The sequence below is a fragment of the Micromonospora chalcea genome, from assembly GCF_028768405.1.
GTDB classification, from domain to species: Bacteria; Actinomycetota; Actinomycetes; order Mycobacteriales; family Micromonosporaceae; genus Micromonospora; species Micromonospora chalcea.
In genome coordinates this window covers 4,337,081-4,450,094 of the sequence record NZ_CP118233.1, presented here as the reverse complement: position 1 = coordinate 4,450,094, position 113,014 = coordinate 4,337,081, and the positions used below count along the sequence as shown (strand labels likewise).

Sequence of the window (113,014 nt, the reverse complement as noted above, 5' to 3'; positions counted from 1 at the left end):
CCTTGGCCTGGGGATCGAACCGGGTGGACGCGGCCACGCCCTGCCCGAGCAGCCCGCGGATCACGAAGTTGACGGCGCGCAGGTTCGGCAGCTCGTACCGCTCGACGGTGAGCGACGCCGTCTCCGGCAGCAGCTCGGCCAGCCGTTCCACGGTCAGCCAGTCGCGCAGCCACGGCCAGGTCGCGTCGGTACGCGCCCAGACGCCCAGGTTGGCGTCGCCGCCCTTGTCGCCCGAGCGCGCGCCGACCAGCTCACCGAGCGGCCCCCGCCGGGTGGCGTGCAAGGAAGGGCCCCCTGTTAACGCCTCGTGTTGTACAAGGGTCCCTTCCAAACCGCTCGTCACCGTCGGCGGCGGGATCGGCACCCGCTCGCCGGAGGGCAGCACCGCCACGTGCTCGACCGCGTCCTGCGCGATCGCGTCGGCGGTGAACACCCCGTACGGCGTCGCGTCACCGGGCAGCGTGGTGAGCGTGCAACCCGGATAGGAGGCCAGCGCCAGCTCCACCGCCGCCGCCGAGAACGCCCGCCCGGCCCGCGACTTGTCGCCGTCGCGCAGGTGTACGTGCAGCAGCGCGCTCGCCGCCTCGGTGTCGCCGGTGTCCGGGTGGTCGGTACGGGCCAGCGTGAACTCCAGCCCCTCCGTGCCGACCGACTCCTCGATCTGGGCGCGGACCAGTGCCGCCTTGGCCGGGATGTCCAGCCCGCACAGCACGAACGTCATCGAGTTGCGGAAGCCGCCCAGGTTGTTGACGCCCACCTTCAGCGTGTCCGGCGGCGGCGTGCCGCGGACCCCGGACACGCGTACCCGGTCCGGGCCCTCCTGCTCCAGCCGTACCGTGTCGAGCCGGGTCACCACGTCCGGCCCGAGGTAGTCCGGGCCGCCCACCTCGTACAGCAGCTGGGCGGTGACCGTCTCGACCGTCACCGCGCCGCCGGTGCCCGCGTGCTTGGTGAGCACCGACGAGCCGTCCGCGTGCAGCTCGGCGATCGGGAAACCGGGCCGGTGCCCGCCGTCCGGCAGTTCGGTGAAGAAGCTGAAGTTGCCGCCGGTGACCTGCGCGCCGCACTCGATCAGGTGCCCGGCCACCGTGGCCCCGGCCAGCGCGTCGAGGTCGTCGCGGGTCCACCCGAAGCGGGCGATGGCCGGGCCGACCGCCAGCGAGGCGTCGGTGACCCGACCGGTGACCACCACGTCCGCGCCCGCGTCCAGGCAGGCCGCGATCCCGAACGCGCCCAGGTACGCGTTGGCGGTCAGCGCGTCCGGCCGCTGGATCGCGTCGCCCTCGACGTACCCGACCCGCACCTGGAGGCCGAGCCGGTCGCCGAGCGACCGGATGGCGTCGGCCAGCCCCGCCGGGTTGAGGCCACCCGCGTTTGTGACCAGCGTGACGCCGCGCTCCAGCGCGGTGCCGAGCACGCCCTCCGCCTGGCGCAGGAACGTCTTCGCGTAGCCCAGCGACGGGTCGCGCATCCGGTCCCGGCCGAGGATGAGCATGGTCAGCTCGGCCAGGTAGTCACCGGTCAGCACGTCCAGCTCGCCGCCGTCGAGCATCTCCCGCCAGGCGGCGAAACGGTCGCCGTAGAAGCCCGACGCGTTCCCGATCCGCAGCACGCTCATGAGGGAACTCCGCTCGCCGGTTCCCGCTTGTCACCGGGCGGGCCGGCGAACGCCTGGGCCACGTCCAGCCACTCGTCGGCCACCGGCCCGGTGGCGGTCAGGGCCAGGTCGGCGCGGTGCCGGCGCTGCGTGACGAGCAGGCAGAAGTCGAGCGCCGGGCCGGTCACCCGGTCGGCCGCGTCGGCCGGCCCGAACTCCCACACGTCACCGCCCGCGGGCGCGGTCAGCTCCACCCGCACCGGCGCCGTGGGCACCGCACGGCCGTGGGCGGCGAAGCCGTGCCCGAGGGTACGGAAGCCGAGGTGCGCGATGTGGCGCAGGCGCTGCGTCGGGGTACGGCTGACGCCCAGCGCGTCTGCCACGTCCTCGCCGTGCGCCCACGTCTCCATCAGCCGGGCCGTCACCATCGAGGTGGGCGACATGCTGGTGCCGTACCAGGGGATCTTCTGCCCGGCCGGGACGGCGGTGAGCGCGCCGGCGAGCGCCGACCGGCCGGAACGCCAGCGGGCCAGCAGCGCAGGCGGGGGCGCGAGGAAGGACTCGGCGCCGTCCTCGACCAGGCGCGACGGGTCCGGCGCGGCCATCACCGAGGCGAAGAACGCGGACTCGTCGGTGGCCGCCAGGTAGGCGACGTGGTCGGTCCAGGACAGGTGTGCGATCTGGTGTGCGACGGTCCAGCCCGGGGCCGGTGTCGGCCGCTCCCATCCGTCCGGTGGCAGGTCCGCGACGAGCGCGTCGAGTTGTTCGGACTCGGCGGCCAGATCCGCGAGCAGGGCTGTCAGGTCGACCATTGTGCCTCCGGGCGGGGGTGGGTCAGGGGATCAGTGCCGCTCGCTCTCGGGGGTGAGCAGCGCGGCGAGCTGGCGTTTCCAGGTGTGCAGCAGGGCGGCGCGGCGGGGCGAGTCGTCGCTGAGCAGGTTGGCCACGCCGAGGCCGCGGAGCAGGTCGAGCGTGGCCTGCACCGACTCGCGTACGCCCGGCTTGCGCTCGTCCACGCCGAGCAGCTCGACGGTGAGCCGGTGCATCTCGCGGCCGATCCGCGCCTCCAGCGGCACCAGCGCGGCGCGCAGCTCGGCGTCGGTACGCGCGGCCACCCACAGCTCCAGCGCGGCCGCGAACAGCGGGCCGGTGAAGGAGGCGGCGAGCAGGTCGACCACGCCGTCGAGCCGCTGCGGGCCGACCGGCAGGGCCGCCGCCTCGGCGCGCAGCTCGGCCGCCCGGCGCTCGGTCAGGTGCGCGACGGCGGCGGTGACCAGCGCGGCCTTGGTGGGGTAGTGGTGCAGCTGGGCGCCCCGGGAGACCCCGGCGCGGGCCGCCACCACAGTCGTGGTGGTGCCGGACCAGCCGTGCTCCACCAGGCAGTCGACTGTCGCCTCCAGCAGCCGGGCCTGGGTGGCGCGGCTGCGCTCCTGCTGCGGAACTCGGCTCGGTGCGGTGGACACGCCATCAGCCTGCCGCCCCCAAAACAAACAGTCAAGCCTGACTTTTTTGAAAGGAGGGGGCCCTTGTTAACGCCTGCGGTAGCGGAAGGGCCCCTTGTTAACGCCTCAGCGGCCGTCGCCCGGAGCGAAGACGGTGAGCGCGTCGGCGTCGGAGTGGCGGGAGCGGACGTACTCGTCGGCCCAGGCCGCCGCGTCCGGAAAGGCGGACTCGGTGGCGATCCGGGCGCAGGCGGCGTCCACGTCCAAGCGCGTCCGGCGCAGTTGCACGCCCGGACCGAGCAGCGCCCACCAGGCGCCCGCGCCCCCGTACGGCATGCCGACGCTGCCCGGGTTCACCACCAGGCGGCGGTCGGCCAGCCGGGTGAACGGCATGTGCGTGTGCCCGCAGACCACGGTGCCGACCTCGGGCGGCAGGCCGGCGAAGACCTCGGCCCAGCGGTCCAGCCGCGAGTCGACGAGCACGACCTCCTCGTCGTCGCGCGGGGTGGCGTGGCAGAACAGCACGTCGCCCAGACCGGTGACCGGCAGCGTGACGGACGGCGGCAGCGCGGCCAGCCGGGCCACCTGGTCGTCGCGGAGCTGCCCCGCGGCCCAGTTCGAGACCTCGATCGGGGAAGCCGCCCCGGCGCGCGCCTGCGCCAGCTCCCGGTCGGCGTTCCCGCCGACCCAGCAGGCCCGGTCGCCGAGCGCGGCCAGCCGGTCCAGCACCTCGACCGGCTGCGGGCCGGCCGCCAGGTCACCGGTGAGGACGATCAGGTCGGCGGCGGCCACGTCCGGCTCGGCCAGCACCGCTTCCAGCGCGGGCAGCACACCGTGGATGTCGGACAGGACGGCGACGTGATCGGGCATCGCCCCAGCGTGGCGGCACCGGCCCGGCAGAACCAAGCGATTCTGCGGCGGGCAGAGACGGCTTGCTCAGAGGCGACCGGCCCGGCCTGCGCAGAAGGGCATCGGCCCGGCTCCGCGCGGTGGCGGGCCGGGCCGGGAAGCCGGTACGGAGGTCAGACCCGCGCGCGGCGGGCCAGGCGCTCCGGGTCGAGGATGATGATGCTCTTGCCGTCCAGTCGCAGCCAGCCGCGCGAGGCGAAGTCGGCGAGCGCCTTGTTGACGGTCTCCCGGGAGGCGCCGACGAGCTGGGCGATCTCCTCCTGGGTGAGGTCGTGCGTCACGCGCAGCACGCCGCCGTCGCGGGTGCCGAAGCGGCCGGCCATCTGGAGCAGGTTCTTGGCGACCCGGCCCGGCACGTCCGTGAAGATCAGGTCGGCGAGCGAGTCGTTGGTCCGGCGCAGCCGGCGGGCCAGCACCCGCAGCAGCTGCTCGGCGATCTCGGGCCGGTTGTTCAGCCACGGCCGCAGGGCCTGCTTGCGCAGGCGTACGAGCCGGGTGTCGGTGACCGCGGTGGCGGTCGCCGTACGCGGACCGGGGTCGAAGAGCGACAGCTCACCGACCATGTCCGACGGGCCCATCACGGCGATCAGGTTCTGCCGGCCGTCCGCCGCGCGGCGACCCACCTTGATCTTGCCGGACAGGAGGATGTAGAGACTGTCGCCGGGTTCGCCCTCGTTGAAGACGATTTCGCCCTTGCGGACCTCGATCGTCTCCATCTCCTTGGCGAGCGCCTCGGCAGCCTCCGGGTCGACACCCTGGAAGATCCCGCTGCGGGCCAGTACCTCGTCCATCGCGCACCTCCGCCTGCGCGTGCCGTCCGTCGGCCGGGTCCGCCGTCCGCTGATCCCTCGCGCGCCGCCAGTCTAGGCGCACATGAGTAGGAATCAGAGGTGCACCCCTGGAATCTTGATCGTTGGGCGTAACCCGCCCGACCCGGTGAGCAGCTAAGATCCCGCTTCCGGTCCGGGCCGGCGCCACCCGTTCCCTCCTGTGATCGTAGGGTGACCGGCGTGCTGTGTGAGCCGTTCCTGACCACCCGGTCCGAAGCCGGGTGGGACATCCCCCTGCTGGTCTGGCGGGCCGAGACGCCGCTGCTGGCGGTCGGCTCCGCTCCGCTGGGCGGCGGGATCGGCGTCCGCGGGTGGGTGCTGAACGCGACGGTGCCGATGTCGTACGACCGGGACGACCCCGCCGCGCACCTGGCCGAACTGGCGCACGGCCTCGGCCTGGGCGGACCCGGCGTCGGGCTGCTGACCGGCGTGGACGTGACCGAGGTGGTCAGCCACGCCGACGGCGGCGTCCGGGTCTGGGCGACCGTCGGCCTGGGCACGCCGGTCTGGGCCGCCGCGCCCGAGCCGGCGCGGCCCGCCGTGCCCGAGCCCGCGCAGCGCGTCGGCACGGTCAACATCGTCGCGTACGTGCCGCAGCGGCTCGGCGACGCGGCACTCGTCAACGCGGTGGCCACCGCCACCGAGGCGAAGGCGCAGGCGATCTGGGAACTCGGACTGCCCGCCACCGGCACCCCCACCGACGCGGTGACTGTGCTCTGCCCGGCCGACGGCGATCCGGCCCCGTACGGCGGGCCCCGGTCGGCCTGGGGCGCGCCACTGGCCCGGGCCGTGCACGCCGCCGTCCGCTCGGGCGGCGCCGGAACCGTGGTGCCCTGGTCCGACCGGCGGGCGGGCTGACGTGCGTCCCTCACATGCGACACGCCGGGTTTTCCGACCGATCGGCCCTCGTCGCGGCGTTCCGGGGACGGTAGCGTCGCCGACGATGTACGCTCCCGCCCGTTCTGTGCCCCGTGCCCGCCGCGCCGCCGTCGCCGCGCCGCGCCCAGCCCTCCCCGGACCTCGTCGAGGCGCGGTCCGGACCCGTCTGGCCGCGCTCGCCGCGCTCGCCGCCGTCCTGTTCGCCACCGGCTGCGCCGGTGACGCCGGCGGAACGGGCGGCGACGCGAGGTGGCAGGCCGGTCAGGGCGGCGGGTCGACCGGCGCGGCCGGACCCGCCACCGGTGACCAGCCCGCGGCGCCGAACGCCCCCGACGAGCCGTCGATCTCGCTCACCGCGACCGGCGACGTGATCATGGGCAACGCCCCGGACCGGCTGCCGCCCAACGGTGGCAAGGGCTTCTTCGACGACGTGAAGTCGGCGCTCAAGGGTGACCTGGTGATGGGCAACCTGGAGGAGCCGCTCACCGACGACACCGGCGCCGGCAAGTGCGGCCCGCAGCCGAAGAACTGCTACCAGTTCCGGGCGCCGCCCGGCTACGCCGCGCACCTGCGCTCGGCCGGGTTCCAGCTGCTCAACCAGGCCAACAACCACGGCTACGACTACGGCCGCCAGGGCTACGAGAACACCCAGTCGGCGCTGGAGGCGCACGGGCTCAAGCACACCGGCGCGCCCGGTGAGATCACCGTGGTGGACGTCAAGGGCGTCAAGGTCGCCGTGGTGGGCTTCTCGTCGTACCCCTGGTCCAACAGCCTGGTCGACCTGAACGCCGCCAAGCAGGTGATCGAGATGGCCAAGGAGGCGGCCCAGATCGTCGTGGTGCAGGTGCACATGGGCGCCGAGGGGTCGGACAAGACCCGGGTGAAGCCGGGCACCGAGATGTTCTTCGGCGAGAACCGTGGCGACCCGATCCGCTTCTCCCGCACCGTCATCGACGCCGGGGCCGACCTGGTCATCGGCCACGGTCCGCACGTGCTTCGCGGGATGGAGTTCTACAAGGGGCGGCTGATCGCGTACAGCCTGGGCAACTTCGCCGGCGGCGGGAAGTCGCTGAACAGCTCCGGGCGACTCGGCTGGGGCGGCGTGCTCAAGGTGTCGCTCACCGCCGAGGGGAAGTTCGTCGGCGGCACGTTCACCTCCACCGTGATGAACGGAGTGGGACGCCCGTCGGTCGACCGGCAGAACCGTGGCCTCGGGCTGGTCCGCGAGCTGAACGGGGCCGACTTCCCGGACACCGGCGCGAAGCTCGACGCGACCGGGAGGATCACCGCGCCCGCGGGTGGCTGAGCGCACGACCACCGCGCCGAGCCGCCGGAGCGTCGGCCCCGCGACGTAGGCTGGCCGACGTGACCACGCGCTCCCCCGAGACCGACCTCGGCCGTACGCGCCGCGCCCGGCGCATCGGCCGCGTGCTGACCGAGACGCACCCCGACGCGCACTGTGAACTCGACCACTCCAACGCGCTGGAGCTGGCAGTCGCGACGATCCTGTCCGCCCAGTGCACCGACAAGAAGGTCAACGAGGTCACGCCGAAGCTGTTCGCCCGCTACCGCACCGCGGCCGACTACGCCGGGGCGGACCGCGCGGAGCTGGAGGAGCTGATCCGGCCCACCGGGTTCTACCGCAACAAGACCAGCTCCCTGATCAACCTCGGGCGCGCGCTCTGCGAGCGGTACGACGGCGAGGTGCCCGGGCGGCTGGACGACCTGGTCACGCTGCCGGGGATCGGCCGCAAGACCGCCAACGTCATCCTCGGCAACGCCTTCGGCGTCCCCGGCATCACCGTCGACACGCACTTCCAGCGGCTGGTGCAGCGGTGGGCGCTCACCACCGAGACCGACCCGGTGAAGATCGAGCACGCGATCGGCGCGCTCTACCCGAAGCGCGACTGGACGATGCTGTCGCACCGGGTCATCTTCCACGGCCGCCGGGTCTGCCACGCCCGCAAGCCCGCCTGCGGCGCGTGCACGCTGGCGAAGCTGTGTCCCGCGTACGGCACCGGGCCGACCGAGCCGGCCGCCGCGGCCAAGCTGCTCAAGGGCCCCCGGGCCCGTGACCTGGCGGTGGCCGTCGGCCTCGACCCCGACCTGGTGCCGCAGCAGGCCGCCGCGGCGGACGTGCCGTGATGCGCCGTCTCGCGTACCTGCTCGTCCCGCTGCTGCTCGCGGTGGCGGGCTGCACCGCCACGGCCGACGAGCCGGAACGTCCCGCCCCCGCCGCGCGACCCGAGCGCCCCTCGCCGTTCGCCGACTGTGCTTCGCTGACTGTTGCGCCCGCCGCCGCGTCCCCGGCGCCCGCCGGGAAGGCCGGGGACCAGCTCCCCGACCTGACGCTCAACTGCTTCACCGGCGGCGCGCCGGTGAACCTGCGCGACGTCAAGGGCCCGGCGGTGATCAACGTGTGGGCGTCCTGGTGCCCGCCGTGCCGCAAGGAGCTGCCCGCGTTCCAGCGGCTCAGCGAGCGGGCCGACGGCCGGTTCCAGGTCATCGGCGTGAACAGCCGGGACAGCCGCGGCGGCGCGCAGTCCATCGGCGAGGACTACGGCGTCGGCTTCCCGATGCTGCTCGACCAGGGCGACGCGTTCCAGCGCGCGCTGGAACGCAACGCGTTCCCGCTCACAGTGCTCGTCGACGCCGACGGGCGGATCCGGCACACCGACGCCACCGGCGCGCTCGACGACGCCCGCCTCGCCGCGCTGCTCCAGCGCCACCTCGGGGTGAAGGTATGACCCGACGGCCGCCGGGGTGGTTCGACCCGCTGCTGGGCCGGCTCGGCACCGCGCGCGCGGAAGACTTCACCCGCATCGTCACGCCGGAGCGCGGCGGCCGGGAGAGCGCCGTGCTGGTGCTGCTCGGTGAGGAGCCCGGCGCCGGGCCGGACGTGCTGGTCCTCCAGCGCGCCGCGACGCTGCGCAACCACGCCGGTCAGCCGGCGTTTCCCGGCGGCGCCGCCGACCCGGAGGACGCCGACGCCCGCGCCACCGCGCTGCGCGAGGCGAACGAGGAGGTCGGGCTCGACCCCGGCAGCGTCACCGTGCTGGCCGAGCTGCCCCGGCTCTGGATCCCGGTCAGCGACTTCGTGGTCACGCCGGTGCTCGCCTGGTGGCACGACCCGCACCCGGTGCACCCGCGCGAGCCGGCCGAGGTCGCGCACGTGGCCCGGCTGCCGGTCACCGAGCTGGTCGACCCGGAGAACCGGATGCGGGTCCGTCATCCGAGCGGCTGGACCGGCCCGGCGTTCTCGGTGCGCGGCATGCTGGTCTGGGGCTTCACCGCCGGCGTGATCGACCGGTTGCTGGAGATGGGCGGCTGGTCCCGGCCCTGGCCGCGCTCACGGGTGGTGGAGCTGCCGCCGGTCGACGCCACACCCGCGCCGTCGGCGGGCACCGAACCGGCCGACGAGACACCCGTGCGTTGATCACCGGTACGCATCCTCGGGTCACGTTCCGCGAGCGCTGAGCCGAGCACGGGCCCGGTGCCCGTACCCTTGGGGCGTGTCCGCCGTGGATCTCGTCCTTCTCCTGCTCATGCTCGTGTTCGCGATCAGCGGATACCGTCAGGGTTTCGTCATCGGGGCCCTGTCGTTCTCCGGCTTCTTCCTGGGCGCGCTGCTCGGCCTCCAGGTCGGGCCGCTGATCGCCCAGCAGTTCACGGCGAGCGGCACCCGCGTGCTGGTCTCCCTGGTGGCGATCTTCGGGCTCGCGGTGCTCGGGCAGGCGCTGGCCGGCTGGCTCGGCTCCAACCTGCGGGCGGCCATCACCGGGCCGGCCGGGCGGAAGGTCGACGACGTCGGCGGCGCGTTCATCTCGGTCATCGCGGTCATGCTGGTGGCCTGGCTGGTCGCCGTGCCGCTCGGCTCCTCCTCGGTGCCGTGGCTGGCCTCCTCGGTCCGTAACAGCGCGCTGCTCACCGTCGTCGACCAGGTGCTGCCGGACAAGGCGCAGGACCTGTCCACCGCGCTGCGCGACACCGTCGACACCAACGGCTTCCCGGACGTGTTCGGCGATCTCGCGCCGACCCGGGCCCGGCAGGTCGCCCCGCCCGACCCGGCGCTGGCCAACTCGCAGGTGGTGCAGAACAGCAGGCGGTCGGTGGTGAAGGTGCTGGGCTCCGCGCCGAGCTGCTCGCGCCGCATCGAGGGCTCCGGCTTCGTGTACGCCGACGACCGGGTGATGACGAACGCGCACGTGGTCGCCGGCACCCGCTCGGTTGCGGTGGAGCTGCGCGGCGAGCGGTACGACGGCGAGGTCGTCGTCTACGACCCGGACCGGGACCTCGCCGTGCTCTACGTTCCCGGGCTGCCCGGCCCGTCGCTGCGCTTCGCCGCCGGTCAGGCCGCCACCGGCGCGGACGCGATCGTGCTCGGCTTCCCGCTCGACGGCCCGTACGACGCCCGCCCGGCCCGGATCCGGGACGTCGACCGGATCACCGGTCCGGACATCTACTCGGCCGGGGACGTCACCCGGGAGATCTACACGATCCGGGCGCTGGTCCGCAGCGGCAACTCCGGTGGCCCGCTGGTCTCCTCGAACGGGCTGGTGCTCGGCGTGATCTTCGCGGCGGCGGCGGACGACCCGAACACCGGTTTCGCGGTGACAGCGGCCGAGGCGCGGCCGGTGGCGCTGGCGGGCGCGGAGCGTACCCGGGGAGTGGCCACCGGCGAGTGCACCTGAGTCGGCCGGCGGCGCTCAGCCGCCCGCCGGCGCTCCCGCCGGTGTCGCCTCGTCGCCGGAGCGGGACAGCGGCAGCCGGGCGCGACCCCAGGTGAGCGTGCGGTCGAGCACCGCCCGCGCCATGATCGCCACGCAGGCGCCGCCGTTGAGGAACGAGGCGACCACGTCGCTGGGGTGGTGCATGCCCCGGTACATCCGGGTGAGCGCCACGCCGACCGGCACCAGCACCAGCAGCGTCCACCAGCCGATCTTGGCCGGGGTGCTGCGTGCCCGCAGCGCCAGCAGCACCGCGAGACCCACGTAGAGCGCGGTGGCCGCCGACGTGTGCCCGGACGGGAAGCTCGAAGTCGGCGGGGAGGCGTCCATGTGCTCGACGGCCGGACGGTTCCGGTCGATCACCATCGTGGTGAACAGGAAGATCAGTGCCTGCGCGGTCACCGCCGCGCAGAGGAACAGCGGCTCCCGCCAGCGGTGCAGCACCAGCCGCAGCACCAGCGCCGCCAGCACCGTGACCACGACGATCATCTGGGTGCTGGCGAGCGTGCTGAACACCAGCGAGACGTCGTTCCAGCCCGGCGTGCGATCGCCGGCCAGCTCCCGGTTGACCGTGTCCTCCACGGTGAACGGCCAGGTACGCGCCAGCACCCGGGTCACCAGCAGGCCCAGACCCACCATCAGCGCGAAGAGCAGGGCCAGCGGCAGCAGGACACGCCGGGTGACTCGGATCACGACATCGGACATGGGCTCGCCTGTACCCCGTGGCGGCTCCGGCTACGCCCGGCCGCCCTCCGGCCGCTGATCGGCCAGCTCCGGCTCGACGCCCTCGCGGAGCGGACGGGCGGACGGTCGCCCGGATCCGCTGCGCCAGGTGGCGAACGCGGCCGAGGTCGCGGCCACCACCGCCGCCCCGAGCACCCAGCCACCCACCACGTCGCTGGTCCAGTGCACGCCCAGCGCGATCCGGCTGAGCCCGGTCACCACAGTCACCAGCAGCGCGGCTGCCCACAGCATGATCCGGCCGGCGCGGCTGTCCCGGGCGAACGGCAGGAACACCAGCAACAGCACCCCGGCCGCCAGCGCCGCGTTGAGCGCGTGACCGGACGGGAACGAGTAACCGGCCGCCCGGGCCACCGGTTCGAGCAGGTCCGGCCGGTCCCGCCCGACCAGGAGCTTGAGCAGCGCGCCGAGCAGCCCACCGGCGATCATGGTGACGACCACCCAGGCCGCGAGCCGGGACGCGCCGCGCCGGAACAGCCACACCGCCACCGCTGCCGCGGCCACCCGCAGCGGGCCGGGCCCGAAGACGTGCGTCCAGACCGTCATCACCGCGACCCAGGCGGGATGGTCCTGCGCGTACCCGTGGAACGCGTCGGTGATCGAGGCGTCCAGCCGGAGCAGCGGCGACCAGGCGCCGAGCACCAGCAGCGCGAGCAGGGCGAACGGGATCAGCACCAGGAACGCGGCGGCGGTGGCCAGGGAGAGCCGCAGACCCAGTGAGTGGTCCCGGTCGAGGCGGCGGCTCCGCCACGACCGGCGGCGCGTGACAGTCGCCCCGGTGGTGTCCATGGGGGCTTCCCTACCCAGGAACGGGCGCGGTCAGACCACCGCGTCGGTCAGCGACGGATCTGCCGGAACCGGCGCACCATCAGCGCGCTGCCGGTGATCAACGCCACGAACAGCGCCAGGCCGCTCCAGAGCCGCTCCGGGGCGCCCACGACGGTCTGCCCCGCCGGCAGCGCCGACCAGCCCTCCGGCCTGCGCCCCAGCGGGTCGCCGCCGCGGCCCGCCGCCGCGGCCCGGGTGTCGCGTCCGTCCTCCGGGGCCGGCCCGAAGCCCACCACGCCGGGAGAGTCGTTGTCGTCCAGCGGGTTGTGACCCACCGACGGCACGTCGGCGGTCAGCGCCGCCACCGGGTCCACCAGGCCGTAGCCGAACCGGTCGTCGCGTCCGGTCGGGCCGAGGTCCCGGGCCGTGCTGATCAGCCGGTTGACCACGTCCCCGGCGGACATCTTCGGGTACCGCGAGCGGACCAGCGCGGCGGTCGCGGCCACCAGCGGCGCGGCGAAGCTCGTCCCCTGCACCCGCCAGTAGCCCCCCTCCGGCCGCGCGCCGTAGAGCGCGGTGGCGGGTGCGCTGAGGACCGTCTCGTGGCCGGTGATCGAGCCGGACCAGAGGTTCTCGCCGGAGCGTTCCAGCCCGGCGACGGCCAGCACGCCGGGCTCCCGGGCCGGGTACCAGACCTTGGTGGTCGTCGAGGTGGCCAGGTTGCCGGTGCAGGCGACCACCACCACGTCCCGGGCGAAGGCGTAGTCGAGCGCCGCGGCCAGGGCCGCGCTGTCGCTGCTGCCGCCCAGCGACAGGTTGACCACTCCGGCGCCGTTGTCCACCGCCCAGCGCACCGCCTTGGCGATGATGAGCGCGTCGTCGTAGCGGTTCTCGGCGTCGAGCACCCGGACCGGGAGGATCTTGGCGTCCGGCGCCAGCCCCACCACGCCCCGGTCGTCGTCGGCCCGCCCGGCGATCAGCCCGGCCACGGTGGTGCCGTGCCCCACCGGATCAGGCCCGTCCGAGCCGTCCGGAGTCACCAGGTCGAGGCCGGGCAGGACCTGGCCGGCCAGGTCGGGATGCGATCCGTCCACACCGGAATCGATCACCGCGACCACCACGCCGCGCCCGGTCGAGGTGCGCCAGGCGGTCTTCGCCCGCAGCTTCTCCAACTGCCACTGCTCGTCGCGGACGTGGTCGCCGCGGAGCACCCGGTCGGGAGCCGCCAACTGCCGCTGAGAGGCGGCGACCGGGACGGACGGCGCGGCCTGTGCCGGCGGCGTCAGCGGACCGGCGACGACGACCAGCGCCGACGCGACGGCCAGCAACGCGCGCCGGGCGACGCGCCGGGGCGGCCCACCGGGCAGGCCCTGCCGATCCCTGGTCACATTCCCCAGCCGTTCCGTCGCGTCAGACACATGCCGCTCGGAGATTACCGGTTGTCCCGGCCGTCACGGGCCAACTCGGCACTTCGGATCACCCGGGCGGAAGATGCGCCAACTGCACCAGGCGCACCCCCTCACGACGGGTGACCAGACGGGCCCGGCCCGGCGGCAGCGGCCCGGCCTTCACCTGACCGACGAGCGCGCCCTCCTCCGGGCCGCCCGACATCACCAGCCCGGCCGTGGACAACTCCCGCAGTCGCTGCACGATCGGCTCGTACGCGGTCCGTCCCGCCCCGCCGGTCCGCCGCGCCAGCACCAGATGCAGCCCGACGTCCCGGGCGTGCGGCAGGTGCTCCTCCAGCGCGCGCAGCGGGTTCGTCGGGCCGCCGGCCACCAGGTCGTAGTCGTCCACCAGCACGAACAGCTCCGGCCCCTGCCACCAGGACCGGCTGCGCAGTTGAGCCGGGGTCACCTCCGGTCCGGGCTGCCGCCCCGCGAGGTAGCCGGCGGCCGACTCGATCAGCTCGGCGGTGTGCGGCGCCGCCGTGCCGTACCCGATCAGGTGTGGAGTGTCGATCACGCCCATCAGGCTGCGCCGGTAGTCCACGAGCATCACCCGGGCCTGCTCCGGGGTGAACCGGTTGACGATCGACGTGGCGAGCGCGCGCAGGAACGACGACTTGCCGCACTCGGCGTCGCCGAAGACCATGAAGTTCGGCTCGGTGGCGAAGTCCAGCACCACCGGGGCGAGGTCCGCCTCCGCCACGCCGATCGGGAACGCCAGCCCGGTTGTCGCGCTCTGGTCCAGCTCGGCGTAGGGCAGCACCGGCGGCAGCAGCCGCACCCGGGGCGCGGGCGGACCGGTCCACGCCCCGGCGACCGCCTTCACCAGGTCGGCGGTCTCGCCGCCGAGCGCGTCGACCCGGGGCACGGCGGTGAGGAAGTGCAACCCGCCGGCGGTGATGCCCCGCCCCGGCCGCTCCTCCGGCACCGTCGCCGCCAGCGCCCGCTTGACCACCACCGAGTCGGCCGGGTCGCCCAGGCGCAGCTCCAGCCGGGAGCCGAACAGGTCGCGGATCGCCGGGCGGAAGTCCGACCAGCGCAGCGCGGTCGCCACCACGTGCACCCCGTACGCCAGGCCGCGAGTGGCCAGTTCGGTGACCAGCGGTTCCAGGTCCTCGTACTCGCCGCGCAGGGTGTTCCAGCCGTCCACCACCAGGAACACGTCGCCGAAGGCGTCGGTCGCGCCCGCCGCCCGGCGCTGTCGCCACGCGGCCATCGACTCCACGCCCGCCTCGGCGAAGCGCCGCTCCCGCTCCGCGAGCAGGCCGGCGACCTCGCCGACGGTACGGCGCACCGCGGTGCCGTCGGAGCGCCCGGTGACACCGCCCACGTGTGGCAGGTCGCGCAACGTGCCCAGCGTGCCGCTGCCGAAGTCGAGGCAGTAGACCTGCACCTCGGCCGGGGTGTGGGTGAGCGCCAGCGCGCAGACCAGGGTGCGCAGCAGGCTGGACCGGCCGCTGCGGGTGGTGCCGACCACCGCGACGTGCCCGGCCGCGCCGTCCAGCGCCAGCCAGAGCAGGTCACGCCGCTGCTCGAACGGCTTGTCCACCACCGCCACCGGCACCTGCAGCGCCCCGTGCAGCTCCGGATTCGCCACCGTGAGCCCGCGTACCGGGTCGGCGCCGACCGGGCCGAGCAGCTCGTCCAGGGCGGGCGAGGCGTCCAGCGGCGGCAGCCACACCTGGTGCGCCGGCGGGCCCTGCCCGGACAGCCGGTCCACCAGCAGGTCCAGCAGCGTCTCGCCGCTGTCGTCCTCGGCGGGGAGGGCGGCGGGCGTGGCCGGCTCGGGCACCGGCACCAGATGGGTGGAGAAGGCGAGCACCCGCGACTCACCGGCGTCGGGCGCGCCCGCCGGCCCGCCGCGCCGGTGGACCGCGCCGGAGACGTACGCGGCCTTGAACCGCACCAGCGGGTCGGTGCCGGAACGCAGGTAGCCGTGCCCCGGGCTGCGCGGCAGTTCGTGCGCGTCCGGCACGCCCAGCACCGTCCGCGACTCCAGCGCCGAGAACGTCCGCAACCCGATCCGGTACGACAGGTGCGTGTCCAGCCCGCGCAACCGCCCCTCCTCCAGCCGCTGGCTGGCCAGCAGCAGGTGCACCCCGAGCGACCGGCCCAGGCGGCCGATCTGCACGAACAGGTCGATGAAGTCGGGCTTGGCCGACAGCAGCTCGGAGAACTCGTCGCAGATCAGCAGCAGTGACGGCAGCGGCGCCAGCGGCGAGCCGGCCGCCCGGGCGCGCTCGTAGTCGCGCACGCTCGCGAAGTTGCCCGCCCGGCGCAGCAGTTCCTGCCGGCGCATCAGCTCACCGTTTATCGCGTCCACCATCCGGTCCACCAGTGGCAGCGCGTCAGCCAGGTTGGTGATCACGGCGGCGGTGTGCGGCAGCCGCTCGAACGGCGCGAACGTGGCGCCGCCCTTGAAGTCGACGAGCACGAAGTTGAGCTGCTCCGAGCTGTGCGTGGCGGCCAGCCCGAGCACGAGCGTGCGCAGCAGCTCCGACTTGCCGGAGCCGGTCGCGCCGATCAGCAGGCCGTGCGGGCCCATGCCGTCCTGCGCCGACTCCTTCAGGTCGAGGTCGATCGCGCCGCCGTCCGCGCCAACCCCGATCGGCACCCGCAGCCGGTCCCGCGCGGCCCGGGGCGCCCAGCCCTGCTCTGCGGTGAAGCCGTCCGGGTCACCGAGCCCGAGCAGCTCGGGCAGGCCGGGTTCGGCGCCGGGCGGCGCGTCCGGCCCGCGTACCGTGCCGGCGAGCCGCAGCGGCGCGAGCCGCCGGGCCACCGCCTCGGCGTCGGCGGTCGCCAGCGCGTCGGCGGCGCCCACCTCGGCGTGCCCCTCGGCGGAGTGCGAGTGCAGCCGGCCGTCGACCAGGTCGAGCAGGAGGGCGTACCGGTCGAGCAGCCGGGGCGGCGGAGTGTCCAGGTCGAGCACGGTGACCGCGTCGATGCCGCCGTCGCCGGCCAGGTCGGTGGCCCCGGTCAGGTCGCCGCCGTCGAGCACCACCACGACGTGCGGCCCGTCCGTGGCCACGCCGTGCGGACTGAACCGCGACCGGGCGCCGAGCACGTCGTGCAGCAGCCGTTCCAGGTCGGCGGCGGAACTGGTGACCAGCCGCACCGGGCCGAGCGCGTCGGTACGGCTCGGGTGGTGGGCGTGCGGCAGCCACTTGACCCACTCCCAGGCGGCCCGGCGTTCCGGCCCGGAGCAGACCGCGATCAGCAGCTCGTCCGGCGCGTGGAAGACGGCGAGCTGGGTGAGCACCGCCCGGGCCAGCGCCTGCGCGGCGGGCGAGCCGGCGCCGCGTACCGGGCCGGCCGGCCCGCGCACGAAGACCCGGGCGAAGCTGCGCAGCGACAGCGCCACCGGCAGGTCCGGCACCACCGAGTACGCGTCCAGGAAACGCCGCAGCGCCCCGGCCGTCATCGGCTCCAGCTCCTCCAGCGGGCGGGTGACCGGCGGGACCAGCGGGGTGGCGAGCGTCTGCGGCCCGACACCGACCCGGACCACGGCGAAGTCCGCGTCGCCGGGCCGCCGTTCCCAGACCCGGTGGCTGTCGACGGTGGACCAGAGTCGCCCCGGATCGGGATGGCGGTAGGACAGGCCGGCCCGCTGCGCGCCGGCGGTCTCCCGCACCCGGCGGCGCAGCGTGGCCAGGTGCCGCAGGTACTCCCGGCGGGCGGCCATCAGCTCGGACTTCTTCGGCCCGGCGCTGCCCCAGGTGGTCACGAGCATCGCCAGCGAGGAGAGGCCGAACATGCCGCCCACCACGTACGAGTAGGCGCCGCCGCCCCGGCCGAACATCATCGCCATGGCCACCGTCCCGCCGAGCATCGGCAGCACCATCAGCGCCTGCTGCCAGCGCCCGCCGGCAGCCACCGGGATCTCCGGCGGCGCCTCGACCGGCAGCTCGCCGACCGGAATCTCCGGCGCCGGGCGGCGTGGCGGCCGCTTGATGACGACAGTGGACACTCACCCTCCCCGGAAGTGGCTCTGGGTAACCCGAGCCTGGCTCATCGTAGGTAAAGTCCTCTCGTCCGTCAGCCCACTGTTCCCGCTCGGTATGGAGGTGCCTCGATGACAAGCGGGCTCGCCCGGGTCACCATCAGCGCGCCCCGGCGGCGGGTCGACGTGGCCCTACCGGAGCAGGTCCCCCTGGCCGAGCTGCTGCCCGAGGTGCTCCGGCACGCCGGGGAAGGCCTGGCCGACGACGGGGAACGGCACGGTGGGTGGGTGCTGCGCCGCACCGACGGCGGGGTGCTCGCCACCGCGCAGGCGCTCCTGCCGCAGGGCGTCCGCGACGGCGAGGTGCTGCACCTGGTGCCGGCCCATGCCGAGTGGCCCGAGCTGGAGTACGACGACGTGGTCGAGGCGATAGTCGACGGGGCCCGGCGCCGGGGCGCCGCCTGGTCGGCCCGCGCCACAAGGGCCGCCGCGCTCGGCGGCGCCGCCGTACCCCTGGCCGTCGGGCTGGTCGCCGTGGTCGCGGCCGGTCCCGGTGAGCGCGGCTGGCCGGTGGCCGCCGCGATCGCCCTGATCCTGGTGCTCACCGCCACCGCGGCCTCCCGGGCGTACGCCGACGGCGCCGTCGGCGCCACGCTCGGCGGGTACGCGCTGCCCTGGGCGGCGACGGCCGGTGCGCTCGCCGTCGCCTCCGGCGATCCGGTCGGCCCGATTCCCGGCCTGCGCTGGGTGGGCGCTCCGGAACTGCTCGTCGGCTCGGTGGCGCTGCTGCTGGTGGCGGTGCTCGGGCTGCTCGGCGTGGCCAGCCGGTCCCGGGTCTTCGTGGCCGGGGTGACGGCGGGCGTGACCGGCGTGGCGTCCGCGTTCGGCGGGCTGCTGCTCGACCCGGCCGGCGCCGCGGCCGTCCTGCTCGCCGTGCTGGTGTTCGCGCTCGGCGGGCTGCCGTTGCTGGCCATCCGGGTCGGCAAGCTGCCGCTGCCACCGCTCACCCTGCCCAGCCCGGCCGGCACCCGGGACCTGCCGGACCGGGGCCGGGTGCACGCGGCGGTGGCCCGCGCCGAGGAGGTGCTGACCGGGATGCTCCTCGGCCACGCGCTGCTCGCGGTCGGCGCGGTCGCGGTGCTCGTCGCCACCGGCCGGACCGCCGGGCTGCTGCTCGCCGCCGTCGCCTGCGGGGTGCTGCTGCTGCGCTCCCGGCTGTTCGTGGCGGTCCGCCACCGGGTGCCCGCCGTCGTCGCCGGGCTGGCCGGGTACGCCCTGCTCGGCGCGGTGCTGGCCGAACACGCCGGTCCGGCCGGCCGGTTCGCGCTGGCCGTGGGCGGGCTGGCGCTGGCCCTGGTCACGGTCACCGCGGGCGCCACGTACGCCCGGCGACCCGTCTCCCCGTACCTCGGCCGGCTGGCCGACCTGACCGACACCGCGCTGGTGGTCGCGGTCGTGCCGGTGGCCTGCGCGGTGCTGGGCCTCTACGACCGGGCCCGCGACCTGCTCGCCTGAACACGCGGAGGCCCGGGTCGCGAAGCGCGACCCGGGCCTCCGGCGAAAGCGTGAGCGTCAGTGCAGCGTCTCGCCGCGCTCCTCGGCCTCCTTGGCCCGCCGGTACGAGGCGGCGATCTCCGCCTCGGCCTCGACCCGGCCGACCCAGGTCGCGCCCTCGACCGACTTGCCCGGCTCCAGGTCCTTGTAGACCTCGAAGAAGTGCTGGATCTCCAGCCGGTCGAACTCGCCCAGGTGGTGGATGTCGCGCAGGTGCTCCTGGCGCGGGTCCTCGTAGGGCACGCAGAGGACCTTGTCGTCGCCGCCCTTCTCGTCCGTCATCCGGAACATGCCGATGGTCCGGCAGCGGATCAGGCAGCCGGGGAAGGTCGGCTCGGGCACCAGCACCAGCGCGTCCAGCGGGTCGCCGTCCTCGCCGAGGGTGCCCTCGATGAAGCCGTAGTCGGCCGGGTACTGCGTGGAGGTGAAGAGGGTACGGTCCAGCCGGATGCGGCCGGTCGCGTGGTCTACCTCGTACTTGTTGCGGTGACCCTTGGGGATCTCAACCGTGACGTCGAAATCCATCTCCCACGCTCCCTCGTTTGCCCACGCTGGCTAACGGAACCAGCGGTTCGCCCCCGGCGCGGGGGAACGCCCCCCGTCGGCCTCGGCCGCCGCATAGTGTTCGGACCGAAGTAGTGTCGCCCAAGGCGATTTCGAGCGGGGAGGAGGGGGCCGTGGGGAGGGAAGATTCACACTACCGCCCCGAGAGGGTTGACGGGTCCGCTTCCGGGGGTTCCGGTTCCGGTGGCGCCACCGGCCGGGTGTCCGTCCCGGGTGCGAACGTCCCCCACCGTCCGGCTCCGGGTCCGATCCCGGTGAGCCCGCCGGTCCCGCCGGCCGGCGCCGCGCCGCCCCCGCCCTCCCCGCCTCCGGCCGCGCCGCGTCGCCGCTCCCGGCTGGTCGCGGCGCTCGCGTGCGTACTCGTGCTGGCCCTGGCGGTCGCCGGGCTGGCCGTGTTCCGGCCCGGTCCGGTCGCGGGCTGGCTGGGCGACGACAGTTCTTCGGGTACGGCGGTCGCCGCGCCGCCCGAGCCCACCCCGCCGGCCGTGCTGGCCGGACCGGACGGCAACGCCCCGCTGCCCACCGAGGCCGGAATCCGCGCTGCCCTGGACCCGCTGGTGCGCGCCGCCGCGCTCGGCGACCGGGTACACCTGTCGGTGGCCGACGTGAGCACCGGCCAGGCGCTCTACGGCAGCGGCCAGGACACCCCGACGGTGCCCGCCTCGGTGACCAAGCTGGCGACCGGCGTGGCGGTGCTCGCGGCGCGCGGCCCGGCCTACCGGATCCCGACGAGGGCGGTGGCCGGCCCGAACCCGGGCGAGGTGGTCCTGGTCGGCGGCGGTGACCCCACGCTCGCCGTGGACAAGGACGGCTTCTACCCGGGCGCGGCCCGGCTGGACGACCTCGCCGCCCAGGTGCGCAACGCGCTCGGCGGCACCGCGCCGACCAAGGTGATCGTCGACTCGTCGCTGTTCACCGGCCCGGTCTTCGAACCCGGCTGGGACTCCGACATCCCCACCGGCGGGTTCGGCGCGGCGATCACCGCGCTGATGACCGACGGCGCCCGGAAGAACCCGGCGGAGGCGCGCCGCACCGCCGAGCAGACCAACCACGCCGCCGAACGGGTGCCCCAGCCCGACCTGACCGCCGGCCGGCAGTTCGCCAAGCTGCTCGGGCTCACCGGCGGCGCGGCCCAGGTGACCCGGGGCACCGCGCCGGCCGCGTCCGGCGCCACCGGTACGGCCCCCGGCGCCGAACTGGGCACCGTCGAGTCCCTGCCGATGATCCGGCTGGTCGACATCATGATCAGCGACAGCGACAACGTGATCGCCGAGGCGATGGCCCGCCAGGTGGCGCTCGCCAAGGGCAAACCCGGCTCGTTCGCCGGCGGCGCCGCGGCCACCGGCCAGGTGCTCGGCGAGCTGGGCCTGCCGGCCGGCGAGATCAGCCTGGCCGACGGCAGCGGGCTGTCCCGCACCAACCGGATCAGCCCCTCGCTGCTCACCGACCTGATCACGCTCGCCGGCAACGGCAGCCACCCCGAACTCGCCGCGATCTTCGGCGGCCTGCCGGTCGGTGGCTGGTCCGGCACGCTCGACGAGCGCTACCGCGCGGCGGCGACGAGCGCCGGCGCGGGCGTGGTGCGCGCCAAGACCGGCACGCTCAGCGGGGTCAACGCCATCGCCGGCACGGTCACCACCGCCGACGGCCGGCTGCTCACGTTCGCCGTGCTCACCGACCGGACGCAGGGCTCGCTGGACGAGACCCGGGCGGCCCTGGACCGGATCACCTCCGCGCTGGCCGGGTGCGGCTGCCGCTGACCGACGGGCGTCGATCGGCGGGCGCGAGCCCGGGTGGGGGTGTTCCGGCGCGGGTACGGTGGGTTCATGGCGCAGTTCGTGGACTGGGATCTGGCCGCCGCGACAGCGGGGGCGCTGAGCAAGTCGGGCCCCCGGGTGTCGTACGCCGAGGCCACCGACGTGGTCGGCGACCTGCGCCGGCTGACCGAGGAGGCGGCCGGGCACGTCGCCGACTACACCGGCCTGCGTCCGCAGGTCGCCCACCCGCCGGTACGCGTGGTCGACCGCCGGGACTGGGCCGCGGCGAACATCGCCGGGCTGCGTGAGGTGGTGTCCCCGCTCGTGGAGCGCCTCTCCGGCGACAAGCGGCCGGGCGCGCTCACCGAGGCGATCGGCTCCCGCGTGACGGGTGTGCAGGCCGGCACCGTGCTGGCGTACCTCAGCGGCCGCGTGCTCGGCCAGTACGAGGTGTTCGCCGGTGACCCCGGCCAGCTGCTGCTGGTGGCCCCGAACATCCTCGAGGTGGAGCGGAAGCTCGGCGCGAACTCGCGCGACTTCCGGCTCTGGGTGTGCCTGCACGAGGTCACCCACCGCACCCAGTTCACCGCCGTGCCGTGGATGCGCGCGTACTTCCTCGGCGAGGTGCAGGCGTTCGTGGACGCCTCCCAGGGCGGCGAGCACCTGCTGGAACGGCTCCGCCGCGGCGTGGCCACGCTCTCCGACGCGGTCAAGGACCCGGAGAGCCGGGCCAGCGTGCTGGACATCGTGCAGACCCCGGCCCAGCGCGCCGTGCTGGACCGGCTGACCGCGCTGATGACGCTGCTGGAGGGGCACGCCGAGTTCGTGATGGACGGCGTCGGCCCGCAGGTCATCCCCAGCGTCGAGTCGATCCGGGCGGCGTTCAACCGCCGCCGCGAGTCCGGCAACCCACTGGAGAAGGCGATCCGGCGGCTGCTCGGCATCGAGGTCAAGATGCGCCAGTACGCCGAGGGCCGCAAGTTCGTGCACGGCGTGGTCGACCGGGTGGGGATGCCGGGCTTCAACAAGATCTTCTCGTCGCCGCTGACGCTGCCGCGCCTGGACGAGCTGGGCGACCCGGACGCCTGGGTGAACCGCGTACACGGGCCCGCCGGTGCCACCCCGCCCCTCGGCTGACCCGCCCGGCCCGGGTAGTTCGCCCAGTTCGGTCGGTGCGCTGAGTTCGGCTGGCTCGGTCGTGCCGGGCGGTCCCGCCGGCTCGGCGGATCCGGCTGGCTCGGTGGATCGCCCCGGCCGGGCTGATTCCGGCGCGCGATCGCGCCGCTCTCCGTCGCCCGCTCCCGCCGTCGCCGCCGTGCGGCTCGCCGTACGCCGGACGCTGACCGGCCTGCCCGGCGCCGGACCGGTGCTGGTGGCCTGCTCCGGCGGCGCCGACTCGCTCGCGCTCGCCGCCGCCACCGCGTTCGTGGCTCCCCGCCTCGGCCGCCCGGCGGGCCTGGTGACAGTCGACCACGGCCTGCAGCCCGGCTCCGCCGAGCGGGCCGAGGCGGTCGCCGCCTGGGCCCGCTCGGCCGGGCTCGACCCGGTCGAGATGCTTCCGGTACGGGTGGACGGCCGGCCCGGCGGCCCCGAGGCGGCCGCCCGCGAGGCCCGGTACGAGGCGCTGGTCGCGGCGGCCCACCGGCACCACGCGGCCGGGGTGCTGCTCGGGCACACCCGGGACGACCAGGCCGAGACGGTCCTGCTCGCGCTGGCCCGGGGCGCCGGGCCACGAGGGCTGTCCGGGATGCCGGAAAGTCGTGATCTCGACGGGGTACCGCTGCTGCGCCCACTTCTCGACATCCCACGTGCCGACACCCGGGACGCCTGCGCCGCGCTCGGGCTCGACCCGTGGGCGGACCCGCACAACGCCGACCCCGCGTACGCCCGGGCCCGGGTCCGGTCCGACGCGCTGCCGGCACTCGTCGACGCGCTCGGGCCGGGGGTGGTGGCGAACCTGACCCGTACCGCCCGCCTGCTCGCCGCGGACAACGCCGCGCTCGACGCGCTCGCGGACGCCGCGCTGGCCGACGTCCGGGCCGACGGCCGTGCGCTCTCCGTCGACGGGCTGGCCGGGTTGCCGGCCGCCGTGCGTACCCGGGTGCTGCACACCTGGGCCCGCGAGCTGGGCGCCGCGCCGGCCGCGCTGTCCCACAGTCACGTGGCAGCGCTGGACGCCCTGGTCACTGATTGGCGCGGCCAGGGCCCGGTGCACCTGCCCGGCGGCCACCAGGTACGCCGCCAGGCCGGTCACCTCCTGCCCTGACCGGTGATCCAGCCGGGTTCGCGCCGCCACTCCGGCGACCTGGCGCCCCGCGGCGTCTCGCCCCTCCCGCCTCGCCTCGCCTGGCGGTGATCAAGGACTTTGTGTCCACTTCACGCCTCCGGCAGCCCGCAAACTCCTTGATCACGGGTGCGGCGCGGGAAGCGGGCCCACCCGGGGGCGGTGATCATGAGGTTGGCGGGGAGGAAACGGACGAAATCCACGGTCAACTTCATGATCGCCGGGGTGGGCCGGGCCGGGGTGGGCCGGGGTGGGCCGGGTGGAGGGGGAGCGTCAGGCGGTGGTGCGTTCGCGGAAGGTGGTGCGGTAGGCGAGCGGGGTGGTGCCGACGCGGCGGGTGAAGTGGTGCCGCAGCGCCGCCGCGTCGCCGAAGCCGGCCTGCTCGGCGACGCCTTCCACGCTCAGCGTGGTGTCCTCCAGCAGGTGCCGGGCCAGCAGCACCCGCTGGTTGGTCAGCCAGTCGTGCGGGGTGGTGCCGGTCTCGGCGCGGAACCGGCGGGCGAACGTGCGCGGGGCCATGCCGGCGCGCGCGGCCAGCTCGTCCACTGTCACCGGGTGGCGGAGGTGCCCCATCAGCCACTCCAGCACCGGTTCCAGGGTGGGCGCCTCGGGGGCCTTCGGGATGGGCGCCTCGACGTACTGGGACTGGCCGCCGTCGCGGTGCGGTGGGACGACCATCCGGCGGGCCAGCCGGGTGGCCACGGCGGAGCCGTGCTCCTGGCGTACCAGGTGCAGGCAGGCGTCGATGCCGGCGGCGGTGCCGGCGCTGGTGAGCAGCCGGTCGTCCTGCACGTAGAGCGAGTCGCACTGCACCTGGGCGGCCGGGAAGCGTCGCTGGAGCTCGTCGGTGTAGCGCCAGTGGGTGGTGCAGGCGCGCCCGTCGAGCACGCCGGCTTCGCCGAGGACGAACGCGCCGGCGCAGACGCTGAGCAGCCAGGCTCCGCGGTCGGCGGCGCGGCGCAGCGCGGCGAGCACCGGTTCGGGCACCGGGGCGCCGTCGGCGTGCGCGGGCACCGCCACCAGGTCGGCGTCCTCGACCACTGTGAGGTCGGCGGTGGGGGCGAGCAGGAATCCGGAGCGGCTGCGGACCGGGCCGCCGTCGGCGGTGCAGACATCGAACCGGTAGCTGGGGAAGCCGTCGGCGGTGCGGTCGGTGCCGAAGACCTCGGCGAGCACGCCGAGCTCGAACGCGGCGACCTGGTCCATGACGATGACGGCGACCGAGCGGAGCATGTGACGAGGGTAACCCGACCGATGGCAGTAAATCGATGCCCAATGACATTCCTGCCACTGTCCGTATCGGTCGGTGGCTCGCAGAATCAATGGTGTCCGGTGCGCACCGGCGGCGAAAACCGTCTCAACCATGTGAAAGCGAGCGCCGCCATGACCGTTCTGATGTTCCTGCTCTTCCTGCTTCTCCTCGTCGGGGCCAGCGCCTTCGGGCTCACCGCCGACACCCGCGACTCGGCCGACTGGAAGCCGAGCGACGACGGGCAGCGCTGGCGCTCCCGTACCTGCTGAGGTGATTAATCCAGATCGCGCCGAAAATCCCCGGCGGGACCGCGCCAAAAGGAGCGGCCCCGCCGACGGCCGCCGTGGGGCGTACGGCAGGCTAGGAGCATGGCTGACGGCTCCTGGTACGACGCCGACATCGACCACGTGATCATCTCGGAGGCCCAGATCCGCGACAAGACCGCGGAGCTGGCCAAGCAGGTCTCGGCGGACTACGCGCACGTCGAGGACGGCCTCCTGCTCGTCTGCGTGCTCAAGGGCGCGGTCATGTTCATGGCCGACTTCGCCCGCGCGCTGGGCCGCCAGGGCCCGCCCGCCGAGCTGGAGTTCATGGCCGTCTCCTCCTACGGCCAGGGCACCACCTCGTCCGGCGTGGTCCGCATCCTCAAGGACCTGGACCGGGACATCGCCGGCCGGCACGTGGTGGTGGTCGAGGACATCGTCGACTCCGGTTTGACCCTGTCCTGGCTGCTGCGCTACCTGGAGTCGCGCTCCGCGGCCAGCGTCGAGGTGGTCGCGCTGTTCCGCAAGCCGGACGCGGTCAAGGTGCAGGTTCCGGTCAAGTACGTCGGATTCGACATCCCCACCGAGTTCGTCGTGGGCTACGGCCTCGACTTCGGCGAGCGCTACCGCGAGGTGCCCTACGTCGGGGTGCTCAAGCCCGAGGTGTACGCCCGGGCGTGAGTTCCGCCGAGCCCTTCGTCAGCGGACATTCAGCGGGCTCTCAGCCTTCCGGTCTACGGTAGGGGCCGGTGACGTGGAGGCACCCTCCACGCCCGACCCCTCGAACCGCTGACCGTGCGGTATGGGTGGGCCGGGTGCGGAGCTCCCCGCCACGCCGGCCCAAACCCGGGTTCGCCCTGCGCGTAAGTGACGGGCTCGCAAGCTCGCTCGTCGCGCGTACGGTGTACCGTCGAATGACCGTGGTGCGGCAGTTTGCGTGCCCCGGGGGTCGGGCCGGCCCGCACGGCGGCCGCGGCCGCCGCTCAAGGCGGCGACACCATTCAGACGGTCAGGACGTCGATCAGGAGGATGCGGGCGCCTCGGCACCCGACAACAGCATGGAACGTACGCGTTTCTTCCGCCGACCGGTGGTCTGGATCATCCTGGTCATCCTCGGCGCCGTTGTGCTCAGTCAACTGTTCACCGCTGGTCCCAGCTACCACCGGGTGGACACGTCCGTCGCGCTCGACCAGCTCAACAAGGGCGGCATCGAGAAGGTCGTCTTCCAGGACAAGGAGCAGACGCTCCAGCTCGACCTGAAGGACAAGGCCAAGTTCGGCGACGACACCACCACCGACAAGATCGAGGCGCAGTTCCCGTACGAGGTCGGCGGCCAGGTCTGGAACCAGGTCCGCGAGGCCGAGGCGGCGGACCGGATCACCGGCCCGGTCGACACCAAGGTGTCGTCGGACAGCATCTGGGTCAGCCTGCTGGTCAACCTGCTTCCCATCGCGCTTCTCGTGCTCCTGCTGCTGTTCTTCATGTCGCAGATGCAGGGTGGCGGCTCGCGGGTGCTCAACTTCGGCAAGTCCAAGGCGAAGATGATCACCAAGGACACGCCGAAGACCACCTTCGCGGACGTGGCCGGGGCCGAGGAGGCCGTCGAGGAACTGCACGAGATCAAGGACTTCCTGCAGAACCCGGCGAAGTACCAGGCCCTCGGCGCCAAGATCCCGAAGGGCGTGCTGCTGTTCGGCCCGCCCGGAACCGGCAAGACGCTGCTGGCCCGCGCGGTCGCCGGCGAGGCCGGGGTGCCCTTCTACTCCATCTCCGGCTCCGACTTCGTCGAGATGTTCGTCGGCGTCGGCGCCAGCCGTGTCCGCGACCTGTTCGAGCAGGCCAAGTCGAACGCCCCGGCGATCGTCTTCGTCGACGAGATCGACGCGGTCGGCCGCCACCGTGGCGCCGGCATGGGCGGCGGCCACGACGAGCGGGAGCAGACGCTCAACCAGCTTCTGGTCGAGATGGACGGCTTCGACACCAAGGGCGGCGTGATCCTGATCGCCGCCACCAACCGGCCGGACATCCTCGACCCGGCGCTGCTGCGCCCGGGCCGGTTCGACAGGCAGATCCCGGTCGACGCCCCCGACATGGAGGGCCGCAAGGCCATCCTGCGGGTGCACGCTAAGGGCAAGCCGTTCACGCCCGACGTCGACCTCGACGCGGTCGCCCGGCGTACCCCGGGCTTCAGCGGCGCCGACCTGGCCAACGTGATCAACGAGGCCGCGCTGCTCACCGCCCGTAAGGAGCAGCGGGCGATCACCAACGACTCCCTGGAGGAGTCGATCGACCGGGTGATCGCCGGCCCGCAGCGCCGGACCCGGGTGATGAGCGACCAGGAAAAGAAGATCACCGCGTACCACGAGGGTGGGCACGCGCTGGTCGCCTGGGCGCTGCCGCACGCCGCGCCGGTGCACAAGGTGACCATCCTGTCCCGGGGTCGCTCGCTGGGTCACACGCTCGTCCTCCCGACGGAGGACAAGTACACCCAGACCCGGGCCGAGATGATCGACACCCTGGCGTACGCGCTCGGTGGCCGGGCGGCGGAGGAGCTGGTCTTCCACGAGCCGACCACCGGCGCCGGCAACGACATCGAGAAGGCCACCCAGCTGGCCCGCGCGATGATCACGCAGTACGGCATGAGCTCCAAGCTCGGTGCGATCAAGTACGGCACCAGCGGCGACGAGCCGTTCCTCGGCCGCAACATGGGCCACGAGCGGGACTACTCCGACGCGGTGGCCGCCGAGATCGACGGCGAGATGCGCGCGCTGATCGAGCTGGCCCACGACGAGGCCTGGGAGATCCTGGTGGAATACCGGGACGTCCTGGACAACATGGTCCTGGAGCTGATGGAGAAGGAGACCCTCTCCACCGCCGACATGGCCCGCATCTGCGCCCGGGTGGTCAAGCGCCCGCCGATGGCCCCGTACCACGGCTTCGGCAAGCGTCAGCCCTCCACCGAGCCGCCGGTGCTCACCCCGGCCGAGAAGGAGGCGCTGGCGACGCAGGCCCGCGCCGACGCGGCCGCCTCGATCGGTGGTTCCAGCTCGATCGGTGGTTCCAGCAACAACTCGGACGGTACGCACTGAACAGCGATCCGACGACGGCCGGCTCCCCGCACAGGGAGTCGGCCGTCTCCGCGACCGAGCCCGACGGCGACGACGCGCTCGACTACGTGGCCGCGCGCCTGATCAGCGGCAAGCTGACAGGTGGTCCGGTGGAGGACAGCGTCGACCTCGCCCGGATCGAGAAGGCGGTACGCGAGATCCTCATCGCGGTCGGCGAGGACCCGGACCGCGACGGCCTCCAGCAGACCCCGGCCCGGGTCGCCCGCGCGTACGCCGAGCTCTTCGCCGGCCTGCGGGTCGACCCGGCGCAGGTGCTGCGCACCACGTTCGAGGCCAACCACGAGGAACTGGTGCTCGTCCGGGACATCGACGTGATGAGCCTCTGCGAGCACCACCTGCTGCCGTTCCGGGGCAGCGCGCACATCGGCTACATCCCCGGCCCGGACGGCCGCATCACCGGCCTGTCCAAGCTGGCCCGGCTGGTCGAGGTGTTCGCCCGGCGGCCGCAGGTGCAGGAGCGGCTCACCTCGCAGATCGCCGACCTGCTGATGTCCAGCCTCGCCCCGCGCGGCGTGATCGTGGTGCTGGAGTGCGAGCACATGTGCATGGCGATGCGCGGCATCCAGAAGTCCGGCGCGAAGACGATCACGTCCGCGGTGCGCGGCGGCCTGCAGAACGACGCGAAGTCGCGGGCCGAGGCGATGGCGCTGATCATGGCGCGCTGACCCTCGACCGACACCGACGGCCGCGTACTCCCGCCCGGGAGACGCGGCCGTCGTCAGCTCGGCAGCATGGCCAGCAGCAGGCCGGCGGCGGTGAGCACGGCCGGGATCAGGCAGACCAGGGCCCCGAACCGGGGCGTGCGGTCCACCCGGTCGGTCGGACGCGGGCGGAAGAGCCGCCCCACCGCGAGCCAGCCCAGCATGAACGCGACGGCCGGCAGCGGCAGCCCCACCAGCAGCGCCAGCACCGTCACCGCCCCCGGCCCGGCCACCGCGTACAGCACGAGCTGGAGCAGCGGCACCACGAGCGCCAGCGGCCCGTACACCAGCAGGTTGCGCGGCCGGGACGGCCACCGCGCCAGCCGGGGCAGGCCCCGCGCGGCTAGCGTGTCGTCCGCCGCGTCCGCCCAGTCCCCGGCGGCGCGCAACGCCGCCAGCACCGCCGACGGCCCACCCGCCATCGACCGGGCCGCCTCGGTCACCTCCGGCGGCGTCGGTACCAGCGACAACGCCGGTACGCCCAGCTCACGCAGCCGGGACTGCTGCGGCGCCAGCCGTTCGCGTACCGCTGTCAGCTCCTCTCGGGCCGCCGCCACCGACCGCGCCTGCTCCCCGGCGGCGGTGGCCGCCGCCCGGCGTACGCCGTCGAGCGCCCGTGCGGCCGCGACGTACTCCGTCCAGGCCGACTCGGCGGGTTCCGCCACGGTTGTCGGTCCGCCGTTGCGGGGCCCGGGCACGGTCGTGCCGGTCTCGCTCATGCCGAACCCTCCCCGGCGCCGAACGGCACGAAAACGGTGCCCTGCTCGTCCGGGCCGTCCCAGAGCATCGCGCGGCCCGGCCGGGGCCGCCACCAGACCGGACGGTCGAAGAGCTGCTCCAGCCGCCCGCCCGGCACGTCGGTGACCGCCACGGCGGTGAGCTTGTCCAACTCACCCTCCGGGCCGAGCAGCCCGGCCAGCGGCGCCGGCGTCCGCCACCAGCCGAGCAGGTGCCGCCCGGCCGGCGGGCCCTCCAGCAGCAGCGACCGCAGCAACTCCGGCGGCAACTCGGTGGCGTCCGGCACGTCCACCCCGAACACCACCAGGTAGCCGGGCTCGTCCGACGCCATCGCGGTCCGCAGCCCGGCCGCGTCGACGGTCTCCACCCGATGCCGCCCGGCCAGTTCGGCGGCCAGCACCCCGGCCGGCTCGGCCGACCCGTTCGCCAGCGGCGCCAGCACGAACCGGGCCGCGCCCGGATGCGCCGCCGCCGCGCTGCGGACCGCCGTCACCAACAGCCGCTCGGCCTCCTCGTCCCGGCCCAGGACGGCCAGGTTGCGCCCGGCGCCCGGCCCGAGCGGCACCGTCACTGTGGAGCGCCGCACGTCCACCGCCCGGCCCAGCAGGGCGGCGGGAGCGTGGGCCCGGCCGGCCAGCGCGGCCCGGTGCCGCGGGTCGTTGGCGAGCAGCGGGCGGGCGTACCCGGCGAACACCACCGGCGGCGTCGCCGACTCGCCCCGCGCCTCCCAGAGGCGTCGCCGCAGGCCGGCCAGGACCTCCGGATCCTCGTACGGGTCCGGGAAGCGGATCATCCGCTCATGCCCGCGGGTCGCGCCGCGCGGACCGCCCAGACCGCCCGCCGTGTTCACCACCGCGCTGCCCACCGGCAGCCCGGCCGCCGAGTCGTTCGCCGGCTCCAGCACCGCCGAGCCGCCGGGCAGTGCCACCCGCACCGGGAACTGGCCGAGCAGCGGATCCCGCGGGCCGCCGATGCCCAGGTCACCCTCGCCCGCGAGGACCAGGTGGATGCCGTACGACCGGCCGGCGCGGGCCAGCGCGTCCAGCCGGGCCAGCAGGTCGGCGGCGAGCCGGTCCCGCTCGCGCAGCACCAGCGGGAAGTTGTCGATCACGCAGACGATCCGGGGCAACGGCTGGTGCTGCCGCAGCTCGGCGTAGCGCTGCCCGCCGGCCCGCCGGGACGCCTCTTCGCGGCGGCGCAACTCCGCCTCCAGCTCGCCGAACAGGTCGGCCACGTACTCCCGGTCGGCCGCCATCCCGGCCGAGCGCACCTGCGGCACCCAGGAACGGTCCCGCTCGGTCTGCAGGAACTCCACGAAGGACTCGCCGTCGGCCAGATCGGCCAGGTAGAGCGCCAGCTCGTCCGGACCGTACCGGGCGGCGAGCCCGAACAGAGCGTCCGTCAGGAACGCCGACCGGCCCGCCTGGCCCCGGCCACTGACCAGCCAGTGCGGGGTCAGCTCGGTGAAGCCGAGGCTGACCGGACGCCCGGCGGCGTCACCCACAGTGGTGCTCAGCCCGTCCGCCGAGCCGTCCGTCCAGAAACCGTCCGCCGGGAGCAGGTCACCCAGCGAGAGGCGGGAGCCGTCCTCGATCTGCCGGACCAGCCGCGCGCACACAGCGGCGACCAGCTCGGCGGGCGGGTCGTCGTCCAGGAACACCGGCGAGTTCAGCCCGCCCGGCGGCTCCACGCCGGGACTGCTGAACCCGGCGCCGGGCGGGTCGCCGACGAGCGCGTACGCGGTGCGGACCGTGATCGCCGTGGCGCGCGGCAGCGGACCGCCGTCCGGCCAGCCGGCGACCACCAGATGCAGCCCGGCCCGGGGCCCGCCCTCGGCCAGGCCGGCGAGCCGGTCCAGGTCGGCAGTGGTAGTACCCTCCGGCAGCGCGGCCACCACGAGCAGCAGCGTCCGGTCGTGCGCCCGCTGCCGGGCCGTGCCCGCGGCCACCCACTGCTCCGCCTCGGCCAGCACCGCGCGCATCCCCGCGAGGTCGGTGGCGGGCGGGGGCAGCAGGCCGGCGTCGGCGAGCGGCGCGTACCCGGCGAAGGTCTCACCGGAACCGCCGTCCACCGCGCGAGCCAGCAGCGCTCCCGCCGGCGTCGCCGCGAACACGCGCAGCAGCAGCGCGCGGAGCAGCCCCGCCACCCGAGGGTCCAAGGCGTCGGCGTCGAGGCTCACGTGACCGCTGCCGAACAGGGGCGCGAGCGCGGGGAACCGGGCGTCGTCGAGCGGCGCGGCGGTGCCCATCCGGACCAGCGGCGGCGGGCCGTCACCGGGTGGCGTCGCCGCGGTCAGCGTCTCCAGCGGACCGCCGGCCCAGCCCGGCGCGGCCAGTTCAGCAGCCGCCCGCAGGCGCTCGGCCAGCTCGTACTGCCGGTGATGGTCGGCCGGCGCGGGCCGGATCTCGTCGAGGATGCCCGCCGCCGCCGTTGCGGCGGCCTCGGCCCGGCGGTGCAGCGCGGCGGCCCGGCCGGCGCGCGCCTTCGGAGTCGCCACCGCGTCCACCTCTCTTCCCGAGGCCGACATGTCCTCCCCGAGGTGTGACGGTAACCCAGCCGGGGGCCGTCCACCGGGATGTCGGTCGGCGCGGTGAGCTGGTCGGCGGTGAGCAGCCTCACCCCGCCGCCGGGCGGCCTCCGCCCGGCGGTTCGCCACGATCCGCCGGTTCCAGGCATTGGGTACGCGACGCGCAGCCGATAGCCTCAGGAGGTGGAATCAGTGCAGCCCCCCGCCGGTTCCCAGGTGTCCCGAGTACCGGCGCAGCGGACCCCGCCGGAGCAGTTGGCGCCTCCCGCGCCCGCTCCCGCGCCGGTACGCCCCAAGCGGTCGCTGCGGACGGTCGTCGGCGTCGTCGCGGGGGTGCTGGCGCTGCTGTGCACGGGTGGAGCGGTGGCCGGATTCGTGCTGTACGACCGCGCGACAGCGCCGGACCGAAGCGCCCCCGACGTGGTCGTGGCCAACTATATTCAGGCATTTCTGGATGACCGGAACGACACAAAGGCACAAGAGTTCACCTGCGCAAGGCAGACCGGGCTGGATGGACTACGAGCGCTTCGCGACGACCTCGTATCCCGGGAACAGCGCTTCAACACGACGATCTCGGTGAGCTGGGGCCCGCTGGCCATCCAGGAGTCCGGCGAGGTCGCCATGGTCGAGGTCGAGCTGATCATCTCCGCCTCAGTCGAGGGCATTTCGCAGAGTGAGCGGCAGAAGTGGCGGTTCGAGACGCGGCGCGACGATGGCTGGGGCGTCTGCTCTGCGCAGCGTGCCGACTGACTTCCGGCTACTCCAGCCATAGCAGGTGCACCGGCACCTCCAACGTGGTCGGTGCCTGACCGCGCCAGGCCCACCGGTACCACTCCAGTTCCGGCGTGACCCGCACGCAGATGTCGCCGTCCGCCCCGGAGTAGGTCTCGGTGACGGCGCGCAGGTCACGCCGTTCCACGCCGTTGTCCACGTGCACCACGCGCCGGCCGGTCACCGCGTCGGCCTCGAACACCGGGGTGGGCGGCCGGCGGTTCGGGGCGTCCAGCGAGACCAGCCGGATTCCCGAGGGGGCTGGTGAGGTCGGCGGGGGTCGCTCGCCGATCGTCTCCACCCAGACCCGTTCCACGGGCACCAGCGGGGCGAACACCTCCACCTGCTCGGATTCGGCCCGGTACCACTCGTGTTCCGGGATCACAGGTACGTAGGTGCGGCTGCCCTGCACGACGCGCTCGTCAGCCCGCAGGTCCCCGCGCCAGCCGAGGCCGGGAAGGCCGACGAGTACCCGCCGGCCGCGCAGCTCGGTTCCGCTCGTGGCGGGCACCGTCTCGACCGGCCGGGGCGGCAGTGGTGCCCAGTCCGGCCGGTCGGCGAACGGGTCGGGCAGGGGGTTGCTCATCCGCCCGGCCTCACCCGGTCTCGCCGAGGGGCGCGCCCCGCTTGCGCATGAAGGGCACCGGGTTCTCCGCCCCGTTGCTGGACCGGTCGCCATTGCGGTGCACCTCGAAGTGCAGGTGCGGGCCGGACGAGTTGCCGCTGCTGCCGGAGAGCCCGATGACCTCGCCCGCCGCGACCGACTGACCCGGCACCACGCGGGGTCGCTCGACCATGTGGCAGTAGCGGGTGATGAATCCGCCGGCGTGCAGGATGTCCACGAACCATCCGCATCCGCCCTTGTTCGGCCAGCCGTCCCGGTCGCAGTCCTTCCGCCCGGCGCTGTCGGGATCGCAACGGGCCACCAGCACCCGGCCCGCCGAGGCGGCGTGGATCGGCGTGCCCTTCGAGGCAGCCAGGTCCACGCCGTGGTGGCTGGGACGGGCGGTGGTCCGGAAGCCGGAGACCACGCCGCCGGGCAGCGGCGCGGTCCAGCCGGAGGCGGCGATCCGGTCTCCGGCCGCCGCGTCGCACACGGCCTTGCCGGCGATCTCCACGGTCCGGGCGGCGCCGCCGGCCAGCGCGTCGACGATGCGTCCGGCCAGTTCCTCGTGTTTGGCGTACGCGTCGGGGTAGGCGCTCACCTGGACCTGCTGGGCCACGACGGTGAGCGGGCGCTGCTGCCAGTTCGGCACCTTCTCCATCTTCTGGTAGAACTTGCGGGCCGCGTACGAGGGCGTCATCCGCTGCTCGACGCTGCCCCATCCGGGCCGCTGCTGGAACAGGCCGAGCGAGTCGTGGTCGGCGCCGACCCCTTCGTGCGGCAGCGCCAGCGATGCCGGCACCGTGCTGTTGGCGAGGTTGCGCAGCGCTGATTCCTGCATCGCGGTGGCCAGCGCGATCACCCAGCCGCGCGCGGGGAGCTTCATGTCCTGGCCGACCTTGATGATGACCGCGGCGTTGCGCAGCTGACGCTCGCCGTACTCGGCGAAGCGCGGCATGTCCCCGGTCAGGTTCACCTGGTAGGTCGGGTCGCAGCTCAGGGCGGCGAGCTTCGGGTCGTCCCCGTCGCCGCCCAGTTCGGTGAGGAAGAAGGCTCCGGCGCCGCCAACGCAGCAGAGCAGGGCGAGTGCCGCCGTGACAGCGGTGGCGAGCACGCCGACCCGCAACTTCCGGCGGACCTGTCCGGCGACGGCCGGGCCGGCGGTCACGACCGCTCCCAGTCGACGGCGTCCACCAGCCAGGGGCCGTCCGGCGCGACGAGTTCGAGCCGGAGCGTGCCGTTGTCCAGCGGAACGAGCGCCTCCACGAACGACTCGGTCCGGGGCCGGAGAGTAGGTGCGCCTGTCGTCTTCCGCGCCGGCACTGTCTCCGGGTCGGCGTCTGTCATCTTCTCCGCCAGCGCGGGGGTGGCGAGCGGTCGGAGCCGGGCCTGCCAGGCGTCGCCGGTGCTGCCCGGGCCGCTCAGCCACGCGGTGGTGAACCGCCCGGCGACCTGCTCCGGCGTGGCCTCGCCCGGCCGGGTCTTCGGGGCGACAGCGGTCGGCGGGCTGGCCAGCACGCCGTCGTCACCGGCCTCCGGGTCCGCGGTGCTGATCGGCTGGCTGGGCCGGCTGGTCAGGCCGAGCCCCGAATCGCCGGGCCCGCCGACCAGGCGGGCCGCGCCGATCACACCGAAGACCAGCACGGCGATCACCAGGGCGATGCCGAGCCTCGACCGGAGGACCCGGGTGAAGAGGAACTCCAGCGCGCGCCGCACCGGACTCACCGGGCCTCGGAGCGGATGCGCGGCGCCGGCCGGGCCGGGGCGGTGCCGCGGCCCGCCGAGTCCGGCCGGTAGACGGCGTAGGAGGGGACCTCCTCCGGCACGTCCGGCTCGGTCCAGGTCGACGGCGCGCGCCGGGGTCGGGGCGCACCGGCCGGACTCCCGCCCGGCCGTCCGCTCGCGGGCGCCCCCTCCGGCCGTTCCCGTCCGTCCGGTCGCTCCCGTTCGGCCGGTGTGGCGCTGTGCGCCGGATCCTCGTGGCGGGCCTCCGGCCGGAGGCTGCGCTGATCGGCGGTGACGGTACGGCGTCTGCCGATGGTCGGCTCGTTGGTGCCGCCGGGCTCGGCCACGTCCAGCCGGGCGGCGATCCGCATGTCCCGGAAGAACCGGCGGTGCCAGGAGCCGGCCGAGCTGACCGCCTCGCTGCTGTCCTTGCCGCCGAGCTGGGTGATGCGGCGGTACGGCCGCAGGAGCAGCCAGCCGACCACGCCGCAGAGCCAGACCAGGACCACCTGGAGCCAGCCGGGCAGCGTGGCGGTGTTCATGATCAGGTCGACGGCGAAGAGGTAGATGGCCGCGCCGGTGCCGAAGATAGCGATGTTGAAGACGGCGGCGACCACCGCGTTCGCCAGCCGCCGGAGGCCGGCGCTGGCCGGGCGCATCAGGCCGACCGTGCCGAGGATCGGCGCGGCGATCACCGCCCAGCGGAAGATCAGGAAGCCGAGCAGCACCAGCAGCGACGCGGTGAGGTCGAACATGGCGAACAGCACCGAGGCCAGCACCGCGATGAACCCGGCACCGATCCGGTCCATGTCCTTGGTGCCCTTGAGGTACTCGTACGCCTCCGGGTCCTCGGTCTTGATCTGCTCGGCGACCTTCGCCCACTGCTGCTGCTTGGCCTTGATGACAACGTCGCGGGTGGCCGGGTTGGAGCGGATTGACTCCGCCTCATCCCAGGTCAGCGCCTTCGCGTCGTATAGCGCCTGGCCGTACTTCTTGGCGGTCTCGCTGTCCGCCGAGCCGAGCACACCGCGCAGCCAGTTCCGGTAGAGCATCGTCTCGGTCGCCGTGTCGCTGGCGCGCACGGCGGGTGGACGCTTGTCGACGCAGGCGCTCGGGTTCGGCAGCGCGCACTTGTCCGGCGGAACGGTCTTGGCGGACGGGCCGACCGCGTCGTGCACCACGCCCAGTGTGGTGATCAGCGTGCTGTCGGCGATGTTCGCGGACTTGACCGGCCAGGCGGCCAGCGCGGTCACCGCCACCATCACCAGCAGCGCCCAGCCCGCCGTGGTCATCGCGTTGCTCATGTCCGACTGGCGGGACCGCCAGAGCAGGTAGAGGCCGACCACGCAGACCGTGATGATGCCGAAGACGCTGAACACCTTCTGGTAGACGGCCTTCGTGGCCTGCTCCACCAGCGGGTCTGCCCAGCTCCACATGGTGCGCGGATCCCAGGCGCGCTCCCGCAGCGCGTTGGACGCGCCGATCACCGCGTTGGCGAACATGAACTCGCCGTTGGCGACCATCGTGGTGAAGCGGTAGTCCGGATGCAGCACCGAGGAGGCGCAGCCCCCGTCGACGTCGTACGTGTTGTAGCTGTAGCCGGCGTAGCCGTAGTCGCTGTAGAGGCCCTTCGGGCCGGGCTCCTTCGCCGAGTCGGGCCGGGACGCGAACCAGCCGGCCAGGCCCGAGTCCGGCGCGGCGGGCACCGGCGCGTTGCGGCACTCGACCTGGTCCTCGCTGACCGCCTTGAGGCGGCCGACGCAGGCGCGGAAGTCGGCCTGCCATTCCTTGGTGCTGCACAACTCGGCCCGCGCCTGGGTGACCGGCGCGGCGGCGTACGCGGGTGTGGCCGCACCGATCACCGGCCAGGAGATCGTGGCCCCGGCGAGTACGCCGAGCGCGAGGAGGAGCGCCGCGATCCGTGCCCTCGCCATGTCACGCCTCCAGGTCAGCCAGGACGGTCGGCAGTATCCCGGCGGCCTGGGCGACCGCGGCGGGGGTGGTGTCCAGGTGCTCCAGCAGCCCGTCGACGTACGACACGTCGACCCGGACCTTCTGCACGCGCCCGTCGACGTCGCGCATGACGAACTCGCGGAAGCCGAGCCGGTTGGCCGATCCGCTGTCCGCCTGGGAGAGCGAGGCGAGTGTGGCCTCGTAACCGTCGTCGACGGGCACCCGCAGCAGGCGCAGCGCCTCGGAGGCGATCTCGCTGTCCTCGGCGATCCGGCCGACGAAGACGGTGGAGACGAGGTTCTGCACGTCGAGGCCGAGGATGTCCTTCGGGTTCTGCGAGGCGACGAGCGCGGCGAGGTTCCACTTGCGGGAGTCGCGGGCGAGCCGGACCAGGAACGACCGGCCGGAGCGCCAGCCCTCCATGAAGTGGGCCTCGTCGAGGCCGACCAGTTTCCGGGAGGACATCGAGCCGCCGTAGCAGCGGCGTACGGCCAGCCGGTGCGCGGTGTGCAGCATCGGCAGCGCGAGCGCCTCCTCGGCCGACCAGTACTCGCGCTCGATCTTGAGGTCGGGGAGCCGCAGGCCGGCCATGGTGATGACGGTGAGCGCGGCGTCGGCGCCGAGCAGCCCTTCCGGTGGCCGGCCGAAGAAGAGCATGGCCAGCGGCATCTCGGCGGTGTCGAGCAGCAGGTGGGCCAGCTCGCGCCCGGCGTCGTCGTCGAGCCCTTGCAGGCAGGTCACCACGTCGTCGAGCGTGGAGGTCTCCTCCGCGGGAACCTGGCGTACGGCGTGCCGGAACAGCGTGGCGGTGGACGCCTCCCGGGCCACCTGCGGCGGCACCAGCATCATGCAGATGTCCTGCACGAGCATCCGGCGCTCGGCGCGGGCGTTCGACACGGCGATCTCGAACTCGCGGTCACCGGCCGCCCCGGCGCCGAACTCGGTGCGCAGCGGCGTCGGGATCAGCGCGTACGGCGCCAGCGTGCCCTGCTCCGAGCCGGTCAGGTTGAGCACCCGGGAGTACGGGGCGAGCTCGGGCATGGCGCAGAGCCGGGCCAGCGGGCCGGACGGGTCGAGCAGCGTCACCTGCGCGCCACGGCGCGCTGCCAGGTAGCCGAGCGCGCCGAGCAGCGTCGACTTGCCACCACCGGGTTCGGCGACGAAGACGGCGAGGCCGGAGCGTTCGCGTACCTCCATCGGGAAGTGCAGGTCGAGGAAGACCGGACGGCGGCAGGTGCCGGCGGTACGCCCGATCAGGTCGCCGCGCCGGTCGCCGACTGTGGACGCTGCCTGCGGCAGCGCGGCGGCGAGCAGGTTGACCGGCATCCGCCGGACGTAGCCGGTGTTGGCGATCGGCTCGCCGGGGATGAACTCGCGGGCCAGCCAGTCCTGGTTCTTCGGGTGCTGGAGCGAGATCCGCAGCTCACGGGAGTAGAGCTGGATGAGCCGCCGGGCCCGCTCCAGGCACTCCTCCCGGGTACGGCCGCCGACCGCGATGCGGTGCCAGCCGTGTGCCCGGGCCGAGTCGACGGGCAGGCCGGTGGTCATCTCGTCGCCGATCACCAGCGCGCGCTTGGCCAGGCGTTCCAGCTCGGGCGGCGCGTCGATGCCGTGCTCGGCGTAGTCGAGCTGCTGGGAGCGGATCATCCGCAGCCGGTGTTCGAGGTTCCGGAACGAGTCGTTGGGGCCGAGGATGTCGACCCGGGTGGACAGCTCCATCGGCCAGGGCAGCCGCTCGTGGAAGTGCAGCCAGGGCTCGTGCCGCTCGGGGATCTCCAGCGGCTCCATCCGGCCGACCGCGAGCACCGCGACGTGGCGTTCCTCGCCGGTCATCCGGTTGACCAGCTTCACCGTCGAGCCGTACGGGGTGCGGTAGCGCTCCACCTGCTCGGTGAGGGCCAGCAGGTCGCCGCGTTCCCACCGGCCGTTGGTGATCGGGGACAGGACGCCGGGCGGCGCCATGCACAGCGCCACCGACCGGTAGAGCAGCCATTCCAGTTCGGGCGCGGTGACCCGCCGCCCGCGCATGCCGAACGCGCCGAGGACCTCGTCGAACTGCTCGACGGTACGGCTCAGCCGGCGCCGCTCGCCGTCGGCGGTGCCCCGGCCGAACGTGCGGAGCAGACGTTCGGTGAGCGAGTCGCCGAGCGACCGGCGGGCGAACGTGACGCCGAGGTAGGTCTGGCCCTCGGCGTGGTTGACCGCCATCAGGTGCCGCTGGGCGGCGACCAGGTGGTCGGCCCAGCCGGTGGTGCCCGGTACGTCGGGCAGCGGGGCGGCGGTGTGCGCGTCGATGGTGCGGGCCCACTCGTCGGCCGGGAAGGGCCGGGTGGTGCGGCGCAGGTGCAGCCGGAACCCGGCGAGTCCGGCGTACTGCTCGGAGATCGCCGAGAGCAGTGCCTCGCGTTCGGCATCGGGCCGGAACGCCCACCGCACCTCGGGCAGCCAGTACCAGGCGGTGACGGTGTTGGGGGTGAAGGTGAGGTGGCCGGCGATCTCGGTGATGGCCAGCTCGACCGACGGGTCCCGGTCACCGAACTTGATCTTCGGGGCGCGGACCCGGACCGGCTTGGTCGGCCGGTTGCGGCGTTCCGGCGTGCGCTGCCGGGGCGGCGCGACCTCGCGGTGCGCCGGACGGCCGACCTCCCGCGACGGCGCGGCGCCGGTCGCGAGCGGTTCCGCCGGCGCGAGATCCGGTTCCCGGTACTCGGCGGGCGCGGGTCCGGGCGCGGCGATCTGTGGGGGCGGTGGGAGTGCCGGCTCCGGCTCGGCCGGGGGCCGGAGCGCGGGCAACCGGTCGCCGGCCTGCTGCGGCACCCGGCTCCGGGACGGCGGGGGCGAGGCGAGCGCGGCCGGCGGGTCGGGCAGGGCCGGCTCGACCGGCAGCGGTGCGGCGCGTGCGGGCTCGGGCCGGGGGCGGCCGACCGCGCGTACCCCAGGGGTCTGCTCGCGGGCCGGGGGTTCCGGCTCGGCCCGCGGCGCGGGCTCGACCGGCGCGGCGTGCTGGTGCGGGATCGGCAGGGGCTCACGGCCGACGCCGCGGCGGGGCGGCGCCACCACCGGCTCGACCGGCGGGGGCGGGGTGGGGGCGGGTCGCCGGACCCGGGGCTGCGCGCCGCCGAAGAGGTCGAGGAAGGGCGAGTCGATGTCGCCGTCGGGGCGTACCGGCTCGCGGGGCGTGATCGGTCGCGGCGGTTGGAAGACACCGACCCGGCTGTGTCCCGGGCTGGTGACGAGCGCGCCGTCCAGGACGACCTCGTCCAGATCCTCGTCCGGTGGGTAGTCGAACGATCGCTGACGGTTACCATTCGGCCCGGCCGGACGCCCGGCCGGGGAACCCGGCGTGGAAGAGCGACTCATGCGACCGCCTCACCCGCGTCGTTCGTCTGCACGGTTGTCGTACGCCCGGTCATGCCAGTTCCTCCCGGATCCTGATCCGGCTCGCGACGAGCCGCGGATCCCGCTGCTCGGTGGCCGGTTCCCGGGTGCGTCGCCAGTCGGTCAGCGCGGTCCGGATCACCATGCGCGCGGGCCGGTCCGGGTCGACGTACCGGAAGATGAACGAGGTCGTCACGATCGCCAGCGAGATCTCCCAGGCGGGGAAGAGCTCGACCTGGAGCGTGAACAGCCAGTGGATGAACATGTAGAGGGGTACGAGCAGCATGAACAGGCCGTACTGGGCGTACGGCAGGTGAACGGGAAGGGTGTACCCGGGCGGCCCCAGGTAGACGAGGCGTGCCCGGTAGATGTCGTCGTCGGTGCGCAGCCGCATCGTCGCCCAGCGTCCTACTCGAAGATCAGGTTGATCAGGTAGTCGCCGACGAAGAAGAGTGTGGCGGCGCCGGCGATGAAGGCCAGGCCGATGATGGCGATGGCCGAGCTGGTCAGCACCTTGGAGATCTCACCCCGGCTGGCCCGGCCGATGAAGATCACCCCGAGGACGGCGAGCAGGATCGGTGCGATCTTGCTGGCGAAGAAGGTGATGACGTTGTCGGTGTCGATGCCCTTCGGAGCCGGCTCGGCGAGTGGAGTCGACGCCAGGGTGTGGAGCGCGTGGTCGACGGCGCTCGACGCCGCTGCCATGAGCTCGATGGCGATCACTGGAAACCTCCCCAAGGTCGCGGCCGGCGGTGCCGCGTTGGTGCAAGTAGGCAAGCCTGGCGGGATGGTGCTCGGCGGACACGGAAGTGGTCAACGCTGTGTCCGTGACCCACCACGCTGGGTGGTGAGTTTTGGGCGGATTCTTCCCGCTTCGGCCCTCCCTCCAGGCTTCGCCATCTCGATGCTGGGCAATTCCAAAGCGTACGGCCCGGCCACCTTTGCGACAAGCCGCGAAGAGTCGACCGTGAATCGCCCGGAAGACCGATCGTACACCTGTTCCAATCCGCATGTCAGGGCTGCTGCGTCGGCGGCTCGCCCGGTCGCCGGAAGCCCCGCCCGCGAGCGGTACTGTCGGCTCCGTGACCGATCTGGTACGGGCGGAGACCCCGGTGGTGATGGGCGTCCTCAACGTCACGCCCGACTCCTTCTCCGACGGCGGCAGATACGCCGATCTGGACGCGGCAGTCGCACACGGGGTGCGACTTCGCGCCGACGGCGCCGACCTGATCGACGTGGGCGGCGAGTCCACCCGGCCCGGCGCCGAGCGGGTCGACGCGGAGACGGAGACCGCCCGGGTGCTGCCGGTGGTCCGTGAGCTGAGCGCCGCCGGCATCGTCGTCAGCATCGACACCAGCCGGGCCCGGGTCGCCGAGGCGGTCCTCGCCGCCGGCGCGTACCTGGTGAACGACGTCTCCGGCGGCCTCGCCGACCCGGACATGGCCCGGGTGGTCCGCGACGCCGGCTGTCCGTGGGTGCTCATGCACTGGCGGGGGCACTCGCGGGAGATGCGCGAGCTGGCCACGTACACCGACGTGGTGACCGAGGTCCGGGACGAGCTGAGCCGGCGGGTCGACGCCGCGCTCGCCGCCGGGGTGGCCGCCGACCGGATCGTCGTCGACCCGGGTCTGGGCTTCGCGAAGACCGCCGCGCACAACTGGGCGCTCAGCACCCGCCTGCCCGAGCTGGTCGACCTGGGCTTTCCGGTGCTCTTCGGGGCCAGCCGCAAGTCCTACCTGGGCCGGTTGCTCGCCGACGCGGCGGGCGAGCCGCGGCCCACCGCCGGGCGGGAGGCCGCGACCGTCGCGACGAGCGTGCTCGCCGTCGCGGCCGGCGCCTGGGGGGTACGCGTGCACGATGTCCGCGGCACCGCCGACGCGCTCGCCGTCTGGCAGGCCACCGGCAGCCCCCGTCTCGCCACCGCGACCGGCAGGCGGCCCGCGACCGCGCCGCCGAGGGCGGCGGAAGCGACCACCGGCGCGAGTGGAGGCGACAGGTGACCGACCGGATCGAGCTGACCGGCCTGCGCGCGCACGGCCGGCACGGCGTCTACGACTTCGAGCGCGCCCAGGGGCAGGAGTTCGTGGTCGACGCGGTGCTCGAACTGGACCTGGGCCCGGCCGCCCGCTCCGACGAGGTGACCGACACCGTGCACTACGGGGAACTCGCCGAACGGCTGGTCGCGGTGATCACCGGCGAACCGGTGAACCTCATCGAGACACTCGCCGACCGGCTGCTCGCGGTCTGCCTGGCCGAGCCGCTGGTCGCCGCGGCGACGGTGACCGTGCACAAGCCGGAGGCACCGATCCCGCACGCGTTCCGGGACGTCGCCGTCACGATGAGGCGTACCCGGTGACCCGGGCCGTGCTGTCGATCGGCAGCAACCTGGGCGACCGCCTCGGCCACCTGCGCGGCGCGGTGGCCGCGCTCGGCGACCGGGTCCTGCTGGTCTCCGGTGTCTACGAGACTCCACCGTGGGGGGACGCGGACCAGCCCGCGTACCTGAACGCGGTGGTGATGGTCGCGGACCCGGCGGCGACGCCGGAGGACTGGCTGGCCCGCGCCCGGGCCGCGGAGGCGGCGGCCGGGCGGGCCCGCGACCCGGAGCGGCGGTACGGGCCGCGCACGCTCGACGTGGACGTGATCGCGGTCTGGGACGACGCCGGCCAGCCGGTGCTCCGCGACGACCCCGAGCTGACGGTGCCGCATCCCCGGGCCCACCTGCGCGCGTTCGTGCTGCGCCCGTGGATCGACGTCGAGCCGCACGGCCGGCTGCCCGGTCACGGCTGGCTGACCGATCTGCTCAACGCCGAGCCGCTGGCCGGTGACGCCCTGGAACTGAGCCCACGACCCGATCTGACGCTAGAGTCGGACACATGACCCGCAGGAGCGTGGCCCGGCAGTGGCGAGCTGAGGAGGCGCGGTGAGCACCGACCGCTCCCCGCAGGGGCCCGACCGCTTCCGGATGGGGCCGACCCGGGCCTCCACGCTCGTGGTGGCCGGCCTGGCCGCCGCCGCGGTGGCCTGGCTGCTGATCAGCGGCTTCTACTACGACTTCGCGCCCGACCTGCCCTGGCTGCCGGTGATCACGCTGGCCGGCCTGGCCGTGCTGGAGGGCTACGCGGCGGTGAACACCCGCAGCCGGATCGAGCGGCGGCCCGGCCGCGAGCCGGTGAACCCACTGCTGGTCGCCCGGTTCGTGGTGCTGGCCAAGGCGTCCGCGCTGGCCGGTGCCATCTTCGCCGGCTTCTACGCCGGCCTGACCGGCTGGCTCTTCGTGGAACGGACCAATGCCGCCCAGGGCGACCGGCCCGCCGCGCTCGGCGGTCTGATCGCGTCGCTCGCGCTCGTCGCCGCCGCGCTCTGGCTGGAACGCTCCTGCCGGGTGCCGGAGCAGGAGGACGACGAGGACCGCGAGCCGGGCGACCGCGAGACGCCGCGCGGGCGTCTCTGATCCGGGGTTCCCCACACCCCGGCCCGGCGGTACCGTCCCTGGCGACCGGAGAGCGACGGCCGCCACGGTCCGCCCGCCCGTGGGCCGGACGCGGCCACCTGGGAGGCGCGGGTCTATGGCGTACGACGACGCGGGTCGGACAGCGCCGCCGGAGACATCGTCCGGCGTGCCCGCCGCCGTACTGGAGCACGTCTTCGACGACCCGGCGCACGGCGAGCCCGGCCGGGACCGCATCGCGGTGCACGTGCTCTGGGAGTTCGTGCTGCTCGCCGCGCTGGTCGCGGTGACCTGGCTGCTCTGGCGGGAGAACGCGGACGCGCTGCGCGGCGGCTCCCTGAAGACGCTGCTCGTCGACGTGGCCGCGCTCGGCCTGCTCACCCTGGCCGCCGGCCTGAGCCTGCGGGCCGGCGCGGTGAACCTGGCGGTCGGCCCGGTCGCGCTGGCCGCCGCGCTGCACTTCGCCGAGCAGGGCGACCGCGGCATGCGGGAGGCGCTGCTGCCGGCGCTCGCGGTGGCGGCGGCGGCCGGGCTGGCGCTCGCGCTGGCCGTGGTGGTGCTGCACGTGCCCGGCTGGGCGGCGAGCCTGGCCGGGGCGGCCGGCGTGATCGTCTATCTGGAGCGCCGGAGCGTGCCGGTCGCGGTGCAGAGTGACTACGACCCGCGCCGCAACGCGCTGTACCTCTTCGTGGGCTTCGCCGCGGTGGCCGTCCTCGGTGGCCTGTTCGCCGCGATGATGCCGGTGCGCCGGCTGATCGGCCGGTTCCGGCCGGTCGCCGACCCGGCCCGGCGGCGCGGCGCGGTGGCCGCCACGGTGACCGCGCTGGCGCTGGTCGCGTCCACCGTGCTGGCGGCGCTCGGCGGCGTGCTGATCGCCGCGAACGGGGACGGCGCCGTCGCGCCCGGCACCGGCCTGGACTGGACCGTGCTGGCGGTCGGAACGGTGATGCTCGGCGGCACCAGCGCGTACGGCCGTCGCGGCGGCATCTTCGGCACCCTGCTCGCGGTATGCCTGGTGGTGGTGTTCCTGGCCTGGACCGTGCCGCAGGGCTGGTCGGTCGGCCGGTGGGCGCTGGGCGGCGCCACGCTCGGCGCGGGGCTGCTCGTCACCCGGCTGGTGGAGACGTTCGGCCGGCCCCGCCCGGCGCCGCCGGCGACTGTGGGACCGGTTCCGGTCCGCCCGCTGCGGGACGGCGCGACGAGCGGCGGTTGGGGGATGACCCCGGCGCCCGAGCCGGCCGACACCTGGCCGTCGGTGCTGCCGGTACGCCAGAACGACACCCCGGTGGAGGCGTGGGAGGCCCCGCGCTGGGAGAGCGAGCCCCGGCGCTGGGACGCCGACGAACGCTGACCCGACCGTGGCCGTGCGTCCGGCGCGCCGGAGCTGATCTCGCCGGTTAGGCTCGGCGGCATGAGCGAGACTCCTGCCCCCGGCGGCCGCACCTTCGACGAGCTCGACAAGCTCTCCACCGAGGAGTTGCGCGAGCAGGCGTTCAACCTGGCCCGCGAGCGTCGCGACGTGGGCTTCTTCTGGTCGGTCCTGCGGCACCTGCCCAACGCCGACGAGGCCGCCGCGCTGGACGGCGCGCCGAACTCGATCGGCCCGACCATCGACGAGGCGAACGCGCTCTGGCGCGAGCTGACCGGGCACGGCTACGAGGAGTCCGCGCCGTTGCTGCGCGCCGCCTTCATCGACTACCTGATGAAGCACTGACGTCGATGACGACCCGCCGGCCGGCGACGGCCGGACGGTTGCGCAGGTTTGCCCGGCGCGACCGGCCGGGAACTGACCGTCGCATGGCTCTGAGCAACCGCCCCCGCGCCGTCTCCCGGTACGGCACGGCCGCCGGCACCGGCACCCTCGCCGCGTTCCTGCTGGTCGCCGTCGGCGGCAGTCCGATGTACGTGGACTGGGCGCAGCGCGCCACCGACCCGACCGGGGCGGGGGGCTGGTTCCTGCGGCTGCTGGCCTGGCCGTCCTGGCGGTGGCACGCCGACGAGGGCGTGTTCGCCACCAACCTGCGCGCGATCCTGCTGATCGTGCTGGCCGCTGCGCTGCTCTACCTGCTGCCCGGCCCGCAGGTCGACCGGGTGGCGTCCTCGGGCAGCCAGTTCCTCTCCGGCTGGGGCGCGTACGTGCTCGCCGCCGGGCTCAGCGCCCTGCTCGCCACGCTCCTCGGCCCGCACGGCTCGCTGTTCGCCGCGTTCCAGTCCGCCAGCACCGGCGTCACGTACGGCTTCTTCGCCGGCTGGATCGTCGGGCTGGCCAGCCTGGGCGGCCGGGCCTGAGCTCAGTCCACAGCGCCGAGCGCCAGCACCCGGGTACGGGCGAGCAGGCCCACCGCCCGGCCCTCCTCGGTCACCACGGCGTGCTCCGCGCCGGAGGTGAGCAGCGCGCCGAGCGCGTCGTACGCCGAGTCGCCGAGCGCCACATTGGGCAGGCCGGCGCCCCCGTCGGCCGGGAGCGGGTCGAGGACCGCGCGGGTCACCGGGGTCACCGCGAGGCGCCGGATGCCCCGGTCGGCGCCGACGAACTCGCGGACGAAGTCCGAGGCGGGTGACCCGAGCAGCGCGGCGGGCGTGTCGTACTGCTCCAGCCGGCCGCCCTCGGAGAGCACCGCGATCCGGTCGCCGAGCCGGACCGCCTCGTCGAGGTCGTGCGTGACCAGCACGATCGTCTTGCGTACCTCGGCCTGCAGGCGCAGGAACTCCTCCTGCAGGCGGGTCCGGACGATCGGGTCCACCGCGGAGAACGGCTCGTCCATCAGCAGCACCACCGGGTCGGCGGCGAGCGCCCGGGCCACCCCGACCCGCTGCCGCTGCCCGCCGGACAGCTCGTGCGGGTACCGCCGGCCGAACTGGGCCGGGTCGAGGCCGACCAGCTCCAGCAACTCGCCGACGCGGGCGCGGGTGCGCTGCTTCGGCCAGCCCAGCAGTCCCGGCACTGTCGCCACGTTCGCCGCGACGGTCTGGTGCGGGAAGAGGCCGACGTTCTGGATGACGTACCCGATGCGGCGGCGCAGCGCCACCGGGTCGACCCGGGTGACGTCGTCGTCGCCGAGCAGGATCCGCCCGCCGGTCGGCTCGATCAGCCGGTTGATCATCCGCAGCACCGTCGACTTGCCGCAGCCGGACGGGCCGATCAGGACCACCAGCTCACCGGCGCCGACCTGCAGGCTCAGCTCGCGTACCGCCTCGGTGCCGTCCGGGTAGCGCTTGCGGATGCGTTCCAGCGTGATCGACGCCGCGCCGTGTCCGGCAGCGTCCCCCGGGGTACCGTCCACCTGTGTCCCTCCACCTGAGCTACCGGGCCGACCCGGGTAATCCGTGGTTCTCCTGGCAGTACGTGCGGGACAACTCTGACACGATCCTGGCCGCGCTGCGTGAGCACACCTGGCTGACCGCCCGGGCCGTGGTGATCGCCGCGCTGGTGGCGCTGCCGCTCGCGGTGCTCGCGTACTGGTTCCGGTCGTTGTCGGCCTCCATCCTTGCGCTGACCGGGGTGCTCTACACCGTCCCGTCGCTGGCGCTGTTCGCCTTCCTCGCGCCCTACCTGGGCATCGGCGCGATCACCGTGCTCACCGTGGTGGCGCTGTACGCGCTGCTGGTCATCGTGCGCAACGCGCTGGCCGGGCTGAACCAGGTGCCGCCGGAGGTGCGGGAGGCCGCCGAGGGCATGGGGTACGGCCGGTGGGGGCGGCTGTTCCGGATCGAGCTGCCGCTGGCGCTGCCCGGCATCCTCACCGGCGTACGGCTGGCGACGGTGTCGACTGTCGCGCTGGTCACGGTGGGTGTGGTGGTCGGCCGGGGCGGGCTCGGCCAGCTCATCTTCGCCGGCTTCCAGAACAACTTCTACAAGGCACAGATCATGACCGGCACGGTGCTGTGCGTGCTGCTGGCGCTGGTGCTGGACCTTGTGCTGGCCGGCGTGGGCCGCCTGCTCACCCCGTGGCTGCGCGGGAGGTCCGCCCGGTGAACCCCGTCGAGCAGGCGGTCGTCTGGCTGAACGACCCGCTGAACTGGACCAATCCCGGCGGCGTGCTGGACCGCCTCGGCGAGCACCTGAGCATGTCCGCCCTGGCGGTGCTGCTCGGATGCCTGGTGGCCTGGCCGATCGGCCTCTGGCTCGGGCACAGCGGCCGGGGCGGCGGGCTGGTGCTGCTGGTCTCCAACGTCACGCTGGCGATCCCGACCCTGGCCCTGCTGACCATCCTCCCGCTGACCTTCCTCGGCTTCGGCCGGCCGGCGGTGGTGGTGGCGCTCGCGGTCTTCGCGGTGCCGCCGCTGCTGGCGAACGCGTACACCGGGGTGCGGCAGGCCGACCCGGAGGCGCGGGACGCGGCACATGGGATGGGGCTGTCCGGCGGGCAGGTGCTGCGCCGGGTGGAGCTGCCGCTTGCCGTGCCCTACCTGGCGGCCGGTTTCCGTACCGCGGCCGTGCAGGTGGTGGCCACTGCCGCGCTGGCCTCGTTCGTCAACGGCGGCGGGCTGGGCCAGATCATCCGCGCCGGCTTCGGGCTCGACATCGCCGCCGGCGGCGGCCAGATCATCGCCGGCGGGGTGCTGGTCGCCGGGCTGGCGCTGCTCGTCGAGGGGCTGCTCGCGATCGTGGAGCGGCTCGTCACGCCGCGTCCGCTGCGCCCGGTCCGCCGCCGGGCGAACCGCCGCGCGACGGCTGCGACGGCCGGAAGTTGAGCCGCCGGTGACGATCGGGTGACGAAAACCGCTCCGAGTTTGTCGGTCGGGTCCGGAGGATATTGGCTGGAGTCGCGGGTGGCCGTCCGGTTCGCCCGTCGGACACGCGGCCGGCCCGACGGGTCGCGCCGGGACACGGAAGGCGGGCACTCATGCGTGCGCGTACACGACTGGTCGCGGGGGCGTTCGGCGCACTCACCGCGGCCGCTCTCCTCACCGGCTGCGGCGACGCCGGCTCGTCCGGCACCGACGCGCCCGAGCAGGGCGCCTCGGGGGCCGGCTGTGCCCCGGTGGCGGGCGACCAGCTCGTCGTCCTGACCGACGACAAGAAGCTCCAGAACACCGACAACGTCATTCCCGCGATCAACGCGAAGGCGGCCACGCCGCAGCTCGTCGCCGCGCTGGACAAGGTCTCCGCGAAGCTCGACACCCCGAAGCTGATCCAGCTCAACCGGGCGGTCGACGTCGACCGCAAGACGCCGCAGGCGGCGGCGAAGGAGTTCGCGTCCGCCAACGGCGTGACCGACGGGATCGAGAAGGGCCCGGGCGGCCAGATCACCGTCGGCGCCGGCAACTTCAGCGAGAGCCAGACCATCGCCGAGCTCTACAAGATCGCGCTGGAGGCGGCGGGCTACCAGGTCAAGGTGCAGACGATCGGCAACCGGGAGCTGTACGGCCCGGCTCTGGAGAAGGGGCAGATCCAGGTCGTCCCGGAGTACGCCGCCACCATGGCGGAGTTCCTCAACACCAAGGCCAACGGCAAGGACGCCCAGCCCGTCTCCTCACCGGAGCTGGACAAGACGGTCGCCGCGCTGAAGACCGAGGGCGACAAGGCCGGCCTGGTGTTCGGCCAGCCGTCCCAGGCGCAGGACCAGAACGCGTTCGCGGTGACCAAGGCGTTCGCCGACAAGTACGGCGTGTCCACGCTCTCCGAGCTGGCCGCGAAGTGCTCCGGGCAGGCCACCGTGCTCGCCGGTCCGCCGGAGTGCCCGCAGCGGCCGAAGTGCCAGGCCGGTCTGGTCGAGGTCTACGACTTCAAGGCGGGCTCGTTCAGTTCGCTGGACGCGGGCGGCCCGCAGACCAAGAACGCGCTGAAGACCGGCGCCGCGAGCGTCGGCCTGGTCTTCTCCTCCGACGCCGCGCTGGCCACGAGCTGACGCGCCGCGGCCGGCCGGCGCCACTCGCGCCGACCGGCCGCGCACCCCGGGCGGTTGCCTGCTCAGCAGGCCCGCACATCGAGTCACGCCGACCCGTTCCCCTCAGGTGGAACTCTCGGTACTGTGCTCAGCCATGCCCGCCTCGGTCGCTCCTGCCGACAAGCGCAACCCCACCCCGCTGACAGTCCTGTTCTGGGCCGGTGTGGGGCTGGCGCCGCTGGCCGCGCTCATCCTGCTGATCGCCGACGGCAACGGCTCGCTCCGGTTCGGCGCGGTCCTGGCGATCCTCGCCGTCGTGCTGATCGGCCTGTCCATCGCGCTGCGGCCGGAGGGCGGTTCGGGCGGCGCGGCGTCCGAGGAGTTGCGCGAGGAGCTGGAGCAGCTCCGGCGGGAGCTGCGGGCCGAGATAGTGGCCGCCGCTCAACGCGGCAACCAGGCGCTGGACCAGGCACGCCGGGCGGAGGAGGCGGCCGGGGCGGTGCGGCATCGGCTCGACGCGGCCGCCGCCGGGCTGGCCTCCGCGCCCGCCCAGGATCGCCCGAGCGGCGCGGCCCGGGTGCCGGCCGCCGGGGCGTACGAGGCGGATCGGGGTCACCCGGCCGGTCGCGACGAGGACGAACCGGCTCGTCCGGCGTACTCCGGTGGCCGCTACGGCGGCGAGCCCGACGGCGAACCGCCGCGGGCGGGCCGCCACGACGCCGAGCCGGCGCGGGCGGCGGTACGCCCGCCGGACCGGCCCGGGAGCGGCGTGTACGGGTCGGCGCGCGTGTCCGAACCGGCCGCCCGGCCGGAGTCCCGCCCGGTGGGCGTGGTCCACCACACCGAGACCGTGCACGTCACCACCCGGCACACCATCGTCGGCGGTGGCGCCGAGCCGACCGGCTCCCGGTACGGCGGATTCCCCGGCGGCTGGTCGGACGAGGACCGCTCCCGGGGCGGCGACCCGGCCGATCACCGGGGCGCGGGGCAGCGTGAGCGGGGCCGCGAGGACCGGGCCGACGCGGGATGGACCGGCACGGACGACAGCGGCTGGGGTGCTCCGGCGGGTGGCGAGCGCTCCGGGTACGGCCGCCGGGTCGGGAGTGCGCGGGACGACGGCTTCGGGCCGGGTGACGGGCACTCGCCTGCCGACGCCGGACGCGTGGGCGCCGAGCATCCGTGGGCGGGCGTCGGCGGGGAGCAGGGCTGGTCCGTGGGTGGCCGTTGGTCGGACGACCAGGGCCGGGCTGCGGCCCAGGAGCAGCGACAGTGGTCGGGCGACGACCGGGCCGGCTGGGCGCCGGGCGGCGCGGCCGACGTTCCGGCCTGGCCACCGGCCGCGCGGCACAGCGAACCCGCCGCGCGGCACAGCGAACCGGCCGTCCGGCACAGCGAACCGGCCGCGTCCGGGGCCCTGGACGCGCGGGAAGGCCGGGACCGGGCGGACGGCGACCACTGGTCCGAGCTGCGTGCGAGTAACCGCTGGGCGGCGGTCCGCGACGACGACGCGGGCCGGGAGATCCGCCTCGGGGAGCGACGGGCCGCGATGCACGCCGACAGCGCCGGCACGGAGTACCGGATCGAGGACCGATGGGCGTCGGTGCGCGGCGGCAGGGCGGACGCGGGTGGGCCGGGTGACGGCCACCCGGCGTTGCCGGCCGGCGGGGTGCCGGTGCCGGACGAGTGGCGGCCGCCGACCCAGCGCAGCGGCCAGCCGGAGTGGCGCCAGCCGCCCCCGGAGTGGCGTCAGCCCGAATCGGCGCGCCGCGAGCCCGAGCCCGAGCCGCAGTGGCGTCAGCCGGAACCGCAGTGGCGTCCGCCGGAGCCGGAGTGGCGTCCGGCCGATTCGCAGCGCCGCGAGTTCGAGCCGGAGTGGCGTCAGCCCGAGCCGGAGTGGCGCCAGGGCGAGTCCCAGTGGCGTCCGGCCGAGCCGGAGTGGCGTCAGCCGGAACCGCAGTGGCGTCAGCCGGAACCGGAATGGCGAGGCTCGGAGCGCGGCGCCCACGGCCAGCAGCGGGACACCGCCGACCGCTGGCGCTGAGCGCCCACGATCACTTGTCGATGTCGCCGACCACGAAGAACATCGAGCCGAGGATGGCGATCAGGTCGGGCACCAGGCAGCCGGGCAGCAGCGAGGACAGCGCCTGCACGTTCGCGTACGAGGCGGTGCGCAGCTTCATCCGCCACGGCGTCTTCTCGCCCCGGGACACCAGGTAGTAGCCGTTGATGCCGAGCGGGTTCTCGGTCCAGGCGTACGTGTGCCCCTCGGGCGCCTTCAGCACCTTCGGCAGCCGGGTGTTCACCGGGCCGCTGATCCGGTCCACCCGGTCCAGGCACTGCTCGGCGAGGTCCAGCGAGACGTACACCTGGTCGAGCAGCACCTCGAAGCGGGCGTGACAGTCCCCGGCGGTCTTCGTCACCACGGGCACGTCGAGCTGGTCGTAGGCCAGGTACGGCTCGTCGCGACGCAGGTCGAGGTCGAGCCCGGAGGCGCGGGCGACCGGCCCGGACGCGCCGAACGCGGCGGCGTCGGCGGCGGAGAGCACGCCGACCCCGACGGTACGGGCCAGGAAGATGTCGTTGCGCCGGATCAGGTTGTCCAGGTCGGGCATCCGGCGGCGTACCTCGGCGATGGCGGCGCGGGCGCGCCCGGTCCAGCCGGACGGCACCTCCTCCTTCAGGCCGCCGACCCGGTTGAACATGTAGTGGATCCGGCCGCCGGAGACCTCCTCCATCACCGCCTGGATGGTCTCCCGTTCCCGGAACGCGTAGAACATCGGCGTGATCGCGCCGATCTCCAGCGGGTACGAGCCGAGGAACATCAGGTGGTTGAGCACCCGGTTCAGCTCGGCCAGCGCCATCCGCAGCCAGGTGGCGCGTTCCGGCACCTCCATGCCCATCAGCCGCTCGACCGCGAGCACCACGCCCAGCTCGTTGGAGAACGCCGACAGCCAGTCGTGCCGGTTCGCCAGCACGATGATCTGCCGGTAGTCGCGTACCTCGAAGAGCTTCTCCGCTCCCCGGTGCATGTAGCCGACGATCGGTTCGGCGGCGACCACCCGCTCGCCGTCGAGCACCAGCTTCAGCCGCAGCACGCCGTGCGTCGAGGGGTGCTGCGGCCCGATGTTGAGCACCATGTCGGTGCCGAGCTGCTCACCGCCCGCGCCGGTGCCGACTGTGAGCTCGCGGAGGTCGGCGGCGTCCGTGGTCATGCCCGTCATCGTGCCACGACCGCGTCGAGCGCGACGCCGACCGGCTGCCGCAGCCACAGGTGCCCGCCGAGCCCGGCCGGGTCGGTCAGCTCGGCCGCCGCCGACGCCGCGGCGAGCGCCCGCAGGTAGCCGGCCGGGTCGCGGGAGGCCAGGCTCAGCGGCGGTCGCCCGCCGTCGGCCCCGAGCGCCCGCAACGCCTCCCGCTGAGAGACCACTGAGTACGCGCACCGCGCGACCCGCTCACCGGCGGAGGCGACCGAGTCCAGGGCGACGTGCGCCGTCACGTCGCACGACCCGTCCGGAACCGGCGGCACCTGCCGCCCACCCCGATACCCGGTCAACGTCCCGTCCAGGGGACGCGAGTCCCGCAGGTGCCCGTAGTCCACCGCAAGCGCCAGCCCCCGCGCCACCTTCCCGACGGCCCCCGCCCAGGCCAGATCCCGCCCCGCCCCGATCTCCGCCCGCCCACCGCTGCTGCCGCCCCCACCAACGGCGTTGATCAAGGAGTTTGTGTCCTGATCCGAGCTCTCCACGTCCGCAAACTCCTTGATCAACGGGGCGTTGCGCGGGAGGGCCGGGGGCCACCAGTGGGTCAGCCAGGTGGTTTCGGTGGCGGACGGGGGCGGGCCCAGCGTCTCCTCGCCGGTTCTCGGGTTCACCAGGAGGAGGCGCCAGCCTGCCTGGGTGTGGACCGCCACGTCCACCGGGACGTTGTCCAGCCATTCGGTGGCCAGGAGCAGGCCGGTGATGCCGTCGGGGATGTCGGTTCGCCAGTCGATCTGCGGGGGCAGGTCCGGCGGGCGGGTGGCTCGTTCCACTGCCACCGGGTGGATCCGGGCGGACAGCTCGGGTGCGGCCCGGGCCAGCAGGGCCCGGAGCAGTTCGCCCCGGCCCGCGCCCACGTCCACCACGTCCAGCCGGTCCGGGTGGCCCAGCGCCGCGTCCACCGCTTCGAGTTGCCGCAGCAGGCAGGCGGCGAAGACGGGTGAGGCGTGCACGCTCGTGCGGAAGTGCGCGGCTGGGCCGGCGCCGGAGACGAAGAACCCGTCCGGCCCGTACAACGCCTGCTCCATCGCGTCGCGCCAGCGCAGCGGGGTGGTCACCCGCCGACCCTACGGGACGTACCCGAAAGTGCGGTTTGCCCGCCACCGCAGCGGCCTCTTCGGGCGGCCGGTGAAGGTTTTCACACCTTCTTGTTTCCGGTCTGTCACCCGGGCGCATACTTGCCATCGACCGGTACCCCCTTCGAGGACTGGATCGCCGCCATGAGCGCACCGCTGCGCCACCGGGCCACCGCTGCCCCGCTCGTCTTCCCGCGTACCCTCGCCGTCGGCGTGCTGGGCGCCGGCCGGGTCGGCGCCACGCTGGGCGCGGCTCTCGCCGCCGCCGACCACCGCGTGGTCGCCGCGTCCGGCGCCTCGGGCGCGACAGGGGCCCGGCTGGCGCTGCTGCTGCCCGAGACCCCGCACCGCGCCGCGTCCGAGGTGGCGCGTGCCGCCACCGACCTGCTGATCGTCGCCGTCCCCGACGACGCGCTCGCGGGCGTGATCGCCGACCTGGCCGCGAGCGGCGCGCTGCGCCCCGGCCAGGTGGTGGCGCACACGTCCGGCGCGCACGGGCTGGCCGTGCTGGCCCCGGCCGCCGAGGCCGGCGCCCGGCCGCTCGCGCTGCACCCGGCGATGACCTTCACCGGTACGCCGGATGACCTGTCCCGCCTGCCCGGCATCTCGTACGGCGTGACCGCCCCGGCCGAGCTGCGCGCGTTCGCGGCCCGGCTGGTGGCCTACCTGGGCGGTGTGCCGGAGTGGGTCGGCGAGACCGACCGGCCGCTCTACCACGCGGCGCTCGCGCACGGCGCGAACCACCTGGTGACGCTGGTCAACGAGGCGTCGGACCGGCTGCGTGACGCCGGCGTGGAGCGGCCGGAGAAGGTGCTCGCCCCGCTGCTGCGGGCCGCGCTGGAGAACGCGCTGCGGTTGGGCGACGACGCGCTGACCGGCCCGGTGTCGCGGGGCGACGCGGGCACCGTACGCCGGCATCTGGACCGGCTGGCGCGGACCGCGCCGGAATCCGTACCCGCGTATCTGGCGTTGGCACGACGGACGGCGGACCGCGCCGTCGCGGTCGGCCGCCTGCGCCCGGCGGACGCGGCCGCCCTACGGGACGTGCTGGACGGAATCGAGGTGGCGGCCTGATGGCCGAGGTGCTGCACACGCGCAAGGAGCTGGCGGCCGCCCGCGAGGCGATGACCGGCACGGTCGGCGTGGTGATGACCATGGGCGCGCTGCACGCCGGGCACGAGATGCTGCTGCGGGCCGCCCGCGAGCGGGCCGACCACGTCATCGTGACGATCTTCGTGAACCCGCTGCAGTTCGGCCCGAACGAGGACTTCGACCGCTACCCGCGCACGCTCGACACGGACCTGGAGATCTGCCGCCGGGTGGGGGTGGACGCGGTGTTCGCGCCGCCGGTGGCCGAGATGTACCCGGAGGGGCAGCCGACGGTACGGCTGAACCCGGGGCCGCTCGGCGAGGACCTGGAGGGTCTGAGCCGTCCCGGCTTCTTCCACGGCGTGCTCACGGTGGTCATGAAGCTGCTCCAGCTCACGCAGCCCGACCTGGCCTTCTTCGGCGAGAAGGACTACCAGCAGCTCACCCTGGTGCGCCGGATGGTCCGCGACCTCGACGTGCCGACCGAGATCGTCGGCGTGCCGACCGTACGCGAGCCGGACGGCCTGGCCCTGTCCAGCCGCAACCGTTACCTGTCGGCGGCGGAGCGGGAGGCGGCGCTGAGCCTGTCCGTAGCGCTGCGGGCCGGGGCGGCGGCGGCCGAGCGGGGCGAGGACGCGGGCGCGGTGCTCGCGGCCGCCCACCGGGCCTTCGACAACCCGGCCGCCCGCCTCGACTACCTGGTGCTCACCGACACCGAGCTGGAACCCGGCCCGGTCGACGGGCCGGCCCGGCTGCTGATCGCGGCCTGGGTCGGCGCCACCCGCCTGATCGACAACACGGCGATCCACCTCGCGCCGCGTCCCTGACCCCACCACGAATGCGGAAAGGCACCCCGATGTTCCGGACCATGCTCAAGTCGAAGATCCATCGCGCCACCGTGACCCAGGCCGACCTGCACTACGTCGGCTCGGTGACTGTGGACGAGGATCTGCTCGACGCGGCGGACCTGCTCCCCGGCGAGCAGGTGGCGATCGTGGACATCACGAACGGCGCGCGGCTGGAGACGTACGTGATCCCGGGGCGGCGGGGCAGCGGCGTGATCGGCATCAACGGCGCCGCCGCGCACCTGGTGCACCCCGGTGACCTGGTCATCCTCATCTCGTACGGTCAGATGGACGACGCCGAGGCCCGCACGTACCGCCCGAAGGTGGTCCACGTCGACGCCGACAACAAGGTCGTGGACCTGACCGCCGACCCGGCCACGGCCGCCCCCGGCACCGCAGGCGCCCCCGTCCCCAACCCCCTGGCCGCCTCTCCCCGTTGATCTTGCGATCGCGGTCCCTCCGCCACCCCTTTCAGGCGGTTTGTCGAGGCGGTTAGTGCAAGATCGACGGGGCGGAAGAGCGGGGAACGCGGTCTGTCACCGGAAGGTCATTTTCGGCTACCCTGGGCGGACCGTCGGGGATCGACGGTCGTCGGCTGGGGGAGGCCGCGATGCGCCGTGCGATGAGCTTCCTGGTCGCCGCGATGGTCGCGAGCGCCGCTCTGACCGGCTGCGCCGGCACCGGCGGCCTGGACGGCGACCTCGCCGACGACTGGCCTGCGATGGCCGCACCCGGGCCGTTCACCCCGGCCGCAGAGGTCTGCCAGGTCGCCGACTTCATCCCGAGCGTCGGCCTGTCCGCGTACGCGCCGGTCGGCTGCGAACTGCCGCACCGGGTGGAGACCGTGCACGTCGGGGCGTTCACCGCCGACCGGCCCGCCCCGCCGGCGCTCGCCTCACCGGAGATGCGTACCGCGTTCGCCGACTGCGACAAACGGGCCAGCGGGTACGTGGGTGACGACTGGCGCGCCGGACGCCTCCGGCTGGCGGTGGCGGTGCCGACCGCCCTCGGCTGGACGGCCGGCTCCCGCTGGTACCGGTGCGACCTGACCGAGCTGACCACGGTCGAGGCGGCGGCCACCGTGGTCACCCGTACCGGCAGCCTGCGCGACGCGCTCAAGCCGCCCTCCCCGCTGCGGCTGGGCTGCCAGCGCACCACCCGGGAGGCGGGCCGGGTGCAGCGGCTCACCCCGGTCGACTGCGCTGTCGCGCACGACGCGGAGTTCGTCGGCGTGTGGGCCGCGCCGGACCGCCCGTACCCGAAGAAGCCGGAGGACTGGGTTCCCCTCTACGACGGCTGCTTCGCCGTGATCGCCCGCTACACCGGGGTGCCCGCCGACGCGTTCCTGCGCTACCGCAGCGACGTGGTGGTCCGCCCGCCCGCCGCCGGTCGCTGGGCGGTCGGCGACCGGGGCGTGCGCTGCTACCTGTGGCTCAGCGACCGTACGGTGACCACCTCGCTCAAGGGCGCCGGACCGGCTGCCCTGCCGCGCCGGACGAGGTAGCCGAGGGCACTCGTCACGCCCCCCGCGCCCGAGCCGAGTTCGCTTCGGGTTGACTGTGCTCATGGACCTACCCACCGTCGACCTGCCGACGCTGCCCCGGCTGCTCGCCGCGCCCGCCCCCGGGTGGGTGGAGACGACAGACGTGATCGTGGTCGGCTCCGGCGTGGCCGGGCTGACCGCCGCGCTGCACCTGCGCGAGGCGGGTCTGCACGTCACGGTGGTCACCAAGGTCGACATGGACGAGGGTTCGACGCGCTGGGCGCAGGGCGGCATCGCCGCCGTACTGGACCCGGCGGACACGCCGGACGCGCACGCGTACGACACCGAGGTGGCCGGCGTCGGCCTCTGCGACCCGGCGGCGGTCCGCGCGCTCGTGGCCGAGGGCCCGACCCGGCTGCGCGAGCTGATGCGGATCGGGGCGGAGTTCGACCGCAACGCGGACGGGTCGCTGATGCTGACCCGGGAGGGCGGCCACCGCGCCGACCGGATCGTGCACGCCGGCGGTGACGCCACCGGCGCGGAGGTGCAGCGGGCGCTGCACGACGCGGTACGCCGCGACCCGTGGATCCGGCTGGTCGAGCACGCGCTGGTGCTGGACCTGCTGCGCGCCCCCGGCGACGGGCCGGGCGGGCTCGGCCCGGCCTGCGGCATCACGCTGCACGTGCTCGGCGAGGGCAGCGAGGACGGCGTCGGCGCGATCCTCGGCCGCGCGGTGGTGCTGGCCACCGGCGGGATGGGGCAGATCTTCGCCGCCACCACCAACCCGGCGGTCTCCACCGGCGACGGGGTGGCGCTGGCGCTGCGCGCCGGCGCGGCCGTCACCGACGTGGAGTTCGTGCAGTTCCACCCGACCGCGCTGATCGTGCCGCCCGGCGGGCCGGGCGCGGGGCTGGCCCAGCAGCCGCTGGTCTCCGAGGCGCTGCGCGGCGAGGGTGCGCACCTGGTCGACGGCGACGGCAAGCGGTTCATGGTGGGCCAGCACGAACTGGCCGAGCTGGCGCCCCGGGACGTGGTCGCCAAGGGCATCCACCGGGTGCTGCTCGCGTCCGGAGCGGACCACGTGTTCCTGGACGCCCGGCACCTCGGCGGTGACTTCCTGGCCCGGCGGTTCCCCACCATCGTCGCGTCCTGCCTGGCCATCGGCGTGGACCCGGCGACCGACCTGATCCCGGTCGCGCCGGCCGCCCACTACGCCTCCGGCGGCGTCCGGACCGACCTGCGCGGCCGTACCTCAATCCCCGGCCTGTACGCCTGCGGCGAGGTCGCCTGCACCGGCGTGCACGGCGCGAACCGGCTGGCCAGCAACTCGCTGCTGGAAGGGCTGGTCTTCTCCCGCCGGATCGCCGAGGACATCGCCGCCGGGCTGCCCGAGCAGGCCCGCCCGGCGGAGACCGGCGCCTGGATCGGCGGCCCGGGCGCGCTGGTGCCGGCGTCCGGCACGGCGGAACTGCAACGGGCGATGACGCGGGGCGCGGGCGTGCTCCGGTCGGCGCGGACGCTGGAGGCCACCGCCGCCGCGCTCACCGGGCTGGGCGCGGGGCGGGGCGTGCCGCGTACCGCCGACTGGGAGGCGACGAACCTGCTCACCGTGGCGTCGACGCTGGTCGCGGCCGCGTACGCCCGGCAGGAGACGCGGGGCTGTCACTGGCGGGAGGACTTCCCGACGGCCGACGAGCGGTGGCTGGGCCACCTGGTGGCCGAGGTGGGTACGGACGGCCGGGTGGCCGAGCGCTGGGAGGAGAAGCACTCATGAGGGAGTCGACGGAGCAGGCGCTGCGCGACGGTGGCCTGGACCCGGAGCGGGTCCGGCGGATCATCCTGGACACGCTGCACGAGGACCTCGGGCCCGACTTCCTCGACGTGACGAGCGTCGCCACCATCCCGGACGAGCAGCAGGACACGGCCGATCTGGTGGCGCGCGCCGACGGCGTGGTGGCCGGGCTGCCGGTGGCCGCCGCCGTGTTCGAGCTGGTCGCCGACGTGACCGGCGCCGGGCGTACGGTCGAGGTGTCGGTGGTGGCCCACGACGGGCAGCGGGTGGCGCGCGGCGACGTGCTGGCCACTGTGACCGGCCCGACCCGGCTGCTGCTGACCGCCGAGCGGACGGCGCTGAACCTGCTGTCCCGCATGTCCGGCGTGGCGACGCACACCCGGGCCTGGGCCGACGAGCTGGCCGGTACGAAGGCGACGGTGCTGGACACCCGCAAGACCACGCCGGGCCTGCGGGCGCTGGAGAAGTACGCGGTCCGGGCCGGTGGCGGCACCAACAAGCGGATGGGCCTGTACGACGTCGCCATGATCAAGGACAACCACAAGGTCGCCGCGGGCGGGATCAGCGCCGCGTTCCGCCGGGTCCGGGAGGCGTTCCCCGACGTCCCGGTGCAGGTCGAGGTGGACACGCCGGCCGAGGCGGTGGAGGCGGTCGAGGCGGGCGCGAAGTTCCTGCTGCTGGACAACATGACCCCGGCGCAGCTGCGCGAGGTGGTGGCGTCGGTGGGCGACCGGGCGGAGCTGGAGGCCACCGGCGGGCTGACGCTGCCGATGGCCGCCGAGTACGGCGCGACCGGCGTCGACTTCCTCTCCGTCGGCGCGCTCACCCACTCCTCGCCGATCCTGGACATCGCCCTCGACCTGCGCGACGTCTAGGCTGCCGCTGTGCTGCTCTGCATCGACATCGGAAACACGAACACCGTGCTGGCGACCTTCGACGGCGACAAGCTGGTGCACTCGTGGCGCATCAAGACCGACGCCCGCTCCACCGCGGACGAACTGGGACTGATGTTCCGCGGGCTGCTCGCCGGTGACGCTGTGGAGATCACCGGGGTGGCCGCCTGCTCGACAGTGCCGGCCGCGCTGCGCTCGTTGCGCACCATGCTCGACAGGTACTACGCCGACCTGCCCAGCGTGATCGTCGAGCCCGGCGTCCGCACCGGCGTCCAGCTCGCCATCGACAACCCGAAGGAGGTGGGCGCGGACCGCGTGGTGAACACGCTTGCCGCGTACACGCTCTACGGCGGGCCGTCGATCGTGGTGGACTTCGGCACCACCACGAACTTCGACGTGATCAGCAGCCGGGGGGAGTTCCTCGGCGGGGCGTTCGCGCCGGGCATCGAGATCTCCTTCGACGCGCTGGCCGCCCGAGCCGCGCAGTTGCGCAAGGTGGAGGCGACCCGCCCGCGTTCGGTGATCGGCAAGAACACGGTCGAGTGTCTCCAGGCCGGGCTCTACTTCGGCTTCGCCGGTCAGGTGGACCGCATCGTCGAGCGGATGTCCGAGGAACTGGGCGGGGTCAAGGCGGTCATCGCCACCGGCGGCCTGGCGTCGCTGGTGCTCGGCGAGTGCCACACCATCACCCACCACGAGCCGATGATCACGCTGATCGGCCTGCGGATGGTCTACGACCGCAACACCTGAGGTGCAAGGAAGGGCCCCCTGTCAACGCCTCCGGTAGAGGAGGGGCCCCTTCTTAACGCCGCCAGGCCCGGAGCACCATCGTGCGGTAGGGCAGCTCGACAGTCTCCCGGCCGGCCAGGTCGGGGTGGGTGGCGAACAGCTCCGCCAGCTCCGCGTCCACCCGTCGCCGCTCATCCGCGTCGGCGGTCAGCCAGAACGAGCGAGTGTGCAGCATGCTCACCACCTCGTCCGGCGTCAGCGTGGTCGCGTGGGCGAACTCGCCGATCTCGACAGCGGTGAAGGCGGCGCCGAAGTCCGCGTACCGCTGCGTCACGTCGCCCGCGTTGTCCCCGAGGTGCGCGATCCGGGTCAGCTCCGCCACCCACCCGACCCGCTCGTCCCGGATGTTCCAGACCGGCGCGAACGTGCCGCTCGGGCGCAGGACGCGCGCGGCCTCGGCGTGCGCCCGCTCCCTGTCGAACCAGTGGTAGGCCTGCCCGGCCAGCACCGCGTCCGCCGACCCGTCCGGCAGCGGCACGGCCTCGGCGCTGCCCGCGAGCGCCGTCGTGCCCGGCGTGGCGGCTGCCAGTTGCGCCCGCATCCCCGGATCCGGTTCCACGGGTACGACCTGACCCACCGTCCCGTCCGCGGTGAGCGCCAGCAGTCCCCGGGTGAGGATGCCGGTGCCCGCGCCGAGGTCGACCACCCGGGCGTCGGACAGCCCGTCCAGTGCCCAGCGCAACGCGGCCCGGGGATAACGGGGACGGAACCGGTCGTACTCGGCCGCGGCGGCGCCGAACGAGAGCGCCGCAGTGGGGTCGGTCATGACGGGCAGGTTCTCCCGTAACGGCCGCCAGGCCGCTTGAGTACGCTCATGTGCTGACCCCGCCGATGTTCCCAAGGCCTGAGGAAGCGTGCCGTGACCGAGCAGAACGCCCTGCCAGCAGACCCCGCCGACGACCTTCCCGAGCAGATGAAGGTCCGCCGGGAGAAGCGGGACCGGATGCTCGCCGAGGGCACCGAGCCGTACCCGGTGGGTTTCCCGCGCACCACGACGCTCGCGCAGCTGCGCGAGCGCTACGCCGACCTGCCCACCGACACCGCCACCGGCGACCGCGCCTCGGTCACCGGCCGGGTGATCTTCATTCGCAACACCGGCAAGCTCTGCTTCGCGACGCTTCGCGACGGTGACGGCACCGAACTCCAGGCGATGCTCTCGCTGGACCGGGTCGGGCCGGAGCGGCTGGCGGACTGGAAGCGCCTGGTCGACCTCGGCGACCACGTCGGCGTGACCGGCGAGGTGATCACCAGCCGGCGCGGCGAGCTGTCCGTGCTGGCCGAGGAATGGGCGGTCACCGCCAAGGCGCTGCGCCCGCTGCCGGTGGCGCACAAGCCGCTGAGCGAGGAGTCCCGGGTCCGCCAGCGCTACGTGGACCTGGTGGTCCGACCGCAGGCCCGGCAGATGGTCCGCACCCGGGCCACCGCCGTCCGCAGCCTGCGGGACACGCTGCACGGGCAGGACTTCATCGAGGTCGAGACCCCGATGCTGCAACTGCTGCACGGTGGCGCGGCGGCCCGCCCATTCGTGACCCACAGCAATGCGCTCGACACGGATCTGTATCTGCGAATCGCGCCGGAACTGTTTCTCAAGCGCGCGGTGGTCGGTGGCGTCGACCGCGTCTTCGAGATCAACCGTAACTTCCGTAATGAGGGCATCGACTCTTCGCACTCGCCGGAGTTCGCGATGCTGGAGGCGTACCAGGCGTACGGCGACTACGACACGATGGCCGAGCTGACCCGAAATCTCGTACAGCAGGCCGCGATCGCGGTCGCCGGATCGACCGTGGTGACCCACGCCGACGGGCGTGAGTTCGATCTGGGTGGCGAGTGGCGCTCGGTGACACTGTTCGGTGTCCTTTCCGAAGCGCTCGGTGAGGAGGTCACCGTCCGCACCGAAAGGGCGCGGCTGGTCGAGTACGCGGACAAGGTCGGTCTCTCCGTCGACCCGAAGTGGGGACCGGGCAAGCTGGCCGAGGAGTTGTTCGAGGAACTCGTGGTGCCGTCGCTTCAGGCGCCCACGTTCGTCCGCGACTACCCGGAGGAGACCAGCCCGCTGACCCGGGCCCACCGCAGTGAGCCGGGCCTGGCCGAGAAGTGGGACCTGTACGTGCTGGGATTCGAGCTGGGTACCGCGTACTCGGAGCTGGTCGACCCGGTCGTGCAGCGGGATCGGCTGGTCGCCCAGGCGCAGCTCGCGGCGCGCGGCGACGACGAGGCGATGCGGCTGGACGAGGATTTTCTCCGAGCGATGGAGTATGGAATGCCGCCGTCCGGTGGCATGGGAATGGGAATCGACCGCCTGCTGATGGCGCTGACCGGGCTGGGAATTCGGGAAACGATCCTGTTCCCGTTGGTCCGGCCGGAGTAGGCGCTCCCGCAAAGCTTCTCCGGCTCGTTACCCCGTCCTATTGACGGAACAAGCGCCGGACGGGTTATTGTGCTCTTGCGAGTATTGCAGGAGCAGCACCCTGCTCGAAAGGAATGTGGGACGTGGCCAAGCAGATCATTCACAAGCTGGTCGATGACCTGGACGGCGGGGACGCTGACGAGACCGTCAAGTTCGCGCTCGACGGCGTGCAGTACGAGATCGACCTCTCCGCATCCAACGCGGAGAAATTGCGTGACGTATTCGCGCCGTACATCGCGAACGGAACGAAGGTCGGTCGCGGGGGTGTGGTCGTGGGTGGCCGGGCCGCTCGGGGCCGGGGCGGCGCGACCGCCGACCGCGAGCAGAACCGGGCCATCCGCGAGTGGGCCAAGAAGGCCGGCAAGGACATCTCCGACCGGGGCCGGATCCCGCAGGAGATCGTGGACGAGTACCACGCGAAGGCGGGGCACTGACCCCACCTTCGTCACGGGCGACGCGACGCCGGGCCGGAGTGCGACTCCGGCCCGGCGTCGCCGTTTCCGCCCCCGTTGTCACGCTCGCGGCCGGCGTCCCGCCGAGTGGCGGATGTCCGATCCGCCTGGCCGCGAGGCGGGTGGGGTGGGAAGAAATCTCCCCCCGGGGAAGTTGTCCACAGGCGGTGGAGATTCCGTCCACAGGTTGTGGACAAGCGCGGCGGGTGTGTGACGCCGCCCAGGTCTGCTCGGCCGGCCCTCTGCCGCCGGTCGAATTTCGCTCTGCGCGTACAGGCAGGGGTCCCGGAACACCTCCTGAGCGTGGACGGTTGTCTGAAACGACGTCGGAACGAGCATTCGCGGGGCCACACGACCTCAGCGGAGACGGTCCGCGGCGATAGAGTAAGGAGGCACGGACGCCCGTCCCGGACGTCCGCGCACCGGCCCCGCCGAGATCTGACCATCAAGGCGCACGGCACGTGAGGAGCACGAGGGCATGTTCGAGCGGTTCACCGACCGAGCGCGACGGGTTGTCGTCCTGGCCCAGGAAGAGGCCCGGATGCTCAACCACAACTACATCGGTACGGAGCACATCCTGTTGGGCCTGATCCACGAGGGTGAGGGTGTCGCGGCGAAGGCTCTGGAGAGCCTCGGCATCTCCCTGGAGGGTGTGCGTCAGCAGGTCGAGGAGATCATCGGCCAGGGCCAGCAGGCGCCGAGCGGGCACATCCCGTTCACGCCGCGGGCGAAGAAGGTGCTGGAGCTGTCGCTGCGCGAGGCGCTGCAGCTGGGCCACAACTACATCGGCACCGAGCACATCCTGCTCGGCCTGATCCGCGAGGGCGAGGGCGTCGCCGCCCAGGTCCTGGTGAAGCTGGGCGCGGACCTGAACCGGGTCCGCCAGCAGGTCATCCAGCTGCTCTCCGGCTACCAGGGCAAGGAGCCGGCCGCCGCCGGTGCCGCGCCGGGTGAGGCCGCGCCGTCGACCAGCCTGGTGCTGGATCAGTTCGGCCGCAACCTGACCCAGGCCGCCCGGGAGGGCAAGCTCGACCCGGTCATCGGGCGGGAGAAGGAGATCGAGCGGGTCATGCAGGTGCTGTCCCGCCGCACCAAGAACAACCCGGTGCTGATCGGCGAGCCCGGCGTCGGCAAGACCGCCGTGGTGGAGGGCCTGTCGCAGAAGATCATCAAGGGTGAGGTGCCGGAGACGCTGAAGGACAAGCAGCTCTACACGCTCGACCTCGGTGCGCTGGTCGCCGGTTCCCGCTACCGCGGTGATTTCGAGGAGCGGCTGAAGAAGGTGCTCAAGGAGATCCGCACCCGCGGTGACATCATCCTGTTCATCGACGAGATCCACACGCTCGTCGGTGCGGGCGCGGCCGAGGGCGCGATCGACGCCGCCAGCATCCTCAAGCCGATGCTGGCCCGGGGTGAGCTGCAGACCATCGGCGCCACCACGCTGGATGAGTACCGCAAGCATTTGGAGAAGGACGCCGCTCTGGAGCGTCGTTTCCAGCCGATCCAGGTGGGTGAGCCGTCGCTGGCGCACACCATCGAGATTTTGAAGGGTCTGCGGGACCGCTACGAGGCGCACCACCGGGTGTCCATCACCGACGCCGCGCTGGTCGCCGCTGCGACGCTGGCCGACCGGTACATCTCGGATCGGTTCCTGCCGGACAAGGCGATCGACCTGATCGACGAGGCCGGCGCCCGGATGCGGATCCGCCGGATGACCGCGCCGCCGGACCTGCGCGACTTCGACGAGCGCATCGCCCAGGTGCGCCGCGACAAGGAGTCCGCGATCGACGCGCAGGACTTCGAGCGGGCCGCGCAGCTGCGGGACACCGAGAAGCAGCTGCTCGGGCAGAAGGCGCAGCGGGAGAAGGAGTGGAAGGCCGGTGACCTGGACGTCGTCAGCGAGGTCGACGACGAGCAGATCGCCGAGGTCCTCGGCAACTGGACCGGTATCCCGGTCTACAAGCTGACCGAGGAGGAGACCTCGCGCCTGCTGCGCATGGAAGACGAGCTGCACAAGCGCGTCATCGGCCAGGAAGACGCGGTCAAGGCGGTCTCGAAGGCGATCCGCCGTACCCGGGCCGGGTTGAAGGACCCGAAGCGCCCGTCCGGGTCGTTCATCTTCGCCGGCCCGTCCGGCGTCGGTAAGACCGAGCTGTCCAAGGCCCTCGCGGAGTTCCTGTTCGGGTCCGAGGACGCCCTGATCCAGCTGGACATGTCGGAGTTCCACGACCGGTACACCGTGTCCCGGCTCGTCGGTGCCCCGCCCGGCTACGTCGGCTACGACGAGGGCGGGCAGCTGACCGAGAAGGTACGTCGCCGGCCGTTCTCCGTGGTCCTCTTCGACGAGATCGAGAAGGCCCACCCGGACGTGTTCAACACCCTCCTGCAAATTTTGGAGGACGGGCGTCTCACCGACGGTCAGGGCCGGATCGTGGACTTCAAGAACACGGTCATCATCCTGACCACCAACCTCGGCACCCGCGACGTCGCCAAGGCGGTGTCGCTGGGCTTCCAGGCGTCGGAGGACTCCGAGTCGAACTACGACCGGATGAAGCAGAAGGTCAACGACGAACTCAAGCAGCACTTCCGGCCCGAGTTCCTCAACCGCATCGACGACACCATCGTCTTCCACCAGCTGCGCGAGACCGAGATCCTCTCCATCGTCGACATCATGATCCAGCGCATCGAAACCCAGCTCCGCAACAAGGACATGGGCCTGGAACTGACCGACAACGCCAAGAAGTACCTCGCGAAGAAGGGCTTCGACCCCGTCCTCGGCGCACGGCCACTACGCCGCACGATCCAGCGCGACATCGAGGACAACCTGTCCGAACGGATCCTGTTCAACGAGCTGACCCCGGGTCAGATCGTGGTCGTGGACTGCGAGGGCGACCCGGAGAACATCGACAAGTCCAAGCTTGTCTTCCGGGGCGCGGACCGGCCGGACGCCGTGCCGGACGCGGTCCCGGCGGACCTCGGCGGCACCGCCGCCACCGGCGCGGACGACGCCGCGTAGGCAAGAACAGTTCGAGGGCGACGGCCCCGGTAGGCGAAAGCCACCGGGGCCGTCGCCTTTCCGTGCCCACCCACCACGCCCTCCTCGCCCCAGCCCCGCCGTGGTCGATCATGAGGTTGACCGCACTTGGCGCCCGATTTGTCGCCGCTAACTTCATGATCAACGGGGCGAGTCGAGGACGAGTCGAGGACGGGGGGAGGCGGAGGCGGGGTCGGGGTGGGAGGGGTGGGGTGGGGGCGGTCAGGGGAGGGGGACGGCGGGGCCGTCGCCGGCCAGGCGGAACGACTCCTCGCCCACCGGTTCCACCAGGCCGTCCGTGACCAGGCCGGCCAGCGCCCGCGCCCGCTGCACGTCGTCGTGCCAGACCTGGTCCAGCCGCTGATGCGGCACCGGCCCGGTGGACTCCCGCAGCACGGCGAGCAGCAGCCCGCGTACCTGCCGGTCGGTGCCGGCGTAGCGCTGCGGGCGGCGCGTCGGTCCCGTGGGGGCCGCCTGGCCGGAAGCCCGCCAGGCGCAGCTCGACTCGACGGGGCAGATCGCGCAGCGCGGGGCGCGGGCGGTGCAGACGACCGCCCCGAGTTCCATGAACGCGGCGCTCGCCAGCGCGGCGGCGGCCGGCTCGATCGGCAGCAGTTCCTCGGTGGCGACCAGGTCGGCCGGGCGGGTCGTCGGACCGGCGTCGGGTTCACCGGCGATCGCCCGGCACACCACCCGCCGGACATTCGTGTCCACCACGGGGTGCCGCTGCCCGTACGCGAAAGCGGCGACCGCGCGAGCCGTGTACGTGCCGACGCCGGGCAGCGCCAGCAGATGATCGAGCCGGTCGGGTACCACGCCGCCGTGCCGCTCCACGACGGCCACCGCGCATTCGCGCAGGCGTACCGCCCGGCGGGGGTAGCCGAGCCGTCCCCACATCCGGATCGCCTCGGCCGGGGTGTCCTCGGCGAGCGCGCGCGGATCCGGCCAGCGGGCCAGCCACGCCTCCCAGGCGGGCACCACCCGGACCACCGGCGTCTGCTGGAGCATGACCTCGCTGACCAGGATCGCCCAGGCGCCGATGCCCGGCTTGCGCCAGGGCAGGTCGCGGGCGTTGCGCTCGTACCACCGGCTGACCTGGGTGGCGAATGTGGGCTCGGACATCGCGCCGCCGATCATGTCACGGCTGTCTTTCCCGCAGGTTGGGCGGGGCGGGTGGCCGGGCGCGATCGATCATGGGCGACGGGGCAGAATGTCCGAATGAACGAGCTCGCGATCACCGTCATCGGCCGGGACCGGCCGGGCATCGTGGCCGACGTCGCGGAGGTCCTCGCCCGGCTCGGCGCGAACCTCACCGACTCGACTATGACCCGGCTGCGTGGACACTTCGCGATGACCCTGATCTGCGTGGGCCCGGCCGCCGCCGACGTCGAGGCCGCGCTGGCCCCGCTCGCCGCCGACGGGCATCTGCTGGCCACCGTACGCGCGGTCACGCCGGACGGCGGCAGTGAGCCCACCGGGGAGCCGTACGTGCTGGCGGTGCACGGCGCCGACCGGATGGGCATCGTGGCGGCTATGACCCGGGTGCTCACCGACGCGGGCGGGAACGTGACCGACCTGAGCACGCGGTTGACCGGTTCGCTCTACGTGGTGGTCGCCGAGGTCGAGCTGCCGCCGGGCGTCTCCGACGAGGTGGCCGGCCGGCTCACCCGCGTCGCGGCGGAGCTGGGTGTCGGGGTCAGCCTCCGCCCGGCGGACACGGATCTGCTGTGACCGGGCCGGAGTACGCGGGCCTGGGCGGCTGGACCCCGGAGAAGCTCGGCGTCCCCGGCGAGGTACGTCCGGTGGTCACCGCCCCGGAGCCGGTGCTGAGCCAACCCGGCCCGGAGGTCGACCCGACGTCTGCCGAGGTGGTACGCCTCGCCGCTGACCTGGTGGCCACGATGCGGGTCTCGCCCGGCTGTGTGGGTCTGGCGGCGCCGCAGGTGGGGGTGAGCGCGCAGGTGTTCGCGGTGGACGTCACCGGGCACCCGAAGGCGGTCACCGTGCACGGCACGTTCGTGCTCTGCAACGCGCGGGTGGTGGAGGCGAGCCGGTGGAAGGCCGGCCGGGAGGGCTGCATGTCGGTGCCGGACCTGACCGGCGACGTGAAGCGGGCCAGCCGGCTGGTGGTCGAGGGCGTGCTGCCGGGCACCGGGGAGCCGGTCCGGCTGGTGACCGACGGTTTCGAGGCGCGCGCGCTCCAGCACGAGATCGACCACTGTGCCGGGTTGCTCTTCCTCGACCGGGTGGCCGGCGCGCACGCGATCTACCAGCGCAAGGTCTACCTCTGACGGTGGTGTCAGCTATCCGGTGTGGACGGAGGCGGCCGTACGGCGGCGGGTTCCCGGCGCGTCGGACCGGCGAGCCGTGCGCCGCGCGGCTACGGTAGGCGCATCATGCGTCTGACGGTCGGCCCCCTGCCCCCTGCCGTGTACTGGCGGCGTCGTGCCGTCGTGCTCGGAGCGGGCCTGCTCTTCCTGATTGTCCTGCTCTACTCGTGCACCGGCACGGACCGCAACACCGGCGCGCCGGGCACGGACCCGTCGCCGACCGGTTCCGCCGGGGCTGAGCCGGCCCCGTCCGGCTCGGTGCTGACCCCGCAGTCGGGCAGCCCGTCACCGACGGCCGGTGACGCGGGCGGCGGCAGCACCGGCGGTAACACCGGCGGCGGTACGGGCGACGGCGGCGGCAACACCGGCGGCGGCGCGAACAACGGCGGCGGCACCGGTAACGGCGGCGCGAACGGGCAGCCGGTCTCGGACGACGGCAACTGCACCGACTCGGAGCTGCTGGTGACGCCGGTCGCGGTGCCGGCCACCGCCCAGCGGGGCACTGTGGTCACGCTGCGCCTCAAGGTCAAGAACGTGTCGAACCGGACGTGCAGCCGGGACGTGGGCGCCGATCTGCAGGAGCTGTACATCAAGGCGGGCGCGGAGAAGATCTGGTCCTCGGACACGTGCGGCACCGGCAAGGGCTCGGATCCGCAGTCGTTCACGCCGAACTTCGAGCGCTCCTACGAGCTGGGCTGGAACGGCCGGGTGGACAACCGGTGCGCCAACGGGCTCGCGAACGGTGAGTTCGCGGCGATCGGCGCGTACCAGGTGTTCGCCCGCGTCGGCACCAAGATCAGCGAACCGGTGAAGCTGACCATCACCGGCTGAGCGGCCGGTCAGACGTACCGTTCGAGGATGGATGCCTCGGCGAGCCGGGACAGGCCCTCGCGGACCCCACGGGCGCGTGCGTCGCCCACGCCCTCGACCGCCTGGAGGTCTTCCACTGTCGCGCCGAGCAGCCGCTGGAGGCTGCCGAAGTGCACCACCAGCCGGTCGACCACGGCGACCGGCAGCCGGGGCACCTTGGCGAGCAGGCGGAACCCGCGCGGGCTGACCGCCGCGTCGAGCGCGTCGGAGGCGGACGGGTAGCCGATCGCCTTGGCGACAGCCACGAGATCGATCAGCTCGGTGGCGCTGAGCAGGTCGAGTTCGACGAGCGCCTCGTCCAGGGTGCGCGACTTGCGGCCGACCGGCAGGTAGTCGCGGATGACCAGGGTGCGGTCGGCGTCCACGCCGGCCATCAGCTCGTCGAGCTGAAGGGCCAGCAGACGGCCGTCGGTGCCCAGCTCGACCACGTAACCGGCGATCTCGTCGGCGATGCGGCGGACCATCTCCAGCCGCTGCACCACAGCCACCGCGTCGCGGACGGTGACCAGATCCTCGATCTCCAGCGCGGAGAGCGTGCCGGAGACCTCGTCCAGCCGCAGCTTGTAGCGCTCCAGCGTGGCCAGCGCCTGGTTGGCGCGGGACAGGATGGCCGCGGAGTCGTCCAGCACGTGCCGCTGGCCGTTGACGTAGAGGCTGATGATCCGCATCGACTGGCTGACCGAGATGACCGGGTAGCCGGTCTGCCGGGCCACCCGCTCGGCGGTGCGGTGCCGGGTGCCGGACTCCTCGGTCGGGATCGACGGGTCGGGCATCAGGTGCACGCCGGCCTGCACGATCCGGGTGCCGTCGCTGGAGAGGACGACAGCGCCGTCCATCTTGCACAGCTCCCGGACCCGGGTGGCGGAGAACTCCACGTCCATCGGGAAGCCGCCGGTGCAGATCTGCTCGACCACCTTGTCGTAGCCGAGCACGATCAGCGCGCCGGTGCGGCCGCGCAGGATCCGCTCCAGGCCGTCCCGCAGGGCGGTGCCGGGAGCCATCAGGGCGAGGTTGGCGCGCAGCGGGTCGCCACCGGCCCCGCCGCCGACGCTTCCGTTGACGCTCACGCTGATGGCACGAGCGGGGTTGCCGCTCACGGCGCCGGTACGGGCGTGCGGCGTCGCCGTTGCGGGCTTGGTGGCATCGCGGTCGATCGGCACGGGCACAGTCTACGGACTGCCGTGCGGTGGGTGCTCTCGTGGTTACTGTGATGTGTCACGATGCCCGGCTCGGGCGGCTCTTCACGGGCTGCGCCGCGTGTCCGGGAACGCCCGGCGGATCCCACCGTGTCACTCCGCCGATGCGCGGGCGGCGGCCTGGAGGGCGGCCCGCACGTCAGTGACCTCGATCACGCGCATGTTCTCCGGCCCGGCGCCGCTGCTCTCCGGCCCGCACCCGGGCGGCACGAGGGCCAGCCGGAAGCCCAGCCGGGCCGCCTCGGACAGCCGGCGGGGCACCGCGCCGACCCGACGGACCTCGCCGGTGAGCCCGACCTCGCCGATGGCCACCAGATGCGGGTTGAGCGCCAGGTTGAGCCCGCCGGAGGCGACCGCGAGCGCCACCGCCAGGTCGGCCGCCGGCTCGACCACCCGGATGCCGCCGACAGTGGCGGCGAAGACCTCCCGGTCGTGCAGCGTGAGCCGCTCGGTCCGGCGCTGGAGCACCGCGAGAACCATGGCGAGCCGGGCGCTGTCGAGGCCGGAGACGGTACGCCGGGGCGAACCGGCGACGGTGGCCCCGATCAGCGCCTGCACCTCCGTCACCAGCGCCCGGCGCCCCTCCATCGCCACCGTCACGCAGGTGCCCGGCACCGGCTCGGAGTAGCGGGTCAGGAACAGGCCGGACGGGTCGGCCAGGCTGCTGATGCCGCCCTCGTGCATCTCGAAGCAGCCCACCTCGTCGGCCGCGCCGAAGCGGTTCTTCACGCCGCGCACCATGCGCAGCGAGGAGTGCTTGTCGCCCTCGAAGTGCAGCACCACGTCGACCAGGTGTTCCAGCACCCGGGGGCCGGCCACCTGGCCGTCCTTGGTGACGTGGCCGACCAGCACGGTGGCGATGCCGCGCTCCTTGGCGACCGCGACCAGGGCGGCGGTGACCGCGCGGACCTGGGTGACGCCGCCGGGCACGCCCTCGGTGCCGGTGGTGGAGATGGTCTGCACCGAGTCGAGCACCAGCAGGCCGGGCTTGACCGCGTCGAGGTGGCCGAGCACCGCCGACAGGTCGCTCTCGGCGGCCAGGTAGAGCTGGTCGTGCAGGGTGCCCATCCGCTCGGCGCGCAGCCGCACCTGGCTGACCGACTCCTCGCCGCTGACCACCAGCGACGGGCTGCCGGCCCCGGCGGCCCACTGCTGGGCCACGTCGAGCAGCAGCGTCGACTTGCCCACGCCCGGCTCACCGGCGAGCAGCACCACCGCGCCGGGAACGAGGCCGCCGCCAAGCACCCGGTCGAGCTCGCTGACGCCGGTGGCCCGGGCGCGGGCGGGCGCGGCGCTGATGGTGGCGATCGGCCGGGCCGGCTCGGCCGGCATCCGCGAGCTGACCACCCGGCCGGAGACCAGCGGGCCGGTGATCGTGGACTCGACCACCGAGCCCCACTCGCCGCACTCGGGGCACCGGCCCACCCACTTCGGGGGCTGGTGACCGCAGGCGTCGCACTCGTAGGCCGGACGGGGCTCACGGGCGGCGCGACCGCGGCCGGCGCCGGCACGGGAGGGGGTCGATCGGGGCGTGGTCACCACAGGACGCTAACCGGCCCGTACGACGAAAGCCCACCGGAAACGGCGACACCGCCGGCGTGGCGCTGGCCACGGCGGCGGTGCCGACGGAAGGAGGACGGGGGTCAGTGGCCGCCCTCGACGCCACCGTCCTCGGCCCCGTGCTCACGCGGGTTGACGATCTTGGACGGGGTGGGCTCCGCGGTCAGCGGGATGCCGATCGGCGCCGGGGTCGTGATGACCTTGCCGTCGCCGAAGTCGAAGGTCAGGTTGACCTGCTGGCCGACGAGCAGCTTCTGGTTCAGGCCGACGAGCTGGAGGAACCGCGGGTTGTCGGCGTTGAGCTGGGCGTAGCTGAGCGCCGGGATCTCGATCCGGGCCGGCTGACCGGCGGGCGCGGACCCGGTCTCGCTCGGCGACGGGCTGGCCGACGGCGACTCGGACGTCCCCAGCGACTGGCTCGGCGACGCGCTCGGGTCGTTCGCGGTCGGCGAGGCGGTGCCCGGCTCGGTGGGCGAACCGGTCGGGGTGGCGGCGCCGCTCTCGCCCGCGCCGGAACCGGTGAGCACGATCTCCCGGGCGCTGTCGGTGGTGACCGTCACGGTCACCGGCTTCTCGCTGTCGTTGTAGATCACCACGTTGACCGGCGCGTTCGACCCCGCCTCGTAGCCCTTCGGCCCCGGCGTCCGCACGTAGAGACCGCGCACCTTGTACAGGTTGTCGGAGGTCTGGACGTTGACGCCCTGTACCGACGGGATCTTGTTGGCGGTCTCGGAAATCTGCCCGGTGCCGCACCCGGACAGCAGCAGGCTCGCCGCCGCCGTGCCGGCCAGCAGCAGGGCCGGCCCCCGGGAACCCCTGATCGAGCGCGTCACGTCGGTCCTCCTCGTCACGATCCCCGCCCGGTCGACCACCGGGCACGGGGTGGCCATACCCGCGCAGACCGCGCTCCAGGGTAGTTGGAGCTGATCGAGGCCCGCACGCGGACCCGGCAATGCCACCCGGCGAGGGAGACCGTCAGACCACCCGGCCGCTCGTCACCAGCAGCAGCACATCGATGAGTGCCACCACCAGCACCGCCCGGAAGGCGCTCGCCGAGCGTCCGGCGGCGGCGCGTCCCGCGTACCAGCCGAGGGCCGGCACGGCGACGGCGGCGGCGACGGCCGACAGCCCGGCCCACGACGGCGGTCCCGGCGGGCCGAAGACCAGCGCGACGGTGGCCGCCAGGAGCAGCCCGGCGGCGGCGAGCCGGCTGCCGGCGGGGCCCAGCCGGTGCGGCAGGCCGCGCACCCCGGTCCGGGCGTCGTCGGCCAGGTCGGGCAGCACGTTCGCGAAGTGCGCGCCGGCGCCCAGCAGCGCGGCGGCGGCCACCAGCCAGGCCGGCGGCGCGGGCGAGCCGGGCAGCGCCAGCACCACGAACGCGGGCAGCGCGCCGAACGAGACCGCGTAGGGCAGCACCGACACCGCCGTCGACTTCAGCGGCCGGTTGTAGAGCAGCGCGGAGACCAGGCCCAGCGTGGCGCAGGCCGCCGCGGCCGAGCCGCCGGCCAGCGCCAGCAGCGGGGTGGCGACGACTGCGACCACGACGGCCCGGGCCAGCGCCGGCCGGCTGACCGCGCCGGTGGTCACCGGTTTGTCGGTACGCCCCACCGCGGCGTCCCGCTCGGCGTCGATCAGATCGTTGCTCCAGCCGACAGCGAGCTGGCTGGCCAGCACCGTCAGCGCCACCGCCGCGACGCCGGCCGCGGAGTGCCCGGCGCCGGCGGCGAGCAGCGCGGCGACCACGGTGACCGCCGCAGCGGGTTCCGGATGGCTCGCCCTGACCAGCCCTAACACCCGTGTCGACATAAGGGAAGTCTGGTCGTTACCGGGCAGTCGTGCCACGCTCGACGCATGCCTGACGTGCCCGGGGTGTCCACTCCGCACCGGGTGCTGCCGCCGAACGACCCCCGGCAGTACGACGATCTGGCCGACGAGTGGTGGCGGCCGGACGGCGCGTTCGCGATGCTGCACTGGCTGGCGCGGGCGCGCGCGGCGCTGGTGCCACCGGCGTCCACGCCGGACGATCTGCTCGTCGATCTGGGCTGCGGCGCCGGGCTGCTGGCCCCGCACCTGGCCGGCAAGGGCTACCGCCACGTCGGGGTGGACCTGACCCGCTCCGCGCTGGACCAGGCCGCCGACCATGGGGTGACAGCGGTCCAGGGCGACGCGACGGCGGTGCCGCTGACCGACGGCTGCGCGGCGGTGGTCTCCGCCGGAGAGGTGCTGGAGCACGTGCCGGACTGGCGGCGCGCGGTCGCCGAGGCGTGCCGGCTGCTGCGGCCCGGCGGCCTGCTGGTGCTGGACACGCTGAACGACACGCTGCTGGCCCGGCTGGTCGCGGTGGAGCTGGGCGAACGGCTGCCCACAGTGCCGCGCGGCATCCACGACCCCCGGTTGTTCGTCGACGCCCGCGCGCTCGTCGCCGAGTGCGCCCGGCACGGCGTGTCGCTCGAGGTACGCGGGGTCCGCCCGGAGTTGGGCGGCACGCTTGCCTGGTTGCTGCGCCGCATGCGCGGCGGCGACCGTCCGGCGAGGACCGAGCCGCGCATGGTGCCGACCCGGTCGGCGGCGGTGCTGTACCAGGGCTGGGGGCGCCGGGGCGGGTAGCCGGGGCCGCCCGGGGTAAAGGGACGCCGAGAAGGGGGCGACATGACTGTGCACGCGCTGGAGGCGGCCCGCCGGTTGGCGCCGCGACTGGCCGCCCGCGCGGCCGGGCACGACCGCGACGGCTCGTTCCCCGTGGAAGACTTCGCGGACCTGCGGGCGGCCGGGCTGTTCGGGCTGATGGTGCCGCCCGAGCTGGGTGGCGCGGGCGCGAGCTTCGCCGAGTACGCGGCGGTCGCCACCGAACTGGCCCGGGGCAACGGCGCGACCGCGCTGGTGTTCAACATGCACGCCTCGGTCACCGGCGCGCTGGGCGCGGTCACCGAGGAACTGGCCGAGGCGCTCGGCGTACCGGATGAGGCGCTTGCGGCGCGGGACCGGCTGCTGCGCGCGGCGGCCGACGGCGCCTGGTACGCGGTGGCGATGAGCGAACGCGGCGCCGGTGCCCGGCTGTCGCAGCTCAGCACCGTCTACGAGCCGGTCGAGGGCGGCTGGCACATCAAGGGCAGCAAGACGTTCTGCTCCGGCGCCGGCCACCCGGACGGCTACCTGGTGGCTGCCCGCAGCGCCGCCGACCAGTCGGTGGTGTCGCAGTTCCTGGTCCCGGCCGGGGACGGGATCACCGTGGAGCCCACCTGGGACTCGCTCGGCATGCGGGCCACCTCGTCGCACGACGTGCACCTGGACGTGACGGTTCCGGCCGACCGGCTGCTCGGCGGCGTCGAGGGGCTGGCTCTGGTGGTCGCGCAGCTCATGCCGCACTGGCTGGTGGCGAGCTACGCGGCGGTCTACGTGGGCGTGGCCCGGGCCGCGATCGACGCGGCCGCCGAGCACCTCAACGCCCGCAACCTCGCCGGGCTGCCCGCGGTGCGGGCCCGCCTGGGCCGGGCGGACGCGGCCACCGCCGCCGCCGAACTGGTGGTCGCCGAGGCGGCCCGCCGGGTCGACGAGGCGCCCGGCGACGCCGAGACGAACCGCTGGGTGTGGCGGGCCAAGCTGCTGGCCGGCACCACCGCCGCCGAGGTCGCCGCCTCGATGCTGGAGGCGGCCGGCACCTCGGCGACCCGGCGCGGGCATCCGCTGGAGCGGCTCTACCGGGACGCCCGCTGTGGTTCGCTGCACCCGGCCACGTCCGACGTGTGCGCCGACTGGCTCGGCATCGCCGCGCTCGGCGGCGACCCGGACCGGGACAGCGCGCTCCCTCGTTGGTGAAGCGCGAGGAGCGAGCCGGTTTTGCGAGCCCCGCAGTCGCGAACGAAAGGCTGCCGGGTGACCAGGGTTGGTGCGAGAGATGAGGGAGGGGTGGGGGACGTGGGCATGCCGGTGATCGCGGGCCTGGGTACGGCGCATCCGCCGGGCGCGGACCAGGACGAGCTGTGGACGGGTTTCTTCGCGGGGCACTTCCAGGGGAACACCCGGGCGCTGGCGCAGCGGATCTTCGCTAACTCGGGCGTCACCCGGCGGCAGGCGGCGGTCAACCCGCTGCTGGAGGACGTCTCGGAGTGGCCGACCGAGCGCCGGATGCGCCGCTACCAGGTCGAGGCGCTGCCGCTGGGCAAGGAGGCGGTCAGCCGGGCGCTCACCGCCGCCGGCCTGGACGCCGCCGACATCGGGATGTTCATCGTCTGCTCCTGCACCGGGTACGCCACCCCGGGGCTGGACATCCTGCTCGCCCGGGACCTCGGCATGTCGCCGAGCACCCAGCGCATGTTCGTCGGGCACATGGGCTGCTACGCGGCCCTGCCCGGGCTGGGCGCGGCGAGCGACTTCGTCACCGCCCGGGGGCGTCCCGCGCTGCTGCTCTGCGCGGAGTTGACCAGCCTGCACATCCAGCCGCCGGGCGCCCGGGTGGACACCCAGCAGATCGTCTCCCACGCGCTGTTCTCGGACGCCGCGGTCGCCGCCGTGGTCGTCCCCGGGGGCCGGGGGTACGCGCTGCGCGAGGTCACCTCGGTCACCGACACCTCCACGGCCGACCACATGACGTGGGACGTCACCGACACCGGCTTCCGGATGGGGCTGTCGCCAAAGGTGCCGCAGGTCCTCTCCCGGCACGTGCGGACCTTGGTCGACGAGCTGCTGGCACGGCACGGGTGCGAACGCTCCGACGTGGACGGCTGGGCGGTGCACCCGGGCGGGCCGCGGATCCTCAACGTGGTGGAGCGTGAGCTGGCGCTGCCGCCGGACGGGCTCGCCGCCTCCCGGGGGACGCTCGCCGAGCACGGCAACTGTTCGTCCCCGACGACGCTGCTGATCCTGGACCGGCTGTGGCGTACGGAGCCGTCACCGCCGCGCTGGGTGGTGATGCTCGCGTTCGGGCCGGGGCTGACGCTCTACGCGGCGCTGCTGGAACGCGTGGGCTGACGGGTCGCCCCGGTCGCGCCGCGCCGATACGCTGCCCGCATGGCCTCCGAGGAGCGGGACGGGCGGGCGTTGCTGGCCGGCCTGACCGTCCTGGCGCTGTTGCTCGGCTCGGCCTGGTGGCGGTCGGCGGCCCCGCAGCCCGGCCCGGCCACGTCGGCCGCGCCCGCGAGCGTGGATCTGGCCCCGCGCAACTGGCGGGTCGACCCGTCGACGGGCGAAGCGCGTCCGGTGCCACGCGCCGGGCGCGAAGCGGCGTTGGACAACCGCCGCGTGCCGCGTGCCGAGCCGGACCGCTCGGTGGTGATACGGGTGGAGGACGACGGCACGACGCGTCTGCTCCAGGTGTCGCACGTCGTGTGGCGGGAGAGGTCCCGGCTGACGCCGGGCGGGCCGCCTGTCGTCCGGCAGGTACGGCCCACGCGGGGCGACAACTACCGGCTGTCGGTGAGCTGCGCCGGTGACGGGCTGGTCGTCGTACTCGTCTCCGGCCTCGGGGACGACGAGTTCCGGCGGGCGCTGCGCTGCGGCGGGCAGCTGGACGTGCCGGTGGTGGGCGGCAGTGGCGAGCTGGTGCAGATGCGGTTCGTCGCGATAAGGGGCCGGGCCGACCTGGACGCCCGGCTCGAGGCGCTCTACTGACGGTCGTTCAGCCGGCCAGCCGGGCCAGGTCGGCCCGGTAGTCCGACAGCGGGCCCAGCTCCGGCACCACCCGCACCAGCGCGCCCTGCCGGTCCACCAGCAGCGCCGGGGCGATGCCGGGCTGGGCGGACAGGTGCAGGTAGGAGCGCAGCCCGCCGGCCGGGTCGCCGAGTGGGCGTACCCCCGGGACGCTCGCCGAGCCGGCCCGCCGGCCCGCGGTCACGGTGACCACCGTGACGCCGGGCGGGGCGGCTCCGGCCGCCGCGGTGACCTGCTCGGCGCAGGCGCAGGCGTCGGTCAGGATGATCATGGCGGGCAGCATGCTGCGCAGCGGCACCGGCACGTCGTCTGCGCCGACCAGGTCCAGCGCGGGAAGCGGGCCGACCGGTTGCGGGGCTGCGCCGCCGCCGTGGGGGAGCACTGTCGGTGCGCCGGACCGGGTGGCGCGTGGCCAGGTGACCGCCGCGAGGCCGGCGAGTGTGATCAGCACCGATACGAGCAGGATCAGCGCCGGTAGTCCGAGGCGGAGCGAGCCGGTGCGGCGGCCGGCGGCCGTTCGTGCCCGCCGTAGCTCCCGGCGGACCTGCCGGGCCTCGTCGGCGAGCGCCGAGGCGTCGTCCGGGACGACCACGCGGCCCCACTCCGGGGGCAGGCCGGGGAGCCCGTCCGGCGGCCCCTGGCCGTCAGCGTCAGGCACGCCCATCGGACCCCCAGGAACGTCTCGGTGAGCGGACGTCGCGTCCTCTCCCAGCGTCCCGCACCGGCCGCCGTAACGCCACACCTGGGCGCGGACGGACTTGCGGAGCTACCATGGAAGGAGCGCATTGCCCTAGATCTGGACGCTCCCGTCACCCCTTACCGGGTTGTCACGTGATCCTCACGGAGCGTGTCGAAACCATCGGTTTGGCCGCCTGTCAAGCTGAAGAAATACCTCTCACAGGGCCCCTGAGCTGCGCCAACGGTCAGGACAGCGGTGAGACATCGGTGCCTGAGCGTGTTACCCTAGACACAGCGAAAGGGGTTTCGAACCTATGGTTTTCAGTGTCGGCGAGACCGTTGTTTACCCCCACCACGGGGCCGCACTCATCGAGGCAATCGAGACTCGGGTCATCAAGGGCGAGCCCAAGCAATACCTCGTCCTGAGGGTCGCACAGGGTGACCTGACGGTCCGGGTTCCCGCCGAGAACGCCGAGATCGTGGGTGTGCGCGAGGTGGTTGGCGAAGAGGGCCTGGGCAAGGTCTTCGACGTGCTCCGTGCACCACACACCGAGGAGCCGACCAACTGGTCGCGGCGTTACAAGGCGAATCTGGAGAAGCTGGCCTCCGGTAACCCGCTGAAGGTGGCCGAGGTCGTCCGCGACCTGTGGCGCCGGGAGCGGGAGCGGGGCCTGTCGGCGGGCGAGAAGCGGATGCTCGCCAAGGCCCGTGACATTCTCGTCGGCGAGGTCGCGCTGGCCGAGAAGAGCACCAAGGACGAGGCCGAGACGCTGCTCGACAAGGTGCTGACCGAGGCCTGATCCACACCTCTGCCTCTACCCACCCCGCAGCGAACGAATCCGAGGACCGCGACGTGACCGCGCAGCTCAATCCGCGCGGTGACGTCGCGGTCCTCGTTCCTGCGGCCGGTGCCGGCGAACGCCTCGGACCCGGCGCCCCCAAGGCGCTCCGCCCGCTCGCCGGTGAACCACTGCTCGTGCACGCCGTCCGCCGGGTCGCCGCCGCGCCCTCTGTGCACACGATCGTGGTGGCCGCACCGGCCACCGAGGTCGAGGCGGTACGCGCGATGCTGGCGCCCGTGGCGCCGGTGACAGTGGTGCCCGGTGGCGCCGAGCGCCAGGCGTCGGTGGCGGCGGCTCTCGCAGCGGTGCCCGCCGGTCCGGAGATCGTCCTGGTGCACGACGCCGCCCGTGCGCTCACCCCGCCGGGCCTGGTCGAGTCGGTGGCGGCGGCGGTCCGCGACGGGCACGACGCGGTGATCCCGGTGCTGCCGGTGGTCGACACCGTCAAGGAGGTCGACGCGGCCGAGCGGGTGCTCGGCACCGTCGACCGGTCCGCGTTGCGGGCGGTCCAGACGCCGCAGGGCTTCCGCCGCTCGGTACTGCTCGCGGCCCACCGGTCGGCGGGTGACGCGCTCACCGACGACGCCGGGCTGGTCGAGAAGCAGGGGATCGCGGTCACCTGCGTACCCGGCTCCGAGCTGGCCCTGAAGATCACCCGCCCGTTCGACCTGTCCCTGGCCGAACACCTGCTGTCCACCGGCGCCTGACGTACTCCTCACAGGTCGGCGGTGGATCGAGCCCGGCGCAGGCGGTCTCGGACGACATACCGCTGACCCTGGGTGAAGGCGCTACCTCTGCCTCGGCTGTGATGCGGGATGGGCGTCGGTAGCGTCAGGTGGCCAGCCGAACCTGGCGCGGTGAGGCCGAATACCTGATAGCGCCCTTCGGTCCACCCCTGCTTGCGGCTGACCTCGATGATGTCGGCGAGGAGGGCGTCGCGCCGTTCGCCCGTCGCTCGGAGCCGGTTCACCTCACCGACTGTCCAATCGACGTTGTCGAGCCGAAAGAGAATCTTGGGCACCTCTGGAAGGATCTGGCGCTGAGAGTAGAAGGCCAGATGATCCACAGGTTGAAATGATCTGCCCGCCTGGCAGACGTACGCTCGCGTCGACTGATAGAGCCCCCATGCGTTCCTGGCGGGGACCACCACGGTGTCGTTGCGGGCGGCTGGGCGCAGTCGGTGCACCTCGGTCACCCGCTCGATCCTCCTGAGCCAGCGGGCGGCGTCCGGGTCCGCCCACGCGACGACATCGATCATCTGGCTGAGGCGGAACGGCACGTCGGTGGCGAGAAGCGAATCATGATGAGCCAGCCGATTGCGGAACACCCGGAGGGCATTCATCGCGCTGGCGACATCGTGGCGCTTGCCGGACGAGTAAGGGAAGGCGCGGTGCAGGGCCTCCCGCCAGAGTTGCTCGTGCTCCGAACCCAACATCGAGACCCAGAAGCCGAAACTCAAGCCCGCGATGATTTGGTCGCGGGTTTCCTTCTGGGAGTGCTCTCGACGCAAGCGCGCGCGGACCTCGGAGACGTTTCGATCGATTCCATCCTGCACCTGGCGCTTACCGCTGACCGTCAGAAGGAACCATGGGATACCGCGGCCCGGCTCGTTGAGGTGCACCCTCATCTCCCGATCTATCGCGTTGCGGGTGACGACCTCGACGTAGTGAAACGCCTCGAACGACGCGCCCGTCAGGGCGACGCTCCACTCGTAAAGCTCACAGGCCTTGCTCTCGTCGCCACCGGCGGCAGCCAGATAGGGATGGAACCTGCCGAGGGAGATCCAGTGATGCACGGTTCGCGCATGGGGGTGTGGCGTCACGGACTGGATGCTAAGCGTGACGATCGCGGCGGATTGTCCGGCGCGCCGACGGCAAGAAAGAGCCCCAGGCGCATGCGCGAGGCAGAGGCGACACTGGGGCGTACAGAAACCAAGCTAACCACAGCCCGGGCGGCCGTCAAGGCGCAGCGCGTACCCTCTGGTCATGATCGTTCCTCGGGTGGCCGTCGGCACCGACGTGCACGCGTTCGCGGCCGGGCGGCCCTGCTGGGTCGCGGGCCTGCACTGGCCGGACCAGGACGGCCTGGCCGGTCACTCCGACGCCGACGTGGCGGCGCACGCCGCCTGCAACGCGCTGCTCTCCGCCGCCGGCCTGGGTGACCTGGGCGCGAACTTCGGGGTGGACCAGCCGGAGTGGGCCGGTGCCTCCGGGGTGGCGCTGCTGACCGAGAGCGCGCGCCGGGTACGGGCGGCGGGCTTCCAGATCGGCAACGTGTCGGTGCAGGTCGTCGGCAACCGCCCCAAGATCGGGCCGCGCCGGGAGGAAGCGCAGCGGGTGCTCTCCGAGGCGGTGGGCGCGCCGGTGACCGTGTCCGCTGCGACCACCGACGGCCTCGGCTTCACCGGGCGTGGGGAAGGGCTGGCCGGGATCGCGGTGGCCCTGGTCTACGAGGCCCCGGCCGACTGACGCGGTGGCCGGGGGACGCCGGTCACCGCGTCACCCGATCAGTCGACGTCGGTGCAGACGTTGTGGGTCGTGCCGTGGAGCATCGTGATGGTCTTGTCGTAGGTGGGGGAGAACTCCACCCGGAACTGGCCGTCGACGATCCACAGCCCCTTCGGCAGCGTGCCGGCGTTCTCCCGGAAGCCGAGGAGCACCGGCCCGGTCACGTACCAGGTCATCGAGCCGTCGGTGCGGTAGTCGACGAGCGAGGTGCCGCTCGCGTCAGCGGTGGACGTGGCGCCGGTCTCCAGGTTCGTCACCCGGTTGATCAGGGCGCCGGTGAACAGTTCCCGCTTCGGTGCGCCGTCCGGATACGTGGCGAGCGTCAACTTGCGCACCTCGTCCACGATCGGCTCCACGCGTACCGCGAACTCGCATCGCGCGCCGGCGGGCAACTCGAATGGCGCCTGCGGGGCCGGCTCCCAGGCGCCGACGCCGTGGTGCCGGTCCGGCGCGGCGGTCGCCGAGCCGGGTAGCGCCGCGACAACCACTGCCACAACCGCCGCCACCGCGACGCTCATCCTGAAACGCATGTCCGCTCTCCATCTCGTCGGTGGTCAGGGCGGTCAGGATCGCCGGGCCGGCTCACCACGGGCTGACCGCACTGTGCGGAGCCGTTCCGAGCGGGCGGACCGGACGACCGGACGGCTGACCATGCGATCACCGCCGCACGGCAACCTCCGGCCCGGATCGACCGGTCCTGTTCGGTATGGAGTTCCGCCTGCTCGGGCCGTTCGAGGCCCGCCACGACGGTCGGCCGGTCGAGGTCGGCAGCCGACGCCAGGAGCGATGCCTGCTCGGGATGCTGCTGCTCGACGTGGGGCGCGTGGTGCCGACCGACCGCCTCATCGACCTGCTCTGGAACGGCCGGCCGCCGGCCGCCGCCCGGGGCGTGGTGCAGACGTACGTCGGGCGGCTGCGGGGCTCGCTCCACGCGTACGGAGTGCGGATCAGCACCCGGGGCGAGGGCTACGTGGTCGAGGAGGACGGGCACCGGGTCGACGTCGACGAGTTCGCCGAACTGGTCCGGAGGGCCGGGCGAGCCGCCGATCCCGCCGAGCGGGTGCGGTCGCTCGACCGGGCGCTGGCTCTCTGGCGCGGGCCGTTGCTCGCCGACGCGGCGGACGACGAGCTGCGGCACCGGCTGCACGGCACTGTCGAGGAGCTGCGCCTGGTGGCCGTGGAGCTACGGGCCGAGGCGCAGCTCGCGTTGGGCCAGCACACGCGGGCGATCGCCGAACTGCTGCCGCTGGCCGCCGAGCACCCGACGCGGGAACACCTCGTGGCGGTCCTGATGACCGCCCTGTACCGGGGTGCCCGGCGGGCTGACGCGCTGCGCCTCTACCGCGCCACGCGGGACCTGCTCGTGGCCGACTTCGGTGTCGAGCCGGGGCCCCGGCTCCGCGAGGTGCAGCGGCGGGTGCTCGCGGGCGACGACCGCCTGGACCGGGTCGGCCGGCCGATGCACGAGATCCGGGTGAACGACGAGAGCCTGCCGTGGAGCGTGGGCGGCCACCCGGCCCTGGACTTCTGCAACACCCTCGCCGGTTGGGGGCGCGAGTCCCCGTTGCCCGGCGCCGAGTGGCTGCGCGGCTATCGCACCCTTGCTGTCTGGGCCGGCCATGTCGGGCTGGTGGACGAGGTGTCGATGAACCGTCTGCTTCACCTCGCCCGGCGCGATCCCGGCGCGGCGGAGGTGGTGCTCGACGAGGCCCGTACGCTCCGCGCCGCGCTCTACGCCAGCCTGGTCGACCCGGACGACGGCCCGGCCTTCGAAGCGGTCGCCCGGGCCGCCGAGGCCGCCGCCCGTACGCTCGCGTTCCGGCGCGCGGTCGACGGACGCGGTCGCTGGTGGCCGGACCTCGCCGCCGGCCTTCGGGTGCCGGTGCACGCCGCCGCGTTCAGCGGCGCGCAACTGCTCGCCGATCCGGCCCGGTTCACCGTGCGGGCCTGCCCGGACCGGAGCTGCGGGTGGTTGTTCCTGGACGAGAGCGGGCTGCGCCGGTGGTGCAGCCTCGGGACGTGCGGCGGCCGGGCGGGCGTCGCCTGCCGGAGTTCCTGACGACGGGAGCTGTCGGCAGCTGGTGGGCCGGGGCGGATACGCTCGCCGGGATGCCGAGTGACGCCGCACCCGACCAGTCCGCCTCCGACGGCTACCTGCAACGCGCCCATCTCCTCGCCGAGCTGGGCCGCTACGACGAGGGCATCGGCGAACTCACCGCGCTGCTCGCGGACGAGCCCGGGCACCTGCCCGCGTTGACCATGCTGGCCCGGATGCACCTGGCCGCCGGGCGTCCGGTGGAGGCGCTGGCCGTCGCCGAGACGGCCGTGACCCCAGTTCCGGACGCCGTGACAGCCGACGGCGAAACGTCCGCCGTCGAGCCGCCCACTGCCGCTGAGACGTCCGGGACGCGTGCCGCCGACACGGCCGGGGGTGTCCTGCCGGTGCTCGTGGCCCGTGGCTTCGCGCTGCTCGACCTCGAACGCTGGAAGCCCGCAGCGGCCACCGCCGACGAGATCCTGGCGCGCGGTCCGGGCGACGCGTACGCGCAGCGCAGCGCCGCCGCCATTCTCTCCGCGTCGCGCAACGGGCAGGCGGCGCTGGACGCGGCGTGGCGGGGTGTCGAGCTGGCCCCGGAGGAGCCGGAGGCGCACCTGGTGCTGGGCCTGGTCGCGGTGCGGCTGCAACTGTTCGACCTGGCCGAGCGGGCCTACCGGGAGGCGCTGCGGCTGGACCCGGAGCTGGGCGAGGCGGGGCAGGACGTGGGCGTGGCCCGGCTGGAGCGACGCCGCTACGCCGAGACGCTGGAGCACCTGACCGCGCTGGCTGACCTGCCGGTGGCCCGGCCCGACCCGGTCCGGACCGTGGACGACGGCATCCGGCGGCTCCTGCTGGCGGTGGCCGGCTGGTCGCTGCTCGCGAGCCTGCTGGCCGGCGTCCTGGCCCCGGCCTCGTCCGGCGCGTCCCGGCTGTTCGCGGCGCTGTCGGTGGCCGGCGTGGCGGTGCTGCTGCGGCGTCCGGCGACGTGGCGGCCCGGCCTGCGGGAGGCGATGTCGCGCGGCCTGGCCGTGCCGGTCTGGGCGGCCGCCGCCGCGGTGCTGCTGCTTCTCGTGTACGCGCTGGTCGGCAGCCCGTGGCCGCTGGCCGGGGTGGTGACCGCGTCGGTGGTGGCCGGACTCACCGCGTTCGCTCGCCGGTGAGAGGGTAGGAGGACCGGAAACACCGGCTCAAGGAATGCGGGGACCCGTGCTCACCGTCAATGCCTACGCGGCGACGTCCGCGACCGAACCGCTTGTCCCGACCACCATCGAGCGGCGGGATCTCGGCCCGGACGACGTTCTCATCGACATCAAGTTCTCCGGCATCTGTCACTCCGACATCCACACCGCGCGCAGCGAGTGGGGCCCGACCCGCTACCCGATCGTGGTCGGCCACGAGATCGCGGGCGTGGTGCGTGAGGTCGGCTCGGCGGTCACGAAGTTCGCCGTCGGCGACCGGGTCGGCGTCGGCTGCCTGGTCGACTCCTGCCGGGAGTGCGACAACTGCCGCAAGGGGCTGGAGCAGTACTGCCTGAAGGGCAGCACCGGCACGTACGGCGGGGTGGGGCGGGACGGCAAGCCGACCCAGGGCGGCTACTCGCAGGCCATCGTGGTCACCGAGGACTTCGTGCTGCGCATCCCGGACGGCATCGAGCTGGACGCCGCCGCGCCGCTGCTCTGCGCCGGCATCACCACGTACTCGCCGCTGCGGCACTGGAACGCCGGGCCGGGCACCCGGGTTGCGGTGATCGGCATGGGCGGTCTCGGCCACATGGCCGTGAAGCTGGCCCACGCGATGGGCGCCGAGGTGACTGTGCTGTCGCAGTCGCTGAAGAAGCGGGAGGACGGGCTGCGGCTCGGTGCCGACCACTACTACGCCACCTCGGACGAGGAGACGTTCCGTGAGCTGGCCAACTCGTTCGACCTGATCATCAACACGGTCAGCGCGACCCTCGACATGGACGCGTACCTGCGGCTGCTCGCGGTGGACGGGACGCTGGTCAACGTGGGCGCGCCCGAGGATCCGCTGTCGGTGCACGCGTTCTCGCTGATCCCGGCCCGCCGGTCGTTCGCCGGGTCGAACATCGGCGGCATCGCGGAGACCCAGGAGATGCTCGACTTCTGCGCCGAGCACGGGCTGGGCGCCGAGATCGAGGTCATTGGAGCCGAGAAGATCAACGAGGCGTACGAGCGGGTGCTCGCCTCCGACGTGCGCTACCGCTTCGTCATCGACGCGTCCACGTTCTGACGACCGCGTGCGAAGGGGCCGCGTCCGTGCCGGGCGCGGCCCCTTCTCGCGTACGTCAGGGCTTGCGTGCCCAGGTCCAGGCGTAGCCGTCGTCCTCGCAGTCGGCGGCCGCGTCGCAGAGGTCGAGCGGACGGAACGTGTCCACCATGACCGCCAGCTCGTCGAAGAACTCCGCGCCGATCGAGCGTTCGGCCGCGCCCGGCTGGGGGCCGTGGGTGAAGCCGGACGGGTGCAGCGAGATCGAGCCCTGCTCGATGCCGGAGCCGCGCCGGGCCTCGTAGTTGCCGCCGGTGTAGAACAGCATCTCGTCGGAGTCGACGTTGTGGTGGTTGTACGGCACCGGGATGGCGGCCGGGTGGTAGTCGACCTTACGCGGCACGAACGAGCAGATCACGAAGTTCGGGCCCTGGAACGTCTGGTGCACGGGCGGCGGCTGGTGGATCCGCCCGGTGATCGGCTCGAAGTCGTGGATGGAGAACGCCCACGGGTACATGTGCCCGTCCCAGCCGACCACGTCGAACGGGTGGTTGGCGTAGACGTACCTCGTCCACCCGCGGCGGTGCTTGACGAGCACCTCCACCTCCTCGCCGTCGACGAGCAGCGGCGTGTCCGGTCCGCGGACGTCGCGCTCGCAGTAGGGCGCGTGCTCCAGGAACTGTCCGCGTACGGAGAGGTAGCGCTTGGGCGGGCCGATGTGGCCGGACGCCTCGACGGCGAGCAGCCGGGTCGGTTCGTCGCCGGTGGGCACCAGGCGGTGGATGGTCGAGGTGGGGATGACGACGTAGTCGCCCGCGACCGCGTCGAGCACGCCGAACGGCGACTCCACCCGCATCGACCCGGCCTCCAGGTAGAGGCAGTGGTCGCCGGTGGCGTCGCGGAACAGCGGTGACGGGCGGTCGGCGAGCACGTACGCGATGCGTACGTCGTCGTTGGCGAGCAGGTACTGCCGGCCGAGCACCGGGTCCGCGCCGGTGCCGTCGAGCTTGTGGGTGCGCAGGTGACGCGGCTTGAGCGGCAGGTTCGGCACGCGGGTGACGGTGGGCGGGGCGAACTCCTCGGCGGCGAGGATCGCGGTCGGCGCGTGCCGGTGGTAGAGCAGCGACGAGTCGGAGGAGAAGCCCTCCTGGCCGACCAGTTCCTCCGCGTAGAGCGTGCCGTCGGGCTGGCGGAACTGGGTGTGGCGCTTGCGCGGCACGTCGCCGACGCTGCGGTAGTACGGCATTTCGCCTCCCGATATGTCCCGTTCTCCGGCCGGTGGCGTCCGATAATCGGACGCTGTTGTCCGTTCCTCGTAGCGTCCCGTACATTCTTGTCTCGTGTCAACGCAGGTGCCCCGCCTCCTCTCCGGCCTGGTGGACGACGCCGCGGTCTTTCCGCCCGGAAACGCCGCGCTGCCCGACGCGGTGACCGCGCACCGCACCCACCGCGCCGCCTGGTACACCGACATGGTCGGCCCGCTGCTGCTGCCCGCCTCGGAGATCCAGCGCGGGTCGCTGCGCGGCCTGGTGGACCCGGCCGAAGGGCTGGTCATCGGGCTGATCGGCGACACCGGCCTGGACCAGCTCCCGCAGGCGCTGGACGCGCTCGCGCCCGACGGGGTGACCGCCCGGCAGATCGAGGCGCCGGTGGCCAAACGCGGTGAGGACCCGCAACCCGGGCTGTCCGAACTGGTCGCGCTCGCCGACCGGCTCGACGGCACCGCCGTCTACGCGGAGATCCCGCTGACCTTCGGGCTGATGGGCGCGCTCGACACGCTCGCCGAGGCGCGCGCGGACGGGCTGCCGGTGGCCGCCAAGTTCCGTACCGGCGGGCTCGCCGCCGAGCTGTTCCCCACCCCGGTCGAGCTGGCCGCGGTGATCTGCGCCTGCCGGGACCGTAAGCTGCCGTTCAAGCTCACCGCCGGGCTGCACCACGCGATCCGGCACCGCGACCCGGAGACCGGCTTCAACCACCACGGTTTCGTCAACGTGCTGGGCGCCACGCTCGCCGCCGTCGGGGGCGCCGAGGTGGACGGCGTGGCCGAGCTGCTCGCCGCCACCGACCCGGTCCGTGTGGTCGAGCCGGCGCGGGCGCACCGCGACGCCGAGCGTCCGCTCTGGGTCGGGTACGGCTCGTGCAGCATCTCCGAACCACTTACCGATCTGATCCGGCTGGGGCTGGTGAACGGAGGCTTCGAGGCATGACCGAACGCACCGAGCGGAGCGAGGGCCGTGAGGGCGTGCCCAGTCTGCACGGCATGACCGAACGCACCGAGCGGAGCGAGGGCCGTGAGGGCGTGCCCGGCCGGCACGGTATGACCTGGGTACCAGGGGCGGCGGGGTCGCCGTACGGGGTGACGAACCTGCCGTACGGCGTGTTCCGGCACGGCGAGGGCGAGCCGCGTATCGGCGTCCGCATCGGTGACTTCGCGCTGGACCTGGCCGGCGCGGAGGCCGCCGGTCTGGTGCTCGCCGGTGGCGCGCTGGGCCGGCCGACGCTCAACGCCTTCATGGCGCTCGGCCGCCCGCAGTGGACGGCGGTCCGGCAGCGGATCGTCGAGCTGCTCACCGAGCCGGAGCACCGGGCGGCGGTCGAGCCGCTGCTGGTGCCGCTGCGCGAGGTCGAGATGGCGCTGCCGTTCGAGGTGGCCGACTACGTCGACTTCTACTCCTCGGAGCACCACGCCTCGAACGTCGGGCAGATCTTCCGGCCCGGGCAGCCGCCGCTGCTGCCGAACTGGAAGCACGTGCCGATCGGCTACCACGGCCGGGCCGGCACCGTGGTCGTCTCCGGCACCCCGGTGATCCGCCCGACCGGGCAGCGCGCCAGCGCGCAGGGCCCGACCACCGGCGCGTCGGTACGGCTGGACATCGAGGCCGAGGTGGGCTTCGTGGTGGGCGTGCCGAGCCGGCTGGGCGAGCGGGTGCCGGTGGCCGGCTTCGCCGACCACGTCTTCGGCGTGGTGCTCGTCAACGACTGGTCGGCCCGGGACATCCAGGCGTGGGAGTACCAGCCGCTCGGGCCGTTCCTCGGCAAGTCGTTCGCCACGTCCGTCTCGGCCTGGGTGACGCCGCTGGAGGCGCTCGCCGATGCGTTCGTACCCGCGCCGGACCAGGACCCGCCGGTGCAGGACTATCTGCGCGACACGCCGCACCTCGGGTTGGACCTGACGTTGTCGGTGCAGTGGAACGGCGAGCGGGTCGCCGAGCCGCCGTTCGCCGGCATGTACTGGACCCCGGCGCAGCAGCTCGCCCACCTCACCGTCAACGGCGCGTCGCTGCGTACCGGTGATCTCTACGCCTCCGGCACCGTCTCCGGTCCGGAGCGCGGCCAGGTCGGGTCGTTCCTGGAGCTGACCTGGGGCGGGTCCGAGCCGGTCAAGTTCGCCGACGGCAGCGAGCGGACGTTCCTGGAGGACGGCGACACGGTGACGATCACCGCCACCGCGCCCGGCCCGGACGGCACCACTGTCGCGCTGGGCGAGGTCACCGGGACGATCCTCCCGGCCCGCTGAGTTCTGCCTTCCCGAACGGCCCCGGTCGCACCCGATGTGCGACCGGGGCCGTTTCCTTCCGCGTTTATCGCTCCGGATCACGTACGCCCCGGACGGCGGCTCCCGGCCGGAACGGAGTCGCCGATGGTGCCGGGTCGGGGGGCGTACCCGGGTAGCCGAACAGGAAGGACGAGCATGACCGAGTTGACCGGCGCCGTCTGGCGCACCAGCAGCCGCTCGAACGATCAGGGCCTCTGCGTCGAGGTGGCGACGAACGTGGTCGCCGCGCACGGCGTGGTGGGCGTACGCGACTCCAAGGACCCGGACGGCCCGGCGCTCGCGGTGAGCCCCCCGGGCTGGGCCGCGTTCGTCACCGCGCTGCGGGGAGGTTCGTTCCGCGGCTGACCGTCAGTGCCACACCCCGGTGCCCCGACGATCGGGGCACCGGCGGTGGAAATGTCACAGCGAGGCTCCCCGTTTCCCGTCACGGCCCGTACCGTGTACGACACGGGAGGTGCCATGTCGACGGTCACGGTGTCCGCATTCATCGAAGCGCAGGCCGCCGACCTGTGGCGCCTGCTGACCGACCTCCCGGCCCGCGCCGACTGGCTCTCGGCGGTGAGCGCGGTCGAGGTCCTCGGCGCCGGCGGGTTCGGGCCCGGCTCGACCTGGCGGGAGACCCGCGTCCGGCCGGACGGCGGCGCCGAACCGGAGGAGTTCGAGGTGATCGAGGCGGTCGCCCCGAGCCGCCTGGTGCTCGGCTCGCGCGGCGCCGGCGCAGACTACCGCATCACCTGGACGCTGCGCACCGTCGAGCGGCGACGCCGCGGCTGCACCGAGGTCACGGTCGAGCAGGAGGCGGCGCCGACCCGCCCGTACGGCCGGGTGTTGGCCCTGATCCTCGGCGGCCTGGCCGCCCGCGCGGTGGAGGGCGCGCTCCGACGCGACCTGGCCGACCTGGCGTCGGCCGCCGGACCGGCCCGGTCCTCCGAGGCCGCCTGAGCCGACCTGGCCGCTCGCCGCGCCCGGCCCGGACCTGGCCGGTAGGGTGCCGGGTCGGAGGTGACGGATGGCGAAGGCCGCGAGGCGGCGGGCCGTGGTGGCGCTGGTGGCGGTACTCGCCGTCGCGGCGACGGTCGCCGTGGTGGTCCGGGTGCTGGCGCCGGCCGAGGTCGAGACCGTCGCCCGGGAGCCGTACCCGGCTGCGCCCGCGCCGACCGCCGGGGTGATCGGGCGGCTGCCGGTGGCGCCGCTCGTCGTCGACGGCCGGCTGCGCGTCTACGCGGGCGCCCGTCAGGTGTACGCGGACCAGCCGGTCACCGGGCGGCACCGGGTCACCCCGTTCTGGTCGTACCGTCGCTGGCCGGCCACGTTGACCGGGGTGCTCGCCCAGGACACCACTGTGGTCAGCCGCTGGTCCGACGGGAAGCTGGTGGCGCTGGACGCGCGTACCGGACGGGTCGCCTGGCGGGCCGACGGCCCGGAGCCGGGGCCGGTGCCGGAGCCGAGGCGGACCTACGCCGGCACGGTCTGGGACCCGGCCGGGCTGCACGTCGCTCGTGCCGCCGGCCGATCCGTGCTGGTGTCGGCGGGTCCCGGCGGGGTCGGCGGGTACGACCTCGCCGACGGGCGCCGGCTCTGGCGCGCCGACCTGCCCCGCGACTGCCGGGCCGACGTGGGTACGACAGCCAGCGGCGAAGTGGTCGGGGTGGACAGCTGCGAGGGGCCGCCCGTGGTCGAGCTGCGGGACGCGGCGACCGGCACGGTACGGACCCGCTGGCGTCCCCCGGACGCGCCGGATCAGCTCGTGGTCACGCCGGTCGGCTGCCCGCACGGGCACTCCGGCTGCCGCGGGTTGCGTACCGCCGGGCCGGGCGGTGCGGGCGGCAAGGGCTGGCTGGTGACCGACCCGGGCGAGCCGAGCGCCGCGCCGGGCCTGGACGCGATGGACACGGTGCTGGACGGCGAGCGGGTGGTGGACACGTCCGGCCCGGTGGTGGTCGGGCGTTCGGCGCGTACCGGCGCGGAGCTGTGGCGCCGGGCGGACATCCACCCGGCCCGGGTGCTCGCGACCGAGCCGGGGCGGGTGCACCTGCTGACCGACCGGCGGGAGCTGGTCACTGTCGACCCGCTCACCGGCGCGACCCGGTCCAGTTTCGTGCTCGACGTCGGGCGGGACGGGATCGGCTGGCGGCCGGGCCGGGCGTACGCGGTGGACGGCTACGTCGCCGTGGAACGGCTGCGGGAGAGCGCCACGCCGGAGGACGACGACCAGGGCTACTTCCTGATGGCCGAGCCGGTGCTGCTCGCCGCCACCTGACCGGCGGTTCGGCCTGCAAAACGGACAAAAGCCACTATTGTTGTCGGAGGAGACGCCCAGGGTCGGTCCGTAGGGGGTTGACGGACCGGCCCCGGGCGCGCCCCGGTCAGGCCAGGGCGGACTCGGCCACCGCCAGGAACGCGTCGTTCTCGGCGGGGGTGCCGATGGTGACCCGGACGCCGTCGCCCGGGAACGGGCGGACGATCACGCCGCGCGCCTCGCACGCCCGGCCGAACTCCACCGCCCGCTCGCCGAGCGGCAGCCAGACGAAGTTGGCCTGGCTCTCCGGCACGTCCGGGACGAACTTGCGCAGCGCCTCGGTGACCCGGTCCCGCTCGGCCACTACCAGCGCGCAGCGCCGCTCCACCTCGTCGGCCTGCGCCAGCGCGGCCAGCGCGCCGGCCTGGGCGGCCATGCTGGTGGAGAACGGCGTGACCACCTTGCGCACGGCGGCGGCCACCTCCGGCGCCGCGACCAGCCAGCCGATCCGCAGGCCGGCCAGGCCCCACGCCTTGGACAGCGTGCGCAGCACCGCCACGTTCGGCCGGTCCAGGTAGGTCAGGCCGTCCGGCACCTCCGGGTCGGTGACGAACTCCCGGTACGCCTCGTCGATCACCACGAGCACGTCGTCCGGCACCGCGTCGAGGAAGCGGTCCAGCTCCGCCCGGCGCACCGCCGTACCGGTCGGGTTGTTCGGGTTGCAGACCAGGATCATCCGGGTCCGGTCGGTCACCGCCGCCGCCATCGCGGTGAGGTCGTGACCGTGGCCGGCGTCGTTCGGCACCCGCACGCTCGTCGCGCCGCTGGTCGCCGCGATGATCGGGTACGCCTCGAAGGAGCGCCACGAGTAGAGCAGCTCGTCACCGGGCAGGCAGGTGGCGCGGACCAGGTGCTCGGCCAGCGCCACCGAGCCGCAGCCGGTGGCGATCCGGTCGGGGTCCACGCCGTACCGCTCGGCGAGCGCCTGACGCAGCGCCACCACGCCCATGTCCGGATAGCGGTGCGAACCCGCCACCGCCTCGGCGACCGCCTCCACCACGCCGGGCAGCGGGCCGTAGGGCACCTCGTTGCTGGCCAGCTTGATCGCCTCGGGCAAACCCAGCTCCCGCGCCAGGTCGGCCGGGCTGCGGCCGGGCACGTAGTTGGGCAACGCGTCCAGGTCGGCGCGGGTGAGCCGCAGCGGAGGCTGGTGGCGTCCGGTCTCGGTCATGGGGTGTCTCCCGGGGTGTCGGCGCGGTCGCGCGGGGTGGTACGGGGGTCGGGCCGCTTACGGGGAAGCTGGACCACCACCGTCTGCGCCCGCTTGTCGTGCAGGGCCTGGCGCAGCGGCTGGTCGAACAGGGGCGAGACCGCGTCGATGAGCTGCAGCAGCAGACCGAGCCCGCAGCAGTACCAGAGCAGCGTGGGCAGGCCGAGCGTGCTCCAGCGCCGGGTGGCCCGGCCGAAGCCGAGCGGCTGGTCCGCCTCGACCGGCAGCGCGCGTACGCCCATCAGCCGCTTGCCGAACGTCTGCCCGCGCGCCGCCATCGACGGCACCTCGTAGGCGTACCAGAGCGCGGTGGCGATCACCAGGATGGCGATCTGGAGGCCACCGGCCTGGTCGTCGATCTGGGGCAGCCCCTCGGTCGAGGTGTCACCGTTCATCGCGCGGCGCACCGACTCACGCAGGTACGGCGCGACGGCCTCGAAGTAGCGCCAGACGAACCAGCCGTTCACCACCGCGTTGAGCAGGAACACCACGCCGAAGTCGATCAGGCGGGCGACCAGCCGCGCGCCGTACGAGGCGAGCGGCAGCCCGTGCGGGCGCGGAATCGGCTGCGCGCCCGGCCAGTGCGGGTACGGCCAGCCCGGCGGCGGTCCCTGCGGCGCCGGCCCGGCCTGACCGGGCTGCCGCGGCCACGGGCCGCCCGGCCCCGGCTGTCCGGGCTGTCCCGGCTGCCCCGGCTGTCCCGGCCAGGGACCGGGCTGTCCGGGCTGTCCGGGCCAGGGGCCGGCCTGACCCGGTTGGCCCGGTTGGCCCGGCTGGCCCGGCCACGGTCCGCCCGGCTGGGCGGGCGCGCCGGACGACGGGGCGGCCTCGGACCCGCTACCCGTCCCGGCACCGGGCGTCGCGGCGGCGGCCGGCTCGGGTTCGGCGGGCGGTGGACCGTCGGGCGGGGTGACGTCGACCGGGATCGGCGCGCCGATCCAGCCCTCGCCGTCCCACCAGCGGCGGGTCTCCGGGTCGGCGGGGTCGACGTACCATCCAGGTTCCAAGCTCACAGCGCCGTCCTTGTTCCCGACTGCGGGGCTCGCAGGCCCGGCTCACTCCTCGCGCTCACGGGCCAACCTTAACGACGACCGTTCCGGCGAACTTGTCGTGGAGGCACTGCTGCCAGGGCTTGTCCCACAGTTGCCAGAAACCGTCGAGGTAGTTGAGGAACGGCACGAACATCCCGCCGGCGAACTCGACGGCCCAGCGCTTGCCGAGCATGCCCCGGCTCAGCGCGGCGTCCGGCTGCACCGGCACGATCCGCAGCTTCATCACCTTCTTGCCCAGCGTCTGGCCGGTCCGGCGGGCGTACTCGACGTGGTAGACCCAGTAGAAGACGAGCATGAGCAGCAGGACCCCGAGCTCGGCGGCGAGCAGCGGCAGGAACACGCCGGTCCAGAGTTCGGCCGGCTCGGGACCGTTCGGGCCCGCCTGCTCGATCTCGTCGATCATCCGGACGAAGACGAGGGCGAAGACCGGCAGGAACAGCACCATCGTCACCGCCATCGCGACGGCGGTGTCGATCAGGTAGGCGATCAGCCGGTCACCGAAGCTCGCCAGCGGCTGCCCGTTCGGCGCCACCGGGGGCGGGACGGGCCTCGGGGCGTACCCCGGTGGGGGGTAACCGGGCGGCGGGTAGCCGGGCGGGCCGGCGTACCCCGGAGGAACGTGCTGCGCGGGCACCGCGGGCCCCGCGGGCGGCGCGAAGCCGCCGCCCGCGGGTGCAGGCCCGGCAGGCGGCGGCGTCGGGTTCGGGGGAGGCTGGGTCACGCCGACAGTGTTACAGGTTGCCGCGCTTCTCCTGCTCCCGCTCGATCGCCTCGAACAGGGCCTTGAAGTTGCCCTTGCCGAAGCCGAGGGAGCCGTGCCGCTCGATCAGCTCGAAGAAGACGGTGGGACGGTCCTGCACCGGCTTGGTGAAGATCTGGAGCAGGTAGCCGTCCTCGTCCCGGTCGACCAGGATCTTGCGGGACTGCAGCTCCTCGATCGGCACCCGGACGTTGCCGATGCGGGCGCGCAGCTCCGGGTCCTCGTAGTACGAGTCCGGGGTGTCCAGGAACTCGACGCCCGCCGCGCGCATGGCGTCCACGCTGGCCAGGATGTCGTTGGTGGCCACCGCGATGTGCTGGGCGCCGGGGCCCTGGTAGAACTCCAGGTACTCGTCGATCTGCGACTTCTTGCGGGCCACGGCCGGCTCGTTGAGCGGGAACTTCACCTTGCGGGTGCCGTTGGCGACGACCTTGCTCATCAGCGCCGAGTAGTCGGTGGCGATGTCGTCGCCGATGAACTCGGCCATGTTCGAGAAGCCCATGACGCGCTTGTAGAACTCGACCCACTCGTCCATCCGGCCCAGCTCCACGTTGCCGACCACGTGGTCGACGGCCTGGAAGAAGCGCTTCGGCTGGAGGCCGGCGTCGATCATCGGCTGCCGGTCCACGATCGGGCCGCGGGCCACGAAGCCGGGCAGGAACGGGCCGGTGTAGCGGGACCTGTCGATCAGGCTGTGCCGGGTGTCGCCGTACGCGGCGATGGACGCCATCCGCACGGTGCCGTGCTCGTCGCTGACGTCGTGCGGCTCGACCAGGCCGGTGGCGCCCTGCGCGACGGCGTGCGCGTACGCGGCGTCCACGTCCGGCACCTCCAGCGCGATGTCGGAGACGCCGTCGCTGTGCTTCGCCACGTGCTCGGCGCCGTCGGCGTCCGGGCGGACCGCGCCGGTCAGCACGAAGCGGGCCGAACCGCTGGTCAGAACGTACTGCGCGTGGTCGCGGTAGCCCTGCTCCGGCCCCCGGTACGCCACGCAGGTCATGCCGAACGCGGTCGAGTAGTAGTGCGCGGCCTGCTTGGCGTTGCCGACCAGGAAGTGGACGTGGTCCATGCCCTTGACCGGGAACGGGTCGCGGCTGATGTCGTGGTCGACGGCGCCGACGAGAGCGTCGACGTCGACCTCCTCGGTCGACTGGGGTCGGTCGATCGCCTGGGTCATGGTGGCCTCCCTCGCGTACCGGCCGGCCTCGTGGGCCGCCGTGGATCTGCTCTTCCGGGGAGGATCTACGGCGCACGGTGAGTTGGGCAACAGTTGGCGTTATTCCTGGTCAGGTTGTGCATTCGGTACCGTCGGACACCATGAACACTGGTCAGGATGTACAGCTCGACGAGCTGGACGCGCGCTTGATCGAACTGCTGGCGGAGGAACCGCGGATCGGGGTGCTGGAGTGCTCCCGGCGGCTCGGCGTGGCCCGCGGCACGGTCCAGGCCCGGCTGGACAAGCTGGTCGGCCGCGGCGTGGTGACCGGGTTCGGGCCGGACATCACGCCCGCCGCGATCGGCTTCGGGGTGACCAGCTTCGTCACGCTGGAGATCAGCCAGCGGCACGGCCACGACCAGGTCACCGCGCACCTGGCCGCCATTCCCGAGGTGCTGGAGGCGCACACCATCACCGGCTCCAGCGACCTGCTCTGCCGCATCGTCGCCCGGTCGAACACCGACCTCCAGCGGGTCATCGACCAGATCGTCGCCTCCGAGGGGATCCGGCGAGCGTCCACCATCATCGCGCTGGCCGAGCAGATCCCGTACCGCACGCTGCCGCTGGTCCGCTCCGCCGCCCGGGGGTAAGGAAGGGCCCCCTGTTAACGCCTGCGGAGGTGGAAGGGCCCCTTATTAACACCTGCCCGGGCAAGAAGCGCTGCGACACGCCCCGCGCGCGACCCGGGGGACCGGTGATCGTCGCTACCGTGTGCGGTGTGAAGGGCCTAGGGGTACGCGGCTGGTTGCTGCTCGGGCTCGTCACCGTGGTCGTACTCGCCGCGACAGGCGTCTGGAACCCGTTCCCGGCGCTGTGGGACTGGGTCGACCGCAGCAAGCCGATCTCCGAGCCGGACGTGGTCTGGCAGCAGCGCGTCGGCGGCACCCCGCGCAGCGTCACCATCGCCGGCGACACGGTGATCGTGGAGCAGCGCACCCGCGTCGAGGCGCGCAGCCTCGCCGACGGCCGCCAGCTCTGGGAGCGCAAGGCCGACTGGTCGGCGGTCGCGGGCGGCGACCGGGACCCGGTCGTCGCCGTGGGCAAGCTGCTGGACAAGGGGTACGAGGTGCTCGACCCGGTCAGCGGCGTGACCCGGCGTCGCGACGATCGGGCGATCGCCGTCTGGACGTACCGGAACCTGCTGCTGGACGCCTACTGCGTGCGGGCCACGGACTGCACGTTGCGGGCCTGGGAGCCGCGCGGCACCGCTCCGCTGTGGAGCGCGTTCCTGCCCGGCGTGCACAGCGGCGTGCTCGCCGACAACCCGGAGCTGCTCGGTACGCGGCGGCTGGGCGCCACCCGGATCGACGGCGGGGTGGCCGGGCCGGAGGCGGTACCGCCGCTGCTCGGCTTCCCGGTCGACGGCCGGGTACACGTGGTGGACACCGCGACCGGCCGGGTGCTGCAGAACGTCGAGCCGGGCCGGGAGGAGCGGCTGGCGGTGGTCGGCGGCCGGCTGCTCCGGATCGCGGCCACCTCCCGCGACGGGAGCTGCTACTACACCGTCACGGCAGTCGACCCGGCGACGGGTCAGCAGGTGTGGCGTCGGACCGGGATCAACCTGCGTACGGCCGACTACGCCGGCTGCGTACAGCGGGAGGACCCGCAGGGCGCGCGCAACGTCCTGATCGGTGTCGCCCCGGACGGGCGCGAGGCGGTGCTCGACGGGTACGACGGCCGTCTGCTCCAGGTCGGCGCGGACGGTGAGAAGCTGCTCGCCGTGGACGACCGCTACGCCGTGGTGCGCAGCGCCGACAAGGAGTCGCTGCTGGGGCGGGAGCTGTCGGCGGACCGGACCCGGTGGACCCGGCCGGCGGGCGGTAAGAGCGGCGCCGCGCTCACCCCGTACGCGGCGCTGATCAGCGAGGAGAAGCCGTCTCGGCTGATCGCGGTCGAGCCGCGCGAGGGCCGCGTCCTGGTCGAGCTGCGGACCGCGGCGAACGCGCTGGCGGTCGGCCCCAACGGCATGATCATCGGTGAGGGCCGGGAGATCGGGTACGTCCGCTGGGGCGCCGGCACGACCGGCGCGCCCGGGCCGGGGCAGGGCGACGCGCCGGTGGCGCCGAACCCCGGGGGCAGCTGGCAGCCGCCCGGCGACCAGGGCAGTTGCGGCCCGAAGCGGGAACTCTGCGTCGACGGCAAGTGACAGCGGGTGAGAGGTCGGGCCGCGACCCCACCTGCGGGTGTCACCGATCGACGGCTCTGCCCTAGGCTTTTCGGTCATGAGCAGTGCCGCCGCCTTCTCGTACGCACCCCTGCTGCCGACCGGCCCCGACCTGACGGAATACCGCCTGGTCACCGATGAGGGCGTGGACGTCGTCAACGGCCCGGGTGGCCGCCGGTTCCTGACCGTCGATCCGGGCGCGCTCACCGCGCTGACGGCCGAGGCGATGCACGACATCGCCCACTTCCTGCGCCCGGCCCACCTGGCCCAGCTCCGCTCGATCATCGACGACCCGGCGGCCTCGCCGAACGACCGGTTCGTCGCGCTCGACCTGCTGCGCAACGCCAACATCGCGGCCGGCGGTGTGCTGCCGATGTGTCAGGACACCGGCACCGCCATCGTGATGGGCAAGCGCGGGCGGCACGTGCTCACCGACGGCACCGACGCGGAGGCGATCTCGCGCGGCGTCTACCAGGCGTACACCCGGCTGAACCTGCGCTACTCGCAGCTCGCCCCGCTGACCATGTGGGACGAGCGGAACACCGGCAGCAACCTGCCCGCCCAGGTGGAGCTGTACGCCGAGGACCCGGACGGCCACGCCGACGCGTACAAGTTCCTCTTCATGGCCAAGGGCGGCGGCTCGGCCAACAAGTCCTACCTCTACCAGGAGACCAAGGCCCTGCTGAACCCGACGCGGATGATGCAGTTCCTGGAGGAGAAGCTCCGGCTCATCGGCACCGCGGCCTGCCCGCCGTACCACCTGGCCATCGTCATCGGCGGCACCTCGGCCGAGTACGCGCTGAAGACCGCCAAGTACGCCTCCGCGAAGTACCTCGACGCGCTGCCCACCGAGGGCTCGATGAGCGCGCACGGCTTCCGCGACCTGGAGCTGGAGGCGGAGGTGCTGGAGCTGACCCGCAACTTCGGCATCGGCGCGCAGTTCGGTGGCCGCTACTTCTGCCACGACGTACGGGTGGTCCGGCTGCCCCGGCACGGCGCCTCCTGCCCGGTGGCGATCGCGGTGTCCTGCTCCGCGGACCGGCAGGCGGTGGCGAAGATCACCCCGTCCGGCGTCTGGCTGGAACGCCTGGAGACCGACCCGGCGCGCTACCTGCCCGACGTGACCGACGAGACGCTGGAGACCGAGGAGGTCGTCCGCGTCGACCTGAACCGGCCGATGGACGAGATCCGGGCCGAGCTGTCGAAGTACCCGGTGAAGACCCGGCTGTCGCTGACCGGGCCGCTGGTCGTGGCCCGGGACATCGCGCACGCGAAGATCGCCGAGCGGCTGGACGCGGGCGAGCCGATGCCGCAGTACCTGCGCGACCACGCGGTCTACTACGCCGGCCCGGCGAAGACCCCCGAGGGCTACGCCTCCGGCTCGTTCGGTCCCACCACGGCCGGCCGGATGGACGCGTACGTGGAGAAGTTCCAGGCGGCCGGTGGCTCGATGGTGATGCTCGCCAAGGGCAACCGGTCCGCCCAGGTCACCCGCTCCTGCCAGGCCCACGGCGGGTTCTACCTCGGCTCGATCGGTGGCCCGGCCGCCCGCCTCGCCCAGGACTGCATCAAGCACGTCGAGGTGCTCGAATACGCCGAGCTGGGCATGGAGGCGGTCTGGAAGATCGAGGTGGAGGACTTCCCCGCCTTCATCGTCGTCGACGACAAGGGCAACGACTTCTTCGCCGAGGTCACCAAGCCGGTGCTCACCGTCGGCCGCCGCTGAGTTCAGACGCACAGACATCGGTGCGCCTGCCCGGTCGGACCACCGGACAGGCGCACCGCCCCCGTCGGATGCCGTCATCGGCAACCCGCACCGAGTCTGTGCGCCGCCGCTATCGGATCGCTATCGCCTCGGCGCGGCGCTCGGTGACCGCCGGGCTACGCTGCTGCAGGGTTGATACGGCGGTCGGGGGAGCGCGGTGCGGTTCGGAATCTTGGGGCCCCTGCGGGTCGGCGGCGGTGAAGCCACCGTCACCGCGGGTCGAGATCGAATCGTCCTCGCCATGTTTCTGCTGCGTCCGGGCCTGGTGGTGCCGACCGAGGACCTGATCGACGCCGTGTGGGAGGACCGTCCCCCGGCGACCGCGCGGACCCAGCTCCAGATCTGCGTGTCTCGACTGCGGCAGCGGTTCGCGGCGCTCGGCCTGCCCACCGTGACCATCGTCACCGACCCGGCCGGATACGGCATCCGGATCGAGCCGGGCGATCTCGACGCAGAGGTGTTCGCCAACGGTGTGGAGACGGCCCGCCGGAACGCCGAAGCGGGCCGGCTGATCGAGGCGCGTCAGAACTACCGGGACGCGCTGGCGTTGTGGCGTGGGCCGGTGCTGGCCGGCATCCCCGCCCGTAGCGTCCGGCGGCGGGCGCAGGCGCTCGACGAACAGCGGCTCGCCGCGCTGGAGGACTGCGTCGACATCGAGTTGCGGCTGCGCCGGGCGCCCGAGCTGGTCGACGAGCTCACCGAGGCGGTCGAGCGCGAGCCGCTGCGGGAACGGTTGCGGGGGCAGTTGATGCTGGCCCTGTCGGCGGTCGGCCGCCACGCGGACGCGCTGGCTGTCTACCGGGAAGGGCGGCGGATCTACGCCGAGGAGCTGGGCATCGAGCCGGGCGCCGCGTTGCAGGAGCTGCACCAGCGGATACTCGCCGGCGACCTGGCGCTGAGCGGCCCGGAGAGCCGTGTTGCCGCGCCGGTGCGGGCGCTGCCGCGCGCGATCAGCGACTTCACCGGGCGGCAGCAGACAGTGGCCCGGCTGGTGCGGGAGGTCGAGGAGGGTAGCCGGGTCCAGCTCGTCGACGGCATGGCGGGCAGCGGCAAGACCACGCTGGCCGTGCAGGTGGCGACCGCTGTGGCCGGCCGGTTCCCCGACGCGCAGCTCTTCATCGACCTGCACGGGCACAGCGACCGCAGCCCGCTCAGTACGACAGTGGCCGCCGCCACCCTGCTCCGGCAGCTCGGCGTGCCGGCTGAACGGGTGCCGGCCGACCCGACGGACCGGCTGGCGATGTGGCGTTCCGAGCTGGCCGGGCGTCGGGCCGTGGTGGTGCTCGACAACGCGGCCGACGCCGGCCAGGTCGCACCGCTGCTGCCCAACGGTCCGGACTGCCTGATACTGATCACCAGCCGTCGTCGCCTGATCGGCCTGGACTCGGGCCGCCCGTCCTCGCTGCCGGTACTCGACGCCGACGAGGCGGTCGAGCTGCTGGCCCGCGTGGCCGGCGCGGAGAGGGTGGCCGCCGAGCCCGAGGCGGCGATGGAGGTGGCCCGCCGCTGCGGACACCTTCCGCTGGCCCTGCGGCTGGCCGGGGCCCGGCTCGCGCACCGGCCGCGGTGGCGGGTGGCCGACCTGGCGGAGCGGCTGGCCGGCGCGTCCGACCCGCTGGCCGAGCTGGTCGCGGGAGAGCGGTCGGTGGCCGGCGCCTTCGCGTTGTCGTACGAGCAGGTGTCGCCGCTCGCGCAGCGGGTCTTCCGCCTGCTGGGCCTGCACCCGGGTCAGTGTGTCGACAACCGGGTGCCGGCCGCGCTCGCCGACCTGCTGCTGCCGCAGGCGCAGGACGCGCTCGACGAACTTGTCGACGCGCACCTCGTCGAGGAGGTGGAACCGGGCCGCTACCAGCTGCACGACCTGATCCGCGAGTACGCGCGCACGCTCGGCGCCGGACGCGAGACCGCCGACGAGCGGCGGGCGGCGGTGGGCCGTCTCATCGACTTCCATCTTCAGGTCACCGCGTCCATCGGGCGGTCGCTGGAGACGGGCGCCGAGCCGTCCCTGTTCGACCTGCCGGAGCCGGCGCGGCCCGACCTGGTGGCAGCCACTGTCGGCCTCGGCCGAGCATGGTTGGAGGAGAACCGCTCGACCCTGACGGCGCTCGTCCGGCTGGCGGAGAACGAGGGTTTTCTCCGGCAGAGCTGGCAGTTCGCCCGGGTCGCATGGGTTAGCAACTTCTACGGCGGTCGCCTGGACGACCTGATCGAGACGCATCAGATCGGTCTGCGGGCCGCCGAGCGCCTGGGCGACGAGGAGGCCGTGGCGACGATGCTCAACTATCTCGCCTCGGCGGACTACCGCCGGGCGCGGTTCGCCGAGGCCATCCGGCGGCTCGAGGCGGTGGTCGGCATCTACCGCAGGCTCGACCGGCCGGGCGAGCTGCGCAAGGTGCTGGGCAACCTCGGCACCGCGTACGCGGTCGACGGGCAGCACCAGCGGGGTATCGAACTCCTGACCGAGTCCGCGGCGATCGCCCGCCGGTCGGGCGAGTCGTCGTGGTTGTCCAACCTGCTGAACAACCTCTCGTTCACCCTGATCTCGCACGGCCGGTACGACGAGGCTGTGCGGATGTGCCGCAACCAGATGGCTGTCGCACGGCAGGCCGGCGACCTGCGGCAGCTCGGCAACTCGATCGGGCACCTCAGCATGGCGCGGCACCGGCGCGGCGAGCACGGGCCCGCGCGCCGGCTCCTGCGCGTCGGCCTGAGGCTCAAGCGCCGGGTGGGCAACCGGTACGGCGAGGGCGAACTGCTCAACGAGCTGGGCATGATGGAGCGCGAGGAGGGCCGGCCGGAGCTGGCCGCCTCGCTGCACCGGGACGCCCTCGTGGCCATGATCGACGCCGGGGATCTGGTCGGGCAGTGCGCCTCCCGGAACCTGCTGGCCCGGGCGATCTTCGACCAGGGTGACGTGGCCAGCGCGCTGGACCTGCACCGCCGGGTGCTAGCCGACGCCGAGCGGCTGGGCCTGCGCTACGAGCAGGCCCGCGCCCTGGACGGCCTCGCGCGATGCCTGCGCCACGACGACCCGGACCAGGCCCGCCGGTACGCCGGGCGTGCGCTGGCGCTGTTCCGTCAGGTCGAGACGCCGGACCAGCGGGACACCGAGAAGCTGCTGGTCGAGCTGGGCTGAGGGGGCCGCCACTTTCCCTGCACTCCGACCGGCGGCGCGGCAGGATGGTAGGCGTGACGACTCCAGAGGCGACCGGCTACCGGATCGAACGCGACTCGATGGGCGAGGTGGAGGTGCCCGCCGAGGCACTGTGGCGGGCGCAGACCCAGCGCGCGGTGCAGAACTTCCCGATCTCGGGGCGCGGGCTGGAACCGGCCCAGATCAAGGCCCTGGCGCAGATCAAGGGGGCGGCGGCACTGGTGAACGGTGAGCTGGGGGTGATCGACGCGGACGTGGCGCAGGCGATCGCCACCGCCGCCGCGCACGTCGCCGAGGGCGGCTACGACGACCAGTTCCCGGTGGACGTGTTCCAGACCGGCTCCGGTACGTCGTCCAACATGAACACCAACGAGGTCATCGCCACCCTCGCGAGCCGCGAGCTGGGCCGCGACGTGCACCCGAACGACCACGTCAACGCGTCGCAGTCCAGCAACGACGTGTTCCCCACCTCGATCCACCTGGCCGCCACGCAGTTCGTGGTGGAGGACCTGATCCCGTCGTTGAAGCAGCTCGCGGGCGCGCTGGAGGAGAAGGCGGCCGAGTTCGAGACGGTGGTCAAGGCCGGGCGTACCCACCTCATGGACGCCACGCCGGTCACGCTCGGGCAGGAGTTCGGCGGCTACGCGGCGCAGGTCCGCTACGGCGTCGAGCGGCTGGAGTCGGCGTTGCCCCGGCTGGCCGAGCTGCCGCTGGGCGGCACCGCCGTGGGCACCGGCATCAACACGCCGCTGGGGTTCGCCGAGCGGGTGATCGGCAAGCTGCGGGAGTCCACCGGGCTGCCGTTGACCGAGGCGCGCAACCACTTCGAGGCGCAGGGCGCCCGGGACGCGCTGGTGGAGACCTCGGGCCAGCTCCGTACCGTCGCGGTCGGTCTCTACAAGATCGCCAACGACGTGCGCTGGATGGGTTCCGGCCCGCGCGCCGGTCTGCGCGAGCTGCGTATCCCGGACCTCCAGCCTGGCTCGTCGATCATGCCGGGCAAGGTGAACCCGGTGGTGGCCGAGGCGATGCGGCAGGTCTGCGCCCAGGTGGTCGGCAACGACGCGGCGGTGGCGTTCGCCGGGTCGCAGGGCGACTTCGAGCTGAACGTGATGCTTCCGGTGATGGGCCGCAACCTGCTGGAGTCGATCAAGCTGATCGCCGCGTCCAGCCGGCTGTTCGCCGAGCGGCTGGTGGCCGGCCTGGTCGCGGACGCCGAGGTCTGCCTGGCGTACGCGGAGGGCTCGCCGTCGATCGTCACCCCGCTCAACCGCCACCTCGGGTACGACGAGGCCGCCTCGATCGCGAAGGAGGCGCTGGCCAAGCAGGTGTCCATCCGCGAGGTGGTGATCTCCCGAGGTCACGTCGACTCGGGCAAGCTCACCGAGACCCAGCTGGACGAGGCGCTGGATCTGCTCCGGATGACCCACCCCTGAGGCCGGCGCCGGTAATTGCCTCGACCCGTCACCGTGGGCGCGGCATGATCCGACGGTGCGTGACGACGGCGGGGTGCTGCTGGAGACCGCGCGGCTGACGCTGCGCCGGTTCACGATGGACGACGTGGACCGGTTGGTGGCGCTGGACGCCGACCCGGAGGTCATGCGCTTCCTGACCGGCGGCGTGCCGACTCCGGCGACGACATTCCGGGACGACGTGCTGCCCCGGGTGCTCGCGCAGTACACCCGGCACCCCGGGCTCGGCCGCTGGGCGACGCTCGACCGGTTCACCGGCGAGTTCCTCGGCTGGCACTCGCTCGACCCGTCCGACGACGGCGCCGAGGCGGAGCTGGGCTACCGGCTGCGCCGCGCGGCGTGGGGGCACGGGCTGGCCACCGAGGGCGCGCGGGCGCTGGTGCGGCACGCGTTCGACACGGTCGGCGTCCGCCGCGTGTGGGCGCAGACGATGGCGGTGAACGACCGCTCCCGGGCGGTCATGGCCCGCGCCGGGTTGCGCTACGTCCGCACGTTCCACCTCGCGTTCGACGAACCGATCCCGGGTACGGAGCACGGCGAGGTGGAGTACGAGCTGTCCCGGGAGGACTGGCCCGCGACCCGTCAGGACTGGGACGCCGCCCTGCGGGCCCGGTAGGCGCTCACCGCGGCCCGGTTGCCGCAGCCGGCGTCGCAGAACCGGCGGGAGCGGTTCCGGGACAGGTCGACAAGCACGTTGTCGCAGTCGGGGTGGTCGCAGTGCCGCAGCCGGCTCAGCTCGCCCATCCGTACCAGGTCGGCCATCGCCATCGCGGCCTCGACCGCCATCCGGGTCGCCAGCGGCGCGTCCCGCGGCACCGCGTGCAGGTGGTACGGCTCGTCGTCGTGCCGGACGAGTTGCGGCAGCGCGTGCGACTCGCGCAGCAGCCGGTTGACGATCGCCACCACCTCGTCGGTGTCGGCGTACCAGATGCGGCGCAGCCGGGGCCGCAGCGCGCGGACCTGGCGTAGTTCGGCCTCGGTGTGCTCGTGCCGGCCGCTCCACCCGTGGGTGGTGAAGAAGGCGTCCAGGGCGGCCACGTCGGGCAGCCCTTCCCGGTCGCCGTCGGCGGTGTTCACCAGTGCGGCGGCACCGACCAGCGCGCATTCGGTGTCATGAGCGAAAAGCAACTTGACTCCTGTCAGGGGCTCCGCCTAGCGTCATCAGCATAACCGTCCTTCACTCATGACCTGGAGCTGTCGATGCGTGAACGATCCGGCGTCGGGCTCGGTCTGGCACTGCTCTCCGCGATCACGTTCGCGACCTCGGGCACCTTCGCCCGCCCGCTGATCACCGGCGAGTGGTCGGCGGTCGCGGTGGTGGTCGCCCGGGTCGGCATCGCCGCGCTGGTGCTCGCCGTGCCCGCCCTGCTGGCCCTGCGCGGCAAGTGGTCGGTGCTGCGGCGCAACGGCGTCACGGTGCTGCTGTTCGGGCTGCTCGGCGTCGCCACCGCGCAGGCGTGCTTCTTCAACGCGGTCCGCTACCTCCCGGTCGGTGTGGCGCTGCTGCTGGAATACCTCGGCATCGTGCTGGTGGTCGGATGGATGTGGCTGGTCCACGGGCAGCGCCCGCGAGCGCTGACGGTGGCCGGCTCGGTCACCGCCCTGTGCGGGCTGGCGCTCGTCCTCGACCTCACCGGCGCCGGCCGCCTGGACCCGGTGGGCGTGCTGTGGGGTCTCGGCGCGGGCGTCGGGCTGGCCGGATACTTCGTCATCGCCGGCCGGATCGACGCCGAACTGCCGTCGGTGGTGATGGCCAGCGGCGGCATGGCTGTCGGCGCGCTGGTGCTGCTCCTGCTCGGCGGCATCGGCGCGCTGCCGCTCGCCGCCGGCACCGCCGACGTCACCTTCGCCGGGCACCAGGTGAGCTGGCTGGTGCCGATCGCCGGGCTGTCGCTGATCGCCGCCGTGGTCGCGTACCTGGCCGGGGTCGCCGGCACCCGGCTGCTCGGGGCCCGGCTGTCCTCCTTCGTGGGGCTGACCGAGGTGATGTTCGCGGTGCTGATCGCGTGGCTGGTGCTCGACGAACTGCCCAGCCTGATCCAGCTGGCCGGCGGGGTGCTCATCCTCGGCGGCGTCGCCCTGGTCCGGGCGGACGAACTGCGCGGCACACCTTCGGCGGCCACGTCCGCCGAGCCGGTGCTGGCAGGCGACCGGTGAGCGGGCCGCGCAGCGCTGTCGTCTTCGACGCCGACGAGACACTCGTCGACCTGCGCCCGGCGGTCACCGGCGCGCTCGTCGCCGTACTGGAGGAGATGCGGCGGCGGACCCCGGCGGCGGCCGCGGTGTCGCTCGCGGACCTGGAGGAGGACTGGGGTGCGGTCTTCGGCGCGCTCAGCGCCGCCCCGGTGCAGGAGATCCGGCGGGCCGCGCTGGCCCGCTCGCTGGCCCGGGCCGGGCTGGAGACGGAGCTGGACGAGTTGGCGGAGTTGTTCTTCGCCCGCCGGTACGCGTTGAGCCGGCCCTTCCCCGACGCGCTGCCCGCGTTGGCGGCACTGCGCCCGCACCACGTGCTGGGCTTCGCCACGAACGGGAACAGCCGCGCCGAACGCTGCGGCCTCGCCGGGCAGTTCGCCTTCGAGTTGTACGCCCACGAGGGCGGCCTGCCGAAGAAGCCGGCCGGGGAGTTCTTCGCGGCCGTGGTGGCGGCCTGCGGGCTGCCCGCCGCGCGGATCGTGCACGTGGGCGACTCGCCGGAGCACGACGTGGTCGCCGCCCAGCGGGCCGGACTGCGTGCCGTCTGGCTCAACCGGGGCGGGCTTCCCCGGCCTCGGGGCCTCGAACCGGACGCCGAAGTGTCCACGCTCGCCGGACTGTCCACGGTGCTCAACACCTTGACAAGCGCGAATGCCTAGTTGCGGCCGATAACGGACGTCGATCTGGCGGAACCCGCTCCCGTGATGTGGGATGACACCACGTCCCTCAACGAGAGGATCTGATGTGGTGAGCAAGCGCTTCACCGTCGGCGCGGTCGCGGCTGCGGCCTCGCTGGCACTCACGGTGACCGGCCTGGGGATCCCGGCGAACGCCGCGCCGTCGGACACCCGGACCTTCACCGTGCTGGCCGAGAGCGGTGTGTCCACCGACGCCGCGATCGCCGCGATCACCGCCGCCGGCGGCACTGTCGTCGCCCGTACCGACGATGTCGGCCTCTTCCAGGTCACGAGCGACCGGGCGGACTTCGCCAGCCGGGCCACCGCCGCCGGCGCCCTGGTCGGCGCGGCCGAGGAGAAGGCGATCGGCCGCAAGCCGAAGCTGGACCGGGTCGAGCAGGAGCACCTGCTGGCCGCAGCGGCGACCAAGGGCAAGGCCGCCAAGAACAACGGCAAGAAGATGGACCCGCTCGACGACAAGCTCTGGGGTCTGGACATGATCCGGGCCGACAAGGCCCGCAAGATCGAGCCGGGTGACCGCAGGGTGACCGTCGGCATCCTGGACACCGGCGTCGACGCCAGCCAGCCCGACCTGGCACCGAACTTCAACTGGGCACTGTCGCGCAACTTCGCCCCGGACATCCCCGAGGTCGACGGCCCGTGCGAGGTGGCCAGCTGCCTCGACCCGGTCGGCACCGACGACGGCGGGCACGGCACCCACGTGGCCGGCACCATCGGCGCCGCCGCCAACGGCTTCGGCCTGTCCGGCGTGGCCCCGAACGTCTCCCTGGTCGAGCTGAAGGGTGGCCAGGACAGCGGCTACTTCTTCCTCAACCCGGTGGTCAACGCCCTGGTGCACGCGGGCCGCTCCGGCCTGGACGTGGTCAACATGTCCTTCTACGTCGACCCGTGGCTCTACAACTGCACCGCCAACCCGGCCGACTCGCCGGAGGCGCAGGCCGAGCAGCGCACCGTCATCGAGGCCATGAAGCGGGCGCTCAACTTCGCGCACCGCAAGGGCGTCACGCTCGTCGGCTCGCTCGGCAACAACCACGAGGACCTGGGCGCGCCGCGCACCGACGTGAGCAGCCCGGACTACGGCGCCGACCCGTACCCGCGCCCGATCGACAACGCGACCTGCTGGGACCTGCCGGTCGAGGGCCCGCACGTGATCGGCGTGTCGGCGGTCGGGCCGTCCGGCAAGAAGTCCGACTACTCGAACTACGGCACCGAGCAGATCTCGGTGGCGGCGCCGGGTGGCTGGTTCCGGGACGGCTTCGGCACCGACACGTACCGCACCGACGCCAACATGATTCTCTCCACGTACCCGAAGAAGGTGCTCCAGGAGGAGGGGTCGGTCGACGAGAACGGCAACATCGTCGCCGGCTTCGAGAACTCGGTGTTCAAGCAGTGCACCGCGAAGGGTGAGTGTGGCTACTACACCTACCTGCAGGGCACCTCGATGGCGTCCCCGCACGTCTCGGGCGTGGCGGCGCTGATCGTCAGCAAGCACGGCAAGAAGGAGGGCCGCAACGGCTACGGCATGGCGCCGAACCTGGTCGAGCAGCACCTCTACCGGACGGCGGCCGAGCACGCCTGCCCGGAGCCGCGGCTGCAGAGCTACACCAACGAGGGCCGGAGCGCCGAGTTCGACGCGTACTGCGCGGGCTCGCTGAACTTCAACGGCTTCTACGGCTACGGCATCGTCGACGCCTACGCCGCGGTGAAGACCCCGGTCAAGCCGAACGTACGACCGTAACGACCGTTTCCCCGAGGTGGCGGTGTCCGGATCACCCGGACGCCGCCACCTCGGCGTTCCGGCGGGTGTCACGGGCGCCACCCCCGGGCCACCAGTGCGGCGCGGATCTCCCGCACCAGGTCGGGGAACTCCTTGCGCAGGCGGCGGCCGGTCACGTGCAGCACCAGCCAGCCGGCCGCGACGAGCTGGTTGAGCCGCCGCCGGTCGAGGTGCATCCGGTCCGCGTCGGAGTGCCACTGAACGTCGTACTCGACCGCGACCCGGAACTCCGGCCAGGCCAGGTCGGGGTGCAGGATCAGGCCGGTCGACACCCGCACCGGATACTGGGCCACCGCGCGGGGCAGGCCGGCGAGGGCGAGACGGACCCGCAGGTGGGACTCGGGCGGGGACTGGGCCAGCCCGTCGGTCAGGCCGAACACCCACGCCGCCCGCCGCCCACCGGGTCGGCAGGCGTTCCGGGCCGCCTCGCTCGCCAGCGCCGACCGGTTCACCGAACCGGTACGCAGCAGCCCGTCGATGATGCCGACCGCCTTCACCGGATCGGCCCAGACCGCTGTCTCCCAGGCACAGGCGGCCGGCTCGGTGCGTGGCGGCGGCCCGGCCAGGGTCAACGCCGCACCGGGGGACGACTCTGCGAACGGGCTCGATGCGGCTGAGTTCTGCGGGTCGGCCGGGCCGGGCGGTCCGGGGTGGTTGTGGGGGTGGGCCGGATCCGGCGATCTGGTCCGGCCCGGTGTGCCCGGGAGGCGGTCCGCCGCAGGCGGTGCTGCTACGAGCGACCTGGTGCCGGTGGCAGGGCGTGTGCCTGCGGATGGGCTCGTGCCGGTGGGTGGGCTTGTGCGCGCGGGTGCGGCGGCGCCGACGGGGACCAGGAGGCCGCTGCGGGTGCTCGACATCGGGGCGTGGTGCACCCGGACACCCGGCTGGGAGTCGGCCCGGACCGTGGCCGGCAGCAGGACGTGCACGTCGTCGGTGAAGCCCGCGGCGTGCTCGACCCCGTGCAGGTAGGCCGCCGAAGGGCCGGCGATCGCCGCGCCGGGTGGCAGGCGCAGCAGTGCCGCGCGGCAGGCCAGCGCGTGGTCGCGGTCGAGCCGCGCGTCGGCGTAGACGTCCTGCCGGAGCCGGACCCAGGACGCGCCGCGCAGATGGTGCCGGGACAGCAGCCCGTGCCGGATCGCTTCCGAGCCCCGGAAGACCTGCCAGGCCAGCTCCGGTGGGCGATGAGGATGAGGTGGCATGTGACGAGCGTGGCGGCGCACGGGTCGAGATCGGTACCCCTGTGGACAGCCGCAACCGTGCCGCCCTCCGCGCCCTGTGGACAACCCCCGCGCGGCCTGTCCGCGTGCTATGGCCTTCGACCTGCTCATGATCCACTCCACCTCGGGGAGGTGGTGGTGTCCGGGCCGCTTGATGCAGCCACCTCGCCGAGCTGGCGTAAAGGGCGCGCGCGGGTCAGGAGAGCGCGGTGGCGACCGCCTCGGCGGCGGCCGTCACCTGGGCGCCGATGTCCGCCACGTCGAGCGGGGTCAGCGACACCACCCCGACGCTGCCCTCCAGGCCGGGCACACCCAGCACCGGCGCCGCCACCCCGTACGCGCCTGATTGAAGCTCACCGCTGGTGCTCACCGGCCCCGGATCGCCGGCCCGCCCGGCCAGCACGGCCCGGCCGGCGGCGCCCCGCTCCAGGGGGTGCCGGGTGCCGGTCCGGTACGCCACGTGGAAGGACGTCCAGCTCGGCTCGACCACCGCGAGCGCCACCCCCTCGCCGCCCTCGACCACGGTCAGGTGGGCGGTCGCCCCGGTGCCCTCGGCGAGGCGGCGCAGCGCCGGCAGCGCGCCCTCGGCGAGCAGCGGCTGGGCGCGGCGGGCCAGGTGCAGCACGCCCACGCCGATGCGAAGCCGGCCCTCGCCGTCGCGCCGGAGCATGCCGTGGCCGGTCAGCGCGCCGACCAGCCGGTAGACCGCGGCGCGGCCGATGCCCAGCCGGTGCGCCGCCTCGGTGACGGTGAGCCCGCCCGGCGCGTCCGCGACGAGGTGCAGCAGGCGCAGACCCCGGTCCAGGGTCTGTGCGGTCTCTCCCGTGCGCGCCGCCGTGTCCACAGCACGCAGCGTACGACCCGGCTCCGGCCAACCTCGAAATGTGCGGACGGCTACCCTTGTGAGGTGACGCTACGCCTGTATGACACCGCCACCCGATCGGTGCGGGACTTCGTCCCGCGGGAAGCCGGCAAGGTGGGGGTCTACCTGTGTGGTCTCACGCTCCAGGCCCCGCCACACATCGGCCACCTTCGCTCCGGCGTCAACTATGACGTGCTGCGCCGCTGGCTGCTCGACAAGGGCTTCGAGGTCACGTTCATCCGCAACCTGACCGACATCGACGACAAGGTCCTGGCCAAGGCGATGGAGCAGGACCGGCCGTTCTGGTCGATCGCGTACACCAACGAGCAGATCCTCGCCGCCTCCTACCGGGCGCTCAACGTGCTCCCGCCCACGTACGAGCCGCGGGCCACCGGGCACGTCCCGGAGATGCACGAGCTGATCGCCCGGTTGATCGAGACCGGTCACGCCTACCCGGCCACCGACGGCTCCGGCGACGTCTACTTCGACGTGGCCTCCTGGCCGGCGTACGGCTCGCTGTCCGGCCAGTCCCCGGCGGACATGCAGCCGGCCGGTGACGCCCCCGACCGGGGCAAGCGGGACCCGCGCGACTTCGCGCTCTGGAAGGGCGTCAAGCCGGACGAGCCGGCCGACGCCTCGTGGCCGTCGCCGTGGGGTCGCGGCCGGCCCGGCTGGCACATCGAGTGCTCGGCCATGTGCTGGCGTTACCTCGGCCCCGAGTTCGACATCCACGGCGGCGGGCTCGACCTGACGTTCCCGCACCACGAGAACGAGATCGCCCAGTCGCAGGCCGCCGACCTGCCGTTCGCGCGCTACTGGGTGCACCACGGCCTGCTCGGCATCGGCGGCA

General features: G+C 73.6%; 104 protein-coding genes (2 of these 104 cut by a window edge). 64 read left to right on the top strand and 40 right to left on the bottom strand.

From position 1 onward, the window contains the following. From PVK74_RS19680 to PVK74_RS19660, 5 genes are all read right to left on the bottom strand, one after another. Positions 1-1,618, bottom strand: the 5' portion of a protein-coding gene (locus tag PVK74_RS19680; RefSeq protein ID WP_209963587.1) for an acyclic terpene utilization AtuA family protein. Its footprint begins 59 nt before the window's first position; 1,618 of the gene's 1,677 nt are visible here — the first part of the coding sequence; the start codon lies at positions 1,616-1,618; its stop codon lies beyond the left edge, outside the window. Then, positions 1,615-2,409, bottom strand: a complete 795-nt coding sequence (locus PVK74_RS19675; RefSeq protein ID WP_274476978.1) for a TIGR03084 family metal-binding protein — start codon at positions 2,407-2,409, stop codon at positions 1,615-1,617. Before PVK74_RS19675 ends, PVK74_RS19680 begins: the two co-directional genes overlap by 4 nt. A 30-nt stretch (positions 2,410-2,439) precedes the next feature. Continuing rightward, positions 2,440-3,060 (bottom strand): TetR/AcrR family transcriptional regulator, encoded by a 621-nt coding sequence (locus PVK74_RS19670; protein ID WP_043327870.1) that lies wholly within the window; start codon positions 3,058-3,060, stop codon positions 2,440-2,442. 105 nt (positions 3,061-3,165) lie between these two features. Further along, entirely contained in the window at positions 3,166-3,909 is a 744-nt protein-coding gene (locus tag PVK74_RS19665) for a metallophosphoesterase family protein (protein ID WP_274476977.1), read from the bottom strand. 152 nt (positions 3,910-4,061) lie between these two features. After that, a complete protein-coding gene (locus PVK74_RS19660) occupies positions 4,062-4,739 on the bottom strand; it encodes a Crp/Fnr family transcriptional regulator (protein WP_007466162.1) in 678 nt (225 codons plus the stop codon). A 219-nt stretch (positions 4,740-4,958) separates the two neighbouring features. On the opposite strand from PVK74_RS19660, the gene PVK74_RS19655 reads away from it, so the two are divergent. From PVK74_RS19655 to PVK74_RS19630, 6 genes are all read left to right on the top strand, one after another. Beyond that, on the top strand, positions 4,959-5,636 hold the full coding sequence (locus PVK74_RS19655; RefSeq protein WP_113973638.1) for an adenosylcobinamide amidohydrolase: 678 nt from the start codon (positions 4,959-4,961) through the stop codon (positions 5,634-5,636). Positions 5,637-5,823: 187 nt separating this feature from the next. Beyond that, positions 5,824-6,963, top strand: coding sequence for a CapA family protein (locus PVK74_RS19650; RefSeq protein WP_274479292.1), 1,140 nt, complete (start codon positions 5,824-5,826; stop codon positions 6,961-6,963). Between the two features lie 59 nt (positions 6,964-7,022). Next, positions 7,023-7,802 carry an endonuclease III gene (gene nth, locus PVK74_RS19645; protein ID WP_064446796.1) on the top strand — a complete coding sequence of 260 codons (780 nt, stop codon included), beginning with the start codon at positions 7,023-7,025 and terminating at the stop codon, positions 7,800-7,802. Continuing rightward, on the top strand, positions 7,799-8,404 hold the full coding sequence (locus tag PVK74_RS19640) for a TlpA family protein disulfide reductase (RefSeq protein WP_274476975.1): 606 nt from the start codon (positions 7,799-7,801) through the stop codon (positions 8,402-8,404). Before nth ends, PVK74_RS19640 begins: the two co-directional genes overlap by 4 nt. After that, positions 8,401-9,093: an NUDIX hydrolase gene (locus PVK74_RS19635; RefSeq protein ID WP_043327875.1), complete on the top strand. Its 693-nt coding sequence runs from the start codon at positions 8,401-8,403 to the stop codon at positions 9,091-9,093. The genes PVK74_RS19640 and PVK74_RS19635 overlap by 4 nt, the downstream gene beginning before the upstream one ends. A 76-nt stretch (positions 9,094-9,169) precedes the next feature. Then, on the top strand, positions 9,170-10,348 hold the full coding sequence (locus PVK74_RS19630) for a MarP family serine protease (protein ID WP_043327876.1): 1,179 nt from the start codon (positions 9,170-9,172) through the stop codon (positions 10,346-10,348). 15 nt (positions 10,349-10,363) lie between these two features. Here PVK74_RS19630 and PVK74_RS19625 read toward each other — a convergent pair whose 3' ends face one another. The 4 genes from PVK74_RS19625 to eccCa all read right to left on the bottom strand — a co-directional run bounded on the left by PVK74_RS19625 (position 10,364) and on the right by eccCa (position 17,308). Further along, positions 10,364-11,089 carry a phosphatase PAP2 family protein gene (locus PVK74_RS19625; RefSeq protein ID WP_166457506.1) on the bottom strand — a complete coding sequence of 242 codons (726 nt, stop codon included), beginning with the start codon at positions 11,087-11,089 and terminating at the stop codon, positions 10,364-10,366. Positions 11,090-11,119: 30 nt separating this feature from the next. After that, positions 11,120-11,914 (bottom strand): phosphatase PAP2 family protein, encoded by a 795-nt coding sequence (locus PVK74_RS19620; protein WP_064446795.1) that lies wholly within the window; start codon positions 11,912-11,914, stop codon positions 11,120-11,122. A 47-nt stretch (positions 11,915-11,961) separates the two neighbouring features. Beyond that, the gene (mycP, locus tag PVK74_RS19615) at positions 11,962-13,260 is read right to left on the bottom strand and encodes a type VII secretion-associated serine protease mycosin (RefSeq protein ID WP_064446861.1); all 1,299 of its coding nucleotides are present in this window, start codon (positions 13,258-13,260) and stop codon (positions 11,962-11,964) included. 109 nt (positions 13,261-13,369) lie between these two features. After that, the gene (gene eccCa, locus PVK74_RS19610; RefSeq protein ID WP_274476974.1) at positions 13,370-17,308 is read right to left on the bottom strand and encodes a type VII secretion protein EccCa; all 3,939 of its coding nucleotides are present in this window, start codon (positions 17,306-17,308) and stop codon (positions 13,370-13,372) included. A 105-nt stretch (positions 17,309-17,413) separates the two neighbouring features. Here eccCa and eccD point away from each other — a divergent pair, with 105 nt between their 5' ends. Beyond that, positions 17,414-18,796 carry a type VII secretion integral membrane protein EccD gene (gene eccD / locus PVK74_RS19605; RefSeq protein WP_274476972.1) on the top strand — a complete coding sequence of 461 codons (1,383 nt, stop codon included), beginning with the start codon at positions 17,414-17,416 and terminating at the stop codon, positions 18,794-18,796. 57 nt (positions 18,797-18,853) lie between these two features. Here eccD and PVK74_RS19600 read toward each other — a convergent pair whose 3' ends face one another. Further along, positions 18,854-19,360, bottom strand: a complete 507-nt coding sequence (locus PVK74_RS19600) for an inorganic diphosphatase (RefSeq protein WP_013288994.1) — start codon at positions 19,358-19,360, stop codon at positions 18,854-18,856. A gap of 293 nt (positions 19,361-19,653) precedes the next feature. On the opposite strand from PVK74_RS19600, the gene dacB reads away from it, so the two are divergent. The 3 genes from dacB (at position 19,654) to tilS (ending at position 23,422) form a co-directional block, all read left to right on the top strand. Continuing rightward, complete coding sequence (gene dacB / locus PVK74_RS19595) at positions 19,654-21,159, top strand: D-alanyl-D-alanine carboxypeptidase/D-alanyl-D-alanine endopeptidase (RefSeq protein ID WP_369830110.1); 1,506 nt, start codon at positions 19,654-19,656, stop codon at positions 21,157-21,159. 66 nt (positions 21,160-21,225) lie between these two features. After that, complete coding sequence (locus PVK74_RS19590; RefSeq protein ID WP_043330860.1) at positions 21,226-22,293, top strand: zinc-dependent metalloprotease; 1,068 nt, start codon at positions 21,226-21,228, stop codon at positions 22,291-22,293. 178 nt (positions 22,294-22,471) lie between these two features. Beyond that, a complete protein-coding gene (tilS, locus tag PVK74_RS19585; RefSeq protein WP_274476971.1) occupies positions 22,472-23,422 on the top strand; it encodes a tRNA lysidine(34) synthetase TilS in 951 nt (316 codons plus the stop codon). Between the two features lie 291 nt (positions 23,423-23,713). Here the strand turns inward: tilS and PVK74_RS19580 are convergent, their stop codons facing one another. Then, a complete protein-coding gene (locus PVK74_RS19580) occupies positions 23,714-24,673 on the bottom strand; it encodes a GlxA family transcriptional regulator (protein WP_064446790.1) in 960 nt (319 codons plus the stop codon). A gap of 150 nt (positions 24,674-24,823) precedes the next feature. On the opposite strand from PVK74_RS19580, the gene PVK74_RS19575 reads away from it, so the two are divergent. From PVK74_RS19575 to folE, 4 genes are all read left to right on the top strand, one after another. Beyond that, the gene (locus PVK74_RS19575) at positions 24,824-24,961 is read left to right on the top strand and encodes a hypothetical protein (RefSeq protein ID WP_187693985.1); all 138 of its coding nucleotides are present in this window, start codon (positions 24,824-24,826) and stop codon (positions 24,959-24,961) included. Positions 24,962-25,060: 99 nt separating this feature from the next. Then, positions 25,061-25,636, top strand: coding sequence for a hypoxanthine phosphoribosyltransferase (gene hpt, locus PVK74_RS19570; RefSeq protein WP_013288988.1), 576 nt, complete (start codon positions 25,061-25,063; stop codon positions 25,634-25,636). A 377-nt stretch (positions 25,637-26,013) separates the two neighbouring features. Continuing rightward, complete coding sequence (gene ftsH, locus PVK74_RS19565) at positions 26,014-28,044, top strand: ATP-dependent zinc metalloprotease FtsH (RefSeq protein ID WP_043327886.1); 2,031 nt, start codon at positions 26,014-26,016, stop codon at positions 28,042-28,044. An 86-nt stretch (positions 28,045-28,130) separates the two neighbouring features. Then, positions 28,131-28,748, top strand: a complete 618-nt coding sequence (folE, locus tag PVK74_RS19560; RefSeq protein WP_013288986.1) for a GTP cyclohydrolase I FolE — start codon at positions 28,131-28,133, stop codon at positions 28,746-28,748. A gap of 53 nt (positions 28,749-28,801) precedes the next feature. On the opposite strand, the gene PVK74_RS19555 is transcribed toward folE, so the two are convergent. Both PVK74_RS19555 and PVK74_RS19550 read right to left on the bottom strand, forming a co-directional pair. After that, complete coding sequence (locus PVK74_RS19555; RefSeq protein ID WP_166457513.1) at positions 28,802-29,503, bottom strand: hypothetical protein; 702 nt, start codon at positions 29,501-29,503, stop codon at positions 28,802-28,804. Next, complete coding sequence (locus PVK74_RS19550) at positions 29,500-32,028, bottom strand: FtsK/SpoIIIE domain-containing protein (RefSeq protein ID WP_274476969.1); 2,529 nt, start codon at positions 32,026-32,028, stop codon at positions 29,500-29,502. Before PVK74_RS19550 ends, PVK74_RS19555 begins: the two co-directional genes overlap by 4 nt. 213 nt (positions 32,029-32,241) lie before the next feature. Between PVK74_RS19550 and PVK74_RS19545 the strand changes: the two genes are divergently transcribed. Beyond that, positions 32,242-32,799 (top strand): hypothetical protein, encoded by a 558-nt coding sequence (locus PVK74_RS19545; RefSeq protein WP_113973588.1) that lies wholly within the window; start codon positions 32,242-32,244, stop codon positions 32,797-32,799. 7 nt (positions 32,800-32,806) lie between these two features. Here PVK74_RS19545 and PVK74_RS19540 read toward each other — a convergent pair whose 3' ends face one another. The 7 genes from PVK74_RS19540 to PVK74_RS19510 are packed head-to-tail and all read right to left on the bottom strand — an operon-like array spanning position 32,807 to position 41,203. Then, positions 32,807-33,406 (bottom strand): hypothetical protein, encoded by a 600-nt coding sequence (locus tag PVK74_RS19540; RefSeq protein ID WP_113973587.1) that lies wholly within the window; start codon positions 33,404-33,406, stop codon positions 32,807-32,809. A 10-nt stretch (positions 33,407-33,416) separates the two neighbouring features. Next, the gene (locus tag PVK74_RS19535; protein WP_113973586.1) at positions 33,417-34,592 is read right to left on the bottom strand and encodes a M23 family metallopeptidase; all 1,176 of its coding nucleotides are present in this window, start codon (positions 34,590-34,592) and stop codon (positions 33,417-33,419) included. Then, complete coding sequence (locus PVK74_RS19530) at positions 34,589-35,149, bottom strand: hypothetical protein (RefSeq protein WP_113973585.1); 561 nt, start codon at positions 35,147-35,149, stop codon at positions 34,589-34,591. Before PVK74_RS19530 ends, PVK74_RS19535 begins: the two co-directional genes overlap by 4 nt. Beyond that, positions 35,146-37,083, bottom strand: a complete 1,938-nt coding sequence (locus PVK74_RS19525; RefSeq protein WP_113973584.1) for an MraY family glycosyltransferase — start codon at positions 37,081-37,083, stop codon at positions 35,146-35,148. The genes PVK74_RS19530 and PVK74_RS19525 overlap by 4 nt, the downstream gene beginning before the upstream one ends. 1 nt (position 37,084) lies before the next feature. Continuing rightward, positions 37,085-40,462: an ATP-binding protein gene (locus PVK74_RS19520; RefSeq protein WP_113973583.1), complete on the bottom strand. Its 3,378-nt coding sequence runs from the start codon at positions 40,460-40,462 to the stop codon at positions 37,085-37,087. A 49-nt stretch (positions 40,463-40,511) separates the two neighbouring features. After that, positions 40,512-40,874, bottom strand: coding sequence for a hypothetical protein (locus tag PVK74_RS19515; RefSeq protein WP_013288977.1), 363 nt, complete (start codon positions 40,872-40,874; stop codon positions 40,512-40,514). 14 nt (positions 40,875-40,888) lie between these two features. Further along, complete coding sequence (locus PVK74_RS19510; protein WP_274476968.1) at positions 40,889-41,203, bottom strand: hypothetical protein; 315 nt, start codon at positions 41,201-41,203, stop codon at positions 40,889-40,891. Positions 41,204-41,562: 359 nt separating this feature from the next. Here PVK74_RS19510 and folP point away from each other — a divergent pair, with 359 nt between their 5' ends. The 7 genes from folP (at position 41,563) to PVK74_RS19475 (ending at position 46,220) form a co-directional block, all read left to right on the top strand. After that, complete coding sequence (gene folP / locus PVK74_RS19505; RefSeq protein WP_274476967.1) at positions 41,563-42,480, top strand: dihydropteroate synthase; 918 nt, start codon at positions 41,563-41,565, stop codon at positions 42,478-42,480. Further along, positions 42,477-42,836 (top strand): dihydroneopterin aldolase, encoded by a 360-nt coding sequence (gene folB / locus PVK74_RS19500; RefSeq protein WP_043327897.1) that lies wholly within the window; start codon positions 42,477-42,479, stop codon positions 42,834-42,836. The genes folP and folB overlap by 4 nt, the downstream gene beginning before the upstream one ends. Beyond that, positions 42,833-43,360, top strand: coding sequence for a 2-amino-4-hydroxy-6-hydroxymethyldihydropteridine diphosphokinase (folK, locus tag PVK74_RS19495; RefSeq protein WP_043327898.1), 528 nt, complete (start codon positions 42,833-42,835; stop codon positions 43,358-43,360). The genes folB and folK overlap by 4 nt, the downstream gene beginning before the upstream one ends. An 85-nt stretch (positions 43,361-43,445) precedes the next feature. Then, a complete protein-coding gene (locus PVK74_RS19490) occupies positions 43,446-43,934 on the top strand; it encodes a DUF3180 domain-containing protein (protein ID WP_104114026.1) in 489 nt (162 codons plus the stop codon). 115 nt (positions 43,935-44,049) lie between these two features. Further along, positions 44,050-45,282: an ABC transporter permease gene (locus tag PVK74_RS19485; RefSeq protein ID WP_043327900.1), complete on the top strand. Its 1,233-nt coding sequence runs from the start codon at positions 44,050-44,052 to the stop codon at positions 45,280-45,282. A gap of 60 nt (positions 45,283-45,342) precedes the next feature. Next, positions 45,343-45,645: a hypothetical protein gene (locus PVK74_RS19480; RefSeq protein ID WP_030502043.1), complete on the top strand. Its 303-nt coding sequence runs from the start codon at positions 45,343-45,345 to the stop codon at positions 45,643-45,645. An 83-nt stretch (positions 45,646-45,728) separates the two neighbouring features. Continuing rightward, entirely contained in the window at positions 45,729-46,220 is a 492-nt protein-coding gene (locus PVK74_RS19475) for a hypothetical protein (RefSeq protein WP_064446780.1), read from the top strand. Between the two features lie 2 nt (positions 46,221-46,222). Here PVK74_RS19475 and PVK74_RS19470 read toward each other — a convergent pair whose 3' ends face one another. Continuing rightward, positions 46,223-47,215 carry an ABC transporter ATP-binding protein gene (locus PVK74_RS19470; RefSeq protein ID WP_069088243.1) on the bottom strand — a complete coding sequence of 331 codons (993 nt, stop codon included), beginning with the start codon at positions 47,213-47,215 and terminating at the stop codon, positions 46,223-46,225. 2 nt (positions 47,216-47,217) lie between these two features. On the opposite strand from PVK74_RS19470, the gene PVK74_RS19465 reads away from it, so the two are divergent. From PVK74_RS19465 to PVK74_RS19450, 4 genes are all read left to right on the top strand, one after another. Beyond that, positions 47,218-47,907 carry an ABC transporter permease gene (locus tag PVK74_RS19465; RefSeq protein ID WP_043327903.1) on the top strand — a complete coding sequence of 230 codons (690 nt, stop codon included), beginning with the start codon at positions 47,218-47,220 and terminating at the stop codon, positions 47,905-47,907. Next, complete coding sequence (locus PVK74_RS19460) at positions 47,904-48,626, top strand: ABC transporter permease (RefSeq protein WP_051611574.1); 723 nt, start codon at positions 47,904-47,906, stop codon at positions 48,624-48,626. The genes PVK74_RS19465 and PVK74_RS19460 overlap by 4 nt, the downstream gene beginning before the upstream one ends. A 152-nt stretch (positions 48,627-48,778) precedes the next feature. Further along, on the top strand, positions 48,779-49,783 hold the full coding sequence (locus tag PVK74_RS19455; protein ID WP_043327905.1) for a glycine betaine ABC transporter substrate-binding protein: 1,005 nt from the start codon (positions 48,779-48,781) through the stop codon (positions 49,781-49,783). Between the two features lie 133 nt (positions 49,784-49,916). Beyond that, positions 49,917-51,803 (top strand): hypothetical protein, encoded by a 1,887-nt coding sequence (locus PVK74_RS19450; RefSeq protein WP_274476966.1) that lies wholly within the window; start codon positions 49,917-49,919, stop codon positions 51,801-51,803. Positions 51,804-51,813: 10 nt separating this feature from the next. Here the strand turns inward: PVK74_RS19450 and PVK74_RS19445 are convergent, their stop codons facing one another. Beyond that, complete coding sequence (locus tag PVK74_RS19445; protein WP_176722867.1) at positions 51,814-52,983, bottom strand: NADH-quinone oxidoreductase subunit D; 1,170 nt, start codon at positions 52,981-52,983, stop codon at positions 51,814-51,816. After that, positions 52,980-54,047, bottom strand: a complete 1,068-nt coding sequence (locus PVK74_RS19440) for an SAM-dependent methyltransferase (RefSeq protein ID WP_274479291.1) — start codon at positions 54,045-54,047, stop codon at positions 52,980-52,982. The genes PVK74_RS19445 and PVK74_RS19440 overlap by 4 nt, the downstream gene beginning before the upstream one ends. A gap of 192 nt (positions 54,048-54,239) precedes the next feature. Here PVK74_RS19440 and PVK74_RS19435 point away from each other — a divergent pair, with 192 nt between their 5' ends. The 7 genes from PVK74_RS19435 to PVK74_RS19405 all read left to right on the top strand — a co-directional run bounded on the left by PVK74_RS19435 (position 54,240) and on the right by PVK74_RS19405 (position 60,947). Continuing rightward, a complete protein-coding gene (locus PVK74_RS19435) occupies positions 54,240-55,169 on the top strand; it encodes a Rossmann-like and DUF2520 domain-containing protein (RefSeq protein WP_274476965.1) in 930 nt (309 codons plus the stop codon). Further along, positions 55,169-56,011 carry a pantoate--beta-alanine ligase gene (gene panC / locus PVK74_RS19430; RefSeq protein ID WP_069089316.1) on the top strand — a complete coding sequence of 281 codons (843 nt, stop codon included), beginning with the start codon at positions 55,169-55,171 and terminating at the stop codon, positions 56,009-56,011. Before PVK74_RS19435 ends, panC begins: the two co-directional genes overlap by 1 nt. Before the next feature lie 29 nt (positions 56,012-56,040). Next, positions 56,041-56,469 carry an aspartate 1-decarboxylase gene (gene panD / locus PVK74_RS19425; protein WP_166457520.1) on the top strand — a complete coding sequence of 143 codons (429 nt, stop codon included), beginning with the start codon at positions 56,041-56,043 and terminating at the stop codon, positions 56,467-56,469. A gap of 170 nt (positions 56,470-56,639) precedes the next feature. Continuing rightward, positions 56,640-57,533 (top strand): septum formation family protein, encoded by an 894-nt coding sequence (locus PVK74_RS19420; RefSeq protein ID WP_043327911.1) that lies wholly within the window; start codon positions 56,640-56,642, stop codon positions 57,531-57,533. A 61-nt stretch (positions 57,534-57,594) separates the two neighbouring features. Continuing rightward, on the top strand, positions 57,595-59,286 hold the full coding sequence (locus PVK74_RS19415) for an L-aspartate oxidase (protein WP_043327912.1): 1,692 nt from the start codon (positions 57,595-57,597) through the stop codon (positions 59,284-59,286). Further along, positions 59,283-60,179 (top strand): carboxylating nicotinate-nucleotide diphosphorylase, encoded by an 897-nt coding sequence (nadC, locus tag PVK74_RS19410; protein ID WP_064446772.1) that lies wholly within the window; start codon positions 59,283-59,285, stop codon positions 60,177-60,179. The genes PVK74_RS19415 and nadC overlap by 4 nt, the downstream gene beginning before the upstream one ends. 9 nt (positions 60,180-60,188) lie before the next feature. Further along, positions 60,189-60,947 carry a type III pantothenate kinase gene (locus tag PVK74_RS19405; RefSeq protein ID WP_030504826.1) on the top strand — a complete coding sequence of 253 codons (759 nt, stop codon included), beginning with the start codon at positions 60,189-60,191 and terminating at the stop codon, positions 60,945-60,947. 52 nt (positions 60,948-60,999) lie between these two features. Here the strand turns inward: PVK74_RS19405 and PVK74_RS19400 are convergent, their stop codons facing one another. After that, on the bottom strand, positions 61,000-61,752 hold the full coding sequence (locus tag PVK74_RS19400) for a class I SAM-dependent methyltransferase (protein WP_274476964.1): 753 nt from the start codon (positions 61,750-61,752) through the stop codon (positions 61,000-61,002). A 93-nt stretch (positions 61,753-61,845) separates the two neighbouring features. Between PVK74_RS19400 and lysS the strand changes: the two genes are divergently transcribed. From lysS to PVK74_RS19385, 3 genes are all read left to right on the top strand, one after another. Further along, positions 61,846-63,354: a lysine--tRNA ligase gene (lysS, locus tag PVK74_RS19395; protein WP_043327915.1), complete on the top strand. Its 1,509-nt coding sequence runs from the start codon at positions 61,846-61,848 to the stop codon at positions 63,352-63,354. A 122-nt stretch (positions 63,355-63,476) separates the two neighbouring features. After that, the gene (locus PVK74_RS19390; RefSeq protein WP_166457523.1) at positions 63,477-63,827 is read left to right on the top strand and encodes a histone-like nucleoid-structuring protein Lsr2; all 351 of its coding nucleotides are present in this window, start codon (positions 63,477-63,479) and stop codon (positions 63,825-63,827) included. Positions 63,828-64,323: 496 nt separating this feature from the next. Continuing rightward, positions 64,324-66,861: an ATP-dependent Clp protease ATP-binding subunit gene (locus PVK74_RS19385; protein WP_064446770.1), complete on the top strand. Its 2,538-nt coding sequence runs from the start codon at positions 64,324-64,326 to the stop codon at positions 66,859-66,861. A 240-nt stretch (positions 66,862-67,101) separates the two neighbouring features. Here the strand turns inward: PVK74_RS19385 and PVK74_RS19380 are convergent, their stop codons facing one another. Then, complete coding sequence (locus PVK74_RS19380) at positions 67,102-68,001, bottom strand: HhH-GPD family protein (protein ID WP_064446859.1); 900 nt, start codon at positions 67,999-68,001, stop codon at positions 67,102-67,104. A 96-nt stretch (positions 68,002-68,097) separates the two neighbouring features. Between PVK74_RS19380 and PVK74_RS19375 the strand changes: the two genes are divergently transcribed. The 3 genes from PVK74_RS19375 to PVK74_RS19365 all read left to right on the top strand — a co-directional run bounded on the left by PVK74_RS19375 (position 68,098) and on the right by PVK74_RS19365 (position 70,040). Continuing rightward, on the top strand, positions 68,098-68,610 hold the full coding sequence (locus PVK74_RS19375) for a glycine cleavage system transcriptional repressor (protein ID WP_013288949.1): 513 nt from the start codon (positions 68,098-68,100) through the stop codon (positions 68,608-68,610). Continuing rightward, positions 68,607-69,170 carry a peptide deformylase gene (locus PVK74_RS19370; protein ID WP_043327917.1) on the top strand — a complete coding sequence of 188 codons (564 nt, stop codon included), beginning with the start codon at positions 68,607-68,609 and terminating at the stop codon, positions 69,168-69,170. Before PVK74_RS19375 ends, PVK74_RS19370 begins: the two co-directional genes overlap by 4 nt. A gap of 105 nt (positions 69,171-69,275) precedes the next feature. After that, a complete protein-coding gene (locus PVK74_RS19365) occupies positions 69,276-70,040 on the top strand; it encodes a hypothetical protein (RefSeq protein ID WP_043327918.1) in 765 nt (254 codons plus the stop codon). A gap of 8 nt (positions 70,041-70,048) precedes the next feature. Here the strand turns inward: PVK74_RS19365 and disA are convergent, their stop codons facing one another. The 4 genes from disA to PVK74_RS19345 all read right to left on the bottom strand — a co-directional run bounded on the left by disA (position 70,049) and on the right by PVK74_RS19345 (position 74,641). Beyond that, on the bottom strand, positions 70,049-71,239 hold the full coding sequence (gene disA / locus PVK74_RS19360; protein WP_030502855.1) for a DNA integrity scanning diadenylate cyclase DisA: 1,191 nt from the start codon (positions 71,237-71,239) through the stop codon (positions 70,049-70,051). Between the two features lie 129 nt (positions 71,240-71,368). Continuing rightward, positions 71,369-72,814, bottom strand: coding sequence for a DNA repair protein RadA (gene radA, locus PVK74_RS19355; protein WP_064446858.1), 1,446 nt, complete (start codon positions 72,812-72,814; stop codon positions 71,369-71,371). Between the two features lie 104 nt (positions 72,815-72,918). After that, entirely contained in the window at positions 72,919-73,668 is a 750-nt protein-coding gene (locus PVK74_RS19350; protein ID WP_274476963.1) for a hypothetical protein, read from the bottom strand. Between the two features lie 142 nt (positions 73,669-73,810). After that, the gene (locus PVK74_RS19345) at positions 73,811-74,641 is read right to left on the bottom strand and encodes a UbiA family prenyltransferase (RefSeq protein ID WP_274476962.1); all 831 of its coding nucleotides are present in this window, start codon (positions 74,639-74,641) and stop codon (positions 73,811-73,813) included. A 45-nt stretch (positions 74,642-74,686) separates the two neighbouring features. Between PVK74_RS19345 and PVK74_RS19340 the strand changes: the two genes are divergently transcribed. The 4 genes from PVK74_RS19340 (at position 74,687) to PVK74_RS19325 (ending at position 78,442) form a co-directional block, all read left to right on the top strand. Further along, the gene (locus tag PVK74_RS19340; RefSeq protein ID WP_113973574.1) at positions 74,687-75,442 is read left to right on the top strand and encodes a methyltransferase domain-containing protein; all 756 of its coding nucleotides are present in this window, start codon (positions 74,687-74,689) and stop codon (positions 75,440-75,442) included. Between the two features lie 42 nt (positions 75,443-75,484). After that, a complete protein-coding gene (locus PVK74_RS19335) occupies positions 75,485-76,651 on the top strand; it encodes an acyl-CoA dehydrogenase family protein (RefSeq protein ID WP_043327919.1) in 1,167 nt (388 codons plus the stop codon). A 105-nt stretch (positions 76,652-76,756) separates the two neighbouring features. After that, positions 76,757-77,803 carry a type III polyketide synthase gene (locus PVK74_RS19330; protein WP_205798899.1) on the top strand — a complete coding sequence of 349 codons (1,047 nt, stop codon included), beginning with the start codon at positions 76,757-76,759 and terminating at the stop codon, positions 77,801-77,803. 39 nt (positions 77,804-77,842) lie between these two features. Then, complete coding sequence (locus PVK74_RS19325; RefSeq protein WP_064446766.1) at positions 77,843-78,442, top strand: hypothetical protein; 600 nt, start codon at positions 77,843-77,845, stop codon at positions 78,440-78,442. A gap of 7 nt (positions 78,443-78,449) precedes the next feature. Here the strand turns inward: PVK74_RS19325 and PVK74_RS19320 are convergent, their stop codons facing one another. Then, positions 78,450-79,145: a hypothetical protein gene (locus PVK74_RS19320; protein ID WP_043327922.1), complete on the bottom strand. Its 696-nt coding sequence runs from the start codon at positions 79,143-79,145 to the stop codon at positions 78,450-78,452. A 328-nt stretch (positions 79,146-79,473) separates the two neighbouring features. Here PVK74_RS19320 and PVK74_RS19315 point away from each other — a divergent pair, with 328 nt between their 5' ends. Both PVK74_RS19315 and ispD read left to right on the top strand, forming a co-directional pair. Then, positions 79,474-79,959, top strand: coding sequence for a CarD family transcriptional regulator (locus PVK74_RS19315; RefSeq protein ID WP_007073334.1), 486 nt, complete (start codon positions 79,474-79,476; stop codon positions 79,957-79,959). Between the two features lie 53 nt (positions 79,960-80,012). Next, positions 80,013-80,708 (top strand): 2-C-methyl-D-erythritol 4-phosphate cytidylyltransferase, encoded by a 696-nt coding sequence (ispD, locus tag PVK74_RS19310; protein WP_274476956.1) that lies wholly within the window; start codon positions 80,013-80,015, stop codon positions 80,706-80,708. An 8-nt stretch (positions 80,709-80,716) separates the two neighbouring features. Here the strand turns inward: ispD and PVK74_RS19305 are convergent, their stop codons facing one another. Then, a complete protein-coding gene (locus PVK74_RS19305) occupies positions 80,717-81,823 on the bottom strand; it encodes a hypothetical protein (RefSeq protein ID WP_210872376.1) in 1,107 nt (368 codons plus the stop codon). A 163-nt stretch (positions 81,824-81,986) separates the two neighbouring features. On the opposite strand from PVK74_RS19305, the gene ispF reads away from it, so the two are divergent. Further along, entirely contained in the window at positions 81,987-82,469 is a 483-nt protein-coding gene (ispF, locus tag PVK74_RS19300; protein ID WP_069089199.1) for a 2-C-methyl-D-erythritol 2,4-cyclodiphosphate synthase, read from the top strand. Positions 82,470-82,507: 38 nt separating this feature from the next. On the opposite strand, the gene PVK74_RS19295 is transcribed toward ispF, so the two are convergent. Next, on the bottom strand, positions 82,508-83,038 hold the full coding sequence (locus PVK74_RS19295; RefSeq protein WP_043327926.1) for a hypothetical protein: 531 nt from the start codon (positions 83,036-83,038) through the stop codon (positions 82,508-82,510). A 176-nt stretch (positions 83,039-83,214) separates the two neighbouring features. On the opposite strand from PVK74_RS19295, the gene PVK74_RS19290 reads away from it, so the two are divergent. The 3 genes from PVK74_RS19290 to PVK74_RS19280 are packed head-to-tail and all read left to right on the top strand — an operon-like array spanning position 83,215 to position 86,793. After that, positions 83,215-84,567: a BTAD domain-containing putative transcriptional regulator gene (locus PVK74_RS19290; RefSeq protein WP_274476954.1), complete on the top strand. Its 1,353-nt coding sequence runs from the start codon at positions 83,215-83,217 to the stop codon at positions 84,565-84,567. A 50-nt stretch (positions 84,568-84,617) separates the two neighbouring features. Further along, the gene (locus PVK74_RS19285; RefSeq protein WP_274476953.1) at positions 84,618-85,706 is read left to right on the top strand and encodes a tetratricopeptide repeat protein; all 1,089 of its coding nucleotides are present in this window, start codon (positions 84,618-84,620) and stop codon (positions 85,704-85,706) included. Between the two features lie 46 nt (positions 85,707-85,752). Next, on the top strand, positions 85,753-86,793 hold the full coding sequence (locus PVK74_RS19280; protein ID WP_064446761.1) for an NAD(P)-dependent alcohol dehydrogenase: 1,041 nt from the start codon (positions 85,753-85,755) through the stop codon (positions 86,791-86,793). Positions 86,794-86,848: 55 nt separating this feature from the next. On the opposite strand, the gene PVK74_RS19275 is transcribed toward PVK74_RS19280, so the two are convergent. Beyond that, the gene (locus PVK74_RS19275) at positions 86,849-88,015 is read right to left on the bottom strand and encodes a homogentisate 1,2-dioxygenase (RefSeq protein WP_043327929.1); all 1,167 of its coding nucleotides are present in this window, start codon (positions 88,013-88,015) and stop codon (positions 86,849-86,851) included. A gap of 94 nt (positions 88,016-88,109) precedes the next feature. Here PVK74_RS19275 and PVK74_RS19270 point away from each other — a divergent pair, with 94 nt between their 5' ends. From PVK74_RS19270 to PVK74_RS19250, 5 genes are all read left to right on the top strand, one after another. Further along, complete coding sequence (locus PVK74_RS19270; protein WP_199496058.1) at positions 88,110-88,976, top strand: hypothetical protein; 867 nt, start codon at positions 88,110-88,112, stop codon at positions 88,974-88,976. A 110-nt stretch (positions 88,977-89,086) separates the two neighbouring features. Further along, positions 89,087-90,286, top strand: a complete 1,200-nt coding sequence (gene fahA / locus PVK74_RS19265) for a fumarylacetoacetase (protein WP_274479290.1) — start codon at positions 89,087-89,089, stop codon at positions 90,284-90,286. Between the two features lie 174 nt (positions 90,287-90,460). Then, complete coding sequence (locus PVK74_RS19260) at positions 90,461-90,670, top strand: DUF397 domain-containing protein (protein WP_043327931.1); 210 nt, start codon at positions 90,461-90,463, stop codon at positions 90,668-90,670. A 114-nt stretch (positions 90,671-90,784) separates the two neighbouring features. Further along, on the top strand, positions 90,785-91,267 hold the full coding sequence (locus tag PVK74_RS19255; protein WP_064446759.1) for an SRPBCC family protein: 483 nt from the start codon (positions 90,785-90,787) through the stop codon (positions 91,265-91,267). A gap of 67 nt (positions 91,268-91,334) precedes the next feature. Beyond that, positions 91,335-92,585, top strand: a complete 1,251-nt coding sequence (locus tag PVK74_RS19250) for an outer membrane protein assembly factor BamB family protein (protein ID WP_113973567.1) — start codon at positions 91,335-91,337, stop codon at positions 92,583-92,585. 106 nt (positions 92,586-92,691) lie between these two features. On the opposite strand, the gene hisC is transcribed toward PVK74_RS19250, so the two are convergent. Genes hisC through hppD form a run of 4 tightly spaced genes read right to left on the bottom strand, consistent with a single transcriptional unit; the run spans position 92,692 to position 96,823 of the window. Next, positions 92,692-93,795, bottom strand: a complete 1,104-nt coding sequence (gene hisC, locus PVK74_RS19245) for a histidinol-phosphate transaminase (RefSeq protein ID WP_274476952.1) — start codon at positions 93,793-93,795, stop codon at positions 92,692-92,694. Then, the gene (locus PVK74_RS19240) at positions 93,792-94,847 is read right to left on the bottom strand and encodes an RDD family protein (RefSeq protein ID WP_274476951.1); all 1,056 of its coding nucleotides are present in this window, start codon (positions 94,845-94,847) and stop codon (positions 93,792-93,794) included. The genes hisC and PVK74_RS19240 overlap by 4 nt, the downstream gene beginning before the upstream one ends. Before the next feature lie 55 nt (positions 94,848-94,902). Further along, positions 94,903-95,607 (bottom strand): RDD family protein, encoded by a 705-nt coding sequence (locus tag PVK74_RS19235; RefSeq protein WP_274476950.1) that lies wholly within the window; start codon positions 95,605-95,607, stop codon positions 94,903-94,905. A 10-nt stretch (positions 95,608-95,617) separates the two neighbouring features. Continuing rightward, complete coding sequence (hppD, locus tag PVK74_RS19230; protein ID WP_043327937.1) at positions 95,618-96,823, bottom strand: 4-hydroxyphenylpyruvate dioxygenase; 1,206 nt, start codon at positions 96,821-96,823, stop codon at positions 95,618-95,620. A gap of 140 nt (positions 96,824-96,963) precedes the next feature. Between hppD and PVK74_RS19225 the strand changes: the two genes are divergently transcribed. From PVK74_RS19225 to PVK74_RS19200, 6 genes are all read left to right on the top strand, one after another. Continuing rightward, positions 96,964-97,452: an Lrp/AsnC family transcriptional regulator gene (locus PVK74_RS19225; protein ID WP_013288920.1), complete on the top strand. Its 489-nt coding sequence runs from the start codon at positions 96,964-96,966 to the stop codon at positions 97,450-97,452. A gap of 155 nt (positions 97,453-97,607) precedes the next feature. After that, positions 97,608-99,008, top strand: coding sequence for an outer membrane protein assembly factor BamB family protein (locus tag PVK74_RS19220; protein ID WP_043327938.1), 1,401 nt, complete (start codon positions 97,608-97,610; stop codon positions 99,006-99,008). A gap of 76 nt (positions 99,009-99,084) precedes the next feature. Next, positions 99,085-100,752: a fumarate hydratase gene (locus tag PVK74_RS19215; protein ID WP_030502831.1), complete on the top strand. Its 1,668-nt coding sequence runs from the start codon at positions 99,085-99,087 to the stop codon at positions 100,750-100,752. A 196-nt stretch (positions 100,753-100,948) separates the two neighbouring features. Further along, positions 100,949-103,927 (top strand): AfsR/SARP family transcriptional regulator, encoded by a 2,979-nt coding sequence (locus PVK74_RS19210; RefSeq protein WP_274476949.1) that lies wholly within the window; start codon positions 100,949-100,951, stop codon positions 103,925-103,927. A gap of 44 nt (positions 103,928-103,971) precedes the next feature. After that, entirely contained in the window at positions 103,972-105,381 is a 1,410-nt protein-coding gene (locus PVK74_RS19205; RefSeq protein ID WP_176722885.1) for a class II fumarate hydratase, read from the top strand. A 55-nt stretch (positions 105,382-105,436) separates the two neighbouring features. Continuing rightward, complete coding sequence (locus PVK74_RS19200) at positions 105,437-106,033, top strand: GNAT family N-acetyltransferase (protein WP_274476948.1); 597 nt, start codon at positions 105,437-105,439, stop codon at positions 106,031-106,033. Here PVK74_RS19200 and PVK74_RS19195 read toward each other — a convergent pair. Next, positions 106,000-106,545, bottom strand: coding sequence for a CGNR zinc finger domain-containing protein (locus tag PVK74_RS19195; RefSeq protein WP_274476947.1), 546 nt, complete (start codon positions 106,543-106,545; stop codon positions 106,000-106,002). The genes PVK74_RS19200 and PVK74_RS19195 overlap by 34 nt on opposite strands. A gap of 72 nt (positions 106,546-106,617) precedes the next feature. Between PVK74_RS19195 and PVK74_RS19190 the strand changes: the two genes are divergently transcribed. The 3 genes from PVK74_RS19190 (at position 106,618) to PVK74_RS19180 (ending at position 110,046) form a co-directional block, all read left to right on the top strand. Further along, positions 106,618-107,574, top strand: coding sequence for an EamA family transporter (locus tag PVK74_RS19190; protein WP_166457733.1), 957 nt, complete (start codon positions 106,618-106,620; stop codon positions 107,572-107,574). Beyond that, positions 107,571-108,269 (top strand): HAD family hydrolase, encoded by a 699-nt coding sequence (locus PVK74_RS19185; RefSeq protein ID WP_043327944.1) that lies wholly within the window; start codon positions 107,571-107,573, stop codon positions 108,267-108,269. The genes PVK74_RS19190 and PVK74_RS19185 overlap by 4 nt, the downstream gene beginning before the upstream one ends. Positions 108,270-108,357: 88 nt before the next feature. Further along, positions 108,358-110,046 carry a S8 family serine peptidase gene (locus PVK74_RS19180; protein ID WP_064446854.1) on the top strand — a complete coding sequence of 563 codons (1,689 nt, stop codon included), beginning with the start codon at positions 108,358-108,360 and terminating at the stop codon, positions 110,044-110,046. 68 nt (positions 110,047-110,114) lie between these two features. Here the strand turns inward: PVK74_RS19180 and PVK74_RS19175 are convergent, their stop codons facing one another. Then, positions 110,115-111,284, bottom strand: a complete 1,170-nt coding sequence (locus PVK74_RS19175) for a hypothetical protein (protein ID WP_274476946.1) — start codon at positions 111,282-111,284, stop codon at positions 110,115-110,117. 214 nt (positions 111,285-111,498) lie between these two features. Continuing rightward, the gene (locus PVK74_RS19170; protein ID WP_043327947.1) at positions 111,499-112,146 is read right to left on the bottom strand and encodes an IclR family transcriptional regulator; all 648 of its coding nucleotides are present in this window, start codon (positions 112,144-112,146) and stop codon (positions 111,499-111,501) included. 63 nt (positions 112,147-112,209) lie between these two features. Here PVK74_RS19170 and cysS point away from each other — a divergent pair, with 63 nt between their 5' ends. Beyond that, positions 112,210-113,014: the 5' portion of a cysteine--tRNA ligase gene (gene cysS, locus PVK74_RS19165; protein WP_274476945.1), read on the top strand. 611 nt of this gene lie beyond the right edge of the window; 805 of the gene's 1,416 nt are visible here — the first part of the coding sequence; it begins with the start codon at positions 112,210-112,212; its stop codon lies beyond the right edge, outside the window.

What these genes read in the sequence shown, in the direction of transcription:
- PVK74_RS19675 (WP_274476978.1), bottom strand. Translation starts at nt 2,409, where the DNA reads ATGGTCGACCTGACAGCCCTGCTCGCGGATCTGGCCGCCGAGTCCGAA.
- PVK74_RS19665 (WP_274476977.1), bottom strand. Translation starts at nt 3,909, where the DNA reads ATGCCCGATCACGTCGCCGTCCTGTCCGACATCCACGGTGTGCTGCCC.
- PVK74_RS19660 (WP_007466162.1), bottom strand. Translation starts at nt 4,739, where the DNA reads ATGGACGAGGTACTGGCCCGCAGCGGGATCTTCCAGGGTGTCGACCCG.
- PVK74_RS19635 (WP_043327875.1), top strand. Translation starts at nt 8,401, where the DNA reads ATGACCCGACGGCCGCCGGGGTGGTTCGACCCGCTGCTGGGCCGGCTC.
- PVK74_RS19625 (WP_166457506.1), bottom strand. Translation starts at nt 11,089, where the DNA reads ATGTCCGATGTCGTGATCCGAGTCACCCGGCGTGTCCTGCTGCCGCTG.
- PVK74_RS19620 (WP_064446795.1), bottom strand. Translation starts at nt 11,914, where the DNA reads ATGGACACCACCGGGGCGACTGTCACGCGCCGCCGGTCGTGGCGGAGC.
- eccD (WP_274476972.1), top strand. Translation starts at nt 17,414, where the DNA reads ATGACAAGCGGGCTCGCCCGGGTCACCATCAGCGCGCCCCGGCGGCGG.
- PVK74_RS19600 (WP_013288994.1), bottom strand. Translation starts at nt 19,360, where the DNA reads ATGGATTTCGACGTCACGGTTGAGATCCCCAAGGGTCACCGCAACAAG.
- PVK74_RS19590 (WP_043330860.1), top strand. Translation starts at nt 21,226, where the DNA reads ATGGCGCAGTTCGTGGACTGGGATCTGGCCGCCGCGACAGCGGGGGCG.
- PVK74_RS19580 (WP_064446790.1), bottom strand. Translation starts at nt 24,673, where the DNA reads ATGCTCCGCTCGGTCGCCGTCATCGTCATGGACCAGGTCGCCGCGTTC.
- PVK74_RS19575 (WP_187693985.1), top strand. Translation starts at nt 24,824, where the DNA reads ATGACCGTTCTGATGTTCCTGCTCTTCCTGCTTCTCCTCGTCGGGGCC.
- hpt (WP_013288988.1), top strand. Translation starts at nt 25,061, where the DNA reads ATGGCTGACGGCTCCTGGTACGACGCCGACATCGACCACGTGATCATC.
- ftsH (WP_043327886.1), top strand. Translation starts at nt 26,014, where the DNA reads ATGGAACGTACGCGTTTCTTCCGCCGACCGGTGGTCTGGATCATCCTG.
- PVK74_RS19555 (WP_166457513.1), bottom strand. Translation starts at nt 29,503, where the DNA reads ATGAGCGAGACCGGCACGACCGTGCCCGGGCCCCGCAACGGCGGACCG.
- PVK74_RS19540 (WP_113973587.1), bottom strand. Translation starts at nt 33,406, where the DNA reads ATGAGCAACCCCCTGCCCGACCCGTTCGCCGACCGGCCGGACTGGGCA.
- PVK74_RS19525 (WP_113973584.1), bottom strand. Translation starts at nt 37,083, where the DNA reads ATGGCGAGGGCACGGATCGCGGCGCTCCTCCTCGCGCTCGGCGTACTC.
- PVK74_RS19520 (WP_113973583.1), bottom strand. Translation starts at nt 40,462, where the DNA reads ATGAGTCGCTCTTCCACGCCGGGTTCCCCGGCCGGGCGTCCGGCCGGG.
- PVK74_RS19515 (WP_013288977.1), bottom strand. Translation starts at nt 40,874, where the DNA reads ATGCGGCTGCGCACCGACGACGACATCTACCGGGCACGCCTCGTCTAC.
- PVK74_RS19490 (WP_104114026.1), top strand. Translation starts at nt 43,446, where the DNA reads ATGGGGCCGACCCGGGCCTCCACGCTCGTGGTGGCCGGCCTGGCCGCC.
- PVK74_RS19485 (WP_043327900.1), top strand. Translation starts at nt 44,050, where the DNA reads ATGGCGTACGACGACGCGGGTCGGACAGCGCCGCCGGAGACATCGTCC.
- PVK74_RS19480 (WP_030502043.1), top strand. Translation starts at nt 45,343, where the DNA reads ATGAGCGAGACTCCTGCCCCCGGCGGCCGCACCTTCGACGAGCTCGAC.
- PVK74_RS19475 (WP_064446780.1), top strand. Translation starts at nt 45,729, where the DNA reads ATGGCTCTGAGCAACCGCCCCCGCGCCGTCTCCCGGTACGGCACGGCC.
- PVK74_RS19455 (WP_043327905.1), top strand. Translation starts at nt 48,779, where the DNA reads ATGCGTGCGCGTACACGACTGGTCGCGGGGGCGTTCGGCGCACTCACC.
- PVK74_RS19450 (WP_274476966.1), top strand. Translation starts at nt 49,917, where the DNA reads ATGCCCGCCTCGGTCGCTCCTGCCGACAAGCGCAACCCCACCCCGCTG.
- PVK74_RS19445 (WP_176722867.1), bottom strand. Translation starts at nt 52,983, where the DNA reads ATGACGGGCATGACCACGGACGCCGCCGACCTCCGCGAGCTCACAGTC.
- PVK74_RS19440 (WP_274479291.1), bottom strand. Translation starts at nt 54,047, where the DNA reads ATGGAGCAGGCGTTGTACGGGCCGGACGGGTTCTTCGTCTCCGGCGCC.
- PVK74_RS19435 (WP_274476965.1), top strand. Translation starts at nt 54,240, where the DNA reads ATGAGCGCACCGCTGCGCCACCGGGCCACCGCTGCCCCGCTCGTCTTC.
- panC (WP_069089316.1), top strand. Translation starts at nt 55,169, where the DNA reads ATGGCCGAGGTGCTGCACACGCGCAAGGAGCTGGCGGCCGCCCGCGAG.
- panD (WP_166457520.1), top strand. Translation starts at nt 56,041, where the DNA reads ATGTTCCGGACCATGCTCAAGTCGAAGATCCATCGCGCCACCGTGACC.
- PVK74_RS19420 (WP_043327911.1), top strand. Translation starts at nt 56,640, where the DNA reads ATGCGCCGTGCGATGAGCTTCCTGGTCGCCGCGATGGTCGCGAGCGCC.
- PVK74_RS19415 (WP_043327912.1), top strand. Translation starts at nt 57,595, where the DNA reads ATGGACCTACCCACCGTCGACCTGCCGACGCTGCCCCGGCTGCTCGCC.
- nadC (WP_064446772.1), top strand. Translation starts at nt 59,283, where the DNA reads ATGAGGGAGTCGACGGAGCAGGCGCTGCGCGACGGTGGCCTGGACCCG.
- PVK74_RS19400 (WP_274476964.1), bottom strand. Translation starts at nt 61,752, where the DNA reads ATGACCGACCCCACTGCGGCGCTCTCGTTCGGCGCCGCCGCGGCCGAG.
- PVK74_RS19385 (WP_064446770.1), top strand. Translation starts at nt 64,324, where the DNA reads ATGTTCGAGCGGTTCACCGACCGAGCGCGACGGGTTGTCGTCCTGGCC.
- PVK74_RS19380 (WP_064446859.1), bottom strand. Translation starts at nt 68,001, where the DNA reads ATGTCCGAGCCCACATTCGCCACCCAGGTCAGCCGGTGGTACGAGCGC.
- PVK74_RS19375 (WP_013288949.1), top strand. Translation starts at nt 68,098, where the DNA reads ATGAACGAGCTCGCGATCACCGTCATCGGCCGGGACCGGCCGGGCATC.
- PVK74_RS19365 (WP_043327918.1), top strand. Translation starts at nt 69,276, where the DNA reads ATGCGTCTGACGGTCGGCCCCCTGCCCCCTGCCGTGTACTGGCGGCGT.
- PVK74_RS19345 (WP_274476962.1), bottom strand. Translation starts at nt 74,641, where the DNA reads ATGTCGACACGGGTGTTAGGGCTGGTCAGGGCGAGCCATCCGGAACCC.
- PVK74_RS19340 (WP_113973574.1), top strand. Translation starts at nt 74,687, where the DNA reads ATGCCTGACGTGCCCGGGGTGTCCACTCCGCACCGGGTGCTGCCGCCG.
- PVK74_RS19335 (WP_043327919.1), top strand. Translation starts at nt 75,485, where the DNA reads ATGACTGTGCACGCGCTGGAGGCGGCCCGCCGGTTGGCGCCGCGACTG.
- PVK74_RS19330 (WP_205798899.1), top strand. Translation starts at nt 76,757, where the DNA reads ATGCCGGTGATCGCGGGCCTGGGTACGGCGCATCCGCCGGGCGCGGAC.
- PVK74_RS19325 (WP_064446766.1), top strand. Translation starts at nt 77,843, where the DNA reads ATGGCCTCCGAGGAGCGGGACGGGCGGGCGTTGCTGGCCGGCCTGACC.
- PVK74_RS19320 (WP_043327922.1), bottom strand. Translation starts at nt 79,145, where the DNA reads ATGGGCGTGCCTGACGCTGACGGCCAGGGGCCGCCGGACGGGCTCCCC.
- PVK74_RS19315 (WP_007073334.1), top strand. Translation starts at nt 79,474, where the DNA reads ATGGTTTTCAGTGTCGGCGAGACCGTTGTTTACCCCCACCACGGGGCC.
- ispF (WP_069089199.1), top strand. Translation starts at nt 81,987, where the DNA reads ATGATCGTTCCTCGGGTGGCCGTCGGCACCGACGTGCACGCGTTCGCG.
- PVK74_RS19295 (WP_043327926.1), bottom strand. Translation starts at nt 83,038, where the DNA reads ATGCGTTTCAGGATGAGCGTCGCGGTGGCGGCGGTTGTGGCAGTGGTT.
- PVK74_RS19290 (WP_274476954.1), top strand. Translation starts at nt 83,215, where the DNA reads ATGGAGTTCCGCCTGCTCGGGCCGTTCGAGGCCCGCCACGACGGTCGG.
- PVK74_RS19285 (WP_274476953.1), top strand. Translation starts at nt 84,618, where the DNA reads ATGCCGAGTGACGCCGCACCCGACCAGTCCGCCTCCGACGGCTACCTG.
- PVK74_RS19275 (WP_043327929.1), bottom strand. Translation starts at nt 88,015, where the DNA reads ATGCCGTACTACCGCAGCGTCGGCGACGTGCCGCGCAAGCGCCACACC.
- fahA (WP_274479290.1), top strand. Translation starts at nt 89,087, where the DNA reads ATGACCTGGGTACCAGGGGCGGCGGGGTCGCCGTACGGGGTGACGAAC.
- PVK74_RS19260 (WP_043327931.1), top strand. Translation starts at nt 90,461, where the DNA reads ATGACCGAGTTGACCGGCGCCGTCTGGCGCACCAGCAGCCGCTCGAAC.
- PVK74_RS19255 (WP_064446759.1), top strand. Translation starts at nt 90,785, where the DNA reads ATGTCGACGGTCACGGTGTCCGCATTCATCGAAGCGCAGGCCGCCGAC.
- PVK74_RS19250 (WP_113973567.1), top strand. Translation starts at nt 91,335, where the DNA reads ATGGCGAAGGCCGCGAGGCGGCGGGCCGTGGTGGCGCTGGTGGCGGTA.
- hisC (WP_274476952.1), bottom strand. Translation starts at nt 93,795, where the DNA reads ATGACCGAGACCGGACGCCACCAGCCTCCGCTGCGGCTCACCCGCGCC.
- hppD (WP_043327937.1), bottom strand. Translation starts at nt 96,823, where the DNA reads ATGACCCAGGCGATCGACCGACCCCAGTCGACCGAGGAGGTCGACGTC.
- PVK74_RS19225 (WP_013288920.1), top strand. Translation starts at nt 96,964, where the DNA reads ATGAACACTGGTCAGGATGTACAGCTCGACGAGCTGGACGCGCGCTTG.
- PVK74_RS19215 (WP_030502831.1), top strand. Translation starts at nt 99,085, where the DNA reads ATGAGCAGTGCCGCCGCCTTCTCGTACGCACCCCTGCTGCCGACCGGC.
- PVK74_RS19205 (WP_176722885.1), top strand. Translation starts at nt 103,972, where the DNA reads ATGGTAGGCGTGACGACTCCAGAGGCGACCGGCTACCGGATCGAACGC.
- PVK74_RS19190 (WP_166457733.1), top strand. Translation starts at nt 106,618, where the DNA reads ATGCGTGAACGATCCGGCGTCGGGCTCGGTCTGGCACTGCTCTCCGCG.
- PVK74_RS19175 (WP_274476946.1), bottom strand. Translation starts at nt 111,284, where the DNA reads ATGCCACCTCATCCTCATCGCCCACCGGAGCTGGCCTGGCAGGTCTTC.